This is a genomic window from Brenneria roseae subsp. americana, assembly GCF_003115815.1.
Classification (GTDB): domain Bacteria; phylum Pseudomonadota; class Gammaproteobacteria; order Enterobacterales; family Enterobacteriaceae; genus Brenneria; species Brenneria roseae.
The window spans coordinates 346,028-433,866 of record NZ_QDKJ01000002.1; the positions used below are offsets into that span (position 1 = coordinate 346,028).

Annotated in this window: 82 protein-coding genes, 1 pseudogene and 1 riboswitch (1 of these 84 cut by a window edge); of the genes and pseudogenes, 32 read left to right on the top strand and 51 right to left on the bottom strand. The window is 52.2% G+C overall.

All coding sequences use genetic code 11. From position 1 onward, the window contains the following. From B4923_RS03500 to purM, 4 genes are all read right to left on the bottom strand, one after another. On the bottom strand, window positions 1-1,878 hold the 5' portion of the coding sequence (locus B4923_RS03500) for a TonB-dependent siderophore receptor (RefSeq protein ID WP_109052971.1). It extends 243 nt beyond the left edge of the window; the window shows 1,878 of its 2,121 coding nt (coding positions 1-1,878); its start codon is at window positions 1,876-1,878; the stop codon falls past the left edge of the window. After that, window positions 1,871-2,977, bottom strand: coding sequence for an ABC transporter substrate-binding protein (locus B4923_RS03505; protein ID WP_109052972.1), 1,107 nt, complete (start codon window positions 2,975-2,977; stop codon window positions 1,871-1,873). Before B4923_RS03505 ends, B4923_RS03500 begins: the two co-directional genes overlap by 8 nt. A 280-nt stretch (window positions 2,978-3,257) precedes the next feature. Continuing rightward, window positions 3,258-3,896, bottom strand: coding sequence for a phosphoribosylglycinamide formyltransferase (purN, locus tag B4923_RS03510; RefSeq protein WP_109052973.1), 639 nt, complete (start codon window positions 3,894-3,896; stop codon window positions 3,258-3,260). Next, the gene (gene purM, locus B4923_RS03515) at window positions 3,896-4,933 is read right to left on the bottom strand and encodes a phosphoribosylformylglycinamidine cyclo-ligase (protein ID WP_109052974.1); all 1,038 of its coding nucleotides are present in this window, start codon (window positions 4,931-4,933) and stop codon (window positions 3,896-3,898) included. The genes purN and purM overlap by 1 nt, the downstream gene beginning before the upstream one ends. Window positions 4,934-5,357: 424 nt before the next feature. Here purM and upp point away from each other — a divergent pair, with 424 nt between their 5' ends. The 3 genes from upp to hda all read left to right on the top strand — a co-directional run bounded on the left by upp (window position 5,358) and on the right by hda (window position 8,335). After that, window positions 5,358-5,984 carry a uracil phosphoribosyltransferase gene (gene upp, locus B4923_RS03520; protein ID WP_109053064.1) on the top strand — a complete coding sequence of 209 codons (627 nt, stop codon included), beginning with the start codon at window positions 5,358-5,360 and terminating at the stop codon, window positions 5,982-5,984. Window positions 5,985-6,211: 227 nt separating this feature from the next. Continuing rightward, complete coding sequence (gene uraA, locus B4923_RS03525) at window positions 6,212-7,504, top strand: uracil permease (RefSeq protein WP_109052975.1); 1,293 nt, start codon at window positions 6,212-6,214, stop codon at window positions 7,502-7,504. 123 nt (window positions 7,505-7,627) lie between these two features. Then, on the top strand, window positions 7,628-8,335 hold the full coding sequence (gene hda, locus B4923_RS03530) for a DnaA inactivator Hda (RefSeq protein ID WP_168709749.1): 708 nt from the start codon (window positions 7,628-7,630) through the stop codon (window positions 8,333-8,335). A gap of 5 nt (window positions 8,336-8,340) precedes the next feature. On the opposite strand, the gene arsC is transcribed toward hda, so the two are convergent. From arsC to rpiB, 3 genes are all read right to left on the bottom strand, one after another. Continuing rightward, on the bottom strand, window positions 8,341-8,697 hold the full coding sequence (gene arsC, locus B4923_RS03535; protein WP_109052977.1) for an arsenate reductase (glutaredoxin): 357 nt from the start codon (window positions 8,695-8,697) through the stop codon (window positions 8,341-8,343). Window positions 8,698-8,726: 29 nt separating this feature from the next. Beyond that, on the bottom strand, window positions 8,727-10,190 hold the full coding sequence (gene bepA / locus B4923_RS03540) for a beta-barrel assembly-enhancing protease (protein ID WP_109052978.1): 1,464 nt from the start codon (window positions 10,188-10,190) through the stop codon (window positions 8,727-8,729). 193 nt (window positions 10,191-10,383) lie between these two features. After that, complete coding sequence (gene rpiB, locus B4923_RS03545; RefSeq protein ID WP_109052979.1) at window positions 10,384-10,836, bottom strand: bifunctional allose-6-phosphate isomerase/ribose-5-phosphate isomerase RpiB; 453 nt, start codon at window positions 10,834-10,836, stop codon at window positions 10,384-10,386. Window positions 10,837-11,199: 363 nt separating this feature from the next. Between rpiB and B4923_RS03550 the strand changes: the two genes are divergently transcribed. The 6 genes from B4923_RS03550 (at window position 11,200) to alsK (ending at window position 17,250) form a co-directional block, all read left to right on the top strand. Further along, window positions 11,200-12,084 (top strand): MurR/RpiR family transcriptional regulator, encoded by an 885-nt coding sequence (locus tag B4923_RS03550; protein WP_109052980.1) that lies wholly within the window; start codon window positions 11,200-11,202, stop codon window positions 12,082-12,084. A gap of 68 nt (window positions 12,085-12,152) precedes the next feature. After that, window positions 12,153-13,088 carry a D-allose transporter substrate-binding protein gene (gene alsB, locus B4923_RS03555; protein WP_109052981.1) on the top strand — a complete coding sequence of 312 codons (936 nt, stop codon included), beginning with the start codon at window positions 12,153-12,155 and terminating at the stop codon, window positions 13,086-13,088. A gap of 57 nt (window positions 13,089-13,145) precedes the next feature. Then, a complete protein-coding gene (gene alsA / locus B4923_RS03560) occupies window positions 13,146-14,678 on the top strand; it encodes a D-allose ABC transporter ATP-binding protein AlsA (protein WP_109052982.1) in 1,533 nt (510 codons plus the stop codon). Beyond that, window positions 14,657-15,637, top strand: coding sequence for a D-allose ABC transporter permease (gene alsC / locus B4923_RS03565; protein WP_109052983.1), 981 nt, complete (start codon window positions 14,657-14,659; stop codon window positions 15,635-15,637). Before alsA ends, alsC begins: the two co-directional genes overlap by 22 nt. Before the next feature lie 10 nt (window positions 15,638-15,647). Then, window positions 15,648-16,346, top strand: coding sequence for a D-allulose 6-phosphate 3-epimerase (gene alsE / locus B4923_RS03570; protein ID WP_109052984.1), 699 nt, complete (start codon window positions 15,648-15,650; stop codon window positions 16,344-16,346). Further along, window positions 16,330-17,250 (top strand): allose kinase, encoded by a 921-nt coding sequence (alsK, locus tag B4923_RS03575; protein ID WP_109052985.1) that lies wholly within the window; start codon window positions 16,330-16,332, stop codon window positions 17,248-17,250. The genes alsE and alsK overlap by 17 nt, the downstream gene beginning before the upstream one ends. A gap of 98 nt (window positions 17,251-17,348) precedes the next feature. Here alsK and bcp read toward each other — a convergent pair whose 3' ends face one another. Beyond that, window positions 17,349-17,816: a thioredoxin-dependent thiol peroxidase gene (gene bcp, locus B4923_RS03580; protein WP_109052986.1), complete on the bottom strand. Its 468-nt coding sequence runs from the start codon at window positions 17,814-17,816 to the stop codon at window positions 17,349-17,351. A gap of 2 nt (window positions 17,817-17,818) precedes the next feature. After that, window positions 17,819-18,394 carry a glycine cleavage system transcriptional repressor gene (locus B4923_RS03585; RefSeq protein ID WP_210732693.1) on the bottom strand — a complete coding sequence of 192 codons (576 nt, stop codon included), beginning with the start codon at window positions 18,392-18,394 and terminating at the stop codon, window positions 17,819-17,821. Window positions 18,395-19,042: 648 nt separating this feature from the next. Here B4923_RS03585 and dapA point away from each other — a divergent pair. The 12 genes from dapA to B4923_RS03645 all read left to right on the top strand — a co-directional run bounded on the left by dapA (window position 19,043) and on the right by B4923_RS03645 (window position 30,586). Further along, a complete protein-coding gene (gene dapA / locus B4923_RS03590; protein ID WP_109052988.1) occupies window positions 19,043-19,921 on the top strand; it encodes a 4-hydroxy-tetrahydrodipicolinate synthase in 879 nt (292 codons plus the stop codon). A 16-nt stretch (window positions 19,922-19,937) separates the two neighbouring features. Then, window positions 19,938-20,975 (top strand): outer membrane protein assembly factor BamC, encoded by a 1,038-nt coding sequence (gene bamC / locus B4923_RS03595; RefSeq protein ID WP_109052989.1) that lies wholly within the window; start codon window positions 19,938-19,940, stop codon window positions 20,973-20,975. Between the two features lie 229 nt (window positions 20,976-21,204). Continuing rightward, entirely contained in the window at window positions 21,205-21,918 is a 714-nt protein-coding gene (purC, locus tag B4923_RS03600; protein ID WP_109052990.1) for a phosphoribosylaminoimidazolesuccinocarboxamide synthase, read from the top strand. Between the two features lie 389 nt (window positions 21,919-22,307). Continuing rightward, window positions 22,308-23,165, top strand: a complete 858-nt coding sequence (locus B4923_RS03605) for a transporter substrate-binding protein (RefSeq protein ID WP_109052991.1) — start codon at window positions 22,308-22,310, stop codon at window positions 23,163-23,165. A gap of 46 nt (window positions 23,166-23,211) precedes the next feature. After that, window positions 23,212-23,874 carry an amino acid ABC transporter permease gene (locus B4923_RS03610; protein WP_109052992.1) on the top strand — a complete coding sequence of 221 codons (663 nt, stop codon included), beginning with the start codon at window positions 23,212-23,214 and terminating at the stop codon, window positions 23,872-23,874. Window positions 23,875-23,883: 9 nt separating this feature from the next. After that, window positions 23,884-24,546: an amino acid ABC transporter permease gene (locus B4923_RS03615; RefSeq protein ID WP_109052993.1), complete on the top strand. Its 663-nt coding sequence runs from the start codon at window positions 23,884-23,886 to the stop codon at window positions 24,544-24,546. Further along, window positions 24,543-25,334, top strand: a complete 792-nt coding sequence (locus tag B4923_RS03620) for an amino acid ABC transporter ATP-binding protein (RefSeq protein ID WP_109052994.1) — start codon at window positions 24,543-24,545, stop codon at window positions 25,332-25,334. Before B4923_RS03615 ends, B4923_RS03620 begins: the two co-directional genes overlap by 4 nt. Window positions 25,335-25,367: 33 nt before the next feature. Further along, window positions 25,368-25,751: a RidA family protein gene (locus B4923_RS03625; RefSeq protein ID WP_109052995.1), complete on the top strand. Its 384-nt coding sequence runs from the start codon at window positions 25,368-25,370 to the stop codon at window positions 25,749-25,751. A gap of 36 nt (window positions 25,752-25,787) precedes the next feature. Then, window positions 25,788-26,564, top strand: a complete 777-nt coding sequence (locus B4923_RS03630) for an IclR family transcriptional regulator (protein ID WP_109052996.1) — start codon at window positions 25,788-25,790, stop codon at window positions 26,562-26,564. 16 nt (window positions 26,565-26,580) lie between these two features. Then, on the top strand, window positions 26,581-27,777 hold the full coding sequence (locus B4923_RS03635; RefSeq protein WP_109052997.1) for an amino acid deaminase: 1,197 nt from the start codon (window positions 26,581-26,583) through the stop codon (window positions 27,775-27,777). A gap of 254 nt (window positions 27,778-28,031) precedes the next feature. Further along, window positions 28,032-28,484 (top strand): DUF441 domain-containing protein, encoded by a 453-nt coding sequence (locus B4923_RS03640; RefSeq protein ID WP_109052998.1) that lies wholly within the window; start codon window positions 28,032-28,034, stop codon window positions 28,482-28,484. 8 nt (window positions 28,485-28,492) lie between these two features. Next, entirely contained in the window at window positions 28,493-30,586 is a 2,094-nt protein-coding gene (locus tag B4923_RS03645) for a tRNA(Met) cytidine acetyltransferase TmcA (RefSeq protein WP_109052999.1), read from the top strand. 21 nt (window positions 30,587-30,607) lie between these two features. On the opposite strand, the gene trxA is transcribed toward B4923_RS03645, so the two are convergent. The 8 genes from trxA to B4923_RS03685 form a co-directional block, all read right to left on the bottom strand. Then, window positions 30,608-31,873 (bottom strand): thioredoxin, encoded by a 1,266-nt coding sequence (gene trxA / locus B4923_RS03650; RefSeq protein ID WP_109053000.1) that lies wholly within the window; start codon window positions 31,871-31,873, stop codon window positions 30,608-30,610. 75 nt (window positions 31,874-31,948) lie between these two features. Beyond that, the gene (gene tldD / locus B4923_RS03655; protein ID WP_109053001.1) at window positions 31,949-33,394 is read right to left on the bottom strand and encodes a metalloprotease TldD; all 1,446 of its coding nucleotides are present in this window, start codon (window positions 33,392-33,394) and stop codon (window positions 31,949-31,951) included. 28 nt (window positions 33,395-33,422) lie between these two features. Next, window positions 33,423-34,793 (bottom strand): metallopeptidase TldD-related protein, encoded by a 1,371-nt coding sequence (locus B4923_RS03660; RefSeq protein ID WP_245929482.1) that lies wholly within the window; start codon window positions 34,791-34,793, stop codon window positions 33,423-33,425. A gap of 159 nt (window positions 34,794-34,952) precedes the next feature. After that, window positions 34,953-35,375 (bottom strand): ExbD/TolR family protein, encoded by a 423-nt coding sequence (locus B4923_RS03665; RefSeq protein WP_109053002.1) that lies wholly within the window; start codon window positions 35,373-35,375, stop codon window positions 34,953-34,955. 14 nt (window positions 35,376-35,389) lie between these two features. After that, on the bottom strand, window positions 35,390-36,130 hold the full coding sequence (locus B4923_RS03670) for a MotA/TolQ/ExbB proton channel family protein (RefSeq protein WP_109053003.1): 741 nt from the start codon (window positions 36,128-36,130) through the stop codon (window positions 35,390-35,392). 121 nt (window positions 36,131-36,251) lie between these two features. After that, window positions 36,252-37,109 (bottom strand): energy transducer TonB, encoded by an 858-nt coding sequence (locus B4923_RS03675; RefSeq protein WP_109053004.1) that lies wholly within the window; start codon window positions 37,107-37,109, stop codon window positions 36,252-36,254. 135 nt (window positions 37,110-37,244) lie between these two features. Beyond that, entirely contained in the window at window positions 37,245-38,210 is a 966-nt protein-coding gene (locus B4923_RS03680; protein WP_170116000.1) for a FecR family protein, read from the bottom strand. Between the two features lie 12 nt (window positions 38,211-38,222). Continuing rightward, window positions 38,223-38,741, bottom strand: coding sequence for a sigma-70 family RNA polymerase sigma factor (locus B4923_RS03685; RefSeq protein WP_109053006.1), 519 nt, complete (start codon window positions 38,739-38,741; stop codon window positions 38,223-38,225). A 492-nt stretch (window positions 38,742-39,233) separates the two neighbouring features. Here B4923_RS03685 and B4923_RS03690 point away from each other — a divergent pair, with 492 nt between their 5' ends. The 3 genes from B4923_RS03690 (at window position 39,234) to B4923_RS03700 (ending at window position 45,849) form a co-directional block, all read left to right on the top strand. After that, window positions 39,234-41,540 carry a TonB-dependent siderophore receptor gene (locus B4923_RS03690; RefSeq protein ID WP_245929483.1) on the top strand — a complete coding sequence of 769 codons (2,307 nt, stop codon included), beginning with the start codon at window positions 39,234-39,236 and terminating at the stop codon, window positions 41,538-41,540. Window positions 41,541-41,771: 231 nt separating this feature from the next. Next, window positions 41,772-43,601, top strand: coding sequence for an ABC transporter ATP-binding protein/permease (locus tag B4923_RS03695; protein ID WP_109053008.1), 1,830 nt, complete (start codon window positions 41,772-41,774; stop codon window positions 43,599-43,601). Beyond that, window positions 43,531-45,849 carry a S9 family peptidase gene (locus tag B4923_RS03700; protein ID WP_170116001.1) on the top strand — a complete coding sequence of 773 codons (2,319 nt, stop codon included), beginning with the start codon at window positions 43,531-43,533 and terminating at the stop codon, window positions 45,847-45,849. The genes B4923_RS03695 and B4923_RS03700 overlap by 71 nt, the downstream gene beginning before the upstream one ends. 166 nt (window positions 45,850-46,015) lie before the next feature. On the opposite strand, the gene B4923_RS03705 is transcribed toward B4923_RS03700, so the two are convergent. Then, window positions 46,016-48,940, bottom strand: coding sequence for an autotransporter domain-containing protein (locus B4923_RS03705; RefSeq protein ID WP_109053009.1), 2,925 nt, complete (start codon window positions 48,938-48,940; stop codon window positions 46,016-46,018). 372 nt (window positions 48,941-49,312) lie between these two features. Here B4923_RS03705 and B4923_RS03710 point away from each other — a divergent pair. The 3 genes and pseudogenes from B4923_RS03710 to B4923_RS03720 all read left to right on the top strand — a co-directional run. Beyond that, a pseudogene (locus B4923_RS03710) lies at window positions 49,313-49,396 on the top strand (DUF1272 domain-containing protein); the annotation flags it as partial. Between the two features lie 183 nt (window positions 49,397-49,579). Next, window positions 49,580-50,197 carry an esterase gene (gene ypfH / locus B4923_RS03715; RefSeq protein ID WP_109053011.1) on the top strand — a complete coding sequence of 206 codons (618 nt, stop codon included), beginning with the start codon at window positions 49,580-49,582 and terminating at the stop codon, window positions 50,195-50,197. A gap of 252 nt (window positions 50,198-50,449) precedes the next feature. Beyond that, window positions 50,450-52,120, top strand: coding sequence for a methyl-accepting chemotaxis protein (locus B4923_RS03720; protein WP_109053012.1), 1,671 nt, complete (start codon window positions 50,450-50,452; stop codon window positions 52,118-52,120). Between the two features lie 80 nt (window positions 52,121-52,200). Here the strand turns inward: B4923_RS03720 and B4923_RS03725 are convergent, their stop codons facing one another. The 6 genes from B4923_RS03725 to B4923_RS03750 all read right to left on the bottom strand — a co-directional run bounded on the left by B4923_RS03725 (window position 52,201) and on the right by B4923_RS03750 (window position 57,802). Beyond that, the gene (locus B4923_RS03725; RefSeq protein WP_109053013.1) at window positions 52,201-53,379 is read right to left on the bottom strand and encodes an acetyl-CoA C-acetyltransferase; all 1,179 of its coding nucleotides are present in this window, start codon (window positions 53,377-53,379) and stop codon (window positions 52,201-52,203) included. A gap of 11 nt (window positions 53,380-53,390) precedes the next feature. Next, window positions 53,391-54,038 (bottom strand): 3-oxoacid CoA-transferase subunit B, encoded by a 648-nt coding sequence (locus B4923_RS03730; RefSeq protein WP_109053014.1) that lies wholly within the window; start codon window positions 54,036-54,038, stop codon window positions 53,391-53,393. Further along, the gene (atoD, locus tag B4923_RS03735; protein ID WP_109053015.1) at window positions 54,038-54,694 is read right to left on the bottom strand and encodes an acetate CoA-transferase subunit alpha; all 657 of its coding nucleotides are present in this window, start codon (window positions 54,692-54,694) and stop codon (window positions 54,038-54,040) included. Before atoD ends, B4923_RS03730 begins: the two co-directional genes overlap by 1 nt. Window positions 54,695-54,776: 82 nt before the next feature. After that, window positions 54,777-55,076: an AtuA-related protein gene (locus tag B4923_RS03740; protein WP_109053016.1), complete on the bottom strand. Its 300-nt coding sequence runs from the start codon at window positions 55,074-55,076 to the stop codon at window positions 54,777-54,779. After that, window positions 55,076-56,416 (bottom strand): acyclic terpene utilization AtuA family protein, encoded by a 1,341-nt coding sequence (locus B4923_RS03745; protein WP_109053017.1) that lies wholly within the window; start codon window positions 56,414-56,416, stop codon window positions 55,076-55,078. The genes B4923_RS03740 and B4923_RS03745 overlap by 1 nt, the downstream gene beginning before the upstream one ends. Window positions 56,417-56,479: 63 nt before the next feature. Next, window positions 56,480-57,802 (bottom strand): CitMHS family transporter, encoded by a 1,323-nt coding sequence (locus B4923_RS03750; RefSeq protein WP_109053018.1) that lies wholly within the window; start codon window positions 57,800-57,802, stop codon window positions 56,480-56,482. A gap of 485 nt (window positions 57,803-58,287) precedes the next feature. Here B4923_RS03750 and B4923_RS03755 point away from each other — a divergent pair, with 485 nt between their 5' ends. Further along, complete coding sequence (locus B4923_RS03755) at window positions 58,288-59,187, top strand: LysR family transcriptional regulator (RefSeq protein WP_109053019.1); 900 nt, start codon at window positions 58,288-58,290, stop codon at window positions 59,185-59,187. A 14-nt stretch (window positions 59,188-59,201) separates the two neighbouring features. On the opposite strand, the gene B4923_RS03760 is transcribed toward B4923_RS03755, so the two are convergent. The 4 genes from B4923_RS03760 to B4923_RS03775 are packed head-to-tail and all read right to left on the bottom strand — an operon-like array spanning window position 59,202 to window position 61,594. Then, entirely contained in the window at window positions 59,202-59,393 is a 192-nt protein-coding gene (locus B4923_RS03760; protein ID WP_109053020.1) for a YpfN family protein, read from the bottom strand. Between the two features lie 2 nt (window positions 59,394-59,395). Further along, window positions 59,396-60,070, bottom strand: coding sequence for a M15 family metallopeptidase (locus B4923_RS03765; RefSeq protein WP_109053021.1), 675 nt, complete (start codon window positions 60,068-60,070; stop codon window positions 59,396-59,398). Beyond that, a complete protein-coding gene (gene dapE, locus B4923_RS03770; protein WP_109053022.1) occupies window positions 60,067-61,194 on the bottom strand; it encodes a succinyl-diaminopimelate desuccinylase in 1,128 nt (375 codons plus the stop codon). Before dapE ends, B4923_RS03765 begins: the two co-directional genes overlap by 4 nt. Window position 61,195: 1 nt before the next feature. After that, window positions 61,196-61,594 carry an ArsC family reductase gene (locus B4923_RS03775; protein WP_109053023.1) on the bottom strand — a complete coding sequence of 133 codons (399 nt, stop codon included), beginning with the start codon at window positions 61,592-61,594 and terminating at the stop codon, window positions 61,196-61,198. 722 nt (window positions 61,595-62,316) lie between these two features. Here B4923_RS03775 and ypfM point away from each other — a divergent pair. Beyond that, window positions 62,317-62,376, top strand: a complete 60-nt coding sequence (gene ypfM / locus B4923_RS21280) for a protein YpfM (protein ID WP_109053067.1) — start codon at window positions 62,317-62,319, stop codon at window positions 62,374-62,376. Between the two features lie 280 nt (window positions 62,377-62,656). Here the strand turns inward: ypfM and B4923_RS03785 are convergent, their stop codons facing one another. After that, the gene (locus B4923_RS03785) at window positions 62,657-63,358 is read right to left on the bottom strand and encodes an aspartate/glutamate racemase family protein (RefSeq protein WP_109053024.1); all 702 of its coding nucleotides are present in this window, start codon (window positions 63,356-63,358) and stop codon (window positions 62,657-62,659) included. A gap of 221 nt (window positions 63,359-63,579) precedes the next feature. Between B4923_RS03785 and cspE the strand changes: the two genes are divergently transcribed. Next, window positions 63,580-63,789 carry a transcription antiterminator/RNA stability regulator CspE gene (gene cspE, locus B4923_RS03790; protein ID WP_009113827.1) on the top strand — a complete coding sequence of 70 codons (210 nt, stop codon included), beginning with the start codon at window positions 63,580-63,582 and terminating at the stop codon, window positions 63,787-63,789. Between the two features lie 73 nt (window positions 63,790-63,862). On the opposite strand, the gene crcB is transcribed toward cspE, so the two are convergent. Further along, window positions 63,863-64,246: a fluoride efflux transporter CrcB gene (crcB, locus tag B4923_RS03795; protein ID WP_109053025.1), complete on the bottom strand. Its 384-nt coding sequence runs from the start codon at window positions 64,244-64,246 to the stop codon at window positions 63,863-63,865. Window positions 64,247-64,315: 69 nt separating this feature from the next. Further along, window positions 64,316-64,376, bottom strand: a riboswitch (Fluoride riboswitch). A gap of 175 nt (window positions 64,377-64,551) precedes the next feature. On the opposite strand from crcB, the gene tatE reads away from it, so the two are divergent. Continuing rightward, a complete protein-coding gene (gene tatE / locus B4923_RS03800) occupies window positions 64,552-64,737 on the top strand; it encodes a twin-arginine translocase subunit TatE (RefSeq protein WP_109053026.1) in 186 nt (61 codons plus the stop codon). Window positions 64,738-64,841: 104 nt separating this feature from the next. On the opposite strand, the gene lipA is transcribed toward tatE, so the two are convergent. The 13 genes from lipA to leuS all read right to left on the bottom strand — a co-directional run bounded on the left by lipA (window position 64,842) and on the right by leuS (window position 78,727). Beyond that, entirely contained in the window at window positions 64,842-65,807 is a 966-nt protein-coding gene (lipA, locus tag B4923_RS03805) for a lipoyl synthase (RefSeq protein ID WP_109053027.1), read from the bottom strand. A gap of 179 nt (window positions 65,808-65,986) precedes the next feature. Beyond that, complete coding sequence (gene lipB / locus B4923_RS03810) at window positions 65,987-66,730, bottom strand: lipoyl(octanoyl) transferase LipB (RefSeq protein ID WP_211313918.1); 744 nt, start codon at window positions 66,728-66,730, stop codon at window positions 65,987-65,989. Window positions 66,731-66,836: 106 nt separating this feature from the next. Continuing rightward, window positions 66,837-67,100: a DUF493 family protein YbeD gene (ybeD, locus tag B4923_RS03815; protein ID WP_109053028.1), complete on the bottom strand. Its 264-nt coding sequence runs from the start codon at window positions 67,098-67,100 to the stop codon at window positions 66,837-66,839. 105 nt (window positions 67,101-67,205) lie between these two features. Next, on the bottom strand, window positions 67,206-68,417 hold the full coding sequence (dacA, locus tag B4923_RS03820) for a D-alanyl-D-alanine carboxypeptidase DacA (RefSeq protein ID WP_109053029.1): 1,212 nt from the start codon (window positions 68,415-68,417) through the stop codon (window positions 67,206-67,208). Window positions 68,418-68,626: 209 nt separating this feature from the next. After that, window positions 68,627-69,691, bottom strand: coding sequence for an endolytic peptidoglycan transglycosylase RlpA (gene rlpA / locus B4923_RS03825; protein ID WP_109053030.1), 1,065 nt, complete (start codon window positions 69,689-69,691; stop codon window positions 68,627-68,629). A 14-nt stretch (window positions 69,692-69,705) separates the two neighbouring features. Further along, complete coding sequence (mrdB, locus tag B4923_RS03830) at window positions 69,706-70,818, bottom strand: peptidoglycan glycosyltransferase MrdB (RefSeq protein ID WP_109053031.1); 1,113 nt, start codon at window positions 70,816-70,818, stop codon at window positions 69,706-69,708. Window positions 70,819-70,826: 8 nt separating this feature from the next. After that, complete coding sequence (mrdA, locus tag B4923_RS03835; protein WP_109053032.1) at window positions 70,827-72,731, bottom strand: peptidoglycan DD-transpeptidase MrdA; 1,905 nt, start codon at window positions 72,729-72,731, stop codon at window positions 70,827-70,829. Window positions 72,732-72,766: 35 nt separating this feature from the next. Beyond that, the gene (rlmH, locus tag B4923_RS03840; protein WP_109053033.1) at window positions 72,767-73,237 is read right to left on the bottom strand and encodes a 23S rRNA (pseudouridine(1915)-N(3))-methyltransferase RlmH; all 471 of its coding nucleotides are present in this window, start codon (window positions 73,235-73,237) and stop codon (window positions 72,767-72,769) included. A gap of 1 nt (window position 73,238) precedes the next feature. Further along, window positions 73,239-73,556 carry a ribosome silencing factor gene (gene rsfS, locus B4923_RS03845; RefSeq protein ID WP_109053069.1) on the bottom strand — a complete coding sequence of 106 codons (318 nt, stop codon included), beginning with the start codon at window positions 73,554-73,556 and terminating at the stop codon, window positions 73,239-73,241. A gap of 205 nt (window positions 73,557-73,761) precedes the next feature. Next, window positions 73,762-74,418 (bottom strand): nicotinate-nucleotide adenylyltransferase, encoded by a 657-nt coding sequence (gene nadD / locus B4923_RS03850; RefSeq protein ID WP_109053034.1) that lies wholly within the window; start codon window positions 74,416-74,418, stop codon window positions 73,762-73,764. Between the two features lie 123 nt (window positions 74,419-74,541). Continuing rightward, entirely contained in the window at window positions 74,542-75,579 is a 1,038-nt protein-coding gene (gene holA / locus B4923_RS03855; protein ID WP_109053035.1) for a DNA polymerase III subunit delta, read from the bottom strand. Next, a complete protein-coding gene (gene lptE / locus B4923_RS03860; protein ID WP_109053036.1) occupies window positions 75,576-76,130 on the bottom strand; it encodes an LPS assembly lipoprotein LptE in 555 nt (184 codons plus the stop codon). The genes holA and lptE overlap by 4 nt, the downstream gene beginning before the upstream one ends. 14 nt (window positions 76,131-76,144) lie before the next feature. Next, a complete protein-coding gene (gene leuS / locus B4923_RS03865; RefSeq protein ID WP_109053037.1) occupies window positions 76,145-78,727 on the bottom strand; it encodes a leucine--tRNA ligase in 2,583 nt (860 codons plus the stop codon). A 310-nt stretch (window positions 78,728-79,037) separates the two neighbouring features. On the opposite strand from leuS, the gene B4923_RS03870 reads away from it, so the two are divergent. Then, window positions 79,038-79,520: a zinc ribbon-containing protein gene (locus B4923_RS03870; RefSeq protein WP_109053038.1), complete on the top strand. Its 483-nt coding sequence runs from the start codon at window positions 79,038-79,040 to the stop codon at window positions 79,518-79,520. A 69-nt stretch (window positions 79,521-79,589) separates the two neighbouring features. On the opposite strand, the gene B4923_RS03875 is transcribed toward B4923_RS03870, so the two are convergent. The 8 genes from B4923_RS03875 to B4923_RS03910 form a co-directional block, all read right to left on the bottom strand. Continuing rightward, window positions 79,590-80,315 carry an amino acid ABC transporter ATP-binding protein gene (locus tag B4923_RS03875; RefSeq protein ID WP_109053039.1) on the bottom strand — a complete coding sequence of 242 codons (726 nt, stop codon included), beginning with the start codon at window positions 80,313-80,315 and terminating at the stop codon, window positions 79,590-79,592. Then, window positions 80,315-80,989 (bottom strand): glutamate/aspartate ABC transporter permease GltK, encoded by a 675-nt coding sequence (gltK, locus tag B4923_RS03880; protein ID WP_109053040.1) that lies wholly within the window; start codon window positions 80,987-80,989, stop codon window positions 80,315-80,317. The genes B4923_RS03875 and gltK overlap by 1 nt, the downstream gene beginning before the upstream one ends. 3 nt (window positions 80,990-80,992) lie before the next feature. Continuing rightward, window positions 80,993-81,733, bottom strand: coding sequence for an amino acid ABC transporter permease (locus B4923_RS03885; protein ID WP_109053041.1), 741 nt, complete (start codon window positions 81,731-81,733; stop codon window positions 80,993-80,995). 349 nt (window positions 81,734-82,082) lie between these two features. Beyond that, entirely contained in the window at window positions 82,083-82,979 is an 897-nt protein-coding gene (locus B4923_RS03890) for an amino acid ABC transporter substrate-binding protein (RefSeq protein ID WP_109053042.1), read from the bottom strand. 528 nt (window positions 82,980-83,507) lie between these two features. Continuing rightward, the gene (gene lnt, locus B4923_RS03895) at window positions 83,508-85,037 is read right to left on the bottom strand and encodes an apolipoprotein N-acyltransferase (RefSeq protein WP_109053043.1); all 1,530 of its coding nucleotides are present in this window, start codon (window positions 85,035-85,037) and stop codon (window positions 83,508-83,510) included. 7 nt (window positions 85,038-85,044) lie between these two features. Continuing rightward, the gene (gene corC, locus B4923_RS03900) at window positions 85,045-85,923 is read right to left on the bottom strand and encodes a CNNM family magnesium/cobalt transport protein CorC (protein WP_109053044.1); all 879 of its coding nucleotides are present in this window, start codon (window positions 85,921-85,923) and stop codon (window positions 85,045-85,047) included. Between the two features lie 105 nt (window positions 85,924-86,028). After that, window positions 86,029-86,508: an rRNA maturation RNase YbeY gene (gene ybeY, locus B4923_RS03905; RefSeq protein ID WP_109053045.1), complete on the bottom strand. Its 480-nt coding sequence runs from the start codon at window positions 86,506-86,508 to the stop codon at window positions 86,029-86,031. Further along, a complete protein-coding gene (locus B4923_RS03910) occupies window positions 86,505-87,539 on the bottom strand; it encodes a PhoH family protein (RefSeq protein ID WP_425428584.1) in 1,035 nt (344 codons plus the stop codon). The genes ybeY and B4923_RS03910 overlap by 4 nt, the downstream gene beginning before the upstream one ends. Between the last annotated feature and the right edge of the window lie 300 nt (window positions 87,540-87,839).

Sequence of the window (87,839 nt, forward strand, 5' to 3'; positions counted from 1 at the left end):
GCCGGCACGCAGGTCATCGCCGGCAGCCAGACCAATATTGCCGAAATCCTGGGTCAGGAATAAAGATGCCGTATGACGAGCCGCATTCGGCATTCTGTTGCCGTTATTGCCTGGATCGGCAGTCACGCGGGCATCGGTATAGGCATAGGAACCGATCAAGCTCAGCGAATCGGTCAGCTTCCCGGCCAGATCCAGTTCAACGCCCTGTGAACGGACTTTACCCGCGGTACGGGTAACCGTTTCTCCGTTGAGGGTTTCGTTGACCATCACATTGCGCTTTTCAATGTCAAATAAGGCCAGATTCCCCGTAATCCGGTTGGGCAGATCGAGCTTGGCGCCGATCTCGTAAGCTGTGCCGATTTCCGGCGGTAGCGCCCCAATTTGCGTCGCAATAGATGAGTTGGGCTTAAACGATTCGCTGTAGCTGGCATAGAGTGAAGAGTAGTCGGTCAGGCTGTAAATAATCCCGGCCCGCGGTACCAGACGATGGTATGAGCTGTCTGTCGCGGTAACAAATGGACGGCCTTTGCCTGCCATAACGTCAAAGCTGTCATAGCGTAAGCCGCCCAGCAACTGCCAGCGATCGTTCAGGCGGATCACGTCCTGCATAAAGAAGCCGGTGCTGTCGATATTTTCCCGCTGGTCGCTGTCGGCGGCGCTGACGCTGGTCGATGCGGGTTGTTGTCCATAGACCGGGTCATAGACGTTGAAGTTTGAGCTGGCGGTCCCGCGGATCATATCGCCACGGTAGGTTCGATCGGCTTCGTAATCAAACCCAAACAGCAACTGATGATTGATGCGACCCCAGTCAATGTCGCCATTTAACGTAAGCTGTACCACCTGCGTCTGGGCATGGGCATTGGCGGTTGCGTCTGGCTGACGCCTCAGTACGCCGGTATCGGGATTATACGCCGTTGCCCGCGCCTGATTGTCGCTGTACCGGTTGCGGTTATAAGAATAGATCAGGCTGCTTTTCCAACGATCGGTCAGATTGCGATCCACCTGCATGGTGATGCTGTCCTGATCGCCGCGGGTAGCGTTGTAGTGCTCGTCGAAGCGGCGTTTGCGCGGCGTATTTACCGGCTTACCGGTATTGGTGTCGAGAACGGTGCCGCGGTCAAACGGCGTCAGGTATTCCATATGTTCGTATGCCACCCGCACGGTAGTGTCTTCACCGTACCACATCAGCGACGGGGCGATGGTCGTCTGGCGGTTGCGGCCAAAATTGCGCCAATAGTCGGTTTCATCATGATCGACCACCATACGATAAGCCAGCCCGGAAGCCCCCAACGGCCCGGTGACATCCAACTGACCGCCGCCGCCGTTAAAGCTGCTGCCCCAGCCTTCAATATGGGTCTTCTGTTCCAGCTCCGGTTTTTTACTGACGATATTGATTACGCCACCGGGTTCACCCATGCCATACAGCATAGAGGCCGGGCCTTTCAGCACCTCCACACGATCGCTGGTGGGGGTGAAATTACGGGCCTGAATGGAGCGGACGCCGTCACGAAAGATGGAGCCGTCGCGGTTGTCGCCAAAGCCGCGTTTGATGAGCGCATCCTGCGTGCCGCCGAGCGTATTGGATTGGGTAATCCCGCTGACGTTATATAAGGCTTCATCAATGTTCCGTACCGCGCGATCCTCAATGACCTGAGCAGGGACGACGTTGACCGCCTGCGGCACATCCAGCAGCCGGCTTTCGGTACGGGTGCCGGTGGTGGTTTTATGCGGCTGATAGCCCGTTTCGGTTTCCGCCTGTTCCACCGTCGTTGCGGTGACCTCCAGCGTGTCGTTTTGGGCGTCGGCGGTGGCCGCCTGCGTTCCAAACGGCAAAAGTACCAGCAACGGCCAACCGTTACGCAATGTCTTGTTATTCATGCGAGATCTGACTCCAATAAGTCCCTGAAAAATCGATGGGTAAAAATTGCAGGTAAAGTTCTTGTAGGGTGAGTTGCGGATCGATGTCGGCAAACAGGTCGGGATACAGCGCTTTGGCGAACATCTCTACCATCACCACGTGATAAGGGCTGAGGTAAAAGTTGTGCCACATACTCCAGGCTCGGCCAGTCTGTACGGCCTGAAGGTGAGAAAGAATCGGTTCCTGACGAATCAGGTTGTTGAAGCTGGTCTGCGCCTGCGGTTTGGTCACCATCGGTCCCAGCATCAGGCTGGAGAAGCGTTTTCCTTCAGGACCGGCCATGCCGGTGGCGATGTAGACATCGGGCTTGGCTGCCAGTACGCGTTCCGGGCTGAGTTCGCCGTAGACGCTGTTAATGGCCCCGGCGGCGATGTTTTCACCACCGGCGAATGTCAGCAAATCGCCGAGATTGCCGCCTACGGCCGTTGTGCAACAGGTATCGCGGCGCCCAAGATGCAGGTGCAACATCACGGTGGTTTTTCTACCGTGGTATTGGGCAATCCGTTCCCTGACCGCCGCCATGTGTTTCTGATAGAAGGCGCTGAAGTCGGCCGCCTGCTGTGGTTGATTCAGGACTTCGCCCAGCAGGCGAATACTTGGCAGCGTGTTGTTAAGCAAATCCACGCGTAAATCGATATAAATCACCGGCACGCCTGCGCGCGCCAGTGTCTGTTCCAGCTGGTCTTCGTTTGCCGGGGTTTTTGCCAGTCGCGGTAAAATAACCAGATCGGGTTTCAACGGCAGCAGCATTTCTGCATTCATGGTCTGCAAACTGCCGTTGCCTAATTGCGGAATCTGGCCGATCGACGGAAATTTTTCCGTATAGCGTTGCCAGCTCTGCGCGTCGTAACGTGGCATATCTCCCGGCCAGCCCACCACCTTTTTTGCCGGATTACCCGATTCCAGCAGCGCCAGCGTGTAGAGCATGCGGCTTTCGCCGAGGATGATGCGTTGTGGATTGTCGGGGATCTCTACCTGCCGGCCGAGAATATCGGTAACGGTTTTTGCCGGCGATAGCGGGCTAAGGATCGATAGAAAAAAGAGTATGACGATGCGCATGATTAACTCTGCCAAAAACCGGGCTGCGAAGGATAATCATTGTTATTTCTGTTTTCAACGTACAGCGGGTAGGGTTAATGACTGCGGGGGACAGATATCGTTGCAGATCTGAAAGTTACTGTTCATTAAGTAAATAATTAAAGCGGCAGGCGGCAATAAAAAGCCGGAATCATCGTCATGTTACGGATTGCGCTAATATAGGAATATTCAATATTGGGTGAGGTAAAAACCTTAAGCGGGAGGCACATCCATATTATTGGTATGATGCGCCTCTGAGTCATTATTCCGCTGCATAACCCTGAGGGGGAATGCGGATGCCATCAAGCCATGCCTCGTTTTCACGCATGACCAGACGACCGTTCAGGAACCAATTCACGACCATGGGATAGATTGTGTGTTCCTGCGTTTTTACGCGAGCGGTCAACGTTTCTTCGCTATCGTCGCTAAAAACCGGTACTTTTGCCTGCAAAATCAGCGGTCCGCCATCCAGATCATCCGTTACGAAATGCACGGAGGTGCCATGTACGGCATCGCCATTTTCCAGCGCCTTGCGGTGCGTGTGCAGTCCGGGATATTTCGGCAACAGCGATGGATGGACGTTGAGTATTTTGCCTGCGAACTGCGCGACAAAATCGGGGCTCAGAATCCGCATATAACCCGCCAAAATAACCAGAGCGGGTTCATACTGTTCAATTTCCTGCGCCATGGCCGCATCATAGGCCGCACGATCGGGAAAGGTTTCCGGGCTAATGATATGCGTCGGGATGTCTGCATCCTGTGCAATCTGTAGCCCGTAGGCTTCGGGGTTATTGCTGAATACCGCAGCTATCTTTCCTTTCATGCGTCCGCGCTTGCCGGCGTCAATCAACGCCTGCAAGTTGCTTCCCTGACCTGATATCAAGACAACGATGTTTTTCATCAGTTAATGACCACTGAGTCTCCGGCATCGGTTTGAGTAATGACGCCGATTTTCCATGCGTTCTCGCCACTGCTGTTTAACAAAGCGATGGCCTCGTCTGCCTGTTCGGTTGGCAATACGATGATCATACCAACACCACAGTTAAAAGTACGATACATTTCGTGTCGGCTGACATTACCCGCCTGTTGCAGCCAGTTAAAGACCGCCGGCCATTTCCAACTGGATTCATCAATCGTTGCCTGCATACCTTCCGGCAGTACGCGTGGGATATTTTCCCAGAAGCCGCCGCCGGTCAGGTGGGAGATAGCGTGTACGTCGATTTTTTCAATCAGGGACAGGACGGATTTCACGTAAATCCTGGTCGGAGCCAGCAGATGGTCGGCCAGCGGTTTGCCTTCCAGCATAAACTGCTCTGGATTGGTCTGGCTGACTTCAAGAATTTTACGTACCAGCGAATAACCGTTCGAATGCGGCCCGCTGGATGCGAGAGCAATCAGCGTGTCGCCAGATTGTACTTTGCTGCCATCAATGATTTCGGATTTTTCAACGACGCCAACGCAGAAACCCGCCACGTCATAATCTTCACCGTGGTACATGCCCGGCATTTCGGCCGTTTCGCCGCCGACCAGCGCGCAGCCGGACTGTTTGCAGCCTTCAGCGATACCGGTAATGACGCTGCCAGCCGTATCCACATCCAGTTTGCCAGTGGCGTAGTAGTCGAGGAAAAAGAGCGGCTCGGCACCCTGTACGACCAAATCGTTAACACACATGGCAACCAAATCGATACCGATCGTATTGTGGCGCTTGAGATCCATTGCCAGACGCAGCTTGGTGCCGACTCCGTCAGTGCCGGAAACCAGAATGGGTTCACGGTATTTTTGCGGTAAGGCGCACAAGGCGCCGAAACCACCCAGACCACCCATGACTTCCGGGCGACGGGTCTGTTTCACTACACCTTTGATACGGTCTACCAATGCGTTGCCAGCATCAATATCCACACCTGCGTCTTTATAGCTGAGAGAGGTTTTGTCGGTCACTGCGGAGTCCCCACGGAGGTTACATTTTGTGGTTAAAAAATTGAGCGCGCTAATTCTAGCAGTGTGGGCAAACGTTTGCGAGTAATGTGTCATCGGCTGTCGGGTTTTTCCTTAATACTCTTCACGTTTTTTAAATGGCAGGGGAATGATTTTCCTTTTCTGTCTGCTTCAGACTGGCGTTGGCGCCTTTTCGCAATGTGCAGCCTGTCGGGTATCGGTGGTAATTTCCTTTATCGGTTGATCTGGATCAGGCTTAATCGTATAGCACTAAGTAAAAAAAGCGGTATAATCCCGCGATTTTTTTATGGCGGGCGTGCTGTCCGCCACCCTGCGGGCCGTCACCAGGTGACGTTAAAAAACGCGCCCGGCGTTTAAAAGCGTCTCAGGCGTTTTTTGTCCGTCCACTGTCTAGGGGAGAATAATGATGAAGATCGTCGAGGTGAAACATCCACTCGTCAAACATAAACTTGGTCTGATGCGTGAAACTGATATCAGCACCAAACGTTTTCGTGAGTTGGCTTCGGAGGTCGGAAGTTTGTTGACCTATGAAGCAACGGCCGATTTAGCCACCGAGAAGGTGACCATTGAGGGTTGGTGTGGCCCGGTTGAAGTCGATCAAATCAAAGGCAAAAAAATTACCGTTGTGCCTATCCTGCGGGCCGGTTTGGGTATGATGGAAGGCGTGCTGGAAAATGTGCCCAGCGCACGTATCAGCGTTGTCGGTATTTACCGTAATGAAGAAACGCTGGAGCCAGTACCGTATTTTCAAAAGCTGGTTTCCAATATCGAAGAGCGTATGGCGCTGGTTGTTGACCCGATGTTGGCAACGGGCGGTTCAATGATTGCCACGATCGATCTGTTGAAGAAAGCGGGCTGTCAAAATATCAAAGTGCTGGTACTGGTTGCCGCCCCGGAAGGGATCGCCGCACTGGAGAAAGCCCACCCGGACGTTGAACTCTATACGGCGTCGATCGATAAGGGACTTAACGAGCATGGTTATATCATGCCGGGCCTGGGCGACGCGGGCGATAAAATATTTGGTACTAAATAGCAGGCAGGCCGACTGATTCAGTCGGTTTTTTTTTATGATGGGCAATCTCTGCCCATCACCCTTCGGGTCGTCGCAAGCGACCCTTTGGGGTGCAAAGCCGGCCTCAACCAACATAATCAGCCAGAATGGGTGGCTCCGCCGCGGCGGGGCGGATGAAGTCTGGCTGTAATAACAGGTGCGGGCACTGCCCGCCTACAATAAATAGCAACGTTACAGAGGATATAAAGATGACTCGTCGCGCCATCGGGGTAAGTGAACGACCGCCCTTGTTACAAACCATCCCGCTGAGCTTCCAACATCTGTTCGCGATGTTTGGTGCCACCGTTTTGGTACCGATCCTGTTCAAGATCAATCCGGCGACGGTACTGTTATTCAACGGTATTGGCACGTTGCTTTATTTGTTTATCTGTAAAGGCAAAATTCCTGCCTATCTGGGCTCCAGTTTTGCATTTATTTCACCGGTGCTGCTGCTGTTGCCGTTGGGCTATGAGGTCGCATTGGGTGGATTTATCATGTGCGGCGTGCTGTTTTGTCTGGTGGCGCTGATTGTCAAAAAAGCCGGGACAGGCTGGCTGGACGTCTTGTTCCCGCCTGCGGCCATGGGAGCGATTGTTGCGGTAATCGGTCTTGAACTGGCGGGCGTCGCTGCCGGTATGGCCGGATTATTGCCTGCCGACGGTACGGCAATGGATACCACGGCGGTGACGATTTCGCTGTCCACGCTGGCGGTGACGATCCTGGGATCGGTGCTGTTCCGTGGTTTTCTGGCGATTATCCCGATTTTGATCGGGGTGTTGGCTGGATATGCCTTGTCGTTTGCCATGGGCGTGGTGGATTTCGCCCCTGTCAGCGAGGCGCACTGGTTTGCTCTGCCGACTTTTTACACGCCGCGTTTTGAATGGTTCGCCATTCTGACTATTCTGCCAGCCGCACTGGTCGTCATCGCTGAACATGTCGGCCATCTGGTTGTGACGGCGAATATCGTCAAGAAAGATCTTATGCGTGATCCGGGGCTGCACCGCTCCATGTTCGCCAACGGTATTTCTACCGTTTTGTCCGGATTCTTTGGTTCCACGCCCAATACCACCTACGGCGAAAACATCGGCGTACTGGCCATCACCAAGGTATACAGTACCTGGGTAATCGGCGGCGCGGCGATCATCGCCATCCTGCTTTCCTGTGTCGGTAAGCTGGCGGCGGCGATCCAGGCGGTACCGGTGCCGGTAATGGGGGGCGTCTCGTTATTGCTGTACGGGGTAATCGGCGCATCGGGTATTCGTGTGCTGATTGAATCCAAAGTGGATTACAACAAAGCGCAGAACCTGATTCTGACCTCCGTGATCCTGATTATCGGTGTCAGCGGCGCTAAAGTTCATCTGGGGGCGACCGAGCTGAAAGGTATGGCGCTGGCTACGGTCGTGGGCATCGGTATGAGTCTGTTATTCAAAGTGATTAGCCTGTTCCGCAAAGAGGAAGTGATTCTGGACGCGCCTGATGCAGAAGACACTATGCATCGTTAAGGCGATGTTTACGGATTGCCGTCTGCTTTGTCTCACTCTGTTGCGGGGCTGGTTCGCGACGCCCTCAACAGGGATGAGTTTCTGTGATAGACTCGAACGGTTTTCCTGCCTGTCTTGCTTGAGGTGATTCTGAACACGCCGGCACAGCTTTCATTGCCACTTTATTTACCGGATAACGAAACGTTCGCCAGTTTCTATCCGGGAGAGAACGCGTCTCTTCTTGCCGCGATTACCAACGCGCTGCGTCAGGAACATGGAAGTTATATTTACTTCTGGTCACGGGAAGGGGGAGGCCGCAGCCATCTGTTGCACGCCGCCTGTGCCGATTTATCCCGTCATGGACAGGCGGTGGGCTATGTGCCGTTGGATAAACGGGCCTATTTCGTCCCTGAGGTACTGGACGGCATGGAGCAACTGGCGCTGGTGTGCATGGATAATATTGAGTCTATCGCGGGTGATGAAGCCTGGGAAATGGCCGTTTTCAATCTCTATAACCGCGTTCAGGAAACCGGCCACACCCGTCTGCTGATTACCGGCGATCGTCCTCCGCGCCAGCTTAATCTGCATCTTCCCGATCTTTCTTCGCGCCTGGACTGGGGGCAGATTTACAAGCTACAGCCACTGTCCGATGAAGAGAAAGGCGAAGCGCTGCAACTGCGGGCGAAACTGCGAGGTTTTGAACTGCCGGAAGACGTCAGCCGTTTTTTGCTTAAACGGCTGGATCGTGAAATGCGGACGCTGTTCACGACGCTGGATCAGCTCGATCATGCTTCTATCACCGCCCAGCGCAAGCTGACCATTCCTTTTGTCAAAGAAATCCTCGGGCTGTAGCCCGGCTACACTATCTCCAATACCTGCTCGGGCGGACGCCCAATGCGGGCCTGTTGACCAGCCACCACGATGGGACGCTCAATCAGTCTGGGATGATCGACCATGGCCTGAAGCAGCTGCGCTTCCGTCAGTGATGCGTTGGCGAGATTCAACTGCTGGTAAATCTCTTCTTTCTTGCGCATCAGATCGCGGGCGCTGTTCAGGCCGAGTTGCTGAATCAAGCGGGTCAGCGTGTCCGCATCGGGCGGAGTATCCAGGTAGCGCACCACATCGGGTTCAATGCCGTGCTGTTGCAGCAGCGCCAGCGTTTCACGGCTCTTGGAACAGCGGGGATTATGGTAAATCGTTACGTGTTTGGTCACGGTAAATTATCCTTGATTTCTATCCGGCGTCAGGATTTCTGATATTGACGGAAGCGCTGCTGGAGCTGGCGCAGCTGGTCGATACGCGCATCATAGCGGGCCTGTTCCAGACTGCCGAGTTTAACTAACGAGCTGGCGTTGCTGAGCAGGCGTATGGATTGATCGAGCTGCCCGGTTAACGCCATGCTTTCCGCTCTGGCCGATAATTCTTCCGATCGCAGTCCCTGGGCGGCAGAAGCTTGCGCCAGCAGATCCCAACCGTTTGGATCGTCAGGATGGGCATAGGTATAGCGATAGAGAATTTTACTCGCGGCAGCAGGCTGTTTCCCTTCAACGTAAGCGTTCGCCAGATTGAGTTGCAGTACCGGATTGTTTTGTACGCCAGCCTGGTTTTGCAGCCGGGCGATCGCTTGTGTCGCACGATTTTGCCCCAGATCGATATCCGTCATGAGATCCAGAAACCACGGGCTATCAGGCGTTTTACTCAATAGCGGCTGTAAGATATTGCGGGCTTCATCGTATTTTTTGGCCTGATAGAGACGAATGGCCTGTCCATATTGTGCCGCCAGCTGCTCACGCACATTCCCTTTTGCCCAGGCATCCAGCAGATCATCACTGAGAGGCCGGTCTGCCGAGCCATACATACCAAAGGTGCGCACTTTCGCAAACAGGAAATCCTGTGACGACTGAACCGGCGTTGAACGCATCTGATTGGCGCGGTTACGCGCATCGGCCAGACGGCTTTCCGGTAAGGGGTGGGTAAGCAGAATTTCCGGCGGTTTCGAGCTATAGCGCGACTGATCGGCCAGCTTTTGCATAAAGTTCGGCATGGCCTGCGGATCAAAACCGGCGCGTTGCAATACCTGGATACCGATACGGTCCGCTTCCTGTTCGTTAGCCTGAGTAAAGGTAATCATTCCCTGTTGGGCCCCGGCCATGGTCCCGCTTAACGCCGCCATGCCCAACTGGGGATTTGCCATCGCCAGGAGAATGGAACCGAGCGCACCTACCCAGGTTAGCGGCGCATTACGCTGTTGCGACTCCATGGTTCGGGCCAGATGGCGCTGCGTAACGTGCGAAATTTCATGCGCCAGTACCGAAGCCAGCTCGCTTTCGTTATCCGCGTAGCGAAACAGGGCCGAGTGCAGCACGACGTTGCCGCCGAAAAAGGCGAAGGCGTTGATGTCATCATTACGAATCAGGAAGAAGTGGAAAGGCGTTCGTACCGAATCCGCCTGTTTTACCAGCCTGTTTCCCAACTGATTGATGTAATTGGACAGCAGGGGATCGTTAATCAGCGGCGCGCCGGCCCGTAACTGGCGGACATAAAAATCGCCCATCGCCAGTTCCTGATTGATGCTGAGAGTGCCGCCAGCGGTTGTGCCGATATCAGGCAGCCTGTCCTGAATGTCGGCCTGTACGGGAAACTGGGGGCTGGTCAGCAGCGTCCCCAACAGGACGGCGATGACCGTTTTTTTTAACCGGCTAGACATAACGGAAAATAACCTTATCAACAGCCAACATTAAAGAAGCTTACTAACCATCTTAGCCAGCAGCGGCAAACAAAGAAATATTTATCCGGAAAATGGTGATGCTATGTGTTGCCGACGTCAAAAAAGACGTGGCAATCCCGGCTTCACGTATTGATGATCTGCCGACCGCATTCTCCGGCGGCGTGCGCAATGTTTATCGGCAAAAGCGTTGCTCTACCTGGCCGATCGCCTCCACTCGCACCTGGTGGCGGCCGCCTTCAAACTCCGCACTCAGCCAGGCATCAACAATCATTTTTGCCAGTTCCAGTCCTACCACACGGGAGCCGAACGCCAGAATATTGGTGTTGTTATGCTGGCGGGAAAGCTGTGCCGAATAAGGCTCGCTACAGACTACCGCGCGAATGCCGGGAAATTTGTTCGCCGTAATAGAAATCCCCACGCCAGTACCGCAGATCAAGATCCCGCCATCGGCCTCGCCGTTCACTACCGCTTCTGCCACCGCGCTGGCGAAACGCGGGTAGTCAGTGCGTTCATCCGACCAGGTGCCTTTATCAATCGCTTCAATCCCTTTTGCCCGCAGATGCGCCAGAATCTCCTCTTTGAGGATAAAACCGACATGGTCACAACCCAATGCAATCCTCTTCATGTTACACGCCTCATGTTTTGTCAGACTTTACGGTTGCGAAGGTTTTTGTGATTTATTGCCGGTTATATGGTGAATAAAACCGCAAAAACACCGCAGGTGGCCCCTGTTTTACACGTCATACTTTTACGAAGCAATATGGGAAAGTGCATTGCAAGAATGGCAGACACAGTGCCAATTCCCGGGGAATGTGTTTATCTTTATGTTTTTATTTAATTTTATTGGATGTATAAATTTGGTCTTCCGCCATAACTTCACAATAAACAAAACTTTATGAATTATTTATTTTTGTGAAGTTGTCGGCATATTTTATGTTCACCCTGTGGTGATATAGTGATGTCTTCATTTCAAGGACAAGAGAAAGCGATGAGCCAGTCTGAGTTTGATCAAGGGCTTCCACACGGTATCGGCATTGCACCTTATCTGCGTATGAAGCAGGAAGGGATGACGGAAAACGAAAGCCGTATTGTGGAATGGTTGCTGACGCCGGGTAATCTGAGTGATGCGCCGGCTATTAAAGACGTTGCCGAAGCCCTGATGGTGTCTGAGGCGATGATTGTCAAAGTGTCAAAACTGCTGGGGTTTAGCGGCTTTCGCAATCTCCGCAGTGCGCTGGTTGACTACTTTTCGCAGTCTGAGCAGGTTTTACCCGCAGAACTGTCATTTGATGAAGCGCCACAGGATGTGGTCAATAAGGTGTTCAACATCACATTGCGCACCATTATGGAAGGGCAATCCATTGTTAACGTAGATGAGATTCACCGCGCCGCTCGTTTCTTTTACGGCGCAAACCAGCGCGATCTGTATGGTGTTGGCGGTTCGAACGCGATCTGTGCCGACATCCACCACAAGCTGCTGCGTATCGGCGTACGCTGTCAGGCTTATCAGGACGCACACATCATGATGATGTCCGCCGCGCTGTTACAAGAAGGAGACGTCGTGCTGGTGGTGTCCCATTCCGGGCGGACCAGCGATTTGAAAGCGGCGGTCGAACTGGCGAAGAAGAACGGCGCAAAAATTATCTGTATTACCCATAGCTACCATTCGCCAATTGCCAAACTGGCCGACTTTATTATTTGTTCGCCAGCACCAGAGACGCCGTTATTAGGGCGAAATGCTTCAGCCCGAATATTACAACTCACATTGTTAGATGCTTTTTTTGTTTCTGTTGCCCAACAAAATATTGAGCAGGCAACGTTAAATATGGAGAAAACCGGCGCCATCGTCGATTTTTTTCGTCGTGACCGATGAAGTAAAAAAAGATTAATCCCGGGATAATGGGATTAATCGCTACGTACCCCTACAAAGAGAATACTGCTATGAATAAATTTCTGAAATTATTCAGCGCCGCCGCCGTGGGCTTAATATTATCTACCAGCGCCTTCGCTGCTGCTGAATATGCCGTAGTATTAAAAACCTTATCCAATCCTTTTTGGGTAGATATGAAAAAAGGGATTGAAGAGGAAGCCAAAACGCTTGGCATTTCCGTAGATATATTTGCTTCGCCATCTGAAGGTGATTTTCAGTCTCAGCTACAGTTATTCGAAGATTTAAGCAATAAAAATTACAAGGGTATCGCCTTTGCGCCACTCTCTTCCGTTAATCTGGTGATGCCGGTTGCCCGTGCGTGGAAAAAAGGAATTTATCTGGTCAACCTCGATGAAAAAATCGATATGGATAACCTGAAAAAAGCGGGTGGCAATGTCGAAGGTTTCGTCACCACCGATAACGTCGCAGTTGGCGCAAAAGGCGCTGACTTCATTATCGGAGAACTGGGTGCGGAAGGTGGGGAAGTCGCCATTATCGAAGGCAAAGCCGGTAACGCGTCCGGTGAAGCGCGCCGCAATGGCGCAACCAGTTCGTTCAAAAAAGCAAGCCAAATCAAGCTGGTTGCCAGTCAGCCCGCCGACTGGGATCGCATTAAGGCGCTGGACGTCGCCACTAACGTGCTACAGCGGAACCCGAATCTGAAAGCGTTTTATTGCGCTAACGATACCATGGCGATGGGCGTGGCCCAGGCCGTTGCCAACGCCGGCAAGATCGGCAAGGTACTGGTAGTGGGTACCGATGGCATCCCGGAAGCGCGTAAAATGGTTGAGGCGGGGCAGATGACCGCGACCGTGGCACAGAACCCGGCGGATATCGGCGCGACCGGCCTGAAACTGATGGTTGACGCGGCGAAAACCGGCAAGGTGATCCCGTTGGAGAAAGACCCGGAATTTAAGCTCGTCGACTCGATTCTGGTGACAAAGTAATTTCCCCCTCACCCTAACCCTCTTCCCCAGGGGAGAGGGAAAATTTGAGGAATCAATATGGTCACGCCTTATATCAATATGGCGGGGATCGGCAAATCCTTTGGTCCGGTTCACGCATTAAAATCGGTTGATTTAACGGTTTATACTCATGAGATTCATGCGTTATTAGGAGAAAATGGCGCTGGTAAATCAACGTTAATGAAAGTATTGTCGGGAATATATGAACCGACCAAAGGCACCATCAATATTAATAACGTTAATTACGATAAGCTTGACCATAAATTGGCGGCGCAATTGGGTATCGGTATTATTTATCAGGAACTCAGCGTTATTGATGAATTAACCGTACTGGAAAATTTATATATAGGTCGCCACCTTACCAAAAAAGTTTGCGGCGTCAATATTATTGACTGGAAAGAGATGCGCGTACGTGCGGCAATGATGTTATTACGCGTCGGGCTGAAAGTGGATCTCGATGCGAAAGTCGGAAATTTATCCATCAGCTATAAACAGATGCTGGAAATTGCCAAAACATTAATGCTCGATGCCAAAGTCATCATTATGGATGAACCTACCTCGTCTCTTACCAGCAAAGAGATTGATTACCTGTTTCTGATTATGAATCAGTTACGTAAAGAGGGAACGGCAATTGTTTATATCTCGCATAAGCTGGCGGAGATTCGCCGTATTTGCGACCGCTATACGGTGATGAAAGACGGCAGCAGCGTGTGCAGCGGCATGGTCGGCGATGTGTCAAACGACGACATTGTGCGCCTGATGGTTGGCCGCGAGCTGCAAAACCGCTTTAACGCCATGAAAGAAAGTACCGGCAATATCGAACGCGACACCGTGTTTGAAGTGAAAAACGTCACCAGTCGCGATAAGAAAAAAGTTCGCGATATCTCGTTTAGCGTTAACCGTGGGGAAATTCTGGGCTTTGCCGGACTGGTCGGTTCCGGGCGCACCGAACTGATGGATTGTCTGTTCGGCGTGGATAAAAGAAGCCGGGGAGAAATCCGCTTGAATGGCAAGGTGATTTCACCGCGTTCGCCGCTGGATGCGTTGAAAAAGGGGATGGCCTATATCACCGAAAGCCGCCGCGACAATGGTTTCTTCGCCAATTTTTCCATCGCGCAGAACATCGCTATCAGTAAAAGCCTGAAACAGGGCGGCTACAAAGGCGCGATGGGGCTATTTCATGAATCCGAAGAGCGCAAAACGGCTGAGGTACAGCGCAACCTGCTGGCGCTCAAGTGTCATTCGGTGGATCAGAACATTACTGAGCTTTCCGGTGGGAACCAGCAAAAGGTGCTGATTTCCAAATGGTTATGCTGTGAACCTGACGTAATCATTTTCGATGAGCCTACCCGCGGCATTGACGTCGGCGCCAAAGCCGAGATTTACAAAGTCATGCGCCAACTGGCTGATCAGGGCAAGGTCATCCTGATGGTCTCGTCTGAACTTACTGAAATTATCGCCGTCTGTGACCGCATCGCCGTGTTCTGCGAAGGGCGACTGACGCAAATCCTGACCAATCGTGAAGATATGAGCGAAGAGGAGATTATGGCATGGGCGTTACCACAAGAGTAAACGGTGAAACGGGCGGGAAAAAGTCGTTTAATTTCGCGCAGTTCTGGGACAAATTCGGCACCTTTTTTATTCTGGCAATCATTGTGGCGATCTTCGGCACGCTGTCGTCGGAATACTTCCTCACCGCCAATAACATCACGCAGATCTTTGTTCAAAGCTCCGTGACCGTATTGATCGGCATGGGGGAGTTCTTCGCCATACTGGTGGCGGGGATCGACCTTTCCGTCGGGGCGATTCTGGCGCTATCGGGCATGGTGACCGCCAAACTGATGCTGGCCGGCGTCGATCCGTTTCTTGCGGCCCTCATCGGTGGCGTGCTGGTGGGCGGTGCGTTAGGGGCGATTAACGGCTGTCTGGTGAACTGGACCGGCCTGCATCCTTTCATCATCACCCTCGGTACTAACGCCATTTTCCGCGGTGTGACGCTGGTCATTTCCGACGCCAACTCTGTCTACGGTTTTTCCTTCGAATTTGTGAACTTTTTTGCGGCAAGCGTACTTGGCATTCCGGTCCCGGTGATCTTCTCGCTGCTGGTGGCGGTGATCCTCTGGTTCCTCACCACGCGCATGCGGCTCGGACGCAATATTTATGCGCTGGGCGGCAACAAAAACTCGGCGTTCTATTCCGGTATCGATGTGAAATTCCACATGCTGGTGGTGTTCATTATCTCCGGCGTGTGCGCGGGGCTGGCGGGCGTGGTCTCTACCGCCCGTCTGGGCGCGGCTGAGCCCATGGCCGGCATGGGGTTTGAAACCTACGCCATCGCCAGCGCCATTATCGGCGGTACCAGTTTCTTCGGCGGCAAGGGCCGTATCTTCTCAGTGGTCATTGGTGGTCTGATTATCGGCACCATCAATAACGGGCTGAACATTCTGCAAGTACAAACCTATTACCAACTGGTGGTGATGGGCGGGCTGATTATCGCAGCTGTCGCTCTTGACCGGCTTATCAGCAAGTAAGGAATTCATGATGAAAATATCCCCCTCTCTGATGTGTATGGATCTGATGAAATTCAAAGAACAGATTGAGTTTATTGATAGTCATGCGGACTATTTTCATATCGATATCATGGACGGCCACTTTGTACCGAACCTGACGCTGTCTCCGTTTTTTGTCAGCCAGGTGAAAAAGCTGGCGAGTAAGCCGCTGGACTGTCACCTGATGGTGACCCGCCCGCAGGACTATATTGGTCAACTGGCGCGTGCGGGCGCGGATTTCATCACTCTGCATCCGGAAACCATTAACGGTCAGGCCTTCCGCTTGATCGATGAAATCCGCCGCCACGGCATGAAAGTGGGGTTGATCCTCAACCCGGAAACACCGGTTGAGGCGATGAAATACTATATCCATAAAGCCGACAAGGTCACCGTGATGACGGTCGATCCTGGCTTTGCCGGGCAGCCGTTTATCCCGGAAATGCTGGACAAAATTGCCGAACTGAAAGCCTGGCGTGAGCGTGAAGGGCTGAGCTACGAAATTGAGATCGACGGTTCCTGTAATCAGGCCACCTACGAGAAATTAATCGCCGCAGGCGCGGATGTGTTCATTGTTGGCTCATCAGGGCTGTTCAATCATTCAGACAACATCGACGAAGCCTGGTCATTAATGGCGCAGCAAATTCTGACGGCGAAGAAGAGCGAGGTACAGCCTCATGCCAGAACTGCATAACGTTGTGGCGGGCGTGGACATGGGGGCAACCCATATCCGGCTCTGCCTGCAAACGGCTGAAGGCATCGTGCTGCACTGTGAGAAACGCCGTACGGCGGAGGTGATTGAACCCGGTGTGGTGGTGGGGATCGCCGCGTTTATCCAGGAGCAGCTTTGTCGCTTTCATGCTCGCTGTCACCGCCTGATGATGGGGTTACCGGCGCTGATCGGCAAAGATAAACGCACGATTATCTCCACGCCCAACCTGTCGCTCGAATGGGGAGCGCTGGCAGATAAGCTGGAAGCGGCACTGGGTTGCCCGGTGGAATTCGCCCGCGATGTGAACCTGCAACTTTCTTACGACGTCAGTGAAAACGAACTGACCGATAAGCAGGTGCTGGGCGCCTATCTTGGTACCGGCATGGGCTTTGCCATCTGGCTGAACGGTGCGCCGTGGACCGGCGCGCATGGCGTGGCGGGCGAGCTGGGGCATATTCCGCAGGGCGATATGAATTTGCAATGCGGCTGTGGCAACGCCGGTTGTCTGGAAACCGTCTGTTCCGGCGTAGCGTTACGCCGCTGGTATGAACAGCAACCGCGTGACTATGCGCTGGGAGAATTGTTCCTGCACGCCACTAATGAACCGTTTGTACAGGCGCTGTTGCATCATGCGGCGCGAGCCATCGCCACCAGCATTAATCTGTTTGATCCCGATGCCGTCATTCTGGGCGGCGGCGTGATGGATATGACCGCCTTCCCCCGCGCAACGCTGGTCACACAGATTCTGGCGCATGTGCGCCACCCGTTGCCGCACGATAAAGTACGTTTTCTGGCGGCATCTTCTTCTGCATTTAACGGTGCGCAGGGCGCGGCGACCCTTGCCCGGAACCATTTTCTGATGTGTGCGCACACTGAGTGGAAATAGGGGGGAAAGACTGCAACGGTCTGAGGCGGTATTAGCGTAAAATGCCCGTATATAAACGGGCATTATTGTCGGACAGGAGAACCTATCGCCGCGGCGGTTCAGACGGTTTTCAGGTAGTCGAGAACGATGTCGTGGTGGTTGCTGGTTTTGAAATCGTCAAAAACCTTCTCCACTTTGCCGTTTTCATCGATCAAAAAGCTGATGCGATGAATGCCGTCATAGGTTTTCCCCATGAACGTTTTTTCGCCCCATACGCCGAATCCTTCTGAAACCTCATGATTTTCATCAGATAACAGTGTGAAGTTCAACAGCTCTTTTTCGACGAAGCGGGACAGTTTTTCAGGTTTGTCGGTACTGATACCCAACACTTCGACGCCATGTTTTTTCAGTTCATCCATGTTGTCACGCAGTCCGCATGCTTGTACGGTACATCCCGGCGTCATGGCTTTAGGGTAGAAATACACCAACACTTTCTGTCCCTGGAAGTCGGTTAAATTTACTTGTTCGCCGTCCTGGTCGGGCAAGCTAAATTTCGGTGCGATATCACCGGCTTTCAGTGTATTCATCACTACTCTCCGTCTTTCTCTTCATGCTGCTGTGGATAGTTCACGACGCTAATACTGCCTTGTGCGTGCAGTTCTGTACATAGCTGATAGAAGGCTGGCTCAATAATTGACCCATCCAGCATCGCAGGGCTGTGCGCGGTAATTTGAATATACAACTGCGGCGGCTCGTCACCCTGGTCATTTTGCGTTTTGGAAACCAATTCGGCAATGTTCATCTGGTGAGAATCAAATAAATCGGTGAAGCGCTCGATGATATGAGGCGAGTCGGCGACATCCACTTTCACCCACACGGTGGAGGGCATCGGCGGCCGGGCCTGAGATTCAGTGCGTTTCATGACAATCAGCAGATCCATTTCCGCCCCTTTTAACGGCAGGGTGGATTCGATCAGCGTAATCGCATTCCAGCTTCCGGAAAGCAGCATGATAAACGTGAATTCTTTGCCCAGCATGGCAAGACGGCTATCTTCAATATTACAGCCGCAACTGCTGACGTGGCGGGTAATGGCGTTAACAATTCCGGGGCGATCGACGCCCAGAGCAGTGATAACCAGATAGTGTTCTTGTGAACTCGGCAAAATGATGCTTCCTGTCCTTCTTCATGAAAGTCACATGGTAAACATAAAAAATTGCCGGGAGCAATTTTTAACGTCGCTTGCGACGGCCCGTAGGGTGACGGGCAGGACGCCCGTCGTCAAAAAGCCGGGAGCAATTTTTAACGTCGCTTGCGACGGCCTGTAGGGTGACGGGCAAGGATGCCCGTCATCAAAACGCCGGGAGCAATTTTTAACGTCGCCTGCGACGGCCCGTAGGGGGACGGGCAGGACGCCCGTCATCAAAAAGCCGGGAGCAATTTTTAACGTCGCCTGCGACGGCCCGTAGGGTGACGCTTAATACCGGCGATGACGGGGAATAACGAAGTATTCCGTCGAGCTATGCCGCTTTGGGGACGTTATTGACATCGTTCAGGATGTTTTTTGAGGGCCATCACTGTCATGGTCGGATATTCGACGATACTTGATGGTCTCTGGGGATCGTAAAACGTCGCTCGCATTGATTCGGCGTGTAAGCGGGACGTTCGTTATAACAGAAACGTCAGAAGAGTTTTTAATGCCGCTTGCGGTATCATAAAAAAAACGTGTGCCGGGGGCTTACAACACCCTTGCGCGCTTGCTTTTGCATAGAAGTCAAAAGTACCATGAGGCACTTGTTTGTGGAGGGGATGGCCAATGTTTACGGGAAGTATTGTCGCGCTGGTTACACCGATGGACGCCAAAGGCGCTGTCGATCGTGCAAGCCTGAAAAAACTGATTGATTATCATGTCGCTAGCGGTACATCAGCGATTGTTTCTGTCGGAACGACAGGGGAGTCCGCCACGCTGAGTCACGATGAGCATGGCGATGTGGTGATGATGACGCTGGAACTGAGCGACGGCCGTATTCCGGTCATTGCCGGAACGGGCGCCAATGCTACCGCAGAAGGTATTTCGCTAACCAAGCGTTTTCACGGTACGGGCGTGGTGGGCTGCCTGACGGTAACGCCGTATTATAACCGACCGACTCAGGAAGGTTTGTACCAGCACTTCAAAGCGATTGCCGAGCATACCGATCTGCCGCAGATTCTGTATAACGTGCCTTCCCGTACCGGTTGTGACATGCTGCCGGAAACCATCGCGCGTTTGTCTGAAATTAAAAATATTGTCGCTGTTAAAGAAGCGACAGGGAACTTAAGTCGGGTTAGTCAGATCCAAGAGCTGGTTAGTGAAGACTTTATTTTGCTGAGCGGTGATGATGCCAGCGGTCTGGACTTCATGCAACTTGGTGGCAAAGGCGTAATTTCCGTTACAGCAAACATTGCGGCCCGTGAAATGGTTGAGCTTTGCAAGCTGGCGGCGCAAGGCAATTTTGTTGAAGCGCGTCGTTTGAATCAGCGCCTGATGCCGTTGCATCAAAAATTATTTGTCGAACCCAATCCTATCCCGGTGAAATGGGCCTGTAAGGAATTGGGACTCATGGCGACCGATACGCTTCGCCTGCCGATGACACCATTGACTGACTCCGGTCGGGCGGTGATGGAGCGCGCGCTGAAGCAAGCGGGTTTGCTGTAACCGTTAGGGAGATTTGATGACGTATTCATTACAAAAGTCGATGGTGGCAAAAGTAGTTGGCATATCATTAGTGATGCTGTTGGCTGCTTGTTCCAGCGATCAGCGCTATAAGCGTCAGGTGAGTGGCGATGAGTCTTATCTGGAGGTGCCGGCGCAAAAAGCGCTGAATACGCCAGCCGGTATGATTCTACCGGTACAGAACGGAGATTATGACATACCGCCGGTAACCCTGAATGGCGCTGTCGGTAAAGCGCTGGATATTCGTCCTCCGTTGCAGCCATTGGCTTTGTTGAATGGTTCCCGTACCCAGATTTCGGGTAGCACGGCAACGCTGCTGTTGGAAAACAGCGCGCAAAATAGTCAGCTTTGGCCTCAGGTTGTTCGCGTCGTACAGGATAAAGGTTTCACGATTGCCAGCCGTCAGGATGCCAGTCAGACGCTGACGACCGACTGGATCATGTGGCAGCGTCAGGATGAAGACGTCCAGTATCAGGGACGCTATCAGATTTCGGTTCAGCCGCAAGGCTATCAGGTCGCGGTGGTGGTCAAACTGTTGGAATTGCAGCAGCAGACTAACCCGGTCACTGAGCCTTCCCAGCTTCAGCGTTACACCGGGCTGATGCTGAATACGATCAGTGAAGAACTGGATAGTCAGGCAACGGCGCGGGAAAACGCACTGGCAAACCGTACCAGTGGTTCGCTGGATGTACAGAGCGGCGCGGATGATACCGGTCTGCCGTTGCTGGTGGTGCGCGGTCCATACTCCGTGGTGTGGGAGCGTTTGCCGACGGCTCTGGACAAAATAGGCATGAAGGTTAACGATCGCAGCCGACCTCAGGGCTCGGTGTCCGTCACTTACAGAGCGCCGGGCAGTGGCACCTGGAATGATATCGGTGCGCGAGATCCTGAATTACCGAATGGCGATTATAAATTGCAGGTCGGCGATCTTGATAACCGTAGTAGTCTGCAATTTATTGATTCCAAAGGACATACGTTAAGCCAGTCGCAGAACGATGCGCTGGTGGCCGTGTTCCAGGCGGCGTTCAATAAGTAACCTGCAAGGGTCGGATTATCCGACCCTTCTTCATTTATTCAACAACCGATACCCAAAGTAATTGAAGTCGCTGTCAGGCGGTAAACGAACGAATTCCGATGAGCTTGCGCAGGCAGGTCTCCGGGAAGCGCGGGTGCTGTTGGTGATGCGGCCGCTTCAAATAAGAAGGGGATAAGCGTTAAATTCTCGGGCCGTCTGTGGTTGGCCCTCACTGTGTGGAGTAATAAAGATGCAAAAGCTAGCTGAGTTGTATCGTGGAAAGGCGAAAACGGTCTACACCACCGAAGATCCCGACCTGCTGGTGCTGGAGTTTCGCAATGATACGTCAGCAGGAGATGGTGCCCGCATTGAGCAGTTTGATCGTAAGGGGATGGTGAACAACAAGTTCAACCATTTCATCATGAGCAAACTGGAAGAAGCCGGGGTCCCGACGCAAATGGTAAGCCTGCTTTCTGATACTGAAGTGCTGGTAAAAAAACTGGACATGGTGCCGGTAGAATGTGTGGTGCGTAACCGTGCCGCCGGGTCATTGGTAAAACGTCTGGGTATCGAAGAAGGTATCGAACTGAATCCGCCGCTGTTTGACCTGTTCCTGAAAAACGACGCCATGCACGACCCAATGGTGAATGAGTCCTACTGTAAGACGTTCAATTGGGTGAGCGAAGAGAATCTGGCCCGCATGAAAGAACTGAGCTACAAGGCAAATGAGGTGCTGAGTAAACTGTTTGGTGATGCCGGTCTGATTCTGGTCGATTTCAAACTGGAGTTTGGTTTGTTCAAAGGCGAAGTCGTGCTGGGCGATGAGTTCTCTCCAGACGGCAGCCGTCTGTGGGATAAAGCGACGCTGAATAAAATGGACAAAGATCGTTTCCGCCAGAGTCTCGGTGGCCTGATTGAAGCGTATGAAGAAGTGGCACACCGTATCGGTGTAAAACTGGACTAATTGCGCAATCGTTTACGTTCAGCCTGTCAGATTCGTGATATGTCTGACAGGCTGATTTTTTTACCGGCTCTATCCCGATTTCTTCTCTCCCTCATGTTGTCTGCCGGGCCATTTCGCGCACTGTCTGTTGGTAACAACCTTTTTGCACTACAAACTACGTAAGTTGCACAGTTTTAGCGCATTGAACCATCAATGATCCCTCAGCCGACCAGTACGCTCGCTGATTGGATCCTCTCGCCTGACTCCTTCGTCGTAAAATTAATCCTTAATTAACAAACTATTGCTTTTTTTCATGCGCATTTTTTCCGCACCGATTATTTTTGGCGCATTTTCTGCATTAATTCCATTGCTACATACATTAGTTCGTTATAACGGAAATGGGGTGAATTATGTTCAATATAAATCAGGGTAAAGGTAGAACGAGTTGGGTGATTGGATTTTTGCTCGCTGCCACAGCGTCCGGTTTTGCCACACAAGCACAGGCTGCAAAACTGGATGATGTGTTGAAACGCGGTCATCTGATTGTGGGAACGGGCAGCACAAATGCTCCCTGGGGTTTTCAAGGCGCTGACGGCAAGTTGCAAGGGTTTGATATTGATATTGCACACATTATTGCCAAAGGATTGTTTAACGACGCCAGTAAGGTGCAGTTTGTCCAGCAATCATCGGATGCCCGGATTCCGAATCTGCTGACCGATAAAGTCGATTTAACCTGTCAGGCCATGACCGTGACCGCGCAGCGCGCTCAGCAGGTGGCCTTTACCATTCCTTATTATCGTGAAGGGGTGGCGTTGCTGCTGCTGGCAAACAGTAAACATCAGCAACTGGCGGATATGGATGCCGCGGGGAGCGACCTGAATGTGGCGGTGTTACAGAACGTCTATGCCGAAGAATTGGTGCATCAGGCGTTGCCGAAAGCCAAGGTTTCACAGTATGAAAGCGTCGATTTGATGTATCAGGCGCTCAACTCCGGGCGTGCGGATGCCGTGGCGACGGACCAGTCGTCGGCGAAATGGTTAATGGTGCAGACGCCGGGACGCTATCGTTCGCCAGACTATGCATGGAGCCCGCAGACGTACTCTTGCGCCCTGAAACGTGGCGACCAGGACTGGCTTAACTTCGTCAATACGGCGCTGCATGAATCCATGGTTGGGGTCGATTTTGCCGACTATGCGGCCGCCTATAAAAAATGGTTCGGGGGCACATTGAATACACCGCAGATTGGTTTCCCAGTTGAATACAAATAAGCATGACGGCGCCGGACAACGCTGTCTGGCGCGTTGAGGTAACACCATGGGCTATCAACTTAATTTTTCCTCTGTGTGGCAAAATTTCGATCTGTTGCTCGCCGGATTATGGCTGGGGATTGAATTATCGCTGATCTCTATAGCCATTGGCTGTGCGTTGGGGTTAACCGCCGCATTCTGCATGCTGTCGAAAAACGCGGGCTTACGCTGGGTTGCGACGCTGTATGTCACCATCATCCGAAATCTGCCGATCCTGATTTTGATTCTGATGATCTATTTTGCCTTGCCGAGCCTGGGCATTCGTTTAGATCAGCTCGGCTCGTTTATCGTCACGCTATCGCTGTATGCCGGGGCCTACCTGACCGAAGTGTTCCGGGCCGGTTTGCTGGGGATCCCCAAAGGGCAGCGAGAAGCCGGACAGGCCATCGGCCTGAAAGAGTGGCAAATCAAATGTTACATCATTATTCCGGTCATGTTCCGCAATGTACTGCCTTCGCTCAGCAATAATTTTATCTCCTTGTTCAAAGATACCTCGCTTGCTGCCGCTATCGCGGTACCGGAACTGACTTTTTATGCGCGAAAAATAAATCTGGAAAGTTATCGGGTTATCGAAACCTGGCTGGTTACCAGCTTGTTATACATCGCGACCTGTTACCTGCTGGCAGCGCTGTTGCGCATGCTTGAGCAGCGGCTGGCACTGGTGCGTTAAGGAGAAGAGATGAACGATCCTTTTAGCTGGTGGTATCAGCTCTGGCAGGCAAGAACCACGCTGGCTCAGGGCTTTGCCATTACGTTATCCAGTTCGGTACTGGCGATTTTGTTAGGCACATTGCTCGGCGCAGTGGTGGGACTGTTGCTGAGCTATGGCCGCGGACCTGTGCGTTGGACGGTTCGATTTTATATTGATGTGATCCGCGGCACGCCGGTACTGGTGCTGGTGTTGTCCTGTTTTTATATCGCCCCGGCATTGGGTTGGCATATCGGGGCTTTTGAGGCCGGAGTCATGGCGCTGGCGATGTTTTGCAGTTCCCATGTGGCGGAAATTGTACGCGGCGCGCTACAGGCGGTACCAAGGGGACAGAGTGAAGCGGCGAAGGCGATTGGTCTGACGTTTTTTCAGGATCTCTGCTACGTCCAGTTGCCGCAGGCGCTACGCCAAATTCTGCCTACCTGGGTCAACTCCGCCGCGGAAATTGTCAAGGCTTCGACGCTGCTGTCCGTCATTGGCGTGGCTGATTTATTACTCAGTTCGCAACAGGTGATCGCCCGCACTTTTATGACGCTGCCATTTTATGCGTTCGCCGGGCTGTTGTTCTTCATCATTAACTTCTCGATTGAGCTTTTAGGCCATCATCTGGAAAAGAAAGTGAGATTGCCATGAATCAGACACCGAGCGTAGTGGCTGACGCGCCACTGTTGAAAATCAATAACCTGCACAAGCAATATGATCAGGTTGAAGTCCTTAAGGGGATCGATCTCACGCTGGCGCGCGGCGACGTCGTGACATTAATCGGCTCCAGTGGTTCGGGAAAAACGACGCTGCTGCGCTGCGTAAATTTATTGGAGGAATTTCAGCAGGGAGAAATTCTCCTTAACGATCAGCCTATCGGTTACCACCAGCAGCAAAACAGGCGGATACGTCATCCTGAAAAAGTGATCGCGCAGCATCGCGCCATGACGGGGATGGCGTTCCAGCAGTTCAATCTATTCCCGCATTTAACGGCGCTACAGAATGTGACGCTGGGACTGCTGAAAGTGAAAAAAATACCGAAAGATGAAGCGGTTGCTAACGCGGAGCGTTGGCTGGAACGCGTCGGTCTACTGGCGCGCCGCGATCACTATCCTGGTCAATTGTCCGGTGGCCAGCAGCAGCGAGTGGCGATTGCCCGCGCTATCGCCATGAATCCCAGTCTGATGCTGTTTGACGAAGTCACCTCTGCGCTGGATCCCGAATTGGTCGGAGAGGTGCTGGCGGTGATCAAAAGTCTGGCGGAAGACGGGATGACCATGTTGTTGGTCACGCATGAAATGCGCTTTGCCTACGAAGTCTCTGACCGGATTGTTTTCATGAATCAGGGACGCATCGAAGAGGAAGGGCCCCCTAAGCAATTATTTCATCAGCCCGTGTCGCCACGTTTGGCTGAGTTTATTAAACATTCCCATTTTTAACCGACGATAAATCACAACCACAGGAGTGATGATATGAGTATTACCCGTTACGGTGCTGGTGAACGCGGTGCAGGCGGTCAGCCATTACCTTTTGCGCGCGCGGTAGGGGCGGATGGCTGGCTCTATGTGTCCGGTCAGGTGGCGATGGAGAAGGGAGAGATCGTTGATGGCGGCATTATTGCCCAAACCCATAAAGCCATGCAGAACGTAATCGCCATCCTTGAGGAAGCGGGCTATGGCCTGGAACATGTTGTCAGGATAGGCGTATGGCTGGACGATCCCCGAGACTTCTGGAGTTTTAATAAAGTTTTTGCGGAGTATTTCTCTGCTCATGCCCCTGCGCGCGCCTGCGTGCAATCCAGCATGATGGTGGATTGCAAAGTGGAAATTGACTGTATTGCTTATAAGTCAGTATAACTGTCTGAAAGATAAGTAGTACCTGAGGGGGAAGTCATGACGGTTCCGGATGTAAAGCGGCGCGCGCGCGGGCTTGATCGTGCGTTCGAAATACTCGAATACCTGAAAATACAGCGACAACCGTTGCGTCCGCATGATATTGCCAAGGGGATTAATGCCCCGAAATCAACGGTGTATGAGTTGATCGCGCTGCTGCAAGAACGGCGAATTCTTGAGCCGGTTGGTCATGACGGTCTGGTGTATCTGGGAAGGGAACTCTATTTTCTGGGTCAGGCGCACCTTAACCATTTTGATTTTACCCGCGAAGCCGATCGTTTTCTGGAACAGATCGTCGAACGTACCCATGAAACCGCACAGATGTGTCTGCTTAACGGGCGAAAATATAACGTTGCGCTGATGCGTGAGGGCGAGCGCGCTTTCCGTATTTCTTCCGGCGTGGGGGAGGACATCCCGATCCCCTGGACGGCTTCCGGGCGATTGTTGCTGGGGCATATGAGCGATGAAGAGATCCTCGACTTTGTTCCAGCAGATGATTTCACGTTACCGAATGGCACAAGATTGTCGCCAGATCGATTTTTACATGAGATCCGTCAGTCGCATCAGGAAGGTTTTTTCTCTTTCGATAGCATAGCGGATACCTATACTCACTGTTTTGCTGCCGGTGTTTACAATATTCAACATCAGTGTATCGCCACGTTTTGTATCGTGGCGCCACGTGGTGATGCTTATGTTAACCATGATCATTACCGTAGCGTGCTGATGGAGTGCGCGCGGGCGATGGAGCAACGGTTGGCCGGAAAACAAAGCAGATAAACCTGGAGTACATGATATGTCTTACTCTGATAAAGGCAGCGCCCGCTTAGGCGACAGCCTTCTGAAACAGGTCAGCCTGCCTGCGCTGGTGCTGCATCAGCAGGCGCTGAATCATAATCTGCGTTGGATGCAGGACTATGCCAATGCGCATCGCGCGCAGCTGGCGCCGCACGGAAAAACGACCATGACGCCTGCGCTTTTTCGGCGTCAGCTAGAGCAGGGCGCATGGGGAATGACTCTGGCGACAGCAGTGCAAAGCTCCGTGGCCTATGAGCACGGCGTGCGGCGAGTTTTGATGGCGAACCAGCTGGTTGGCGAGCCCAATATGGCAATTATCGCCGGTTTGCTGAGGCAGGGCGGGCTGGAGTTCCACTGTCTGGTGGAAAATCCGGATAACGTGCGGGCGCTGGGAGATTACTTTGGCGCTCAGGGGCTACAGTTGAACGTGATGCTGGAAATCGGCGTACCTCATGGTCGCTGCGGCTGCCGCACCGATCGGCAGATTAACGCCGTGTTGGCCGCTATCGACGCTTCACCCGCGCTGGTGTTGACGGGAATTGAAGGCTATGAAGGGGTGATTCACGGCGAGCAGCCGGAAGGCGCGATCCAGGCCTTTGCCGCTTATCTGGTGGAAACCGCCGTGTCGCTACAGGGGCAGGGGAAATTTGGCATCCGTCGTCCTTATATCACCGCGTCGGGTTCTGCCTGGTACGATCTGATCGCGGGCGAATTTGCGCGGCTACAGGCGGATTCGTTGTTTACTCCCTTGCTGCGACCGGGGTGTTATCTGGTTCACGATCATGGATTATATAAAGTGGCGCAGGCTGGCGTGTTGCATCGTCATCCGGAGATGGATGGCGCGCTGCTGCCGGCGATGGAGGTATGGGCCCATGTGCAATCCCTGCCGGAGTCAGGATGCGCCATTATCGCATTTGGCAAACGGGACATCGCCTTTGACGCCGGATATCCTGAACCGCTGCGTCATTATCCCTTGGGCGAACGTGATCCTGTTGTCTTTGGACAGGACTACCACATCACGGCAATGATGGATCAGCACGCCTTTTTGCAGATACCGGCGGAACATGGTCTTCGCGTGGGCGATATCATTGCGTTTGGCGCCTCTCATCCGTGTCTGACGTTTGATAAATGGCGTCAGGTCTGTTTGGTCGATGACGATCTGAACGTGGTTGAAATAATGCCGACATTCTTCTGACGCCAGCCCGGCAGCGTCTCTGTACCGAATCTCCCCTTCATTTTTGTTACCGGGCCCCTTGCGGGCCCTGTCCCGCTGGGACGCGGCCTTCCGGCGTTGGCCCCGGCGGCAGGCAGGATAGCCATTTGCAATAGCGTTTATCGGTAGATTTTGTGGATTAATCCCTTGAATCGCGTTGTCTGATGCTATTATTAGTCGCTTCTGCGTATGTCGCTCCCGATGACTTTTTTCTGATTCATGGGCAAGGACTTTTCATGGCCTATTTTGATCCGACGTTGTTAATTTTACTGGTGCTGGCCGGGCTGGGCATTATCAGCCATAACATGACGGTTACGTTGGCAATCCTTATTTTATTGATGGTGCGTATTACACCGCTGAATAACTATTTCCCGTGGGTGGAAAAATATGGCCTGAGCATTGGCATCGTTATTCTCACCGTCGGCGTCATGGCGCCGATCGCCAGCGGAAAGATCACCGCCGGTGAAGTGATACACTCGTTTTTGCACTGGAAATCGCTGCTGGCAATTTTGATTGGCGTCGTCGTGTCGTGGCTGGGCGGGCGCGGCGTTTCCCTGATGAGTAACCAGCCTTCCGTAGTGGCGGGACTGTTGGTCGGCACCGTGATGGGCGTTGCCCTGTTTCGCGGCATTCCTGTCGGGCCGCTAATTGCCGCAGGCCTGCTGTCTCTGCTGATTGGCAAAACCTGATCTCTCCTATGTCTGCCAGATTCCCTGACTTTTTAAACAGCCTGTCTCAGCAAATCCGCTATGGCGTTCGCCGTTTGCTGGTGTTGAGCGGTGAATCTGACTGGAGTGAAACTCAGGCGCGGTTGCTGATGGATCTCGCCGGGGAAAGCGGGTTATGGATCAGCGATCGTGCGCCGGATGGCGTGACGTCGTTAGCCGCCGGTAAAATCCGGACACGGCTAGGGCATGAGTTCGGTCATGCGGTGTTTGATGCCCGGCGCGGGTTGGATGTTGAAGCGCTGGCGATGCTGTCCGGAACACTCCGGGCCGGAAGCTGGCTGTTGTTGTTAGTTCCGCCGTGGCAGGACTGGCACCGTTTGCCGGATGATGACAGCCTGCGCTGGAGTGAACAACCCCGGCCGATAGCCACGCCGCGTTTCATTCGGCATTTCCAACGCCAACTGCTTGCGGATGATGACGTCACGATCTGGCAGCAAGGGCAAACGCTGGCGATCAAACCGCTGTCCCATCGCCCGGAATGGCAGCCCGCCAGCGGAGAACCCACGCCTCGGCAACAACCTATTCTGGCTCAGTTGCTCGCGGCTCCGCAGGGCGTTTATGTGATTACCGCGCCACGCGGACGGGGCAAATCGACGTTGGCCGGCATGTTGACGCAGCGCTGGGACGGGCCATGCTGGATAACGGCGCCATCCCGTTCGGCAACCGATGTACTACAGCATTATGCCCGCAGTGATGTGCGGTTCTGGGCCCCGGATGCGCTACTGGAGTATTGTCGTCTCAATCCGCTGCCGCAAATTGATTGGCTGCTGATAGATGAAGCCGCCGCGATCCCATCCCCTGTTCTGAGCGCGCTGCTCAAATATTTTCCCCGAATTCTGATGACGACGACCGTACAGGGATATGAAGGTACGGGACGCGGGTTTCTGCTGAAATTCTGTGCAACGCTGCCGCAGTGGCAGGCCTTTACGCTGGATGAACCTTTGCGCTGGGCCAATCACGATCCGCTGGAGCGCGTGCTGGATAATGCGTTGCTGTTCGCCGATCCCCGGCCCAATACACCAGGGCAATCAAACAGCGTAAATGGCGAATCGCTTTCATCACCATCCTGCGACATCAGGGAAGAACATCCCGATGACTGGCTGCGTCAGCCGTTGCGTATGCGGCAGTGCTACGCGCTATTGTGCAGCGCACATTACCGTACTTCGCCGCTTGACCTGCGTCGCCTGCTGGATGCGCCCGGTATGCATGTTTACAGCGCCAGCGCAATGGGTGAGGTTAGCGGCGTGCTGTGGATGGTGGATGAAGGGGGATTATCCGCTGAACTGGCGCATGCCGTATGGGCCGGGGTGCGTCGTCCGCGGGGCAATCTGGTGGCTCAGTCATTAGCGGCGCATGGCGGGCAATGGACTGCGCCGACGCTCCGCTCCCGACGTATCAGCCGTATTGCCATCGCTGCCGATTACCGGCGGCAGGGCTTCGGACAAGCCCTGATTGAGCATGGCAAACGGGCGGCACGCTCACAGGGCGTGGATTATCTATCGGTGAGTTTTGGCTATCAGCCGGATCTATGGGCGTTCTGGCAATCCTGCGGTTTTCAACTGGCGCGTATCGGCAGCCATCTTGAAGCCAGCAGCGGCTGTTACAGCGCGATGGCGCTATTGCCGCTGAATGCCAGCGGTCGGCAACTGGCGGATCGGTGCGCTCATCAACTGGCGCGGGATTGGTACTGGCTGCGCCGCATTATCCCGCTTGATTTACCGCTGCCGCTGAATAAGAGCACCGGGTTGGATGAAGAGGACTGGCGTACGCTGGCGGGGTTCGCTTTTTCCCATCGGCCAATGGAAGCCAGCTTTGCCGCGTTGTCCCGACTGATCGCCAATATCGCCTTCCCTCCGCCTGCGTTGCATTTGCTGAGTGAAAACCCGCTGGATATCGAACAAATGGTCAAAACGCTTGCTCTGCCGGGGAAAAAAGCGTTGCTGCAACGATGGCGTGAAGAAACCGCAGCAGCGCTGCGCGATAACGATTCGGCCGCCTGCCGGCATTGGCAACACTGGGTGTCAAATGGCGGTGAGACTGATGATGGCGCTGTTCTTCCCTGAAAAGGCCATCAACCGTACAGATTATTCCAGCCGGGGGACAAAGGCCGGGGCACCGCGCAGCAGTTCCCAGAGATTTTCCTGTAAAGGCACCTTCTGCTTTGCTATCAGTGATGGATATTGCCGGTAAAATTCGTCTTCTTTGGCGGAGAATTCCGGGTTTTCCCGCAGCCACTGTGCGTGCAGTTCGGCGGTGCGTTCCCTCGTCAACTGCTTGTTGGGCGCAGCAGCTTTATGTTGCTCAAACCAGCGGTGGCGCTTGTTCGGCGTCGCCCGTTCTTCATACGTCCAGCCCGCCTCAATTTGCAGAATTTGCACCAGCGCAAAGCCAAGATATATCTTGATCTCTCGCCAGCTATTCGCATCGGAAGGAACCGGTGGCGGGGACAGTATGGTAAGCAAGGTGGTGATGTTTTGTTCCAGTCCTTGCCCGCTATCGGCTTTTTCTGCCCACGCCGCCGCCTGCTGGTGTAACAACGCCCATTCGCTTTCCGCAACCGCTTCACCGGCAAACTGGCGCTCGGCGAGGCGCAACCACTGCTGGCGCAGGCCGTCTGGCGCGCTGTCCGTCAGCCAGTCTGACCAGCGATTTTCCTTATCGCCCAACCAGAGATGTATCCATTGCAGCGCGACGCCGCCCACCGCCTTACCGGGCTTGAGGGCGTCAAAGAGCGCATCAACCTGCTGTGCGGTTGTGCAGGAGAGGTTCTCCAGTAGGAAAGCGAGGGAAGCAGGGAGCCCGGTTATGCGCTCAAAGATCTCGATATGAGCGCTGTGGACTAAAACCGTGGAGATCGTCCCTTTATTTTCATGCCAGTAGGGGGAGAACGAGATGTCGATATCGCCGTCTACCGCATGTTGCCGCAGACGCTGATGTAAGAAAGCGTGCAGAGAGGCATCGCCATAAAACGCCCCCCATGTCACAGAATCGTCAACCAATGGCTGCGCGGTCTGCTGAACGTTAATCTGATGCGATTCCAGCCAGCCGCGCAGCTGCGCCGGCGTTTTCACGCCGACCTGGCGGGAGACTTCCTTACCTTCTTTGAACAGCAGTAAGGTAGGAATACCGCGAACGCCAAAGCGCTGCATGAATGCGGGATATTGTTCGACATCCAGCTTGGCGACGATCAGATCGTCTGGCGTGTTGTCAGCGAGCGTTTCCAGCAGCGGCGCCAGCGTTTTGCATGGCTGGCACCAGGGGGCCCACAGATCGAGCAATATCGGTTTGGCGCTATTATTGAGTAAGTCATCCAGCGAAGCGTCGCTGGCGGTGATAATGGTGTCAGACATGACATCTCCATTCGGGAAAATGAGTGTGGAAAATCACAGGATGTGGGAAGTTCGCTAACATGGCGCTGTGGGCATTCATTGCGATCCGCCTACGGTCATCTTGTCGATACGCAGCGTTGGCTGACCGACGGTAACGGGTAATGTCTGGCCTTCCTTACTGCACACGATATTTCCCTCATCCAATGCCAGATTGTTACCGACCATTGAGACATGCAGCAGCGCCTCCGGGCCGTGACCGATTAGCGTGGCGCCTTTGATGGGGCGGGTGATGCGACCGTTTTCGATCAGGTAGGCTTCCGTGGTGGAAAAAACGTATTTTCCGCTGCTGATATCGACCTGTCCGCCGCCAAAACTGGCGGCATAAATCCCGTTCTTCACCGAGGCGACAATTTCTTCGGCGGGGTAATCCCCTGCCAGCATGTAGGTATTGGTCATGCGCGGCAGGGGGAGCGAGGCGTAGGACGCCCGGCGGGCGTTGCCTGTCCGTGCGGTATTCATCAGTCTGGCATTCAGGCTGTCTTGCAGATAGCCGCGCAGAATACCGTCTTCAATTAGCGTGGTGCATTGTGACGGCGAGCCTTCATCATCCACATGCAGCGATCCTCTCTGTGTAGCAAGCGTACCGTCATCAACTACGCTGATACCGCGGGCGGCGACGCGTTCACCAAGCAGATTGGAAAATGCCGAACTGCCTTTACGGTTGAAATCACCCTCCAGCCCGTGTCCGATGGCTTCATGCAGCAGAATGCCGGGGGAGCCGGCGCCCAGCACTACGCTGTAGATACCGGCAGGCGCCGGGTCGGCGTCCAGATTATTCAGCGCCTGATCGACGGCCTTGTTCACCCACCGGGTCACGGTCTCGCTATCAAAGAAGCGGTAATCAAGGCGTCTTCCGCCGCCGCTTGAACCGGTTTCGCGACGGCCCTGTTGCTCCACCACGACACCGATCGTCAGATTAACCAGCGGGCGGACATCGGTAGCCAGTTTACCGTCGTGCCGTGCGATCAGAATGGTTTCATGCGACGCGCTGAGATAGGCCGTCACCTTTGTGACGCGCGGATCGCGGGCTTTAGCCTGACGATCGATGGATGCCAGCAGGCTGCATTTCTGCTGTTCGGTGAGGGACGTCAGCGGATTATCCTGCGGGTAAAGTGACGTATTCGCCGGCGGCAGCGATGAGGTCCGCGGGATGCTGGCGTGTTGCCCCTGCCGGATAATTTCCCTGACCGTCCCGGCCGCATTCAGCAAGGCGCTGGAGGATATATCATTCGTATAAGAGAACGCGGTTTTTTCCCCGCTGACGGCCCGGACGCCGACACCCTGATTCCGGCTGAAACCGGTTGGGCGCACGATGCCGTTTTCCAACTGCCAGCCTTCCTGCTGGCGGCGTTGAAAATAGAGATCGGCATAGTCCACCTGACGCTGCATGATATGGTTCAGTGCATGATTAAGCGTCGTTGTCTCCAGGGCAAACTCGGTCAGCGCGGGGGAAAGTGAAGCATCCGTAGTGGGCGTTACCATTCTTGATTATCCTGTTTCGGTTTGGGGGTTACTGACCGGCAATCTGCATCTCTTCAATCAGTATGGAACCACACGTCAGATGACCCTGTGTGTGGGCCTCGGCGCCATGTGCAACACACTGTTGCAGCATGGTTTTCAGATTGCCGGCAATCGTTATCTCTTCAACCGGGTATTGAATTTCTCCGTTTTCCACCCAAAAACCGGACACGCCCTGGGAGTAATCACCGGTCATCGGGTTCAGGCCTTGTCCCAGTAGCGTGGTGACCAGCAGTCCGTTATGCATTTTGCGCAGCATGGCGGGCAGATTATCGCCGGGTTGGCTCAGACGGCTGGTGACGGTGAGGTTATAGGCGCCGCCTGCATTACCGGTTGTCGCCATTCCCAGACGGCGTGCGCTGTAGCTGGACAGGAAATAGCCTTGGGCCAGACCGTCGTGAATGATGTGGCGTGTTGAGGCCGCCACGCCTTCCGTATCAAAACAGGCGCTGGCGAGCCCCCCGGGAATAAATGGATCTTCATGCAGGCTCAGGTGATCGGCTGCGATCGTCTCTCCCAGACATAAGCCTAAAAATGAGGTGGAGCGATACAACGCGGAGCCGCTCAGCGCATTGACCAGGTGATTAATCAGACTGTGCGCGACGGGGGCCTCAAATAATACCGGGCAGCGGCGGGTGGACAGCTTTTGTGCGCCCAACTGCGCCAGCGCGCGCTGAGCGGCGGTCCTGCCTGTAATTTCAGGGGGATTCAACTGGGCAGGACTGCGGCGGGTAATCCCCCAGTAGCCTTGTTGTCGCTGCCGATCGTTGCGGGCCAGCGACTGGTTCCACAATGAATGGAAGGATGATGGATAGCCTGCGCAGAACCCGGCGGAGTTAGCCAGAATAAATTCACTCTGCTGGGAGGAAATCTCGGTGCTTTCGCTGTAACAGCGGCCCGGTTGCGTGTCATTGGCCGCTTTTTCTGCCCGTAGCGCCAGCGCCAGCGCCTGTTCTACCGTCAGCGTTTCCGGTTCATACAGTTCAAGATCGCGGATGTCGGTTGCAAGATGTCGCTGGTCTGGCAACCCGCTGTATGGATCTTCATCGCCATATTTTGCCAGCAGGCAGGCGGATTCTACGGCTTCCTGTAGCGCATCCTGGGTGAACAGGGTCGAGGAGATGGTTCCCGAACGCTGACCGAAGTAGACCGTAACCGACAGAAACTGGCTGTGGCTCTGGGTAAGCGTATCAATATCACCGTTTCTGACCCTGATGTTGCGTCGGTTTCTCTGTGAGACATTAACGGAACTCTGGCTGGCACCTCTTGCGGCAGCCAGCGACAGTACCTGTTCTGCGATAAGCGAGAGGGATTCAGGCTGCGGCGCATCGACTGCGGGCGTTTCATGAAGAGAAAGCATCATTCGGTATCCGTGAGACTGGGGGAGTTACTGAATATGTGCAATCTGGCGGAGAAAGTGTCACCACCGGATGGCTTTTTCTTCGCGGATCAGGCGAGGGGAAACACCAGTCGCTAAAATGAGTAAGCCCTCACGGAGGGCTTGGCGATGTGGTAAAAAATCTCAGGGGTTTTTTACCGGCTGCAACACAAAATCAATTTTGCTCAGGCCACGCTGTTGGGCGCTGGTCATCACGTAGGCCACCCGTCCATATTCCACTGCCTGATCGGCGAACAGACGAATATTGGGGCGAATTTCCTCCGCGGCGGCGGTATCAAGCCGGGCGGCCAGTTGGGTGTCGTCCACGGCTTCTTTATTCCAGTTGATTTGCCCGGTTGCGGTAATCGAAATATCCACTGCCTGCGGATCTTTCTTGATTTTCTCAACGTTGGCCCGCGGTAGGTCCACTTTGACGGCGTGATTGATGACCGGCAGGGTAATCATGAACACAATCAGCAGCACCAGCATGACATCAATGAACGGCGTCATATTGATATCGTTGAGCAGCGCGTCGTCCTGGCTTTCAAATGGGGATGACATACTCATCGTAATTTTCCTCGTCAGGCGGAACGTTCAACCGGGACGGCATGGGCCTGACCATCCAGCGTGTGAAGGTCCGTGTTTGTCGGATCGACGCGGGCGCCGGTAAGCAAATAGGCATGGAGGTCGTGGGCAAACCGATTCATGGCGTGCAGCACCACGCGGTTACGGCGATTGATGGCGTTGAAGCCCAATACGGCCGGGATCGCGACAAACAGGCCGAAGGCCGTCATGATCAGCGCTTCTCCGACCGGGCCGGCAACCTGCGCCAGATCGGGCTGACCTATGGAACTGATGGTTTGCAACGCATGGAAGATCCCCCATACCGTCCCCAGCAGACCGATAAACGGCGCCGTACTGCCAATGGACGCCAGCGTACCCAATCCTGACTGCAATCTTCCGGCGTTGGTATCCAGCGTATTGCTCAATCCCCGAACCAGCCAGTCACTGAGATCGACATGGCCGCCCAGCGTCGAAGAGAACTTGTGTGGGTGCTTCAGCAATGCGTGCCCTTCGATAACAAGGTCGCGAAAAGGGTTAAAACCTGCCCGTCCAAACTGCCCGAGGCTTTCCTGTAGCGTTGACGATTGCCAGAACGCATGTCTGCTGTAATTCACACTTTTATTCAGCGCCAGTAGTTGCAGGGCTTTGATCAGTATGACGGTCCAGGAGAGCAGAGACATCCCCAGCAGAATAATGGCCACGGAATGGGTAACCACATCGCCCTGTTGCCAAAAATGATAAATATCCAACGTATTCATGTGTTACCTCTTTAAATAACCTTATTCAGATGCTTTCAGACGGGATTGCCGAACGGGCAAAATCGTCTGGGTTGTCGTTAACAGGGACTTTTCGTTAACGAGCCTGTGTTTATATTGGTTATCAACGCGATAGCTTGAAAGCTACTGGCTGAAGCGTCATCACGGTAATGGCCTGACCGTTTTCACGGTACGGGCTACAGCGTGTCTGCGCCACTGAGGCCATCGCAGCCTGATCCAGCGCTTCATATCCACTGCTGCGGGCAATTTCATGCCTCAACAAACGACCTTCCGGATTGATTACCAGCCGGACCAGAACTTCCCCTTCTTGTTGCAGGCGTCTGGCGCGGCGTGGATATTCCGGTTGCGGTACGGCACACCCCACCGATGCGACATTTTTTGGTAAGGCCCCTGGGTTGTTCTGCATCATGTCGCCTTTGCTGTTATTGGGGAGCGGTTCGGTTGCGGTCGTTGGCGTTTGAGACGCTGACGGGCTGGCGGTTCGTGCAACCGGCAGTGGTTGTTCCGTGATGGTTTTCGGCTGTACCGGCCGTGGTTTGACAACCGGTTTCGGCGGCGCTTTTTTTACTTCGCGTTTAACCGGCGGCGGCAGAGGTTCGGGCGGCGTTTCCTGTTTTTCCACGATAGGCTCAATCTCGCGTTCGCCCTGATCTGACGTCAGCACTGGCGGCTCAGGCGAGATTTCAGGTACGGGTTCGGGCTCCGGTTCTTCAACCATAGTTGCCTGAATGCTGACGCTTTCCGCAGGATTAACCAGATTGAGCGGCTTATATTCCGTTGTTCGGGTGACGATCAATGCCAATACCGCAGTATGTAGCAATACCACAGCCAGGAAACTGATAGCGGTTTTTCTGCCTTCTCTGTGCCGTGGCGTTTTCGCGCCGCTGTGTGCCGTGGGCTCACTGTATTGCCATGAAGGATGACTGGACCCGACGCGCTCTCTTAATAATGCCTGTTGCACGTATACCCCTGCTTTTGCTGCTTTGTCGGACAACCAATACTGATCTGTTTATCGAGAACGTTATGCCCTCTATGAGCTATGTGTATCGGGATACAAAAAGTGTCACCTCAGGACATGAATTTTTCTCTATCTCTGTCAGAGGCTGGCTGCCCGAATGTGTATCCAGTAGTCCGTGGTATGTACGATAGCGATTGGCATGGTCTGCGCCAGTGAGTCCAGCGTGTAGTTGATGTCGTCCAGCGGGAAGTTTCCGCTCACGCGTAAATCGGCGATAGCGGGGTCCAAACGAATTAATCCGGGCGTGTAGTCGCGCAGTGTACGGACGACGGAAGCCAGCGAACGGTCGTAAACTTCCAGACGACCTTGCAGCCAGGCCGTTTCCGCCTCCGGGAGGATGGCGGTGTTATAGAGCGTGGTATCATCAAACCAGACGCCGTGACCAGCCTGAACCCGGACGCTTTGGCCGAGCCGGTTGGTAATCTTGGCGATATTGTCTAAAACGCCGACATGTACGCCACCGTCCTCATAGCGCACGTTCACGCTGGCCTGCAATGCCACGATGTCGCCCATTTTGGTGGAAATCATGAAGGGGCGCTGAGCATCCTGCGCAATGTTGGCCATCACGCCGCCGCTGTGCAGTTCAATCTGGCGCACCGTCGTTTCCGGATGCATATTGATATTCACGGCGGTGCGGGCATTCAGGGTCAGTACGCTGCCGTCGTTCAAGGGAATGACTTGCCGCTGCGCGGTGGCTGTTTTCGCATCTGACAATATTGGCGACAGCGGATAGTGCTGATTTAACAACAGGCTGCTGAGCGAGATCACTGAAATCATGCCCAGCCCATATTGCAGCGCTTTCCGGCGACTGGATGGCGTCAGCAATACCTGCCGGATAGGATCGTGGGGCAACGACTGAATCAGAGGCTGAAATTGTCCCAGGGTTTGTTCAATACGCTGGCAGGCGCGTTCATGCAACACATTGGCTCGTCGCCAGTGCTGATAATCGTCATAGTCGGTCTGGGTGGCTTCACCTGAGCGTAACAGCACCATCCATTCAATCGCCTGTTCGGCAATCGGATCATTTATGTGTCGTCTGGCCATGATACTCATCGGTTAATTGTCGTGTTCCTGTGTCGCCAGATAGCAGTTAGCCAGTGCCTTGGCGATATATTTCCTGACCATGCTGACGGACACATCCAACCTTCCGGCGATGTCGGCATAAGTCAATCCGTCGAGCTGACTGTAGAGAAATGCCTGCCTTGCCTTGACCGATAACCCTGCCAGCGCCTGATCGATAGTGAGCAGCGCTTCCATCAGCAACTGCTGTTCTTCCGGAGACGGATGATGAAACTCAGGCTTATTCGCCAGTGCGGCGAGATAGGCTTTTTCCAGATCGCGTTTGCGCCAGTTTTCATACAGCACGCGTTTGGCGAGAGTGGTCAGCATGGCGCGCGGTTCTTGCACGCTGGCCAGGTCGGGCAGCGAAGCCAGTCTTAAGAACGCCTCTGAGGCGACATCTTCCGCTTCACAGCCATAGGCAATACGCCGGCGAAGCCTTTCCGTAAGCCAACGATAATCGCTGCGAAATATCAACGAAAGCAAATCAGGTTTTTTACCAGCCTCAGTGAACATGGGCATCCTCAATAGCGTGAACCATACCTAAAACTAATAATATTTGAGCCGGGATACCCCAGGGCCGCAAAACAGAAAAGGAACAATGCGTCCTGATTTCTTTTTTAAGGCAAAATGTCAATGTATCAAACGACGATTTTCTTATATGTTTATTTATAATTGTTATGTTACTAATAATTTTGTAAAAAATTATTCTTGGCGCTTTGCTATCGATCGGTGTATTGCGTGGTTTTTAATAGAAAACCGGTTATTCGCTTTTTCAGGCAGATAAAAAATAGGGTTGTGAAATCAACTCGATCGTTATTGAGAGAAAATTAATTCAGAAAAAAAATCTATTTCTGTTGTCACTTTTCTTTTGTCATCGCACAGAACATACGAAGACCAATAAAAATCTGATATGTCTTGGCGAGTGACGGGGGAAAAATGAAAAAAAGATCTAATGTGCATCGATTTCCAGGGATTAGCTTCAAGAAACGTATATTCTTCACCAGAATGTTAAAGATAAATTCCGCGCTGTTGCTTGGCGTGACGACCATCCCGATGGCTGCCTATGCCGCAGGAGAAAATGACGCCATTGTGTTTGCTATTCCTGCCGGCGATTTGCAAAAAGGGCTGCTGGCGATTGCCAGTCAAAGTAAACAGACTATCTCCTTTAACCCCGCTCTGGTGGCGAACTATCAGAGCGCGGCGTTGAATGGCCGCTACACGACTCGTCAGGCCATTTTGCGTTTGTTACAAGGCACGCCATTATTATTGACCACCACGGACAATGGCACGCTGACGATTGTTTCTTCGCGCGCCAATGATGCTGAAGCGGCAAAAACGGCTGAAAAAACGTTGCCGAAGATCACGGTCAGCGCGGCGGCAGAAGAAGAGGTGTTAAATCCGGGTAATTCCTCATCCGCTCTGCGCACCGATACGCCCTTACAGCAGACGGCGCAGTCCGTACAGGTAATTAGCGGCAAACTGCTTAACCAGCGTCAGGCCACATCGCTGGAAGATGCGTTAAAAAATTCGGGTAGCGTGATTACCATACGCTCGAACCGTGGTTCATCGACCTACTGGTTACGGGGATATAACGTTACCTCCGGGTTGACGGACGGGGTGTCCGGCTCCAGCAACGTGGGGGTAGGGCAGGGAACCGCCATTGAAGGTATTGAACGTATTGAAGTGCTGAAGGGGCCGCAGTCGGTGCTGTCGGGCAGTAGCTCGCCTGCCGGGACGATTAATCTGGTGCGTAAAAAACCGGTTACCGAGCCATTGCACGAGATCAAAGTGGAAGCCGCGCGTTATGGCGAATTCAAAACGGCGATTGATCTGGGCGGCGCGCTTACCGATGACAAACAGCTGAGCTACCGCCTCAATGCCTCGACCATGAAATCAAGCCAGACTTTCCCTGACTTTAACGGTAGTCACAGCGATTATCTGGCGCCGGTGCTGGGCTGGACCGGGGATTCCACCCGTGTTCAGATCGGTGCTGAAGTCAATCAAACCCGCGTTTCCGGACCCGCGGGAACCACCTACATCAACGGACAAGTGCAGAAATTGCCGCAATATCGTCTGGGTGACAAAGACGACCATTTCAAGATGAAAACCACTAACGCCTGGTATGAGCTGGAGCAAGATCTGGCTTATGACTGGACGTTTAACAGCAAAGCCATGTTCCAGAGCACCTATGGCCAGGTGAAAATGAATGAAACGCTGGCTATTGCCGCCAATGGCGACAAAGTCAGCCACCCGCTTTCCAATAAATACACCAACCAGACCTGGAGCCTGCAAAACGATGTCCGCGGAAAAATAGAAACCGGTCCGCTAACGCATACGCTGCTGCTCGGCCATGACTATAAATACGAGCGCTATGCAACCTACGACAGTAACTTTGTGCTGCTGAACAACGGTAACGTCTATGATCCCGGTTCGCTCGTCTATCCGGGAATTGGTGAACCGGACTACCGTTCTTATACCAGTAAACTCATTCAGAATGGTTTCCTGTTGCAGGATCAGATTGATATCTGGGATCGGCTGCATATTCAACTTTCCCTTAAGCATTCCAGTTGGAATAACGCTTATCTGACCGGGACGACGCCTTCCAACTATACCACCAGCAAATGGATACCCAATTACGGGGTCAGCTTTGATATTACGCCGGATGTCACGGTGTACGCCAACTACCTCAACAGCTTTAACGGTAACCCGCAGGTGAACATCGAGACTGGGGAAACCTTCGCTCCCACCACCGGTAAATCGAAAGAGCTCGGTCTGAAAGTGAACCTGCTGGAGGACAATCTGACATTGACCACCGCGCTGTTCGATATCCGCCAGCAAAACGTGGTCGTCTGGAGTAATGGCCGGGCGATTGGCACCGAAGGACGGGAATCAAAAGGCTGGGATATTGATCTGAACGGTACTCTGTTGCCTGGCTGGGAACTGTCGGCCAGCTACACCTATTCGAAGAAAGAGGATCCGGAAAGCATCAGTTCGCAAGATATTCCGCGTCACTCCGCCAATCTGTGGACCTCGTATGAGATTCAGAGCGGTCTGTTGCAGGGCGCCGGTGCGTCTGTCGGTGTCCGCGGCACGTCGAAAACCACCAAAAACGGTTACAGCACCAATTACTTCACCATTGGCAGTCAAGCGCAGACCGACGTGGCGGTATTTTATCGCCAGCCTGACTGGTCGGTGCAACTCGGGGTGGATAACGTCTTCGATCGCGACATCTACTATTCAACCGCTACCCCGCTTTATCTGGGCGTACAGGAAGGACGGACGTGGCGTTTGACCGGCACCTATTCGTTTTAACCACGCGCCGTTGACGGTGTGTGCCGGTATAAACGGAGCGCGCGCTACCAGAGAGGTAACCTGCGGGTTACCTCTCGCGATGTCTGCGTAGAACCGTAGTGCTGACGACGCTAATTTTTTGATTATCCTGTTTATTTTGGGTGATATTTTGCAATCTATCAGAAGTTTTCAGCGATTTGCCCATACTGGTCATTACGTCCTGTTTGTCGATCAACACAGGTGCAGGGCGTCATGAGCATGCGCGACGAAGGACGCATGAAACCGGGTTTTCTCCAGATTTTGCTGCCGTACTGGAAATCTGAAGAAAAGTATCTGGCGCTGGTCATTCTTGCGGTGATTATCGGCATTAGCATGTTCGGCGCATACATTGCCGTGGAGGGTAATCGTATCGCCGGCCAATTCACCGATGCGCTGATCGCGCTGGATTGGCAAAAGATAAAACCCTTGTTTGTGACCAGTTTCTTCCTCGGGCTATTAGCGACGCTTCTACCGGAGACCGGAGCGCTGTTTAATCATTATTTAACGCTGCGCTGGCGAACGTGGGTCACGTTGCGTTATATCCAGCGTTGGACCGGCTCACAGGCCTATTATCAGTTGGAACGAGACGGAATACTGACCAATACCGATCAGCGTATTGCCGAAGATGCCAGCATGCTGGTGAGTTCATCGCTGAATTTTTTTATCAGCCTGGCGTCGGTTTTTGTCCGGACGGTGACCTATACCGGGCTGCTGTGGTCGGTGTCGGGAACCCTGCATTTCAGCGCATTGACACGCTTCTGGGCTATTCCAGATTTTATGTCCGACTGGGCTATTCCGGGCTATATGGTGTATGCCGCGTTTATCTGTGCATTCCTGCAAATTTACATTTCTCATTATCTGGGGCACACGCTGATCGGTCTTAATATGCAGAAACAGAATGCGGAAGGGGACTTTCGTTTTCTGGGGATGCAGATTCGGGAAAACGCGGAACAGATTGCGTTTTATCAGGGCGGTAAGCGGGAAGGCATTCGCCTGATACAGCGCTTTTTCAACCTGCGAGCCAATGCGCTGGCTGTTATTCAGCGCAATTTTAAGGTGTCGATAGGTCAGGATCTGTTCACGCATTTGGTTTCTCCACTCCCCACGCTGTTGGCGTTGCCGCAGTTGCTGAATGGTGAAATCACTTTCGGCGATTTGACACGCATCCAGTTGGCTTATGCTTCCCTGCGCAGCACGTTGAGTTATTTTATGCAGGCATATCAGGAATTTACTAAATGGCTGGCGTTGACAAAACGGCTGAGCGAACTGGAGTCGGCGCTGGGCGATGCGGAACATACCACGTCGGCGATCCTGCTTAAGTCCCGGAATGCGCCGGCGTTTGCCTGCCAGGATCTACGGCTTGAGACGCCGGACGGCAGGGTATTGACCACCGTCGAGAATTGGCGGGTTTTGCCGGGAGAGCGCTGGATGATTGGCGGCGCGTCGGGCGTCGGGAAAAGTACGTTACTACGTGCCTGCGCCGGGTTGTGGAACTACGGCGAGGGTGTGGTGACGCGCCCGCTGCATGCCGCGAGCCTGTTTTTACCCCAGAAAAGCTATATTCCGTCCGGTACGCTGAAGGCCGCGCTTTGCTACCCCAATGAGGAAATGGATTTTACCGATGAACAATGCCAGCAGGTACTGGCGTTGAGCTGTCTGCCGCAGGTCGTTGACCTGCTTGGCGTCAGCGATCGTTGGCAGCAGCGGTTGTCCGGCGGTGAGCAGCAGCGGCTGGCGATTGCCAGAGCCTTACTGCATCAGCCTGATTTCATCTTTCTGGATGAGGCCACCAGCGCCCTCGATTCTGAAACCGAACAGCGTATTTATCAGGCATTAATCACCCATTTGCCGAACTGCGCCATCGTCAGCGTGGCGCATCGTGAGGCGCTGGCCGTTTTCCATACCCATCATCTTCATCTGACGCCGTTGAACGAAAATGACAAACATCATGAAATGGAGCCCCAGGCTGACGATGAAACGTCAAGGCAGCAACGTACTGATATTGATCTTGGGGAGCATGGTCTTGCCTGGCGTGGCGAGTGACGCTGCCGAGTTGAGCCGTGAAGATTACCAACGCGCCATGGGGCAGGGAGAAGATTACCGGGCGCTGATCCATCATTATCCGGGGCGGATCGTGTGGCAGCCGGACAGTCAGACCTTTGTTTACCGGCGCTCGGTGGTTGCCATGGCCAGTCAATCTGGCGGCCATGAATTCATGCGGGTGGACGCGGCCAGTCTGCAACAGCAGCCCGCGTTCGATCATGATCGCCTGGCGCTGGCGTTAAATCCGTTGCTCGGCAAACCGGTGACGGTCACGACGCTTCCTTTTGAGCAGTTTGATTACCATGAGCAGGAGAATCTGCTGTTTATTCCACAGGGCCAGCGGCTGATCGGTTGTGATATTGAAAACTATCATTGCCGAGTGTTAACCGATCTGTCCGCCCCTTTCGCTGGAAATGCGAGGGAAAATCGCCATCAGGGAAAGGCGTCGCCGGATGGAAAATGGGATGCGGTGATTGAAAACCATAATCTGATTCTGATCGACCAACAACATGGCGAGCGGATAGCGATAACTCAGGATGGTACGCCGGAAAAAGGATACGCGCCGGCTAGTCTGCGCTGGTCGCCGGATAGTACGAAACTGGTGTTGTACCGTACCCAGTGGGCGGAGAAACGACAGGTTCACTACATTGAGTCTTCACCCGCCGATCGGCTACAGCCGAAACACCGTCAGATTTCCTACCCCAAACCCGGTGATGCGTTGGATATTCCGCAGCCGGTGCTGGTGGATGTCGCTTCGCGCCGCGTTATCCCGGTTGAATCGGCACTGTTCCCGAATCCGTTTATGCTTACGCATCCCGTATGGCGCAAAGATGGCCGCGCATTCACGTTTGAGTATAACCAGCGGGGTCATCAGGTCTATCGCGTGATAGAAGTGGATGCGACAACGGGCGCTGCCTGTCAGCTCATTAACGAGACGTCGGAAACCTTTATCGATTACGCGGAGCTAACCGGGGTGGCAACCGGAAGCGGTAAGCGCTATCGGTATGATCTGGACGACGGCAAAACCATCGTTTGGGCGTCAGAGCGCAGCGGGTGGCAGCATCTTTATCTGTACGATGGCGTGACGGGAACGGTGAAAAATCCGATTACGCAAGGGGAATGGGTGGTCAGGGCCGTTAACTGGGTCGATGAAAAAAACCGGGTTATCTACTTCAGCGCATCGGGTATCACCAAAGGTGAAGATCCATACTATATGCATGGCTACAAAATCGGCTTTGACGGCAGCGGTCTGACGCTGTTAACCCCCGAGAAAGCCAATCACACGCTGAGCTTCTCGCCCAACGGTAACTATTATGTCGATACCTACTCCCGTTACGATCTGCCGCCGATAACCACGCTCTATCGCACGGCGGATAATCAGAAGCTGATGCAGGTTAATTCTACGGATATCAGGCGGTTACAGGAAGCTGGCTGGCGTCCTCCGGTTCCGTTCACGGCGCGGGGAAGAGAGGGGAAAACCGAGGTTTGGGGATTGATCTACCCTCCGCGCACAATTAAAGAGGGACGTAAATATCCGGTTGTTGAAAAAATCTATGCGGGGCCGCACGGTTCTTTTGTGCCGAAAGATTTTTCATTTTGGCCGGAGCCGTTGACCGAACTGGGGTTCGCGGTAGCAAAAATTGATGGTATGGGCACCAATAATCGCTCCCGCGCTTTTCATGATGTCGCCTGGCGCAATCTGAAAGACGCGGGCTTTGCCGATCGTATCCTGTGGCACCAGGCGGTCGCGCGGGCGTATCCCTGGTACGATGTTTCCTCCGGGATCGGGATTACCGGCGTATCCGCGGGCGGGCAGAGCGCCATGGCCGCGCTGTTATTCCATCCCGAATTTTACAAGGTTGCAGTGGCGGATTCCGGCAGTCACGACAACCGCATGGATAAAATCGGGTGGAACGAGCAGTGGATGGGCTGGCCGGTCGGCCCCTGGTATGCGGCATCCTCCAACGTGGAAAACGCCGGGCGTTTACAGGGTAAATTGTTGCTGATGGTGGGTGAACTGGATGAAAACGTCGATCCTTCCAGCACGATGCAGGTGGCGGATCGGTTGATTAAAGCGGGTAAGGATTTTGACCTGTTCTACCAGCCGGGAGGCGGTCACGGCGTCAGCGCTGGAATATATGGACAACGTAAGCTGCTGGATTTTTTTGTGCGTCATCTGGCGGGCAGGAAAACGCCGGACTGGAATGTTGCCGAAGGATCAACGACCAACGATGCCGTTTCCCGCTAGCGGGAAACGGCGGTTTATCCAGATAATAGCGGCATTAAAAAATTTACTATGCCGCATGAATAACGATGAGATGTTATTCATGAGAATTTCCACCATAAAAAATGCATTAGGATAAATAAAATGGGGATAACGCCGACGGAGTCTGAATCGTCGGCGTTATCTGTCATCAGAACGCTACATCAACGCCGCCGCGCAGAACTTCCTCATTGCCGCGCTCGGAAAAGTGTTTGTCTGCCCGCAGGAAGAAGTGAGCATCGGCCGCGTTGCCGACGTCCAGCCGGACGCCTGCCCACTGAGAATCTTTATCCAGACGGATGCCCGGAATATCAAGGCGCTCGCCTTCCCGGCCCAGTCCGCTCCAGCGGGCGGTGATATCCAGCGATGGATTGGTGAAGGCATGTTGATATTCGCCATTGATACTAAGGCTGCTCCACCATCCCTGGTTCCATTGCAGCAGCGTGCGCAGGTTGATTCCGGTCAGGCCAACGGTGCGGGAATAGTCGTTGCCTTCTCCCGTCAGACCGAATTCACTGCCGGTATCGGTAAAGCTGCCGGTGGAAAGGTAGCTATATTTCAGTCCGGCATAGGGTTGTAAACTAAAGGTATCGTTCAGGGCGAATTCATAGCCGGTTTTCACCAGACCTTGCCAACCGTCGCTTGATGTCTTGCTGGATACCGCCTGCGCATCGTCCAGCAGGATAGAACGTTTTAATTTATCCCGGCCGTGCTGGTAGCTCAGATTACCCTGAACATACCATTGCGGGGTGAGGTTATAACGGGCGTAGGTCGTCAAACCATGCAACTCATTTTCACTGCTGCCGCCGCTACCTTCATAGCTGGCTTTGATCTGGCTGTGGGTATAGGCAATCCCTGCGCGTAACCCCGGCGTATCGAAATCGCTGTCCGTGCCGATGGCGGTCAGAGTGATATCGTAATGGCTGCCCAGATAGCCGGACTGGTTCAGGTCGCCGCGCAGCTTGCCGGTTTCGATCCACAGTCCGTAGTTTTTCCCGTTTCCCAGCAGATCCAAACGGTTATTAAGAAGTTGGTTTTGATAATCCAGGCTGTTAAACAGAATGGCATTGCTGGATGCGTGCGCCTGTCCGGAGAGCGAATTTAACGAGGTCGCCGCCGCGCTGGCTGTCGCCAGTTGCTGGAAGGCGGCGGCTTTGGCCAACAGGCTGGATTGCTGTTCGGTGGTAGCCGAAAGTTCAGACCAGCGATCGGCGACCTGTAGGGCGGATTCCACGTTGGCTGCCGTTTGCAGCAGGGCCGCGCTTTGCAACCCGCTACTGGCGACGGCATCCACGGTATTGACACGGCTGAAGGCGCCGATGACGTCATTGGCGCCGTAGGTCAGACTACCCGTCAGGAACAAACCGAGATCCGTGGTCTTGAATGTGCCGCTCACGCCCAGATTGCTATGCAGCAGGGTTTCCTGCATCTGGACAATATAGGTATTGCTGGGGAGACCCACGCGTAATGAACCATCCAGTGCCGCGCTGCCTTCGACGGTGAAGGGATTGGACAGCGTCACGCTCAGTAAGCCATTGCTGTCTTGCGTATAATTCCCCGCGACGGTCAAACCGCCTTCCGCCGTGGTGGCGACGATAGCCGAGTTGCTCACGTTGCCGCCAATCCGGCCTTTCCCCGCCAGCGTACCTGTGCCTGACACTGTGGCATCGCCGGCGATCGCACCGTCCACATACAGGCTGTTGGCGGTGATTTGCGTGTCGCCCTGGTAGGTGTTGTTGCCGGTCAGGCGTAGAAGACCGCCGGCGTTACTGGCGCCTTCGACGATCAGGCCGTAATCGCCGCTGATATCATTGGAAAACGTATAGTCACCGGCCGTTAAACGGGCGGTGAAGTTGTCGGCATAGAACATCGCCGGGCCATTCACCGCTTTTTCGACGTTCAGATCGCCCCAGCCAAAGGTGTCATTGTATGGGCGTCCGTTAGCCGTATCGGCAACTTGTATCTCTGCCCGATGGAAGACCGAACCTATTATATTGCCGTCGGCGTCTTTGATGATCTCATAGTAGGAGTTATCCGGATCGTATTGGGTATAGGCGTCAGTGTGATAGATCGCCGTCGTGAGCAGCGTTTGCTGTAAATTGTAGCCGCTCATCCAGGGATAAACGGCCGAGACCAGCGATGCTCCTCCAGCGACGCGGGGGGCGGCAAACGACGTACCATAGCTTCGGGCTAACGTGCTGCTGTTCGCCACGGGATAATCGATATAACCCGGCGCGCTCATGCAATACGATGCGACATTACCACACGCATCAAAAATGTAGAGTTCGGCGGGTCGGGTGGTACCGTCGTTGCCTACCCACTCGGGAATATAGCCGGTAACCGCCAGAATACCTTTCTGGAGCGATTCATCGTTAAAAATCAGTGGGATCTGGGTATTGGGGGACGGTGTCGCGGTGGAATTGTTCCCCGTCGCCACAATGCTCAGCGCCCCGGCGTTCACGATATTTTTCAGTTCGCTTCGAACTAATTGATAATCAAAGCTGTTTTGGGCGTTTCTGAGCGCTTCGTCGGTCGTCAGCCGTTCCTCCGAGGCGTAGGACATATTGATAATTTTCACGCCCGAATTAAGCAGCCAGTTGACGGCGGAGGTGGTGTTAAGATAGTCAAAATGGTTGTCTTTAGACGTCTGAGCGATATAGAGCTCACTGTCCGGTGCGACGCCGCCTGGATAGAGATCGGTCGCGAGCCCTGCCAATGTCAGCGCCACCAGTGTTCCGTGGCCGTTGACGCCCTGGTTATCGTTGACTTGTGAACCGCCACCGACAAAAGACGTAAAATGCAGACTGGCGTAATTGAATTCCGAGCGAGCCGATTCCAGTCCCGAGTCAATAATCCCCACTTTCACTGCCGATGAGACAGGGGTGGTCGGTTCTTCCGGGGTTGTTGGCGTGGTCGGTTCGGTAGGTGTTGGTGTCGTTGGCGCCGCGCCGCCGCTTCCTCCGCCGCCGCCACTGCAACCTGCCAACACCAGTAAGATAATACTGATATTGACTGCTAATATCGATTGCCTGAAAGTTTTCCTTTTCGGCGATAATAAAGACGTTGCTGTCGTCATTTTATTGTTCCTGATGTTATTTAGAACGTAAAACCGCCTCCCGGAATACAGGGATTTGGAGAAAGCAGGTATCTGTTCATCGCATCTTTCTTTGATGAATAAAAAGCTGACGAATAAAAATCACCTATATCGATAAATACTTAAGGATATGGGCCGCGATAATGTTTAAATAAATATTCCATTTCTCTGGGTAACCTCATCTCTGGGTTTATTATCAGGCCCGTTCTTTATTCATGGGTCGCTGGCGAATAGATAAGTGGGTCCTGGTCTTTCATTGATATCTGTGCAATAACGTGAGAAAAGTGACAGCAAGAAATGAGTTTTATTCTTTCCGATCTTTTTCCTGAGGATTTCCTGATTTGAGGTAAGCCGATGCTTGAGTTACGCCCCAACTGTGAAAACTGCGACTGTGATTTGCCGCCGCATACCGAGAGCTATATTTGCTCCTGCGAGTGCAAAAGCACGGATAAGAGGCAAAGATAAAAACGGTATCAACCCGTCTGTTGCAAAAAAATGGAACATCTCGTTCAAGAAATCCCGATTTCTCCCTGCGGAGTGGGGCGTATAGTGAATGGCAAATATCATTAATGATCGGCTGCCGATATTGGGAATGGATCGGCGGCATGCAGGAGAAACAAAATGAATCAGGAATATATTGTTGTACAAAATCCGACCGCGCCACAGCGGTTGTTTTTACTTTTTCATGGCGTAGGTGATACGGCGGCGGGGATGGCGCCGATTGGCCGCTATTTCGCGGCTGCGTTTCCCGACGCTGTGGTGGTCAGCATTGGCGGGCCGTTCAGTACCGGATTTGGTGAAGGGCGTCAGTGGTTTTCCGTACAGGGCGTGTCGGAAGAAAATCGGGTGTCCCGCGTTGAAGCCGTTATGCCGCGTTTTATTGAAACGATACGGTTCTGGCAGCGAAAAAGCGGCGTGGATTTTACGCGAACCACGCTGATTGGCTTCTCGCAGGGGAGCATCATGTCTCTGGAAGCATTAAAGTCAGAACCCCAGCTTGCGGGACACATTGTCGCTTTCAGCGGACGTTTTGCCGTATTGCCGGACAACGCATTCAGTGATGTCGCCGTTCATTTGATTCACGGAGAAGCGGATGGTGTGATTGTGGTTGAACATGCCCGGACTGCCGCTCAGCGCTGCAAGGCGTTGGGAACGAATTTCACGTTGGATACCGTACCAGGAGTCGGACACGGCATTGATGAACGCATGTTGAATCATGCGCTGGGCTATCTTAAATAAGCCGGTATTTTTCTTTTTTAGCGCTTTCTGACGATCGTTTTATAATAAAGCGCTTTTATTCTATTTGGGTGAATGACTTTTGCTATGGTTCCGGTTGTTATAATACGGTTTTTATCCATATTCAAAATCATTTAATCCATATATGAATATCGAATGATACATAGCAATGTATTTATTTGTGTCGAAGGATAAACATTTATCTTCTTTTTTCCGATATAAGTATATCGTCCTTATGGAGAAAGAGGGTGTGATATGTTTAAACGTATTAAAGTGATTACCATCCTTGTTATGGTGTTGTTTATCTTAGGCGTCTCTCAATTCTTCACCGGTGCGCTATCTGTTCGGGCACTGGTTAACGATAAAGAAGGGTTTCTCGTTTCTCAGCGCTCTAACCAGAATGTTGCCGCCTTTACTGATGCATGGATTATGATGAATCAGACGCGTATCGCTATCGGTTCTATTGTACAAAACATGATGATAGGGAATGCGGATAAAGAAGCCATGCAGGCGCTCTTGCAGCAAGCGGAGACACAGTTGGCCGCATCGGAGAGCAGCTACAAACAATATCTGTCAATTCCCAATACGCCGGGGCTGGATGAAAGCCTATCCCAAAAACTTGAGGACAGTTATACCGCTTATCAAAAACTGCTGCATGACATTATTGATGCGCTTACCGGCGGGCTGGCTGGCTCGGCCATGAAACTGAATAGCGGGGCGACGGCGCTGAATGTGGCTATGCAGGAAAGTTATATTGCGTGGCGGGAAGCACAAACCCAGTTATCTGATGCAGGGCTACGGGAAAATAATTTTGCGTTTGAAACGATGTTGTGGCTCCTGGGAACGATCTCGGTGCTGGTGGTGTTGGTGATTATTCTCAGTTGGATCGGGTTACAGCGCATTCTTTTGCATCCGATGCGTGAACTCATGCGGCATATCAGCGCGATCGCCGAAGGCGATCTGACGTTAGAGATCGATGCCGGGGGACGTAATGAGATGAGCCAGCTTGCGGCAGGATTGCGCCATATGCAACAGTCGTTAATTAATACGGTGAGCATGGTTCGTGACAGTTCTCATTCTATTTATACCGGCGCCAGTGAGATTTCCGCGGGCAGCAATGACCTGTCTTCCCGCACTGAACAACAGGCCGCCTCATTAGAAGAAACCGCGGCCAGCATGGAACAATTGACCTCGACGGTCAAACAGAACTCGGACAATGCCAGGCAGGCGACCCAACTGGCAAAAAATGCGTCGGAGACTGCCGATAAAGGTGGTCTGGTCGTCGATAATGTAGTGAAAACCATGAATGAGATTTCTGATAGTTCACAAAAAATTGCACATATTACCGGCGTCATTGACGGTATTGCTTTCCAAACCAATATTCTGGCGCTGAATGCGGCGGTAGAAGCGGCCCGCGCGGGAGAACAAGGCCGTGGTTTCGCGGTGGTGGCGGGTGAGGTTCGGACGCTCGCTCAGCGTAGCGCTCAGGCGGCAAAAGAGATCAAATCGTTGATTGACGATTCGGTCAGCCGGGTTAATACGGGGTCTTCGCAGGTGAAAGAAGCGGGCGATACGATGAAAGAAATCGTCAGCGCCGTGACCCGGGTGACAGATATCATGGGAGAGATCGCGTCAGCCTCGGATGAACAAAGTCATGGTATTGATCTGGTGGGGCAGGCAATCACCGAAATGGATCGCGTTACTCAGCAGAACGCCGCGCTGGTTGAAGAATCCGCTTCAGCGTCTGCGGCGCTGGAGCAGCAGGCGGGACTGTTGCAAAGTGCGGTTGCCGTGTTCAAGGTGAATCAGGCAATGGCGCCGGAACAGCACAACGAGAAAACATTATCGATTGCTTCACCAGCGAAATCCCCCGCTCGTAAGATCGCACCGACGGCCTCTTCAAACGCGCATTGGGAAACATTTTAAATCGTGAGTAGCGGCACTTCCTAACAGGCAATGCAGGCCATCGGTCTGCATTGCCTTTTTAAAGGGATCGTGCGCCAGATTTAAACGCGTTCAACAATCATCGCAATGCCTTGTCCACCGCCGATACACAGCGTCGCCAGTCCCAGTGTTTTGTCATAGCTGCGCAAGGCATGAACCAGCGTAACCAGAATACGTGCGCCGCTGGCGCCGATGGGGTGACCCAGCGCAATGGCGCCGCCATTAACGTTCACTTTTTCTGGATCGAGCCGCAAATCCCGCTGTACCGCCAGATATTGGGCGGCAAACGCTTCATTGGCTTCGATCAGGTCGATATCATCAATGGTTAAACCCGCTTTGATCAGTGCTTTCTGCGTCGCCGGGATCGGCCCCAATCCCATGACTTCGCTTGGTACGCCTGCGGAGGCCCAGCTACGAATCCTCGCCAGCGGTTTTATCCCTTGTTTTTTCGCCTCTGGTTCACGCATCAATACCAGTGCGGCGGCGGCATCGTTTATACCGGAAGCGTTGCCCGCGGTGACGGTGCCATCGGCGGAAAAGGCGGGGCGTAGTGCCGCCAGCGACGCCAGCGTGGTATCCGCGCGGGGAAATTCATCCTGTGCAAAAATGCGGGTTTCTTTTTTGCTGCGCAGCGCAATCGGCGTAATTTCCGCCTGAAAACGACCACTTTCAATCGCCGCTATCGCTTTCTGCTGTGAGGCCAGCGCCACCTGATCCTGTGCTTCACGGGTTATCTGGTAGCGTTCGGCGATGTTTTCCGCCGTTGTACCCATGTGGTAATGATTGAAAGCACACCATAAACCATCGTGAATCATAATATCGATCAGTTTACCGTGCCCCATGCGATAACCGTGGCGTGCTTTTTCCAGCAGGTAGGGGGCCGCGCTCATGTTTTCCATACCGCCGGTGATGCAGACCTGATTATCGCCGGACAGAATAGACTGTGCGCCGAGAGCGACTGATTTCAGACCGGAGCCGCAGACTTTGCTGATAGTGAGTGACGGGGTTTCAATCGAAATACCTGACGCGATACTGGCCTGATGGGCCGGGTTTTGCCCGAGTCCAGCCTGTAGCACATTCCCCAGAATCACTTCATCAATGGTCAGATTTTCCGGCAACGCCGACAGGCAATCACGGATGGTGGCGGAAGCCATTTCGATGGCGGACGTATTCGCCAGGCTGCCCGCGAATTTACCAATGGCGGTTCTTTTCGCATTAACAATAACAACGGAGTCGTTCATGGTCGCCTCTATTAATTTATTTTCATCGGTTGTAAATCGGCGGAAACAATAAAGTTTGCCTCGGTTTTCTGGCGTAATTCGTCGACGGTCATTCCCGGACTAATTTCACTCAGCACCATTTGTTGATTAATAAAATGAAATACCGCCAGTTCGGTAACGACCATGCTGACTTTATTAACGGCGGTAAGCGGATAGGTGCACCGGTGCAATAATTTGGCGTCGCCATTCTTTGCGCAGTGCTCCAGCGCGATAATCACTTTCTTCGCACCGACAACTAAATCCATAGCGCCGCCCATGCCCGGCACCATTTTTCCCGGCACCATCCAGTTGGCCAGGCTGCCGTGTTCATCAACCTGTAAGCCGCCCAGAACACAGATATCGACATGACCGCCGCGAATTAAGGCAAAGGAAAATGCGCTGTCGAACATGGCGGCGCCGGGGATCATGCCGCACGGTTGACCGCCGGCATTGACCAGATTATGGTCAGGCTCGGTGATGGCGCCTAATCCCAGAAAACCGTTTTCAGATTGAAAGGTGACCTGAATATTTTCCGGAACGTAATTGGCGACTTTGGTCGGCAGGCCAATGCCTAAATTAACCACATCGCCATTTTTAAGTTCCCGCGCCACCCGACGGGCAATTAATTCTTTCGCATCCATTATTTCTCTCCCAAATAAAGGTGATCAACCAGCGCGGCAGGGGTAACAATACATTCCGGCGCTAATTGCCCGACAGGAATAACCTGCTCACACTGTGCAATAACCTTTTGGGCTGCCAGAGCAATGAGGGGATTAAAGTTACGGGTGGTCAGGTTATAAATAAGGTTTCCACTGGTGTCGGCAATACTGGCTTGTAAAATAGCTAAATCCGCTTTTAACGGTAATTCTAATAAATAGGTAATATCATTAATGGTGATTTTTTGTTTATTCTCTTCGACAACGGTTCCCACGCCAGTCGGCGTTAAAAAGCCGCCTAATCCAGCGCCGCCGCTGCGAATACGCTCGGCCAGCGTACCTTGCGGAACCAGCTCCACGTCCATTTCACCGGCGATCATCCGGCGCCCGGTTTCCGGGTTAGTGCCGATATGCGAGGCAATAACTTTTTTAACCTGACCGTTGGCAATAAGCGGACCGACGCCGGTATCCACGAAGCCCGTGTCATTGCCGATAATCGTTAAATCAGAGACGCCGGATTTAATAATTTCATCTACCAATAATTTCGGTGTTCCGACGCCCATAAAACCACCGAACATAATTGTCATTCCATCATATAAATATGAGCGGAAATGGCTGGCATCAATGATTTTGTTATTCATTGTGTTGTCACTCCATAAAAAAGGCCGAGAGAGGCCAAAGCGGGTAATTAATTACCCGCTGGTAAACTGAAATGAATAGCGATTAAATATCGATATCTAATATTGCGGAGCTTAATCCTTTGCCATGCATATCTAATGCTAATGAACGGGTGACGCCACCGCCCAATGCGCCATACATAACAAAATTCAGCGCACCGATTGCCGGTAATTCATAGCGCACCACGTCACCGGTCACGATATCGGCAAACCAGGTTTTTACTTTTTCCGTGGTGATTTTTTCTTTCAATAATTCGTAATCTTCCGCACGATAAGCAATAAGTGAAATATTGGAGGTATTTCCTTTATCTCCGGTACGGGAATGGGCAATTTCACGCAGTTTCATTATTTAATCTCCAGATAATCAACGGCAGGCGTTACGCAAGCGCGGGACAGCAGGGTGGAATCCATCGCCAGAATTTCTTTAACGGCCTTGTTGACGCCGCCGCCGCCAGCAGGGCCGTTGGTGTAAAGCGTTTCGACCTCATTACCGATCTTGACCGCCTGCGCTCTGGAGGTGCAACGGGCCGCAACGCGGACGCGTACTTCGTATGGCTGACTGTCCTGCGAGCGCTGAGCGCCATGCAGAGAATCGACGCCAATCAGATCGTAACGAATTTCCTGCGGTTCAAATCGGCACAGGGCAAAACGGCCTTTGACGATATCCAGCGCCAGACGACCGCGTGCAACAGCGCCGGGGCCAGCATAAGAAATCTCGCCTTCGCCGATGAATCCATCCTGATAACCGACGGACACTTTTAATGTATCGGTTTTGGCCCGACCGGTGGCGCCCTGTACACGAACGCGATTTTCACCGTCTTGCGTGAAAGTCACGTGGCTGAAATCGGCAATGACATCCGGGGTGATGTAGCTGTCCGGGCGGTGAATTTCATACAGCAGCTGTTCTTTACAGGTATCGACGCAAACACAGCCACCGGAGCCCGCGACTTTGGTGATGACGGCACAACCGTCCTCGGCGATCTCGGCGATCGGGAAGCCAAGACGGTCGAGATTAGGGATGTCTTTGAAACCGGGATCGGCGTAGTAACCGCCGGTGATCTGGCCGGCACACTCCAGCAGGTGGCCGATGCAGGTGCCTTTACCCAGACGATCCCAGTCATCAGCCGCCCAGTTGAATTCATACATCATAGCGGACAGGAACAGCGAAGGGTCGGATACGCGACCGGCAATAATGATGTCCGCATCCTGACGGAGCGCTTCCACCAACGCGTCGGCGCCCAGATAGGCATTGGCGGAAATGATATCTTTGCCGCATGAAGAAATTGGCTGGCCGATTTCGTCCAGACGCGCATCCTGAGTAATCAGCATGGAATGCACGTCATCCCCGGTGACAACCGCGATTTTCAACCGGGTGGCGCCCAGTTCTTTCGCAATTTTCAGTACCCGCTGGCCTGCGGCTACCGGGTTGGCAGACCCCATATTGGTGATGATTTTGATGCCTTTCTCCAGGCAAATCGGCAGCACGGCGTGCATTCTGTCCGCCAGCAGCTCGTTGTAGCCTTTCTCTGGATTCTGCTGCTTCTGCTTCTGGCCGATAGCGATAGTACGCTCTGCCAGACATTCAAAAACCAGATACTGGATGTCGCCTTTCTGCGCCAGTTCTACTGCCGGTTCGATACGATCGCCAGCGTAGCCGGCCCCGGAACCAATACGAATCGTTTTCATAAAAAACCTCTTATTAATTAAATGTGTCTGTTGTCGTCCTAATGGGAAAGCCGCGAGCTTCCCCTACAGCGGAAACACCCCAAAGATGACGCAGGCGAACGTCATGATGACGCTGGCGGCCCAGAGCACAGGAATCGAGAATTTCTGGTGATCTGCGAGATCAACGCCAGCCAGACTGACCAGCAGGAAGGTCGCAGGCGTCAGCGGACTGACCGGGAAACCGGTGGTCATCTGCCCCAGTACGGATGCCTGAGCAACCTGAATAGGCGGTACGCCCAGCATGTCTACGGTATGGGCGATAACAGGCATAATGCCGAAGTAGTAAGAGTCGGGATCGAATACCAGGCTCAGCGGCATGGAGATCAGGCCGACAATAAACGGAATGTGCGAGGCAAAAGATTCAGGGACAAAGCTGACGGCGGACAGCGACATGGCTTTCAGCATGCCGGTGCCGCTCATGATGCCGGTAAATGCCCCTGCGGCGAACAGAATGCTGGCCATCATCAATGCCGCTTTGGCATGCGCATTGATACGTTCTTTCTGCATTTCGACATTCGGGTAGTTGAACATCAGCGCCAGCGTCAGTGCGATCATGAAGGCAACGGTCGGCGAGATCTTGGTAAAGACCATGGTGCCGATAACGGCGATCACCAGTGCAATATTGACCCAGAACATGCGCGGACGGCGCAGCGCCTTTTCGGCATCGGTCAGCTCTTTGACATGGTGTTCGTTACCAATGTTGTGGGCGCCGCTGGCTAACGGGTTGCCTGCGGCCAGACCCAGACGCTTTTCTTCTTTCTTACCCCAGTAATAACCCATCAGAACCATAAAGGTCAGGCCGCAGAGCTGCGCCGGGATCAGGGGAATGAACAAGTCATGGGTGGTGGTGTTCAGCGCGGCGGCGGCGCGGATCATCGGGCCGGTCCATGGCAGGAAGTTAACGCCGGCGCTGAGGGCGGTGATACCGACCAGAATGCGTTTATCCATCCCGAGTTTGTTAAACAGCGGCAGCATGGCGGGGATGGTGATCAGGAAGGTAACGGCTCCGTTGCCATCCAGGTGAGCGATCAATGCCAGTACGCCTGTGCCAATGATGATTTTGACCGGATTTGTACCGACAACTCGCAAAATCCCTCTGATAATAGGATCAAACATGCCGGCATCGGTCACCACGCCGAAAAAGGCAATGGCGAAAACGAACATGGCCGCCATGGGCGCGAGTTTGGTAATCCCGTCAACAACATATTTTGCCGTGTCGGTCCCGCTGCCTGCCGCGAGCGCGCCAATGACGGGAATAACAATTAATGCCACCAGCGGGGACATTCGTTTCGTCATGATGAAAAATAGCAGGGTGGCTATCGTAAGCACCCCGATTAGGGCTAGCATAAAGAACTCCTCTCTCTATTATTATATGTTACATATATGTTTCATTTACAATAAATTAAACAACTCAATAAAATCTCATCGAATAAATAACAAATATAAAATGAATACATAACCCAGAGTCGTTTGATTTTTGTTGACGCTATTTTTATCACTACGAATCGTTCTATACTAACTCGTAATTGCAATGGTTTTATTTATAAAAACAATGAATTTATTTTATTTGTTAGTGCGATAAATCATAATGATTTATTTATAAATCCATAATTAATTGTTTTTATTGGGAAAGGTTGGTTTATACCGATGCGGTGTCGTTTAGGAGATGTGATATTGATTGAAAATGGTTATTGGGATGAGAATTAACGGTGAAAATCAAGAATAAATAATTGCGGAGTAGATCATAAAAATAAAATGTATTGATTGTTTTTCGTTGAATTTGCCCTTTTTTTATCTGACACTCCATTTTTATTTATGCAGTCAGGGACGTTATGAATTTATCCATAAAACAATTGCGGGCGTTCATCGCGTTAACGGAAACCGATAATTTTACTCGTGCGGCGCAGAAAATAAATCTCTCGCAACCCGCATTTAGCGCACTAATTGCCGGGCTGGAAGAAGAGGTTGGATACCGGTTATTCGATAGGGATACCCGTAAAGTCCAACTGAATGCAGACGGCATCCATTTTATTGACATCGCTCGTCGGCTCATTCAAACACATGACGACGCCGTCGGTGAAATTAAATCTTATGCCACCGGGTATAAAGGTAAAATCGTACTGGCGGTGTTGCCGTCCATGGCCGTGGAGTGGTTGCCTCAGGTGTTGGCGCAGTATCACCACGCGTATCCCAAAATCAAGGTTGAACTGCTGGATACGCAGTGGGACCGCTGTTTGAAAGCGGTGCTGGATGGGCAGGCCGATCTGGCGTTAACCGCCGGACAACCGTCACCGGGAACATTCAGCTCCAAAATGTTGTTTGCGGATAACTTCTATCTGATTTGTCATAACCGCCACCCTCTTGCCCAGCGTGATGCGGTGGATGTGGCTGAAGTGGCGGAATATCCCTTCGTCGGGTTTTGTCAGGGCACCAGTATCCGGCAATACACCGATCGGCTTATGGAGCCGCATGGCTTTAACTACGTGCTTGAGGTGCGCCAGTTGACGACCATGATGGGGCTGGTGGCGGCCAATTATGGCGTCAGTATTGTGACGGGATTAACGTTGTTCCAGTTTCAACACAAAGACATTGCCATTATTCCGTTTCGGGATTTGTCGTTGAAGCGCGGGATTTATCTGGTGACAGACAAAGAACGGCAGCTTTCTGTCTGTGCCAAAGAGTTTTATGATTTTCTTCAGGAGCGGGCAGAAAGCTTTGTTCCAGCGTCTTGATGACCGGCCGTTCATCAGGGTTTTTTCTGCGGCCAGTCATCCTCTTCGTCATCCCATTTATCGTTGTTATCACGATGAGGAGGAAGCTTCGGTTTGTTGAGCAGAAATTTTTTGTGATCAACATTGCGCAGTTCTTTAATGCCGTTGATCAACATGCCTATCAGGATAATCAGGATTACCCACCAGTAGTCAGCCAGCCATGCCATGATTAAGCTCCATCAACATTATGGATAAAACGGGTAAACAGCTGTGGCAGATGCTCGCATAACCAGTTAGATCCCGCGATATCTTCGCCTTGCCAGGCTGAGCGAATAATGTCGGACGTAAGCTGTTGTTCCGCATGTTGTGCCAGTGGATAATAGCTGATATGCCAGGGTTCTGCTGCGACGCCGCCGAGATCGTGAGCATAAGGGCGATAAAATCCGTATTCATGCATATGCTGACTCAGCCAGATATTCAGCGCCGCAAAGTAACCGCCAGGCTCGTATTCCCAGGGTTCCAGTTGCAGTTTTTGCCCCTCGGGCAGCAAATTCGGATCGTAAATATCCAGATCGCTGCCCCAGTGATGTCGGCTGGCGCCGGGCATGGCGGACCAGCGTAAAATCGCTTTGCAGCGCTCGCCTTCATCCAGCGCCAGGATGTCCAGCGGCTGACCATCGTTGCCCGTCACCGGGCGCTCTCCTCTGAATTTTCCATTCCAGATTAACCGCTGACGTTCGAAGTCACGAAAGGTGCTGGCAGGCTGTAGATTAAGCCCGTCTTTGGCGGCGGCCTGCTGCATCGCCTGAAATGCGGGGATGGTTTCAGGATGAAGACGGTGAGGACCACTTAATGTGACCAGATGACTGTCGCTTTTACCGGTTAACATGGCATGAGTCATCATGCGAGTAGTTGCTCCATAACGCGCTGATACATCCGGCTTAACAACTGCAAATCCGCAGCGCTGACGCACTCGTCCACTTTGTGGATAGTGGCGTTAACCGGGCCGAGTTCTACCACCTGAGCACCCATTCGGGCGATAAAGCGTCCGTCTGATGTGCCGCCGTTGGTCAACAACGCAGGCGTCACTTCATGGTAATGCTCTACGGCGTTAACCACCGCATCAACCAGTTCACCACGGGCTGTCAGGAATGGCTGACCGGAAAGACTCCAGTCGATAGTGTAGTTTAGCTGGTGGCGATCAAATAGTTCGGCAACGCGTTGTTTAATAAGTTCATCCGTCAGTTCCGTGCTGAAACGGAAATTGAACTGCACCGATAATTCCCCTGGAATTACGTTGCTGCTGCCGGTGCCAGCCTGAATATTGGCAATCTGCATGCTGGTTGGCGGAAAGAATTCATTGCCCTGATCCCATTCTGTCGTTACCAGTTCATTCAGTGCGGACATGGCCCGATGTACAGGATTATCTGCCAGATGAGGGTAGGCGACGTGGCCTTGCACGCCTTGTACCCGCAAATTGGCGGTGATGGAGCCGCGGCGACCGTTTTTCACAACGTCGCCGACTACGGTGGTGCTGGAGGGTTCACCGACCAGACAATAATCGAGTCGCTCGTGGCGTGCCATCAACGTTTCGACCACTTTGACCGTGCCATTAACGGCGCTGGCTTCTTCATCCGATGTGATCAGGAAGGCTAAACGTCCCTGATGATTGGGATGCGCTGCCACGAAACGTTCCGCAGCCACCACCATCGCTGCCAGCGAGCCTTTCATATCCGCTGCGCCACGGCCATATAACATACCGTCGCGAATGGTGGGTTCAAAAGGAGGATGCTGCCAACGGCTTTCATCTCCGCTGGGTACGACATCGGTATGTCCGGCAAACGCGAGGGTTTTTCCGGTTCCGCGCCATGCCCAGAAATTCTGTGTATCGCCGAAGTTCATGGGTTCGATGGTGAAACCGATGGCTTGCAGGCGTTCAATCATGAGTTCCTGACAGCCTTCATCATTTGGACTGAGGGAAGGGCGTTTAATCAACAGTTGAGCAAGTTCGATGACCGGACAAGACACGTTATTTGTTCTCCGCAATAAATTTCTGATAGCTGTCGGCACTGAAACCAAGCAGCGCTTTTCCATTGTCTGTTACCAGCAGAGGGCGCTTGATCACGGCGGGTTGTTCGAGCATCAGGGCCTTCGCCGCCGCTGCGCTCTGGTCGTTGTTCTTGCTGATGAGGTTACGTTGCTCCTCGCTCAGTTTACGCCATGTTGTTCCGCGTGTATTGATAAGAGGTTGCCAGCCGAGCAGATTAATAAAATGTTGCAGGCGTTGTTCGTCCAGACCATCGGCGCGATAGTCATGAAAGTGGTAATCAATTTGCTGTTCTTCCAGCCAGCGGCGAGCTTTTTTTATGGTGTCGCAGTTTTTGATGCCGTATAGCGTAAGCAAACTTTTTTCGCTCTTGTCGTTCATGAAAAAATGTTACCTATATGTGTGAGTTCTGAGCAACCGTCAACGTGATGGTATTGATAGACAAAGGTCAATGTTGCTTCGGTGTTTCGATGATAATGCCGCATCACAAGGTTTCGATCCACAGTATGAAACGATCGTGGCTGAAGGAAGGCCGGTATTCAAAGGATATCCTCGACAGGATATGGGTCTATCCCTCTGTAAATTATCGCTATTGATAGATTTTTGTGATCAAAATACCATTAATCGATCGATTATAACGATAGTTTTACAGTAGTGTTAACAGGCCAACACCGGGAAATAATATAATGTTAACGTGCTAATTATTATAATAAGAATTGTGGTTGCGCACTGATGATGGCTGTATTGTCTATTTTTATGACTTACTCAATTAAAAGGACTTTTTGATATAGCCAGTGGCTACGGATTATGGGAAATGAGTAAGTTTATGAATTAATAATAAATAAGTAGAAGAGAGGTATTATCTGTCTTCTACTTATTTATATTTGCCAACAACAGAACCCGCTGATTTATAGTAAATATCTTCTTTTGTGGACAATAGCAGGGGAGACGGTTTCTGGTCTGCCTCCAAAAAAACGGTGAGATCTACAGTGAACTAAAAAAGCAGGAATGAGAGGTTGTACGCTTTTTATACTTTCATAAGGCTTTTACCTGTTCAAAAAGTGTGCGTATAATACGTCGCCGTTAATTATTAAGAGGTCCATATGATAGAAGTAGAAGTGAGTAATTGGAAAGATTTTATCGAAGCAATGTTACGTAAATAATAATTAAATGTTATGCCCGCCATTGCAAACCAGGAATAAAATCGTAGTGAAGTAGGCAGTATTGAGAATACCAATACTGCCTTTGTTTTATACAAAATGAGGAAACCTGAGTAAATAAAAGAGGGTATTTTATTTTTATATTTAAATCATAATGTTGTGATTTTTACTCGTTTCCGCTCATGATACGGGCCTGTTTTAGGGCTGTTTTAACCTGAAAATAGGGAACTTCTTACCGCGTCGTCTTACCTTCTGTTGACCTGTTTTTGTGACTGAAGACGGTTCACCTATCGAGCGCATATTGGGCTGCGGCGAGAGCGTGTAACGTGCTGGTATCAAAAAGAGGAACGGTAGCATCTTTTGCACTGATGAGGAGTGGGATCTCTGTACAGCCAAGGATAATGCCTTCGGCACCTTGCTGTTCAAGTTGCTGGATGATTTTTTGGTATGCCCGGCGTGAAGCATCAACGATTTTCCCCTGACACAACTCGTCGTAAATAATACGGTTTACCACCGATTTTCCCGCTTGATCAGGCACAATGACTTCAACGTGGTAACGATCGTAAAGCCTCTGTCGGTAGAAATCCTGCTCCATGGTATACCGCGTTCCCAATAGGCCGACTTTCTTTAATCCGTGTTTTTTCAGGCTTTCACCGGTGGCATCGGCGATATGTAAAAGAGGCAGTTTGCTGGCGAGTTCAATGTGGTCCGCCACTTTATGCATGGTATTGGTGCAAATGACGATAGCATCGGCACCCGCCTGACGTAGCCCTATGGCTATCCCGGAGAGTACCTCTGCCGCTTGTTCCCAGTCACCTTGTGATTGCAGACGCTCAATATCGTGAAAGTTCACGCTATGCAGAATGATTTTGGCGGAATGTAAACCGCCAAGCTGGTTTTTAACGTATTCATTGATCGTGCGATAGTAGGGGATGGTGGATTCCCAACTCATGCCGCCGATTAAACCGAGTGTTTTCATCGTCATTTTCCTTCGACAATTGATACCATAAAAAGTGTTGAATAGAGTGGAAAGTACCTGTCAGAGACCTGCATGCCGTCAGAATTCGTCTGCCTTTTCGTTCAGCATACATTTTTAGCGATTTTTATCACTTTTTATCCATCTTCAACTGGACAAATGAGCAATCTATTGCTGTACTGTACGGGACACAGATTTTGTGTCTTTCATTCATGTTAAAGGTAAGTTTGATGTCTAAGATTAAAGGTAGCGTTAAGTGGTTTAATGAGTCCAAAGGATTCGGTTTCATTACTCCGGAAGATGGTAGCAAAGACGTTTTCGTACATTTCTCTGCCATTCAGAGCAACGGTTTCAAAACTCTGGCCGAAGGTCAGCGTGTAGAGTTTGAAATCACCAGCGGTGCGAAAGGTCCATCTGCTGCTAACGTTATCGCTATTTAATTATACCGATTTCTTGAAAAACCCGCTGGAAAGCGGGTTTTTTTTGCGCCGATTTTTGGCTTTGGCATCATTGTTAGTGGGTGGTCACCCATGTTACCAGCGCGAAAGCCAGCGCGGTCATGAGCAGCGATCCAGCCAGATTCAGCAAAACATGCAATCCCGCCGCCGCCAGGTGTCCACTCTGCAAGAACATAACCACCTCAGCGGAAAACGTCGAGAAGGTGGTTAAACCGCCGCAGAGCCCCGTAGTTATAAAGATTTTCCAATCTTGACCGAGATGGGGTTGGCGCAGGAAGTAAGCCAGTGCGCCGCCGATAATAAATGCGCCAATCAGGTTAGCCAATGAGGTTCCCAGCGGCAGATTGGCGTACAGGTTGTTAAATTTCAAACCTAACAGCCAGCGCGCGACGCTTCCTATTCCACCACCAATAAATACCGCAAGCATTGTACTGAACATAATGACCCTTTTTCATAATACCAGGAGATCTCGGAGAGCAGCGCGCAGGATACTACGTCCCCTTCCGAGGAATACGTAGACATCATCAGCCGAATGGCGGTTATGGAGGAATGTCATCTCCGTTTGGCAGAGAAAGTCTACGCTTTCTTCATGCATTTTTGTAGTTTCGCTGGATGTGAAGAGGACCGGTATGGCGTCTTAATTTGTTACAGATGGCGATTGTTTTGCAAATCGGAAGGTTCTACATAGAAAGGATATTCTTCGTTCGCCGGACTTCTCCGGCATCTGTAATCAGGTAGGTAAGTATGGAAGGTATCAGTATTGCCAAACTGTTGGTCATCGGCGCATTGATCGTACTGTTATTTGGCACGAATAAACTGCGCAGTCTGGGGGGCGATCTGGGCGCGGCGATTAAAGGGTTCAAGAAGGCAATGAATGACGATCGGCCGGCAAAGAGCAATGATCCCGACACGTCTCGTAAAGAGCCCTGATCTGCTGGACCAAATGAAAACGAACGGCATAGCCGTCCGTTTTCATTACCCAAGCCGATGTGTAACTAAATATAAGCGCGCCGCCCGTGCTTATATCGGGTCATTTATTTCACTTCAATCCCTTTTGCCTGCAGGTCGGCATGGTAAGAGGAGCGAACAAACGGTCCACAGGCCGCATGGGTGAATCCCATTGCCATGGCTTCGGTTTTCATTTCGTCGAACTCTTCAGGGCTGACATAACGCTGTACGGGAAGGTGGTGACGGCTTGGCTGCAAATATTGTCCCAGCGTCAGCATGGTTACACCGTGACGGCGCAGGTCGCGCATTACGTCAACAATCTCGGCATTGGTTTCACCCAGACCGACCATCAAACCGGATTTGGTTGGAATAGCAGGGTGAGCAGTCTTGAAATTTTCCAGCAGTTTCAAGGACCATTCGTAGTTGGCGCCGGGGCGAACCTGACGATAAATACGCGGTACGTTCTCCAGATTATGGTTGAATACGTCTGGCGGCGTGGCGGTCAGAATATCCAGTGCGCGATCCATTCGGCCACGGAAATCCGGTACCAGCGTTTCGATGCGAATATTGGGGTTCTTGCGGCGGATTGCATTGATGCAATCCGCAAAATGTTGGGCTCCGCCGTCGCGCAGATCATCACGGTCAACCGAGGTGATAACCACGTAGCGCAGTCCCATATCATGAATGGTTTGCGCCAGTTTTTCCGGCTCGTTGGCATCAGGAGCGATAGGACGGCCATGGGCAACGTCGCAGAATGGACAACGACGCGTACAAATGGCGCCCAGAATCATGAACGTTGCCGTGCCATGGTTAAAACATTCAGCCAGATTTGGGCAGGAAGCCTCTTCGCAAACCGAGTGCAGCCCATTTTTACGCATTGCGGCTTTAATACCCTGAATACGGCTTGAGTCAGCCGGAAGTTTAATCCTCATCCATTCAGGTTTGCGCAGAATTTCCTGTCGCTCGGTGACGACAGTACGCACCGGGATTAGCGCCATTTTATCGGCGTCGCGGTATTTTACGCCGCGCTCGATCTGAATCGGTTTACTCATGTTTGCGTAAGTTCCAGTTCTGAATCGTTTCTCTGAATTTTTTATCTAAATTCAAAGGATTATGTGTTTCGTTAAAATTTTTTTTAAAAAACTCTAAAAATTATATCATCTTGCCTGACGACAATCAGCTTTTGAGCAATCAAAATGAAGAAATTATGTAAATAAAATGTGATTAATCGTCAGGCGTAATCTATCCCACTGTTTGTTGATGAACTTTTTGGCGACAGGATCGCACTATTTTCAATGGGTTGCGGTTCACCCTGCGTGGTCATATTCCAGTGAACGAGCTCGTGTTCACGGTAATTTAACTGTTGCAGAAATGTCTTCACAAGAACGGGAGCGGTATCTTCGAGCGTCACGCCGGGCACCAGTTCGCTGAGCTGCGTCATCACCATACCGGCATAGCCACAGGGATTGATACGTAGGAATGGCGACAGATCCATTGCAATGTTCAGCGCCAATCCATGGAAAGAGCATCCTTTGCGAATACGTAGCCCCAGCGAACAGATTTTGCGTTCACCGACATACACGCCGGGCGCGTCGGCGCGCGCATGGGCCTTGATGTGGAAATCAGCCAGCGTATCCACGACGGTATTCTCTATCAATGTCACCAGTTGGCGAACGCCCAGCTTGCGTCGCTTCAAATCAATCAGAATATACATCACCTGCTGGCCGGGGCCATGGTAGGTGACCTGTCCGCCTCTGTCGCTCTGAATGACAGGGATGTCGCCGGGCATGAGAACATGTTCCGCTTTCCCCGCCTGGCCTTGGGTGAACACCGGCGAGTGTTGAACCAGCCAGATTTCGTCCAGCGTTTTGTCGTCGCGCAGATCGGTGAACTTATGCATCGCCAGTGAGACGGCTTCGTAAGGTTGTACGTCGAATTGGCGTACGATGATCTTATCCTGTAGCAAGCGTGTCATCTTCAGGTTAAGGAAAGGATGGAGAGGATTATAGCGGCGGGAAACACACTAAGCACGTTTTCCCGCCGCATTATGTCATCGGCAGACGGCGAAAGATGGAAATGGGTTACAGCACCATCCGAACAATTTCGATGTTGCCCAGTTCTTCATACAGCGTTTCCACCTGCTCAATGTGTGTGGCAGTAATGGTGATGGAAATGGAATGGTAATTCCCTTTGCTGCTGGGTTTGACTTGTGGCGTATAGTCGCCGGGCGCATGACGTTGCACCACTTCAACGACCTGATCGACCAATTCTGGTTTCGCCAATCCCATCACCTTGTAAGTAAAAGGGCAGGGGAATTCAAGCAGTTCGTTTAATTTGGTTTTCATCTGCGCTCCAGAGCGTATTGCAATTGTATAAATTATCACTCCCGCCGAATGCGGGAGTGAGCAACATCATCTATATGGGGACAAACTGTCCCCTTGCAAGAGGGATTAACCGAACCAGTGATGGAACATCAGTTTAATGTAGTCGATCATACGACCGAAGATCCCGCCTTCTTTGACTTCGTTCATGACAACCAACGGACGCTGGTCGATGGTTTTTCCATCCAACTGGAAGTTGATTGCACCCACAACCTGATTTTTGGCCAGCGGCGCATGCAGTTCGGTATTATCCAGCACATAGCTGGCTTTCAGGTCTTTCATGCGGCCGCGTGGAATGGTCAGATAAACATCTTTCTCAACACCTAATGCAACCCGATCGTTGTCACCGAACCAGACTGGCTCGGAAGCGAACTCTTTACCGGTTTTCAGCGGGGCGACAGTTTCAAAGAAGCGGAAACCCCAGGTCAGCAGTTTCTTGCTTTCGGCTTCACGGCCTTTAAAGGTTCGTCCCCCCATCACCGTTGAGATCAGGCGCATCTGGCCTTCCGTCGCAGAGGCGACCAGATTATAGCCTGCGGATGAAGTGTGGCCGGTTTTAATCCCATCCACGTTCAGGCTGCTATCCCACAGCAATCCATTACGGTTGGGCTGACGGATATTGTTAAAGGTGAAATCTTTCTCTTTGTAGGTCGCGTATTCTTCCGGCACATCGCGGATGAGCGCCTGACCAATCAACGCCATATCACGGGCAGAGCTGAACTGGCCCGGCGCATCGAGGCCGTGTACGGTTTCAAAATTGGTATTTTGCAGGCCAAGCGCTTTCACGTAGCCATTCATCAGATTAACGAATGCATCCTGACTGCCGGCAACATAGTCGGCCATGGCAACGCAGGCATCATTGCCCGATTGCAGGATAATGCCGCGGTTCAGTTGGGAAACCGGTACGCGATCGCCCGGTTTCAAAAACATCAGTGAAGAACCCTTGAAAACAGGGTTGCCGGTCGCCCAGGCGTCTTTACCAACGGTAACGATATCGTTCGGGGTGATTTTCCCTGATTTTATCGCCTGACCGATAACATAACTGGTCATCATTTTGGTCAGGCTGGCCGGATCGCGGCGTGCATCGGCATTCATTTCCGCCAGCACTTTTCCGGAGTTGTAATCAATCAGGATGTATGATTCTGCATCAATTTGCGGGACGCCGGGGATCATCGTTTTCAGATTAATATCATCGGCATAAGCAAAAGAAGATGCACTAATGGCGAGCAAAGCGCCAAGCGCAGTACGTTTAGTAAAACGAGACGTGTTTACAGTATTCATGATTGGAACAACAACATCCGTGGGTATAAGTTAAAAACGAGCCACACTATAGCAGATGAGAAATAGGCAGGCATCAGACATTACGTTACGCGATTTTTCGAAAAGAGCGGGATATTATCTCAACCCGCTCCTGCGCATAAATGCCGGCGACGGTGACGAACCGGTCACCTTATCCTGGATACTGTCACCGATCGGGTGACAGGCCCTTGCTAAAACGTATCGGGTGCGGCAGTGATAAAGGATTGCTGCTGAGCTTCGACTGATAAACGTTGTTGAAGTTCAGTTGCTTGCTGGCGATTTTGGAACGGCCCCAGTTGGATGCGATAAAGCCCGCCGTTAGACGTCACGTTCCCTGTTACCTTGAAACGTTCGCTCAGGCTGCGCAGCCAGGTTTGGGCGCGCTGTTGATCGCTGAGTGCGCCTACCTGGACGACATAACCACCACGCATGGATGGTGCTGTCGGGGTAGCGGCCGCTGCTGCGGGCGCCGGCGTGGTTTCGATAACGCCGGCAGGTAATGCGGAAGGCGCTCTCAGGAAACCACCGGAATGTGAGGATGTGCCACTTTGCGGCATCGTATCGTTTGCCGGCGTTGTCAGGGCGCTATTGCTGATTGGTTGCGTCGCTGCGGTTGATGGCATCGTGTTTTCTTCCATCATTGGCGTGCCGAGACCGCTGGAATTGAAGCTGGGGCGATCGGGGAGCGCAAAGCTCTGTTTGGCGATGCGGGTGCCAATCGTTCCCGGGCCAGACAGCGTGCCGTCAGGTGCAACGTTGATAAAATCGACTTTGACCTTGGTGTTGTTGGAGATGTTCAACCGATCGCCTGCGGCTTTGGAAAGATCGATGATTCTGCCCGGCGTATAGGGGCCGCGATCGTTGACTCTGACCACCAGGCGGCGGCCATTGCTCAGGTTGGTGACACGGACGTAACTGGGTAATGGCAGAGTCGGGTGTGCGGCCGTCAACGCGTTTGGATCAAACACTTCACCAATGGAGGTCCGATTACCGCTGGCCTCTTCGCCATACCAGGTCGCCAGGCCGGTTTCACTGAAATTCTGCGGGTTTTTGACGATCTTATACGTCTTGCCTTTAATGCTGTAGTCCTGCAACGTGCCCTGATTATAAGGTTCATAACGCGGCTCAACGCCGCCGATCTCTTCCGTGGGGCCGTTGTAAACCGCCGCTACGGGCGGAGCGGGTTGTTGTTCCGTGACGGTACAGGCGGAAAGCACCAGAATCACGGCGCCAATCCAAAGCCAATCCTTACGCATTGCTCACCTCGGTTTTATAAGTTCTTGGATAGCATTTTGCGGTGAGTATGTATCGACATAACGATACCAAATCCCGCCATGAGGACGATAAGTGCCGATCCCCCGTAACTCACCAGAGGTAAAGGCACGCCAACAACCGGCAGGATACCACTGACCATCCCGATATTGACGAAAACGTAAACAAACAAAATTAACATCAGACCGCCAACCATGACCCGGCCAAATGAGGTCTGCGCGTTAGCGGCGATAACCAGTCCGCGCATAATGACAAACAGGTACATGGCGAGCAAAACCAATACGCCAATCAATCCCAGCTCCTCAGCCAATACCGCAAAGATAAAGTCGGTATGACGTTCCGGCAAGAACTCTAACTGGGATTGCGTTCCGTGTAGCCAGCCTTTGCCTGACAAACCGCCGGAACCAATGGCAATCTTCGACTGAATAATATGATAACCCGCGCCGAGCGGATCGCTCTCAGGATCGAGCAGCATCATGACGCGAGCTTGCTGGTAATCATGCATCAGGAAGAACCACAGTATGGGAATAAATGCGGCGAGCAACAACACGGCGATACCAATCAGGCGCCAGCTCATGCCCGCCAGAAAGAGTACAAACAGCCCGGATGCGGCGATCAGAATGGAGGTGCCAAGATCCGGCTGTGCGGCAACCAGCAGGGTCGGCGTGAAAATGAGCACCAGCGCAATACCCGTATTCTTGAGTGAAGGCGGGCACATATCGCGGTTGATGAACCGGGCGACCATCAATGGAACCGCAATTTTTGCAATTTCCGATGGTTGAAAACGGACAAACCCCAGATCCAGCCAGCGTTGAGCGCCTTTACTGATTTGCCCAAAGATGTCGACCATCATCAGCAAAATAACGCAAACCACATAAAGATAAGGCGCCCAGCCTTCATAAACCCGCGGAGGAATTTGCGCCATGACAATCATGACGACCAGTCCCAGAACAATCTGTACGACCTTACGTTCCATCATCCCCACATCCTGTCCGCTGGCGCTCCACATGACGAGCAGGCTGTAACCCAGCAACGCCAGGATGCAGATCAGGAAGGGGAAGTCGATGTGGATTTTGGTCCAGATCGAGCCTTTTTGTTGGCTATCGGTCATGAATGCTGTTACTCGCTTTCGCTGCCCGGCGGCGCGGGAGGCGCGCTCGGTAATTCAGTATTGTTGTCACCTAACAGAATGTGATCAAGGATCTGCCGGGTGATCGTACCCACCGTGGGGCCTGCGCCGCCATTTTCCAGAATAATCGACATCGCGACCTTGGGGTTACTATAAGGCGCGAAGGCGACCATCAGTTTATGGTCGCGCAAATGTTCCGCAATTTTTTGTGCATTGTAGGTTTCGTTCTCTTTCAGGCCGAAAACCTGTGCGGTACCGGATTTAGCCGCAATTTTGTAGGGCGCATCGTCAAAACTTTTATGGGCGGTGCCGTTCGGACGGTTTGCGACACCATACATGCCGTCTTTGGCTATTTCCCAGAAACCAGAGTGAATATCGCCAATCTGTTGATGCTCTGTCTGGCGGAACGGCACGATCACCCCGTTTTCGCGGGTACTATAGAGCAGGTGTGGCGTTTTAACCTGCCCGTCATTGATCAGCGTGGTCAGCGCTTTGTTCATCTGTATCGGCGTTGCCGTCCAATAACCTTGCCCGATTCCCACCGGGATAGTGTCACCCTGATACCAGGGCTTTTTGAACCGCCGGAGCTTCCATTCCCGCGTTGGCATATTGCCTGAGCTTTCTTCGGAAATGTCGATGCCGGTTTTTTCGCCGTAGCCAAATTTATTCATCCACTCGGCCAGACGATCGATACCCATGTCATAGGCAACCTGGTAGAAAAACGTATCCGCCGATTCTTCCAGTGATTTGGTCAGGTTAAGGCGGCCATGTCCCCATTTTTTCCAGTCGCGAAAACGTTTTTCTGATCCCGGCAACTGCCACCAACCGGGATCGAACAGCGTCGTGTTGGTTGTAATGACACCGGCTGTCAGAGCGGAAACCGCAATATAGGGTTTTACCGTTGAGGCAGGAGGGTAAATGCCCTGTGTCGCCCGATTGATGAGCGGGCGATTGGGATCGTTGCGTAACTGATTATAGTCTTTGCTGGAGATACCATCGACGAACAGGTTGGGATCATAGCTGGGCGTGGATACCATCGCCAGGATGCCTCCATCGCGCGGATCGGTGACGATAACGGCGGCGCGGCTGCCTTCCAGCAGTTTCTCGATGTATATTTGCAGGCTCAGATCCAACGTCAGGTAGATATCTTTTCCTGCCTGAGGCGGCTGTTCGTGCAATTGCCGGATAACGCGGCCACGGTTATTGACCTCGACTTCCTCGTAACCGGGTTTCCCGTGCAATAAATCCTCATAATGGCGTTCGATACCCAGCTTGCCGATATCATGGGTCGCGGCGTAATCCGCGAGCTTTTCTTCTTTGTTTAGCCGCTCGACATCTTTGTCATTGATTTTCGACACATAGCCGATGACGTGTGTGAGCGCGGAACCATAGGGGTAATAGCGACGCTGATAGCCTTTGACCTCAACGCCGGGAAAACGGTATTGGTTGACGGAGAAACGGGCGACCTGCAAATCGCTTAACGCGGTTTTGACCGGAATCGAGGTAAAACGGCGTGAACGTTTACGCTCTTTTTCAAAACTTTCCAGTTCGTCGTCGGTCAAATCGATAATGGGTTTTAGCGCATCCAGCGTAGCCTGTAGGTTTTCCACTTTTTCCGGCACCAGTTCCAACTGGTAAATGGTCCGGTTCAGCGCCAGCGGAATACCATTGCGGTCGTAGATAATGCCGCGACTGGGTGCGATAGGAACCAGCTTGATGCGGTTTTCATTGGAGCGAGTACGGTAGTCATCGACACGTAAAACCTGCAGATGATAAAGATTGGCGATCAACACGCCGGTGAGCAGTAAAATGCCCAAAAACGCCACTAAAGCGCGACGCACGAACAGGGCGGACTCAGCCGAATAATCACGAAAGGGCTTACGTTCTATTTTCATCCAGCGATTTATTTCACGTGTTTCATCGTATCGCCTTACTCCCGATGGTAAGGATGATTAGTGGTAATACTCCAGGCCCGGTACAAGCTTTCCGCAACCAGTACACGCACCAGCGGATGAGGCAGAGTTAACGGCGAGAGCGACCAGCTTTGCTCTGCGGCGGCTTTACATTCAGGCGCCAGCCCTTCCGGACCGCCGATAAGCAGGCTGACGTCGCGTCCATCCTGTTTCCAGCGCTCCAACTGCTGCGCCAACTGAGGGGTTTCCCATGGCGTACCGGGAATATCGAGCGTTACAATACGATTACCTTTACCCACGGCAGCCAGCATTTGCTCGCCTTCCCGTTCAAGAATGCGCTTGATATCGGCATTCTTTCCCCGTTTACCCGCAGGGATCTCGATGAGCTCGAACGGCATATCTTTGGGGAAGCGGCGCAGGTAATCCATAAAACCGATCTGCACCCAGTCAGGCATTTTGGTGCCAACGGCAACCAGTTGCAGTCTCATACTAGCCCCACAGTTTTTCCAGTTCGTATAACTGGCGGCTTTCTTCTTGCATCACATGCACAATAACATCACCCAGATCGACAACGACCCAGTCGGAAACATTTTCGCCTTCCACGCCAAATGGAATCAATCCGGCAGCCCGTGAAGACTGAACCACATGGTCGGCAATAGAAGCGACGTGGCGGGTGGATGTCCCGGTGCAGATGACCATATAGTCGGTGATGCTGGATTTACCCTGTACATTTAAGGTCACGATATCCTGACCTTTTAAATCGTCTATCTTGTCAATTACGAATTCTTGGAGTGCTTGACCTTGCAAAGGTTCCCCCTCGGTTGCCGACATCCGATATTGATGGATGACTTATGGCACTGAAATAGTATGGAAAGACCGTTTTGGGCCGCCTAATCGCAGAGAATTATCGGTTTTTCCTGTGATTGAAACCAGCGGCGGAGTATATCACGCACTTCTGGCGAGTGGTATAAAGCCCGCCGGCTATGGAACCCGAATCGTGCAAAAACGTCGGTTACCGATATAGCCCGTGTTCATCGATATAACGAAGTACGGAAGGCGGTAGCCAATCGTGGCAATCGAGACCCGCCTGACGCCGTTGCCGTATTTCCGTTGCTGAAATAGTAACCAATGGCGTGTCGGCTAGAAAGATCCGTCCGTGCGTTTGTTGGTGCAGCAACTGTGGGTCTTTTATGAGATGGGATTCCAGCCATTGCTGAAGTTCGGGCGTGGAAAGCGTCGAGCGATAGCCGGGGCGCGCGCAGACCAGCAGATGGCAGACGCTGAGAATATCCTGCCAGCGGTGCCATTGATGCAGCGTCAGCAGCGAATCCTGTCCGATAATAAATGCCAGCGGGGCGTCCATCCCTTTCTCTGTGCGCAGGGCCTCTAACGTATCGATGGTATAGGACGGTTTCTGACGCTGTAATTCCCGGTCATCAACGGTAAACAGCGCATTATCCTCCGACACCAGCTGAACCATGCGCAGCCGTTGTTGCGGGCTGGCTTCGGGCTGCGGGCGATGTGGTGGAACATTGTTAGGGAGTAAAACGATCTGGCTTAATCCAACAATGCTTGCCAGCGCGGTTACGGGGGTCAGGTGCCCGTAGTGAATAGGATCGAAAGTCCCGCCAAAAAATGCGGTCAGCGGAGCGTGTTCTGCTTTTTTCATCACATCAGGCTCAGACGTTGTTATCAAATCAGATGGCGTGGTCAAACTGGCTAACCTCTGGCTGGTATGATGGTTATCTATGAAGCGCCGGGATCCCGGTATAGGCATCTCTGGTAAACAGGATTATGCGATCGGCAACATCAGGCTTTCCGGCAGGTTTTTGCCGCATAGTATCATGGCTAGCGTTTCCAACTCTGTCCATACCGACTGACCATAGTTCTGCTTTAGTGTAATTTCCAGTTGCGCCAGCAAACGGATTGCCTGCTGTAACTGTTGCAACGTCAATCGCTGTAGGGCCTGCGTTAAGAGATCCCGGCGGTTCTGCCAGACTTTATGCTGGTCAAATAAGCTGCGCAGCGGCGCTTTCGCCATCTGCCGTTTCAACGTCAATAACAGAAGCAGTTCACGTTGCAGGGTCCGCAAAAGAATAACGGGCTCGCAGTCTTCCTGACGGAGCTGATGCAATATGTGCAGGGCGCGTTTGCCCTTGCCCGCCAGCAACGCATCCAGCCAGTGGAAAGGGGTAAAATGGGCGGCGTCGCTGACAGCCTCTTCCACGCGGGGCAGCGTGAGCTTGCCATCCGGATAGAGTAAGGCCAGACGCTCCAGCGCCTGTGATAGAGCAAGCAAATTTCCCTCGTAGCAATAACAAATCAGCTGACTGGCCGGTTCGTCCAGTTCCAGCTTCAGGGATTTTGCGCGCTGGGCAACCCAACGGGGCAGCTGCGCTTGCTCGGGAGTCAGGCAGTTAACGTACACGCTGTTTTTCGATAACGCTTTGAACCAGGCGCTGTTTTCCTGCGCTTTGGTCAGCTTGTGGCCGCGCAGCATCAGTAGAATATCCGGGTGCAATAATTCAGACAGCTTGACCAGGTTTTCAGCCATGGCGGCATTCGGCCCATTTTCTGGCAGGATGAGTAACAGCGTCTGGCGGGATGCGAACAGGCTGAGCGCCTGACAGGTGCTGAAAATGGCGTCCCAGTCGGTGTGAATATCCAGTGAAAAGCTAAAGTGCTCGCTGAATTCCTGTTGCTGAGCGGCGCGTCGGATGCTATCCAGACTCTCTTGCAGGAGAAGCGGTTCTGTACCGAAGATCAGATAACAGGCGCGCAGCCCCTCATGGAGTTGCGCGGCGAGTTGTTCCGGGTAGAGTCGAATCATGAGCTAACGGGGGAGGTGACAGAAGCAGCCTGTTGCTGCCTGTTTTTGACTTCCTGACTGCCGTTGATGGTCAGTAATTTACGCACCAACTGTTGAGCCGCCTGCGTACGCATTTCCTGGCGCACAATATCCTGCTCGGCATCTTTGGCCAGCGCGGTCAACGGGTTGTCAAAAAACGTGCGGAACACCGTCACACTGAGCGGATAAATGTCTTCACCCGGCATCAGCACCTGGGCACGCAGCGTCAGTACCATCTGGTACTCAGCGGTTTTGCCGTCCTGAAAAATTGAAACGGTATCTTTTGTTTCAGATGCGCTCAGGATACGCAGGGAAGGAATATCCTGCCGCGTCGCATCGTCAACGATTGTTACGTCGCTGAGGCGTAGCTGTTCACGCACCGAACGGGTCATCGGGCCATAGGGATCGCTACTGTCCAGCACCAGTGTCTGTAGCTGCGCGGGCACTTGTGTCGTACCGCGCAGATGAAAACCGCAGCCAGCGGTGATTAACACCGCCAGCCCCAGCAACAACGTGAATAAACGATGTCGCACAGTTCCTCCTTGCCTTAACCCACAACCAGGTTAAGCAGTTTGCCAGGGACATAAATCACTTTACGTACAGTGACGCCGTCCAGGTATTTCGCTACCAGTGGTTCCTGAGCAGCGCGTTCACGAACCTGATCTTCACCGGCGTCAGCCGCAACGGTGATTTTACCACGGACTTTTCCGTTCACCTGAACGACGACCAGTTTGGAGTCTTCCACCATTGCCTGTTCGTCCGCCACCGGCCACGGCGCCGTATCAATATCGCCTTCGCCCTGCAATGCCTGCCACAGTACAAAGCAGACATGTGGTGTGAACGGATACAGCATCCGAACAACGGCCAGCAAGGCTTCCTGGGTCAGGGCGCGATCCTGATCGCTATCTTGCGGCGCTTTGGCGAGTTTGTTCATCAGTTCCATGATGGCGGCGATCGCAGTATTGAAAGTCTGGCGACGACCGATATCATCCGTCACTTTGGCGATGGTTTTATGCAGATCGCGACGCAGTGATTTCTGATCTTCCGTCAGGGTAGTCACATCCAGCGGCTGGGTAGCCCCTTTCTCCGTATGATCGAAGGCCTGTTTCCAGACGCGCTTCAGGAAGCGGTTGGCGCCTTCAACGCCGGATTCTTGCCATTCCAACGTCATTTCGGCCGGTGAGGCAAACATCATAAACAGACGAACGGTATCCGCACCATATTTCTCAACCATGACCTGCGGATCGATGCCGTTGTTTTTGGACTTCGACATTTTACTCATGCCGGCGTAAATCACTTCGCGGCCTTCGTTGTCGGTCGCCTTGACGATACGGCCTTTTTCATCACGCTCGACGGTGACATCCGCAGGGGAAACCCAGATGCGTTCGCCATTAGCGCCCGCGTAGTAGAAGGCGTCCGCCAGTACCATACCTTGACACAGCAGGCGCTTAGCCGGTTCGTCGGAGGTTACCAGACCCGCATCACGCATCAACTTGTGGAAGAAGCGGAAATACATCAGGTGCATGATGGCATGTTCAATACCACCGACGTATTGGTCAACGGGAAGCCAGTAGTTAGCCGCAGCCGGATCCAGCATCCCCTGATCGTACTGTGGACAGGTGTAACGCGCGTAGTACCAGGAAGACTCCATAAAGGTGTCGAAGGTATCGGTTTCACGCAGCGCTGGCTGACCATTCACGGTGGTTTTGGCCCACTCCGGGTTGGATTTCAATGGGCTGGTGATACCGTCCATAACCACATCTTCCGGCAGCACGACCGGTAATTGATCTTCCGGCGTTGGGATAACGGTGCCATCTTCCAGCGTCACCATCGGGATGGGCGCGCCCCAGTAGCGCTGGCGGGAAACGCCCCAATCACGCAGACGATAGTTAACTTTACGCTCGCCAATCCCTAATGAAACCAGTTTGTCGGCAATCGCGTTGAAGGCCGCTTCAAAATCCAGACCGTCAAATTCACCAGAGTTAAACAAACGACCCTTTTCCGTCATCGCCTGCGCGGACAGATCCGGTTCGCTGCCGTCACTGTTCAGAATGACCGGTTTGATTAACAGATTATATTTGTTGGCAAATTCCCAGTCGCGCTGGTCATGGCCGGGAACGGCCATCACGGCGCCGGTGCCGTAATCCATCAGAACAAAGTTTGCCGCCCAGATCGCGACTTTCTCGCCGTTAAGCGGATGAATGGCATACAGGCCGGTGGCCATACCTTTTTTCTCCATCGTCGCCATATCGGCTTCCGCCACTTTGGTATTACGGCATTCGGCAATGAAGTTGGCCAACGCGGGGTTGTTCGCCGAAGCTTGCAGCGCCAGAGGGTGGCCGGCGGCAACGGCAACGTATGTCACGCCCATGAAGGTATCGGGGCGCGTCGTATAGACGCTCAGCTTCTCTTGGCTATCGGCTACGTCGAAGGTGATTTCCACGCCTTCAGAACGGCCAATCCAGTTGCGCTGCATGGTTTTGACTTGTTCAGGCCAGCTTTCCAGCGTATCCAGATCGTTCAGCAACTGATCGGCATAGTCGGTAATTTTGATGAACCATTGAGGGATTTCTTTGCGTTCGACTTTGGTGTCGCAACGCCAGCAACAACCGTCAATCACCTGTTCATTCGCCAGAACCGTCTGATCGTTCGGGCACCAGTTCACGGCGGAGGTTTTTTTATAAACCAGACCTTTTTCGTACAGTTTGGTGAAGAACCACTGTTCCCAACGGTAATAGTCAGGCTTACAGGTAGCGACTTCACGATCCCAGTCGTAGCCGAAACCCAGCAATTTCAGCTGGTTTTTCATGTATTCAATATTGGCGTAAGTCCACGGTGCCGGCGCGGTGTTGTTTTTAACAGCGGCGCCTTCAGCCGGCAGACCAAAGGCATCCCAGCCAATCGGTTGCAGGACGTTTTTACCCAGCATGCGCTGATAACGAGAAATCACATCGCCAATCGTATAGTTACGAACGTGTCCCATGTGTAGACGGCCAGAAGGGTAGGGCAGCATGGAAAGGCAGTAGTATTTTTCCTTGCCAGGTTCTTCGGTCACTTTGAATGTCTGCGTCTCTTGCCAGTGAAGCTGGACGTGCGCTTCTATCTCTTCTGGGCGGTATTGCTCTTGCATGGCTGCCAGGGGTCCTATTTAGTGAAGAATAGCTACGCCAGTAGCGTACTCTGATTCATAACAACAGATCCGCATAGCATAGCTGATAAGCGACAGGGGCAACAACACCCTGTATCCGCCTGGGGAAGATTTCTACGCTTTCTGCTGAAAGTGCGGAGAAATTGAGCAAATATGCGCCCCGTCACCCGTGTTGAAGAAAAAATAGTCTAAAATAGAGGGAGATAGGGGGGAGATTGGCCTGGAGTGGCGTGACTCAGACGTTGAAAATCCATAATTTATCGCGTTTCAATCAGACGATTCAGGAGGAAGCATGAACAAAGTAGCCCGCTATTATCGCGAGTTAATGGCTTCAGTGACAGCACGGCTGAATAATGGGGAACGGGATATTGATGAATTGGTGCAAAGTGCCCGCAAGACGTTGCAGGAAAGTTCTGAACTGACGCAAAAAGAAATCGAGCAGGTTATTCAGGCGGTTCAACGGGATTTGGGCGAGTTTGCGCTCAGCTACAGTGAAAGTCAGGAGGAGTTTGCCGACAGCGTGTTTATGCGGGTCATTAAAGAGAGCCTGTGGCAAGAGTTGGTGGACATTACGGATAAAACCCAGTTGGAGTGGCATCAGATCTTCAAGGATGTAAACAATCACGGTGTTTACCACAGCGGTGAAGTCGTGGGGCTGGGGAATCTGGTTTGCGAGAAATGCCATCACCATATTGCGTTTTATACGCCGGAGATTCTGCCGCTCTGTCCAAAATGCTCACACGATCTGTTTCATCGACAACCATTTCAGCCATAACAATCTGATCGATCGTGAAAACATAAAAATAAGAAAGCGCGCCATAAGGCACGCTTTCCGTTCTCTATATCAGTGCAGGATTTTTGCCAGAAAGTCTTTTGCGCGTTCAGACTTCGGATTATTGAAGAAGTCGTCTTTGGGGGTATCTTCAATAATTTTGCCTTCATCCATGAAAATGACCCGATGCGCTACCTTACGGGCAAAGCCCATTTCGTGCGTCACGACCATCATGGTCATTCCTTCCTGAGCCAGTTCAACCATAACATCCAGCACTTCATTGATCATTTCCGGATCGAGCGCGGAGGTCGGTTCGTCAAACAGCATGGCAACCGGGTCCATACATAACGCACGCGCAATGGCGACACGCTGCTGCTGTCCACCGGAAAGTTGTCCCGGATACTTATTGGCATGCGCCGAGAGACCGACACGCTCCAGCAGTTTTTGAGCCTTGACCTTTGACTCTTCGCGATTACGCTTCAGCACTTTTACCTGTGCCAGCGTCAAATTATCGATAATGGAGAGGTGCGGGAACAGCTCAAAATGCTGGAACACCATTCCCACTTTGGAACGCAGCTGAGCCAGATTGGTTTTCTTGTTGTTAACAACGATACCGTTGACTTCAATTTCACCTTTCTGAATAGGTTCCAGACCATTAACGGTTTTGATCAAGGTTGACTTACCGGAACCGGAAGGCCCGCAGACGACCACTACCTCACCCTTTTTAACTTCTGTGGAGCAGTCGGTTAGCACCTGAAATTGACCATACCATTTAGAAATATTTTTCAGGAAAATCATCAAACCGTCCTTTTTTTCAGGTAACTGACCAGCATTGATGCAGAAATGCTGAAAATAAAATAAATGAAACCGGCAAACAGGATCATTTCAACTTGTGTACCGTCACGCTCGCCAATCGTGGAAGCGGTGCGGAAGAAATCAGCGAGGCTGAGTACATAAACCAGCGACGTATCCTGGAACAATACAATACCCTGCGTCAGCAGCAATGGCACCATGGCGCGGAATGCCTGTGGCAGGATGACCAGTTTCATTGATTGCCAGTGGGTCATGCCAAGAGCCAATGCGGCGGATGACTGACCGCGGGACACGCTGAGTATGCCTGCGCGGATAATTTCAGAATAATATGCCGCTTCGAATAATGAAAAGGCTACCATAGCCGAGATCAGGCGAATATCGGTTTTCGGTGAAAGGCCAAGCACATTTTGTAATAAGCTAGGCACAACCAAATAAAACCACAGCAATACCATAACCAATGGTACGGAGCGGAACAGGTTCACATATAGTTTGGCGAACCAGCTGACCGGTTTTATCGGCGACAGACGCATGACCGCCAGAATAGTGCCCCAGATAATCCCGAACACCACCGCAGTGATGGTTATTTTAAGTGTGATCACCATTCCCTGCAGCAGGTAAGGCAGGCTCGGCCCGATTGAGCTCCAGTCAAATTCATGCATTATTTATTTGCTCCCCATATTGCCCGGCAAACGGGTTTTCTGTTCAACCACCTGCATGATTAGCATGATGACGGCATTAATGCCGATGTAGGCCAACGTTATGGCTGTGAACGATTCATAGGCATGAGCGGAATAATCCAGCAGTTTCCCTGCCTGTGCAGCCATATCGACCAGCCCGATAGTGGAGGCGATAGCCGAGTTTTTCACCAGATTCAGCATTTCAGATGTAAGCGGTGGAATGACAATACGGTAAGCGTTAGGCAGCAGGACATAGCGATAGGTTTGTGACAACGTCAGGCCCATCGCCAGTCCGGCAGCCTTCTGACCGCGTGGCAATGACTGGATACCCGCACGGATTTGTTCACATACGCGGGCTGCGGTAAACAGGCCCAGACAAACCATGGATGACAGGAAAAACTGGATGTTGGGGTCCAGTTCAGCTTTAAACCACATGCCTATCCGTTCAGGCAGAAGTTCAGGCACCACCAGATACCAGGTAAAGAACTGTACGATCAGCGGTACGTTACGGAATAACTCGACATAGCAGGCACCAATTCCCGCAATAAAACGATTGGGGACGGTACGTAAGATACCCAGAAGAGAACCCAGTAGAAATGCGATGATCCAGGCACAAATAGACAGTGTGACCGTGACTTGCAGGCCGGATATAATCCACCCGAGGTAGGTGGTATTTCCGAATGGGGCGGCTTGCAGGAAGATACCCCAGTTCCAATCTATTGACATAACAAACTCCGGTAAAAAAAGGGTAGCGAGGCTACCCTGAAGATTGATGAGCGGCGGTATCCCCATCATCTTTCAGGTTGCAGCTGTGTTGGCTTTTCTTACGCCCCAGTCACTTAATTATCCAAGTTCCCGGGGATTAATGAGAGACATCCTGTTTCTCACCGAAGGCCAGCCATTGACTGGTCAAATTCGCTCCCGACGAATTTGTCCCGCGGTTGCCGCCCTGCTGCAACTCGAAATCTGTTGAGTATTAAATATGCGATGGGGAACGACCATCGCATATCCGTCTGTCCTGCCACGAATCAGCAATCATAGGGCAGAGCGAACTGCCCTTATTGTCATTATTAATTTAGTTTAAAGCCTTGTCATTCGGCGCGCTGAACAGCGCTTTCATTTCGTCAGAAAGTGAGAAGTTCAGATTGAGATCTCTGGGAGGAATGGGCTGTTTGAACCAGCGATCAAACCATTTTTCTGCTTCGCCGGAGGTCTGGACTTCGGCAATGGTGTCATCAACCAGTTTTTTGAACTGCGGATCGTCTTTACGCAACATACAACCGTAGGCTTCTTCAGATTGTGCTGTGCCGACGATATCCCATTGATCGGCATCTTTCGCTTTAGCACGTTCACCCGCCAGCAGTGCATCATCCATCATAAAGGCGACAGCACGACCGCTTTCAAGAGTACGGAAAGAGTCGCCGTGGTCTTTAGCACTGATGATACGCATCTTCATCTGTTTTTCTTCATTCAGCTTGTTCAGCAGAATTTCAGATGTTGTACCCGAGGTTACCACCACGGTTTTACCCGCCAGATCCGGGAAGTCTTTAATACCGGAATTTTTCTTCGTTAACAGACGAGTACCGACCACAAAAATGGTATTCGAGAATGCCGCTTGTTTTTGACGCTCAAGGTTGTTGGTGGTTGAACCACATTCCAGATCAAATGTGCCATTTTGCAACAGCGGAATACGGTTCTGGGAAGTAATCGGCAGCAGTTTCACCTGCAGATCCGGTGCATCCAGTTTTTTCTTAACGGCTTCTACAATTTTGTCTGAGTAGTCCTGGGAGTAACCGACAACTTTCTGCTGATTATCGTAGTAAGAAAAAGGGACCGATGATTCACGGTGACCGATGACGATAACGCCATTATCTTTTACTTTTTTCAGAGTGCCAGCCAGATCCTCAGCTTGAGCAAGGCTGACCGTGGTGCCAAGCAGAAGCAGTGATAGTGCCAGTTTACGCATTTGCATGTTCTAACTCCTTTGCTGTAGTTATAGATCTAAAGCTATGGCGCTGTAATTGTCGATCTAAAGTTGTGTCGCTAACACGGATAACGTTTTGATACTTCTGCGGCACAGAAGCCATGCACCGCTAAAGAGCGAAGTAACTACGTATACTGTTAAAAAATAGCTGATTGTAAATAGATTGAGATGGAAATGTTTGTTTTTTGCGAGACTCACCGCACCAAATAACGGCATTAAACTCGAATGGCACTATTTTGGTGCAGCTATTGCCCCAGATTTGTGCTTTTTCAGAGGCGAGCCTGCTAAAAAACGTTGAAACAACCCTTTACAAGATAGTAACAGGCAAATACCGTGCCAGATATGTTAGTGACTCAATACGCGCTGTCGATTTTCTGTTCAATATTGCTACATCATCGCTACATCTGAAGCCAGGGTTTTCGGATGATGCTGCGGTGGTCGATTACGGCGATAAAAGGAGGCATCAGAGGGAGAAGGCACGCAGTTGCATGCCTTCATCGGGGCAAAAGAATGCAATCAGCGGCGGCGCAGGCTGAAAACAACAGCCGCAAAACCAGTAAGTAGCGTGATGATCCACAGCGGCCAGCCGCCAAAGCGGGCATAGGGCGTTAACCCACGTGATGGGATGATCTGTGTATCTAATACGGCGCGCGTAAATTGTGGCAGACTGGCGCTGATTTCGCCGTCAGGCGCAATGACCGCCGTAACACCATTATTGGTGCTGCGAACCAGAGGACGTCCCAACTCCAGCGCGCGCATCCGCGCCATCTGGAAGTGCTGCCATGGCCCGATGGAGTGGCCGAACCAGGCGTCGTTTGAGATGGTTAACAGCATGTCAGTATCTTCGCGGAAATTATCGCGTAGTTGCTGGCCCAGAATAATTTCATAACAAATGGCCGCGTTAAGTTTAAAACCATTAACGTTCAACTGCGGCTGGATGTAGTTGCCGCGGCTGAATGAGGACATCGGTAAATCGAACAGCGGGGCCAGCGGACGTAATAACGTTTCCAGCGGAACGAATTCACCAAATGGCACCAGATGATTCTTGTTATAGCGATTGCTGGTAGGGTAGTGATAGGGCAGTTTATCGCCCAGTACGATAATACTGTTGTAATAATCAAGCTCGCTGCCGTTACGGCGCATGTCCACAATACCCGTGATAAGACTGCTATTGTGGCTGCGCAACAGACTATCGACCTGAGCCAGATAAGCGCTCTGACGGCTTTCAACATCGGGGATCGCTGATTCCGGCCAGATGATAATCGGTGCTTTATCCATGTAAGGCAGGCTGTTATTCAGATAAATATTCAGCGTATTCAGCAGCTGATCCGGATCCCATTTGAGAGACTGAGGAATATCTCCTTGCACCAGCGCGACATTGACCGCTCGTTCAGGCAGGAGGTTAAACCATTGGATATTACGCAATGGCCACGGCAAGGCCAACAGGACTAGCGCGATAACGGCGGGAGTGATTTTTCGCTGGCATAGCGCCAGAACGGCGAAGCCGCTGATGCTCATCAGCATAAAGGTAATGGCATCAACGCCAAGAATAGGCGCAATTCCCTTCAGCGGGCCATTAATCTGGCTATAGCCAAACTGTAGCCATGGAAACCCGCTGAGCACCCAGCCGCGCAGAAACTCGGTTAACTGCCATAATACCGGCGCGGCAAGGGCAAGCCGCCACCAGTTGGTTTTCGGCCACAGGCGGGCAATGATTGCGGAAAATAGCAGTGGATAGAGCGCCAGATAGGCCGATAGCAGCACGACAAGGGCAATATTGATCGGCCCCGGCATGCCACCAAACTGAGAGATACTGACATATACCCAGTTGATGCCGCTGCCAAACAGGCCAAATCCCCAGGCAAATCCAATCCAGGCAGACTGGCGAACCGTGCGGTTCAGCGTCAGAGCTTGCAGCCCGATTAATGAAACCAGCGCAGCAGGCCAGAAATCAAAGGGAGAAAATGCCAGCGTACCAAAGGCGCCAGACAAAAACGCCAGCGGGATACGAACCTGCTGACGTTGCAGTAAAGAAGCGTAAGCCATTGCTTATTTAGTCTTCCAATTGCGGTTGAGGGGCATTGTCAGGAATTCTGACGTGAACCTGAATAATACGTCGGCTATCGGCCATCGCAACTTTAAACAGGTAACCTTCGATGTCGATAGTTTCACCGCGAGCGGGCAGGTGCCCGAAGGACTGCATGATAAGGCCGCCAATGGTATCGACTTCCTCGTCGCTGAACTGAGTGCCAAAGACCTCGTTGAAGTCTTCAATGTCGGTCAGTGCCCGCACCGTATAGGTGTGGCGGTTGAGTTGGCGAATATCACGATCTTCTTCGTCGTCATATTCATCCTCAATTTCACCGACGATGAGTTCCAGAATATCTTCAATGGTGACGAGCCCGGAAACGCCGCCAAATTCGTCAATAACGATAGCCATGTGATAACGCAAAGAGCGAAACTCGTTCAGCATCCGGTCAACACGTTTGCTCTCTGGCACGACAACGGCAGAGCGCAGCACTTTATCCATACTGAAAGGTTCGGAATCGCTGCGCATAAACGGCAGTAAATCCTTGGCCATCAGAATGCCTTCAATATGGTCTTTATCTTCACTGATTACCGGAAAACGAGAGTGGGCTGATTCGATAATAACATCAAGACACTCTTCCAGAGTCTGATCGCGCTTCAGCGTAATCATTTGAGAGCGAGGGATCATGATGTCACGAACGCGCTGTTCAGCGATATCCATCACGCCTTCAAGCATATCGCGGGTTTCTGGATCGATCAGCTCGTTTTGCTCGGAATCACGGATCAGCGTCAGCAGATCGTTACGATCTTTAGGCTCGCCGTGAAAAAGCTGATTGAGAATAAGGGAAAAGAAACCCTTTTTGGGACTGGGGCTATCGCTGTTTTGAGAATGGTCGTCGCTCATGGCGTTTTAATTAAAATCACTCATATTAATGGATAATAATCAGAAGGCCTGAGCACCGCGCAAAGCCTTCTGACGTATAAAATTATAAAACAACAGAATTTCTAATTATTCGGTTAGACCGTCTTTTTCTGCAAGATAGGGATCAGCATAACCCATATTCTGCATAATCTCCGTTTCCAGCGCTTCCATTTCTTCAGCTTCGCCGTCTTCGATATGGTCATACCCTAGCAGATGCAGGCTACCATGGACAACCATATGTGCCCAGTGCTCTTCCAGCGTCTTCTGCTGCTCGGCGGCTTCCTGTTCGACAACCTGACGGCAGATGATCAAATCCCCCAGCAGAGGCAATTCGATCTCCGGCGGCGCCTCAAAGGGAAATGAAAGTACGTTGGTCGGTTTGTCTTTACCCCGGTAGGTGTAATTCAGATTATGGCTCTCTGCTTCATCGACGATGCGGATAGTCACCTCTGACACTTCCTGAAACTGGGGCAACACGCCTTCCAGCCAGCGTTGAAAATCCCGCTCATCAGGTAAGCCCTGCGTCTGTTCGCTGGCGATTTGCAAATCGAGAATGACCTGACTCATTTATGCTCCTGCGCAGACGCGACCTGCGCTTCACGTTTACGCTGTTCCGCCAGTTCATCTTTGCGTTTCTGCTCTGCGGTTTCCCAGGCTTCATACGCATTAACAATGCAGGCGACAACCGGATGCCGCACGACATCTTCGCTGTGGAAGAAGTTGAAGCTGATCTCTTCGACATCCGACAGGACTTCGATGGCATGACGCAAACCGGATTTCTGATTGCGTGGTAAATCGATCTGCGTAACGTCGCCGGTGATCACCGCTTTTGAATTAAAACCGATACGGGTCAGGAACATTTTCATCTGTTCGATGCTGGTATTCTGGCCTTCATCAAGAATGATAAAGGCGTCATTCAGGGTACGACCGCGCATATAGGCCAGCGGTGCGACTTCGATGACGTTGCGCTCAATTAATTTCTCGACGCGCTCGAAACCCAGCATTTCAAACAAAGCGTCATATAACGGACGCAGATAAGGGTCAACTTTCTGGCTCAGATCGCCGGGCAGAAAACCCAGCTTTTCACCGGCTTCAACCGCGGGACGCGTCAGCAAAATACGGCGGATTTCCTGGCGTTCCAGCGCATCAACCGCGGCGGCGACGGCCAGATAGGTTTTCCCGGTCCCAGCCGGGCCGATGCCGAAGGTGATATCATAATCGAGCACATTGGCAATGTATTGAGCCTGATTCGGCGTGCGTGGCTTGATAACGCCGCGTTTAGTCCGAATATTGATGGCTTTGCCGTAATCGGGGATGCTTTCATCTGACTGTTCCAGCACGCGTGATTCTTTGATGGCCAGATGAATTTGCTCTGGTTCGATATCACCGATGGTGCCGCGAACCGGAGCGGTATCGACATACAGACGCTGAAGAATGTCGGCGGCGGCCTGAATACACAGATCTTTGCCTACCAGTTTGAATTTATTGTCCCGACGATTAATTTCGATACCCAAACGACGCTCAAGCTGCTTGATGTTGTCGTCAAACGGGCCGCAAAGGCTGAGCAAGCGTTGGTTATCTGCGGGTTCAAGGGCCATCTCTTTTGTCGTTACGTTCAAATTATTCCTCTTGGGGTTGTTGACCCGGCCTTTAGTCGGCTGGCTCAGGGGTAATATCATCAGATCGCACCATTTATGATACGTCATATCGGGGATTATTTATCGCGAATGCCCAACGGTGCAAGTAACAATCATGATATTGGGACGCGGTTTCGCAAAACCAAATGTAATTGTGATAATTGCCAGCGTTTTTCAACGCGGCGCGGCAGCGGCTCGGGGGGCAGGAATAACCACCGTAAAAAACCACCTGCATAGCAGGTGGCATTGATTTCGCCCCAT

Coding starts and splice junctions, on each gene's coding strand:
- B4923_RS03505 (WP_109052972.1), bottom strand. CDS start 2,977: ATGCGCATCGTCATACTCTTTTTTCTATCGATCCTTAGCCCGCTATCG.
- B4923_RS03645 (WP_109052999.1), top strand. CDS start 28,493: ATGTCTGCCAGATTCCCTGACTTTTTAAACAGCCTGTCTCAGCAAATC.
- B4923_RS03740 (WP_109053016.1), bottom strand. CDS start 55,076: ATGAAACTGCGTGAAATTGCCCATTCCCGTACCGGAGATAAAGGAAAT.
- ypfH (WP_109053011.1), top strand. CDS start 49,580: ATGAATCAGGAATATATTGTTGTACAAAATCCGACCGCGCCACAGCGG.
- tldD (WP_109053001.1), bottom strand. CDS start 33,394: ATGGTAACGCCCACTACGGATGCTTCACTTTCCCCCGCGCTGACCGAG.
- B4923_RS03745 (WP_109053017.1), bottom strand. CDS start 56,416: ATGAAAACGATTCGTATTGGTTCCGGGGCCGGCTACGCTGGCGATCGT.
- upp (WP_109053064.1), top strand. CDS start 5,358: ATGAAGATCGTCGAGGTGAAACATCCACTCGTCAAACATAAACTTGGT.
- B4923_RS03685 (WP_109053006.1), bottom strand. CDS start 38,741: ATGTTCACTGAGGCTGGTAAAAAACCTGATTTGCTTTCGTTGATATTT.
- rlmH (WP_109053033.1), bottom strand. CDS start 73,237: ATGAGACTGCAACTGGTTGCCGTTGGCACCAAAATGCCTGACTGGGTG.
- alsB (WP_109052981.1), top strand. CDS start 12,153: ATGAATAAATTTCTGAAATTATTCAGCGCCGCCGCCGTGGGCTTAATA.
- cspE (WP_009113827.1), top strand. CDS start 63,580: ATGTCTAAGATTAAAGGTAGCGTTAAGTGGTTTAATGAGTCCAAAGGA.
- B4923_RS03620 (WP_109052994.1), top strand. CDS start 24,543: ATGAATCAGACACCGAGCGTAGTGGCTGACGCGCCACTGTTGAAAATC.
- B4923_RS03690 (WP_245929483.1), top strand. CDS start 39,234: ATGTTAAAGATAAATTCCGCGCTGTTGCTTGGCGTGACGACCATCCCG.
- B4923_RS03680 (WP_170116000.1), bottom strand. CDS start 38,210: ATGGCCAGACGACACATAAATGATCCGATTGCCGAACAGGCGATTGAA.
- B4923_RS03605 (WP_109052991.1), top strand. CDS start 22,308: ATGTTCAATATAAATCAGGGTAAAGGTAGAACGAGTTGGGTGATTGGA.
- tatE (WP_109053026.1), top strand. CDS start 64,552: ATGGAAGGTATCAGTATTGCCAAACTGTTGGTCATCGGCGCATTGATC.
- B4923_RS03670 (WP_109053003.1), bottom strand. CDS start 36,130: ATGAATACGTTGGATATTTATCATTTTTGGCAACAGGGCGATGTGGTT.
- dacA (WP_109053029.1), bottom strand. CDS start 68,417: ATGAATACTGTAAACACGTCTCGTTTTACTAAACGTACTGCGCTTGGC.
- B4923_RS03550 (WP_109052980.1), top strand. CDS start 11,200: ATGAGCCAGTCTGAGTTTGATCAAGGGCTTCCACACGGTATCGGCATT.
- atoD (WP_109053015.1), bottom strand. CDS start 54,694: ATGAATAACAAAATCATTGATGCCAGCCATTTCCGCTCATATTTATAT.
- nadD (WP_109053034.1), bottom strand. CDS start 74,418: ATGAAAAAAGCAGAACACGCTCCGCTGACCGCATTTTTTGGCGGGACT.
- B4923_RS03755 (WP_109053019.1), top strand. CDS start 58,288: ATGAATTTATCCATAAAACAATTGCGGGCGTTCATCGCGTTAACGGAA.
- B4923_RS03700 (WP_170116001.1), top strand. CDS start 43,531: ATGAAACGTCAAGGCAGCAACGTACTGATATTGATCTTGGGGAGCATG.
- ybeD (WP_109053028.1), bottom strand. CDS start 67,100: ATGAAAACCAAATTAAACGAACTGCTTGAATTCCCCTGCCCTTTTACT.
- mrdA (WP_109053032.1), bottom strand. CDS start 72,731: ATGAAAATAGAACGTAAGCCCTTTCGTGATTATTCGGCTGAGTCCGCC.
- B4923_RS03625 (WP_109052995.1), top strand. CDS start 25,368: ATGAGTATTACCCGTTACGGTGCTGGTGAACGCGGTGCAGGCGGTCAG.
- B4923_RS03660 (WP_245929482.1), bottom strand. CDS start 34,793: ATGATGCTTTCTCTTCATGAAACGCCCGCAGTCGATGCGCCGCAGCCT.
- B4923_RS03750 (WP_109053018.1), bottom strand. CDS start 57,802: ATGCTAGCCCTAATCGGGGTGCTTACGATAGCCACCCTGCTATTTTTC.
- B4923_RS03760 (WP_109053020.1), bottom strand. CDS start 59,393: ATGGCATGGCTGGCTGACTACTGGTGGGTAATCCTGATTATCCTGATA.
- ybeY (WP_109053045.1), bottom strand. CDS start 86,508: ATGAGTCAGGTCATTCTCGATTTGCAAATCGCCAGCGAACAGACGCAG.
- B4923_RS03720 (WP_109053012.1), top strand. CDS start 50,450: ATGTTTAAACGTATTAAAGTGATTACCATCCTTGTTATGGTGTTGTTT.
- leuS (WP_109053037.1), bottom strand. CDS start 78,727: ATGCAAGAGCAATACCGCCCAGAAGAGATAGAAGCGCACGTCCAGCTT.
- gltK (WP_109053040.1), bottom strand. CDS start 80,989: ATGCATGAATTTGACTGGAGCTCAATCGGGCCGAGCCTGCCTTACCTG.
- trxA (WP_109053000.1), bottom strand. CDS start 31,873: ATGTCTGACACCATTATCACCGCCAGCGACGCTTCGCTGGATGACTTA.
- crcB (WP_109053025.1), bottom strand. CDS start 64,246: ATGTTCAGTACAATGCTTGCGGTATTTATTGGTGGTGGAATAGGAAGC.
- B4923_RS03910 (WP_425428584.1), bottom strand. CDS start 87,539: ATGGCCCTTGAACCCGCAGATAACCAACGCTTGCTCAGCCTTTGCGGC.
- B4923_RS03640 (WP_109052998.1), top strand. CDS start 28,032: ATGGCCTATTTTGATCCGACGTTGTTAATTTTACTGGTGCTGGCCGGG.
- lipA (WP_109053027.1), bottom strand. CDS start 65,807: ATGAGTAAACCGATTCAGATCGAGCGCGGCGTAAAATACCGCGACGCC.
- bcp (WP_109052986.1), bottom strand. CDS start 17,816: ATGAATACACTGAAAGCCGGTGATATCGCACCGAAATTTAGCTTGCCC.
- bamC (WP_109052989.1), top strand. CDS start 19,938: ATGACGTATTCATTACAAAAGTCGATGGTGGCAAAAGTAGTTGGCATA.
- purC (WP_109052990.1), top strand. CDS start 21,205: ATGCAAAAGCTAGCTGAGTTGTATCGTGGAAAGGCGAAAACGGTCTAC.
- uraA (WP_109052975.1), top strand. CDS start 6,212: ATGACTCGTCGCGCCATCGGGGTAAGTGAACGACCGCCCTTGTTACAA.
- purN (WP_109052973.1), bottom strand. CDS start 3,896: ATGAAAAACATCGTTGTCTTGATATCAGGTCAGGGAAGCAACTTGCAG.
- B4923_RS03630 (WP_109052996.1), top strand. CDS start 25,788: ATGACGGTTCCGGATGTAAAGCGGCGCGCGCGCGGGCTTGATCGTGCG.
- alsE (WP_109052984.1), top strand. CDS start 15,648: ATGAAAATATCCCCCTCTCTGATGTGTATGGATCTGATGAAATTCAAA.
- lnt (WP_109053043.1), bottom strand. CDS start 85,037: ATGGCTTACGCTTCTTTACTGCAACGTCAGCAGGTTCGTATCCCGCTG.
- mrdB (WP_109053031.1), bottom strand. CDS start 70,818: ATGACCGATAGCCAACAAAAAGGCTCGATCTGGACCAAAATCCACATC.
- B4923_RS03775 (WP_109053023.1), bottom strand. CDS start 61,594: ATGAACGACAAGAGCGAAAAAAGTTTGCTTACGCTATACGGCATCAAA.
- corC (WP_109053044.1), bottom strand. CDS start 85,923: ATGAGCGACGACCATTCTCAAAACAGCGATAGCCCCAGTCCCAAAAAG.
- B4923_RS03870 (WP_109053038.1), top strand. CDS start 79,038: ATGAACAAAGTAGCCCGCTATTATCGCGAGTTAATGGCTTCAGTGACA.
- alsK (WP_109052985.1), top strand. CDS start 16,330: ATGCCAGAACTGCATAACGTTGTGGCGGGCGTGGACATGGGGGCAACC.
- alsA (WP_109052982.1), top strand. CDS start 13,146: ATGGTCACGCCTTATATCAATATGGCGGGGATCGGCAAATCCTTTGGT.
- B4923_RS03615 (WP_109052993.1), top strand. CDS start 23,884: ATGAACGATCCTTTTAGCTGGTGGTATCAGCTCTGGCAGGCAAGAACC.
- rlpA (WP_109053030.1), bottom strand. CDS start 69,691: ATGCGTAAGGATTGGCTTTGGATTGGCGCCGTGATTCTGGTGCTTTCC.
- rpiB (WP_109052979.1), bottom strand. CDS start 10,836: ATGAAGAGGATTGCATTGGGTTGTGACCATGTCGGTTTTATCCTCAAA.
- B4923_RS03725 (WP_109053013.1), bottom strand. CDS start 53,379: ATGAACGACTCCGTTGTTATTGTTAATGCGAAAAGAACCGCCATTGGT.
- B4923_RS03885 (WP_109053041.1), bottom strand. CDS start 81,733: ATGTCAATAGATTGGAACTGGGGTATCTTCCTGCAAGCCGCCCCATTC.
- bepA (WP_109052978.1), bottom strand. CDS start 10,190: ATGTCTAGCCGGTTAAAAAAAACGGTCATCGCCGTCCTGTTGGGGACG.
- B4923_RS03635 (WP_109052997.1), top strand. CDS start 26,581: ATGTCTTACTCTGATAAAGGCAGCGCCCGCTTAGGCGACAGCCTTCTG.
- alsC (WP_109052983.1), top strand. CDS start 14,657: ATGGGCGTTACCACAAGAGTAAACGGTGAAACGGGCGGGAAAAAGTCG.
- B4923_RS03730 (WP_109053014.1), bottom strand. CDS start 54,038: ATGGATGCGAAAGAATTAATTGCCCGTCGGGTGGCGCGGGAACTTAAA.
- B4923_RS03765 (WP_109053021.1), bottom strand. CDS start 60,070: ATGATGACTCATGCCATGTTAACCGGTAAAAGCGACAGTCATCTGGTC.
- B4923_RS03665 (WP_109053002.1), bottom strand. CDS start 35,375: ATGAGTATGTCATCCCCATTTGAAAGCCAGGACGACGCGCTGCTCAAC.
- B4923_RS03875 (WP_109053039.1), bottom strand. CDS start 80,315: ATGATTTTCCTGAAAAATATTTCTAAATGGTATGGTCAATTTCAGGTG.
- B4923_RS03785 (WP_109053024.1), bottom strand. CDS start 63,358: ATGACGATGAAAACACTCGGTTTAATCGGCGGCATGAGTTGGGAATCC.
- holA (WP_109053035.1), bottom strand. CDS start 75,579: ATGATTCGACTCTACCCGGAACAACTCGCCGCGCAACTCCATGAGGGG.
- B4923_RS03890 (WP_109053042.1), bottom strand. CDS start 82,979: ATGCAAATGCGTAAACTGGCACTATCACTGCTTCTGCTTGGCACCACG.
- B4923_RS03695 (WP_109053008.1), top strand. CDS start 41,772: ATGAGCATGCGCGACGAAGGACGCATGAAACCGGGTTTTCTCCAGATT.
- dapA (WP_109052988.1), top strand. CDS start 19,043: ATGTTTACGGGAAGTATTGTCGCGCTGGTTACACCGATGGACGCCAAA.
- B4923_RS03705 (WP_109053009.1), bottom strand. CDS start 48,940: ATGACGACAGCAACGTCTTTATTATCGCCGAAAAGGAAAACTTTCAGG.
- B4923_RS03610 (WP_109052992.1), top strand. CDS start 23,212: ATGGGCTATCAACTTAATTTTTCCTCTGTGTGGCAAAATTTCGATCTG.
- lipB (WP_211313918.1), bottom strand. CDS start 66,730: ATGACACGCTTGCTACAGGATAAGATCATCGTACGCCAATTCGACGTA.